We start from the raw sequence: 115,343 nt of genomic DNA on the forward strand, positions 1-115,343 counted from the left end.
TTTCGATTAACAGGCTGTTTAAACTCATCGTTCATTGACTTCCTGTATTTTTCAAGAAACGCAGTTCTCTGTGAAAACGGCCTGCACCTTAAGCCTGTTACAACACACAAGGCACTGGATCTCCATGGCATGTATACCCTGTATCATATCAGGATATTATTTCTATTCATACAGACGCTGCAGCCACGTTATGTTCTTGTTTATAAGCACTTAATTCCTGCAGGTCATACGGTGTCATCTGATATACGTAATTCAGCCAGTTGCGATACAACAGATTTGCATGAGAACGCCATGTTAAAACAGGCTCCTGCTGTGGATCATCCTCAGGGAAATAATTAAAGGGAAGCTGAATTTCCTTACCCTGCGAAAGATCGCGGAAATATTCCTGCGCCAGTGTTTCCTTGCCATATTCCAGATGCCCCAGGATATAAATTTCCCGGAAATCTCCGGTCGCAACAATATTGCTGCCGGTTACATCCGAGCGGGATAAAATTTCAAGGGCTTCCTGCTTAGCCAGTGCATGTTCATCAATGGCAGTATGGCGGGAATGCGGCGTGTAATGTATTTCATCAAAGCCATTTGTCAGAAAATTGTATTCATCACATAACGTTTGCGGATAAATACCAAATACCTTCTGCTTCATCAAATGCTTCTGAATATGATAATGATAATACAATCCTGCCTGTGCACCCCAGCAGATATGCAGCGTGGAGTACACATGAGTTTTGCTCCATTCCATGATTTCACAAAGCTCGTCCCAGTAATCGACATCCTCAAATTCCAGATGCTCCACCGGTGCACCGGTTATAATCAAACAGTCATAACGGTTCTTTTTCAGCGTCGAAAAATCATCATAGAACTTCAACAGATGATCAGCACTCGTGTTTTTGGAAACATGATTGCTGACCATCATAAAATCGATATCCACCTGTAATGGGGATTTGGATATCAGACGCAGAATCTGTGTTTCCGTTTCAATTTTTTTTGGCATCAGATTGAGGATAACAATTCTCAGCGGGCGGATATCCTGCTTTCTAGCTACATCCTCTTCCAGTGCAAAGATTTTTTCACTTTCCAGAATCTGCTTGGCTGGCAGGCCATTCGGTATATTGATCGGCATGCTGTTTCATCTCCTATATCTGTGCGAACGCCTGTGTTAAATCTTCCAGGATATCATCAATATGCTCTATCCCGCAGGACAGTCGAATCAATCCCGGTGTGATACCGCAGTTTACCAGCTGTTCATCCGTAAGCTGCCGGTGTGTTGAGCTTGCCGGATGCAGAATACAGGTGCGAATATCCGCAACATGGACTTCCAGAGATACCATCTTCAAATGATCGATGAAAGCAGCTGCGCGCTCTCTTCCTCCCTTGATGGAGAAGGAAATAACGCCACAGCATCCCTTCGGCAGATATTTTTGTGCCAGGGCGTGATATTTATTCTGCTTGAGACCCGGATAGTTTACAAATTCCACCGCGTCCTGTGATTCCAGAAATTCAGCCGTTCTTTGTGCATTCGCACAATGACGTTCCATACGGACTGCCAGCGTTTCCAGCCCCAGATTCAACAGGAATGCAGAATGCGCAGCCGGATAACAGCCCAGATCACGCATCAGCTGAACTCTGGCCTTGGTGATATAAGCTGCTTCCTTGAAGGTATCCGTATACACGATACCATGATAGGAGGCATCCGGTGTGCTCAGACCCGGGAATTTGCCGTTTGCCCAGTTGAAGGTTCCCCCGTCAACGATAACACCGCCAATCTGCAGGGCATGTCCATCCATATATTTTGTTGTGCTGTGAATGACGATGTCCGCACCGAAACGAAACGGCTGACACAGGACAGGCGTCGCAAAGGTATTATCGACAAACAGCGGAATATCATGTGCATGTGCGACACTGGCAAATTTCTCAATATCCAGTACATTCATGGCAGGGTTTGCCATAATCTCTCCAAATACCGCTTTCGTATTCGGGCGAATCAGCTTTTCGATTTCCTCTGCAGCCGCATCCGGATCCACATAGGACACTTCGATGCCGAATTTTCGGAAGGTGATAGACAACAGATTGACTGAACCTCCGTAAATGGTAGAGGAAGCAACCAGATGGTCTCCGCTTTCCAGCACATTCATTAAAGCAAGGAAGGTTGCGGACTGTCCGGATGTTGTACAAAGTGCTCCGACACCACCCTCCAGTGCTGCGATTTTTTTCTCTACCGCATCCACCGTCGGATTGGAGATACGGGAATACATGTGTCCCTCCGCTGTCAGATCAAACAGCTGTCCGACAAAGTCTGTAGAGTCATATTTATAGGTCGTACTCTGGTAAATCGGCAGAACACGAGGTTCTCCGTTTTTCGGTTCATAGCCTGCATGCAGACATTTCGATTCAATTTTCATTACAATTACCTCACCTTTCACTGCGTATTATTTTACTATTTTTATGAAAATTATTCAATCCGTAATGAAAAACTTTCAGAAATTTTAAAGAGATTTCACATATTCCAGAACTTTCATAATTTCCATGCTCTGCCGCTCTCCCAGAATCGGGCTCTCCAGCAGCCCCTGCTGTATGCATGCCGCCGCATGCTCCACCTCTCCGGTAAAGTCGGATTTCATGTCAACCTCGATGGGGGTACAGATACCATCCCTTTTTAGAATCGCTCGGGTATTCTTCCAGAAGTTTTCTGTCTCAATGCTTCCCTTACTGCCATACAACACTCCGCGGTTATCCATCCACTGCTTCCAGCCGCTGCGCACACTGGCAATTACGCCGTTATCGTAGGTGAGCAATGCCTGTGTGAACATATCATAGCCCCCTGCTGCACAATCCTTGACCGCCTGAATGTCAGAGATACATCCATCGGAAAACCAGTTCGCATAACAGATCGGATACACACCGACATCATAGACGCTGCCGCCTGCTTCTTTAGAGAAGCACCAGTGATCCTCCTCCATTTCTGAAAGATCGATTGGATAGGAATAGCTGCCCTCCACATACCGCAGCTGTCCAATCACTCCTTCCTTCACCAGCTGCTTGAGTTTTCTGTTCAGCGGCGTAAATAATGTCTTTTCTGCTTCCATCAGAAACAGATTGCTGCTGCGTGCCAGCTCAAAGCACTCCTTTAGCTGCTCAGCATTCGCCACCAGCGGCTTTTCACATAAAACATGCTTTCCATGGCGCAAAGCGTTTTGAATATGCTCGAAATGCAAATGATTTGGTGTGCATATATATACCATCTCCACCTGCGGATCCTGCAGGAGTCTTTCATAGCTGTCATAAATTTTCTGAGCTCCATATAGTCTCTGAAATTCCCCTGCTTTTTCTAAGGAGCGTGAGCCAACCGCATACAGCTCTGCGTTTTCTGCATAGCAGATTCCCTTAGCTACTCGATGCGCAATCTGCCCCAGACCCATAATTCCTACACGTATCATCGTATGTCCTCACTTTCTGCTCTAATTTTATCGCACTTTTGTATAATAGAAAAGGTAAATATTTTCCAATTATGATAGAATAAAGATATCATACGACAGGAGGAGATTCAATGAAATATGAAATTATCGGCGGACAGCTGCCGGCCGTTGTCTGCAAGCTGGATCGCGGGGAAAAAATGTTTACTGAATCCGGTGGAATGTGCTGGATGGAAGAAGGGTTCTCTATGGATTCCAATACCCGTGGAGGGCTGCTGAAGGGACTGGGACGTGCCATGTCCGGCGAGTCTATTTTTCTAACCACGTATACCAGCAGTCACGACCATGCGGAAATCGCCTTCGGCTCCAGCTTTCCAGGTAAGATTCTGCCGGTTACCCTGCATGATGGAAAGACGCTCATTGTTCAGAAAAACGCCTTTCTTGCTGCAGAGGACGGTGTGAATCTACAGGCACATTTCCGCAAAAAGCTGGGTACCGGATTTTTCGGCGGTGAGGGCTTTGTCTTACAGAAGCTGACAGGAAACGGTACAGCCTTCCTTGAGATAGATGGAGATATCATCGAAAAAACACTGGCTCCCGGTGAAACCTTGCAGGTGGATCAGGGGTATATCGCCGGATTCGAGGAATCTGTACACTTTGATATCACAACGGTAAAGGGATTGAAAAACAAGTTTTTCAGTGGTGAAGGGATGTTCCTTGCGACGTTAAGCGGTCCCGGCAAAATCTGGCTGCAGACAATGCCATTCAGTGTTTTGGCAGACCGTGTAATTTCTCTGGTGCCTAAAAATTAACCAAACACCTTCTCATATGCTGCATAAAAGTGTATGAGAAGGTGTTTTTATCAGGCCGTGGTTGATATCCAAATCTCTTGCAGTATAAACGATGGAAACAGCAAGATAAACAGCTTTTACAGATTTGAAAGGGATATGCGTATATCAGAGCTATCGTAACGAGGTTTTCTTCCGGTAAAAGTAATGCCTTGGTCAATATTCACCATTGACATTTGGAGAAACTCATAAAACCATAACGTGAGTGAGTATCAGGCTATAACAAATCAATCCCCAAGATATCTCTTGTATTTTTACAGGCTCTCACAGAGGAATAGGAGCCTATCGGTAAAAAAAACGAAAAAAATTAAAAAAAGTGTTGCATAAACTAAAAAAATAGTGTATATTATTAGAGCAATCAAGAGATGCGGGTGTAGTTCAATGGTAGAACTTCAGCCTTCCAAGCTGACTACGTGAGTTCGATTCTCATCACCCGCTCCATATATCAAATAAGCCGATAATTATCGGCTTTTTTTGTGCTTTTTGAAAACTTGACCAACGATTTGACCAACTTTATGGCTGTACTGAAGAACACCTGCGTGTTTAGACAAAAGCGTAGCTTCCTTTACAGATAAGGGTATTTCTAGATACAGCCCTTAAAGGCTTCCGATTCTATAGCCACTCAAAAATCACAGAGAACCCTACCGTTTTTTTATACAGAAATATGCAGCATAAGAGAAAGTGCGCAAAAGCAGGCTGTCTACATGCTGCCATCGCTATCAATACGCTGATGCACATCTTATTTTATTCTTATATTACAGAGCTTTAAGTTCTAAACACAAACTTTTCTATCCTTCTAAGCGATATGTTCGCCCTTCAGAAAGCGTTTATAAAACAAAGGAGATGCCGTATAATTCATTTGAAAATGGTGATAAGTAATCAGCGGGAGTCATGAAGCATTTGATTTTCGCTTTTTCTTATCAGGATGTGCCTTATGAAAAAAACAAAGCGTATTCTTTTATCATAAATCATGGAATACTTTGCGGAATACCAGCAGCAGGTACCATCCTTTTTACGTTTTTTCATCTCGAAATAGCCATGCGGTTCCCCGGACAGCATCGCATTATAAAAGCGTATGAATTCCGGTATGCTTCCTCTCTCTACCGTACCGTCTTTCACAATACTCATTGGCACTTCATACATAATCTGCGAAAGGTCAAAGTCTTCGCTGATCTGCGGTGGCAGCGTTAACCTGCATTCCTCAATATCAAAGGTATACATCAGCTGATCCTACTGCTGCCTCCCTTTTACTATATCGAATGTCTGCAGTATTGTATTGCAATGTTTAGGTAATCTGTAATTTATGGAGCTGCAGGACAATCACAAATGGCAAATTTCTCACAGCCATGTCTCTGCTTCTAAACATCAGAAGACCGATCTGGAGAAGAATTCTTAACAGATAAATCCCAGAATCATGAAAAAAGGATCCATATCATCGTAAAAAAGATGAAAGTGACCCTTTTTGTTTATCCTGTTGTTTTTTCGTCAAAGCAGGAAGAAATCTTCAGTAACCCCAATCTTCTGCAGGTTGGGCGAAAGCTTCAACTGCTGATAACTGCTTTCTAAACGTGTATGGACTTATCAGCGAAGCATTGTTTTTGCTGCGACTGCGAGAACCTTTGGATTTTTATGATACGGTGTCACCGGGCACAGCTTCTTCTCAATACCAAGCAGTCCGTAAACTGCCATACGTGCTGCGCGTACAGAATATTCCTCCGTGAATACCATATCCTCCGGAATCTCCACAAATTGTGAAATCATGGCAAAATTGGTAGAGCCGCTTGGGATAACCAGCGGACGATCACTCATCGCTCTTGGCTGGAATTGTGAATCGATATACGGCATCATGCATGGGATGACGTTCACTACGGATTCCATGATATCCTTCGTATTCTCTTCAAAATGCAGATGGTGAATCAGCTCCATCAGGATTTCCTCACCGCTGCACTCCCGCATCGGTTTTTTCACGTAATCACCAAGCGCATCCGTATACAGGCCATAGCCCCAGAAAATTGTTGTATTGGCATCCTGTGCCTTGAAATGAGGCTGTGCTGCCACTACAATGGACATCAGCCAGCTGGAATCCTTAAAGGTCATAAGTGCACCACTGCCCGGAATATTGCCGGAGAACTGCTCAATCATTTTCAGCATCCTGTTCCCTTTCATTGTGACAGTGAAGCTCTCCCAATTGGTCTCCTCCGGCTTACCAAAGAATGGCGTTGGATCGCCCAGAACCGGCTTCTTTTCTGCAACTCGTTTCCACAGCTGCGCTGAAATCGGATCCTTTGGTTCATAAGGTGCCGGTGTTTTAAAGTCACCAAGCGTTGCACAATCCGTCATACAGCCATTTGTCATAATACATAAATCACTGTCCTCCAGATGGATGGTGCGCTGTTTTCCATTTTCCAAGAGATGAATATCTGTAACTGTTACACTGTCTTCCTTAAAATCCAGATCCTCGACAACAGCACGAATGCTGAAGTCCACACCAAAGCCCTCCAGATATGCCTTTAACGGAAGAATCACAGATTCATACTGGTTGTATGGTGTTCTGGTTACTCCCTCAAGCGTTTCAATACGTGGAAACTCCAGAATCATACGATTCATATACCGGCGGAATTCAAATGCACTGGACCATTTCTGAAAAGCAAAGGTTGTCTGCCACATATACCAGAAATTTGTAGTGAAGAAGTGCGGACTATCCTTAAACCACTGTTCAATGGTTACATCATCCAGCTTTTCTTCCGGTGTTGCAAGCAGCTTTGTCATCAGAAAGCGGTCGGTATTGTTAAACTGCATGCTGCGCACATCCTGAATCACGCCATAACGATCCACCAGTCTGGCCTGCGCATGCGTTGGATGCAGGTGATCAAAATTCAATATTTCTTCGGTCACACTTTTTCCCGGCCAGTCCAGAGAAGGAATGGAGGAAAACAAGTCCCAGAAGTTCTCATAGGTTTCCTCATTCAGCATTCTGCCCCCGCGGCAGACAAACCCATTCTGCATCGTCCCTGCACCGTCATTGCTTCCGCCAAGGATGCTCATCCCTTCCATGATATGAATATTCTCTCCATGAAAGCTGCCATCCTGAATAAGGTAAGCCGCTGCCGATAAGGAAGCCAGACCGCCGCCAATCAGATAGGCCTGCCGTTCCCCTTCTCTTCCGCTGCTCACCATGCTCTGGGCACTCTGTTCGCGTTTCTTCGTAACATGACGCACTGCCGTTGCTGCTGCAATACCCGCTGCAGCAGCCGCTGCACCTGCAGCAAGTTTCTTTGTCTGTCTCTTCATACAAATCTCCTCCTATGTTTTGATATACATATGCTACTTCTATCTGGTTTCAGTATAGCGCGTTTTCATGCCTGTGTATTTATACAGTTTTAATACTTTGTCTGTTTTCTTTTAGTATATGAAAAAAAGCGAAAGCCATGCGCCTTCGCCGTCACATATTTAACTTTTTACGCATGCGTTCCGAGTTACTCGCATACATCAGTGCAGCTTCCTTATCAATTCTGCCTGCTTCATACAGCTTCATAAGACTCTCATCCATGGTTATCATTCCCTGATCCCTTCCTGCAATCATGGAATTTTCCAGCTGATGAATTTTTCCTTCCCTGATTTGCGTACGAATCGCCGGATTGACGATCATAATTTCAAAAACAGGTATGATACCCCCATCCGTGGCCGGCACCAGCTGTTCACTGATAACAGCATGCAGCGTCATGGACAGCTGTACGCGAATCTGCTGCTGCTGTTCACTTGGAAATACATCAATCATGCGGTCAATGGTATTGGCTGCCCCCATGGTATGAAGGGTCGATAAAATTAAATGTCCGGTCTCTGCGGCAGTAACTGCCGTATTGATCGTCTCAAGATCCCGCATTTCTCCAACCAGTATGACCTCCGGGGCTTCCCGCAGGGCAGAACGCAGCGCGTTTAAATAATCCTGTGTATCGTGATACACCTCCCGCTGAGAAACAATGCTTTTTTTATGGGCGTGCAGATATTCAATCGGATCTTCTATCGTTATGATATGTACGTTGCGGCTTTCGTTGATTTTATCAATGATGCAGGCGAGCGTCGTTGATTTTCCGCACCCAGCCGGTCCGCTTACCAGAATCATTCCCTTTTTCACCGCCGCAAGAGATGTGATGACCTGTGGTATATTCAATTCAACAGGATCGGGAAGTTCAAAGCGGACAACGCGCAGAACCGCTGCCTGCGAATTTCTCTGCAGATAGACATTGCAGCGAAACCGCCCGACATCCGGTATGGAAAAGGAAAAATCATCATCCTTTTTTTTGAGAAAATCCTCATAGGTATTCTGCAGCGCATACTGATAAATTTCCTGAATCAGCTGAGCTGTGTCATTGGGCATCAGCCTGGTTTCCTGCATGGAGTGAATTTCTCCATTGATTTTAAAGGCATATGGATGCCCTGCTACTAAAAATATATCCGAAGCATCCCTTGCGATTGCTTCCTTCAGCATCTGTTCGATTGTCACCATCACAGTGCATCTCCCTTCGTAATTGTTTTCCATGCTTTTATATGAACAGCACTTCCCTGCTTCTGCAATCTCAGCTGCAGCTGCTGTGCATCCTGAACCGGTATTGTCACAAGCAGCTCATCCTGCTCCCAATCCGTTTTCATCGCATATTCCTGCAGCAGCGACTGCACCCTGCTTTGTTTCAGACTTTGCTGCAGGGTTTGCTTTGGATACTGCCGGAGTTCATCAATCAGCAGCTGTGCTCCCGCATCACTTTTGGCAACTGCCTCCTGATACAGCTTCTCTCGCTGTGCAATTTTTTCGTTTTGTAATGAGCGTGTGTACGAAAGTACTGACAAGATCATCATACACAAAACGACGAAAATCATGAAGATACTGGATGCTCCCAGACCAATCTGCACGCCGCGCTTTTCAAGCTTCATTTTTGAACGCCCCCTTCCAGCAGAAAGGGAAGACGTACAAGCTCTTTGTCATCGCGGTAAATACAAAGCTCACAAAGTGCCCGACCACTTTTTTCAACCGCTTTCTTCTGTTCAATTTCAACCCGATAATATCCTGCCTGCGAAGATGACCGGTTTCCGTTCTCATCCAAGTAAAAGATTTTCTTCTGCATTGCCTGCTGTACCTGGGGAATCTTTCGCTGTGCCACCAGATTTTCTCCATATTGCAGCGCATTCCGCGTATCTGCAGCCAGATTATTTTTATCCTTTGCCGTTCCCAAAACGAGCACACAAACCGCACTCGCCAGGGTAAAGAAGAAAAGCACAAAGATGAGCTCCATCAGAAACGATATCGATTTATTTGCATGACTCTCCCGCATAGCGCTTCCTCCTTACTCACTCTTCAGCTCCATCATCATACGGCTGGCTTTCCCCTGCTCATCGTGGATGCTCACTTGCAGCAGACCTCCATTTTCCTGTGCTTCAAAGTCATAAACGGTAAACAGTGATGTCCCTGCAGAAAGCATCGGCTTCACTTCCTCACTCGCATACAGCTCCCGCAGCTTTCCCTCATATTCATATATATAGGTAACAATACGTTCTTTCTTATCGTGTATTACAATCGCATCCGTGTCCTCCAGCTGTCTCACAGATACGGCCCCGTCTTCATCCGCACTTCTAATTTTTGCGCGAAGATATGCCAGGGGTGTATGCATACGCTCGACCTCTTCCCCCTGCTTAATGATAGCCTGATAGCTTCCGGTCTGAAACAGAAGCACCAGAAACGCACAGATTACAAATACAGTAAATAACGATAGAGAGAACAAAATATCAATGGAATGTCGTTGTTTCATGGCTGTTCACTCCTTGGATACACATCCGTATCCGGCATGATATTTGCCCCGATGTAATGATAGCGGATGCGATAGGCATCCTCCTGTATATACAAACCATAGTGCTGCTTCAGATACTCCAGCGACTGGGGGTATGCGCCCTCGATACTGTAGCATTCCAGTGCTGCCTTCTGAATTGCCTCCTTAGCACGCTGTGCATCCTCCCTGCTGAGTCCGCTGTCAGCTGTCGAAAATCCGTAATAGAGCATGACCAGGATTCCCATGAACATAAAAAGCTGCAGACCCAGCATTTTTTTCTTATGTTTCATCATCCGATGGATGACATAATGCTCATCAGCGGCAGCATGACAGAGAGCAGTATGATTCCTACGATTACAGATAAAACAATCACAATGACAGGTTCAATGGTATTCAGGAAGGTTGAGATACTGGTATCCACATCCTTCTCGTATAGGGTGCTCACCTTCTGCATGACCTCATCACTTTTTCCGCTGTGAAAGCCGGTGATGATCATACTCGCATATACTCCCTGATAAAGCGCCTGCTCGCGCAGACATTGCGAAAAGCTTTTCCCCTCCTGCATATCACTGCGGCAGGCATCAATTTTCTTTTGAACCGCCTCATCCCCGACAACATCCGTAAGATACCCCAGCGCCTCCTCCATTTCATACCCGCTCGTAATGAACAGCGACAGCGCATAGGTCATTTTCGCCATGACCATGTTATGGTAGAGCCGCTTTGTCATAAACAGATGGGAAAGGAACGATTTACCTCCTGATTTTCTAAAGGTCACTGCAAGTAGAATCCCCCCCAGCAGGAACAGTGTCAGTATGATAAAGGAGGCTGTGGCAAACAGCTGTCCAAAGCGCATCATGGAGGCGGCCGTCCCCTGAAGGGCAGCTCCCATATGCAAAAGAACCTTTTCAAATATTGGCAGAACCTTCCATACGATAATGCCGACTACCGCCCACATCATCAATAACAGAATCGAGGGATAGGTCAGTGCCTCCTTCAAGGATTGCTTCAGGTCACTGCTGCGCTCATAATATAGCGCCAGCTCCTTCATAACATTATCGAGATGACCGCTGATTTCCCCGATTTCAACCATTTTCTTGGCATACGTGTCGAAATACGGAGCCTCTTCCAGCGCCGCGCTGAAGGAACCTATGACATGTACCTTTTCCAGCAGACATGCGGCAGCCTCCTTCATATGCGGATTATCCGTATCGTCCCCTATAATTTCCAGCCCCTCCTCGACAGATAGTCCGCCTGCGAGAATCATCGACATCTGGGTACAGAAATCAAACATCTCCTCAGAGCGTAATGTTGTATGTGTCATACCGTTTTCCTCCTAGTAGTAATACTTATCTTCATAGTCATCTTTATAATCAATGTCACTGGCATCAAAAGTTGGATCCATACGGCTCCATTTCTTTGCATGCAGCAGAATATCGGGATTGATCCATCCCTTTCCCTCAATATATACCTCAACCCAGGCATGATACTCAATCGTGGTATTTCCCGTTACCAGTCTGGTTGGAATCTGCTGGCTGCGCAGCATCGCCGCAAGCAGAGCCGCATAATCAAAGCATATCCCTTTTTTGCTTTCCAGTGTTTCATCCACGACAGGAAGCACATAAATATCCTCTACTTCCTTCGCCTTTTTCGAATCATAGCTGATGTTATCCACAACATAATTATACAGTGTCGCAATCCGCTTCAATACGGTATCATCATCCTTCGTCAGATCAAAGGCTTTTTTTACAGCCGCTGTATGACTGTCATAGTTCACCGTCTGATTTGGATATAAAAACGGTATCCGCTCATTTTCAAGCTTGACATCCACTGACAGGGTCAATGTGATCGTATAGGTTTTCCCGGAACGATTTTCGAGTACCTTTACCAGATATGTTCCGCTTCCCTGCTCAAAGGGAAAGGTTTCATATTCGTTTTCCTTTGTAAAATCATATGCGATGTTTCCTACACCGTCCTTGGTTATCTGGAGGCGCATCCTTTTTTCAGGCTTGTGCAAAAGCTTGGCCTGCAGATATCCGCTGCTTGTATTGCTGTAATCGATTTGTACCAGTCCGCTGGAATCCACAGCCACCTGCTCTCCGGGGCTGCTGGGCAGACGAAGCTCAGACATTTTCGGACTCGGTGATGGTTCATATTCGCTTGGATACTTCTTACCGTCTTCCTTGCCTGCACAACCGCTGATCAGCAGCAGAGCTGTCAGAAAGCATAGAAAACGTCTGAATTTCATGCTCATACCGCTCTCTCCTTGTTTTGATTATTATAGCATTCTTTTCATCAGGAGAAAAGCTTTCTTACCATATGCCCACAATGAGAAAAGCAGGAGGCAGAAAGTAAAACAGAAACAACTATCTGCATACAGCAAAAAGCTATATTCGCTACCGGAATACAGCTCGTTCCAATTTTCATTGCATCCTGTTTAGGATTATACATTTTGGATATCAATGACAGTATACTATTTTGCCAGTGCATTTTAAAACAGCGCATTCTCCTGATCCGTGTCCTTATTCACCGTTATTGTATCCACTTCACATGATATGAGTCTTAAGAGCAGAGTATCCTTAGAAGCAATTATATCTGTTACTTCCGATCTTCTTCTGTTTTATAATAGTGGAAAGCCATGTTTGCATCCGGCTTATTTATGATATCAAGTCTACATAATCAAATTTAATAAAGTAATCCATATTTTAATTATTTTTCTTTCCCTTCCAAAAGCTTGTTCATGTAACTATCGTGTTTCAATTTGCTCTGCCATCATATTTGTTTCATCTAACTTAAAACATATACAGAATGTTTCTCATCACTGATATTTTCAATTTTGGCGTATTTATCTCTTAAATCAGGATTTAATTTAATAATAGTCATATATTGTCAAAAAAACGATTGATGAATAACATAATTAACCCTTAACACATTTTTTTAAATTTAAGAAAACTATATACAGATTACTCAAATAAATCATCAATCGTTAACAGAATTGCACAATCTATTTCTGCTTGTCGTTTTACTGGTTCCGTATATCCGGATTTACTTACAAAATATAAATATATTTCTTTGATATTTGGAAATGCTTTTGTAGCATTTACGAGATCGGTATATTCTTCAAGAGGCATAGGACTAGATGTGAATTTACACTCCATGAAGATTGCTTTTTTTCCACTTCGATCAATTGCTAAAACATCAACATCATCTTGTGCTTTGATACTTGGATTATTCCCCCACCATTTTCCTATAGAAAATGGAATAAAAGGAAGTTTTCTTTGCTTTGCCTGATGAATTAAATATTCTTTACATACACCTTCGAACACATCACCCATAAGGTTTGAAATATCATTCATAATTTCTTCAGCAGCATCTTTTGCGCCTAACATTGCATAATAAGCGTTGTTTGTAAATTCATAGCGAAACCAAAATCTTAAGAAGTTATCTTTTATTACATAAATTGATTTTTTAGATTTATCGTTTTCGCCACATGGAACTCTTTTTTCAATCAAGCGTAATGTTTGAAGCGTTGTTAAATACTTAGAAACTTTTGTTTGACTCTCGTATATATAATCTGCAATTTCGATGATTCTGTTTCTTCCATTCGCAATTGCAGAAAGTATGGAATTATAGGTGTTTGTTTCTCGTAATTCTGCTTTCAATAAATTTTCAGGTTCTTCATATAAATAGGAACCATTTCGAATAATTTTAGAAACTATATTTTCTCCAATGGATTTATCAGCATCAAATGCTTCTAAATATCTTGGAATACCACCTAAAATACCATAAGCAATCAACTTATCTTCATTGCTATAGTTAGGAAAGAAATTACTGCTTTCTAAATAATCGAATGGTATTATTTCAAGGGTTGCCGTTTGCCGATCATGTAATGGACTTTTTCTTCCCATGATTTCATTCTCCATGACACTAACTGAAGAACCACAAAGAACTAAAAAGATATTTTTATTCTTCCAGCTATGATCAATGGCATGTTGTAGAAGTGATTTAACAGAAGGGTTTTCTTCAATGATATATGGAAATTCATCAATAATAAGTGCAGTTCGATCCTGTATTTTATTACCAATATACACAAAAGCATCTTCCCAGCTTTTAAATGATGAAATAAATTGCTGATCAAAATAAAGTTGTATTGTTTTTGAGAAATCTTCTAAATTTAATGCATCATTTTTTTCACGTGCAGGAAAAAAGATTGCATTTGTATGTTTTGAAAATTCTTGAAGCAATGTTGTCTTACCAACTCTTCTTCGACCATACATAACTAAAAACTCAAACTTTTCACTTTCGTATAATTCATTCAAATAGTTTAATTCAGCTACTCTTCCTAGCATAGTATCCCTCCTGTTTCGTTTATACACTCATAAATATTATACTCTAAAGTATATAAATATTCAATCGCTATAAACTCTCTTTTTACATAGGACTTCCCTCTTTCCGCATGGTTGTCACCTGTAAGTGCCACTGCGCCTTGATTATTTAAGCCTGTCTACTTGTTCCACCCCTTATGCACGTTCCCTCACGAGTTCGTTGGGCTTCCTTTGCGTTTGGCTGCACCCTTAACGCCATAAGTCTTTCACTCATGCAGAGTAGTTATCATCTCCTGATTTTTGAACAGCTCTTCCTATTAGATACGTATTCAATTTGCATCAGAATTACGAAATCTGTATGTGTAACTGCCTGTCACAAGAAAAACCGGAATACAGCTCGTTCCAATTTTCACTGCATCCTGTTTAGGATTATATATTTTGGATATTGACAGATTACTATTTTGCCAGTGCATTTCAAAACAGCGCATTCTCCTGATCCGTGTCCTTATTCACCGTTATTGTATCCACTTCACACGATATGTGTCTTATAGACCAGAGTCTCCTTGGAAGCAGTTATTATATCTGTTACTTTCAATCTTCTTCTGTTTTATAAAAGAGGAAAGCCATGTTTGCTTCCAGCTTATTTATAAATACCCATCCACGTTTGTCTGTTTATCATAGGATGTATGGAAAGGAGGCAGATATATGGCAAAGGTTATCGTATATAATGTATATACGCAGGCATTGGAAACCTTCTATCTGGAGGAAAATGATCCAATGCCGTATGCATACGATCGAACAATGCTGGTGAGAGAATTCAGAGGATCGTCGCGATCCAGTGTTCTATAGACAACAAATGCGGCAATGGAAGCATGGAATGCAACACGAAGAACCTATGGAGCCCCCATACCTTTTCGGTATGCATTTAAACGAATCTGGGAAGGCGGACATGGGAAGCAGTCACAGCATTATGCAGGTGTTTCCTTCGATGTGGGACAGGCATTGACGCAGGCAGAGCGTAACAGAATCTGGAATACTGCGAACAATCTTGGTGTCTGGGTTTATGTGGAGCCTATTTACATGACACCGACCTGGGTACACTTCGACAAACGGTATGGCACACCGGCCTGCAGTGCCGGATTCCCTGTTTTACGCAGTGGCAGCCGTGGTGTTTACGTTTTGATTCTACAGGATGCATTAAACGCATTAGGCTACAGTACACAGACCCTTGATGGGGTATTCGGAGGAAATACACGGAATGCATTAGTTGCATATCAGCGTGATAACGGACTCAGTGCAGATGGTGTAGTCGGATGTGGAACCTGGACAAGGATCGTTAATGAGGTAGTAGGAATCGGAAGGACTCCAACGGTTATCGATCCGTAGAAAAAAAAGCGTGAGTATGAGTTTACTCACGCTTGTACATAAGAAGTTTTATTTTCTATGATGGAGAATCCATACAATTTCCATAAAAAAGAAAAAGGATGAAATAACTTCAGACCTGAAGTCTTTGTTCTCTATTTCTTGGAAACTGTAGTCAAAAGGTGGTGTTTACATGGTTCACTCCATTACAGATTAAAGGATAGAATTAAAAAAATGAAAAGCAGAAAATTCCATATTATCTGGATCACTGCCCGTAATACTGCCATGAATGACTCTGATGTAAATTCACTTGTGATTCGTGGGCAGAAATTAGATTCTGCCGTTATTTTTTCGATTGCAAAAGATGTATATGAGCAACCTGGAAAAAGTAGATGTATATGAAGGCAATGAAATCACTAGAAAAACACCATTATTTTTTTCTTTTATGAAAAAAGGAATTAGATTGGAATGAATTTTTCCTTATGCTGATCCCTTTTATTTCAATCAAACAGCTGTCTGACTGCAAATCTGTAAGCTAACAGGGATTGCATACATAAAGGCTTCCACCGGTACTCTATTCACTGACATCGAACTGCCATAATATAAAAAGATTTCAGAACACATCCTCTGAAACCTTTTTCTTACAAACATGATGGCCGATGTCATTTTTTAGGACTACATGTCCCTCTGCTACTCACATGAACCTGAATACCGTTTTTAAGCGGTGCTATAAAAAACCCGGTAATAACACCAAGCAGAAACGCATTCAGTAGATACGACTTCTGACGCTGTACCATGAAAGCTCCTCCTGTAATCCCCTACAGAATAGCACGAAACATATACAAACGCAAGTCTGATTCCCTATATCCTTATGTATGGAATCGCCAACAGCTCCATCACCACCGGTTCCTGTTCCTTTGAAAACGTGCGGTACACCTGACGGCTGTAAACCTCACCGCTTCGCTTCAGATTATGCTCCCTGAAAAATGTGCGAACGGTTTCCGTTATTCCAGCATCCGTCTTTAAATTGTCAAATGTGCATAGAACAGCATGTGCTGCACTGCGTAAGTGAAAATATGGATTCTCACAATACTGTGCATATTCCGCACAATCCTTATAAATTCCAAACCCCTTTTCACTTCTCCAGACACCATTCTCTTCATAATAATGAACGCTTTGGAAAAAAAGATCCGCATGATTGGAAAAATTGTGAAATCCCTTTGGCTGCTCCTGTGCAAAGGAGGACTGAATGCAATGCTGTGTTGATATGAAATACATATCCGGGCGCATTCCGTAAATGCACCTTCCCTTTGATTGCTCTGCAGTCTGTAGGATATCCAGACAGTTCATCAAATTGCTTGTTTTCATCTGCAGAATTCTCAGCCGCTCCTGCGTTGATTGCAGAGTTTCCGATATCACCTGCTCATAGGAATGCAAAGAACCATTCAGAAACTGCTCCCGTATCAGCTGCAAACTGATTCCCATCTGTGATAAACGTTGTATGTACAGCAGCTGGCTCAGCTGCTCCTCGGTAAAGTATCGGTAATTGGTCTGCGGATCCTTTTCCGGTTTGATGAGTCCCATGCGCTCATAATGTCGTATTGCCTCCGTAGTAACACCCATAACCTTTGCAATATCGCCGATTTTATAAATCATAGCATTCACCCCCAGCTATTGTAATCCTCTTTCCAATTTCTGTATAGTAAAATAATCGATTTTAGCTGCTGTAGTCACGATCTGTGCTCATTTCTCAGAAACCGGATTTCACACTCCAGCTCATAGCCGCTATGCTCTTTGACCTCCTGCTGAACTCTGTGAATCAGCTCCAGAAAATCCTGACTGCTGGCAGCCCCGCGATTGATAAGGAAGCCGGCATGCTTTGTGGATACCTGTGCATCATGCACCTCTGTCCCCATCAATCCAGCATCCCGTATCAAAGCAGAAGCATAATTTCCCTGTGGCCGTTTAAATGTGGAGCCTGCACTATAGGCATCCAGCGGCTGCTTTTCTCTTCGCCGCCGCATCAGCTCCTCCATTTGTGCCAGGATTGCCTCCTGTCTTCCAGGAATTAGTGCATACACAGCTTCCAGTACGATACCTCCATGCTTTGAAAAACGACTATGCCGGTAGGACAGCTCCAGCTGTGCTGCACAGCTTGTATGAAGACTCCCGTTTTCATCCAGCCAAACCACTTCAAGCAAAACATCCTTTGTTTCTCCGCCATACGCTCCTGCATTCATGTAAACGGCCCCTCCGACACTTCCCGGAATTCCACAGGCAAACTCCAGACCGCTCAGAGAATGCGCTGCACAAAATGCACTTACCGCCTTGATGGCTGCCCCGCTTTGTGCACGCACACGATTTTCCTTCTCCAGTCGGATGCTGTTAAAATTCGTTGCCAGGACGATGACCATTCCCTGAAAGCCTTCATCCATTGCCAGAACATTGCTGCCGTTACCAAGCAGAAACCATTCTATGCGGTGCTGTTTGCATACTGCCAGACACTGCTGAATCTGTGTAATACTGGACGGCTCCGCCAGAATCTGTGCCTCCCCGCCGATATGCAGTGTCGTATATTGCTTTAATTCAATATGTCTTCTTGCCGCAATCCCTTCATCCTGAAGGAACTGGTATGCCTTTTCAAATATATCCACATATATCATCCTCTCCCCTCTATTATATGTGGAATCTGATAATGTTAAATAGAAATGCCCGTAAAATTCATTCTCATCCCAAAAGAACCACGCCACGCAGGCATTCAGACAACCCGGTTGATAACAGTTCCTTCCATATACGCTTCGATATTTGCGGACACCAGCTGTAAAAGACGCTGTCTGGTTTCCAGACCACGCCATCCCATATGCGGTGTAATAATGACATTCGGCATTGTGTACAGTGGATTATCCTCACGCATTGGCTCCTCTTCCTGCACATCCAGTGCCGCTTTGGCAATCCGCTTGTTCTGCAAGGCCGCAATCAGCGCCTGTTCATCAATCAGGGCTCCACGAGCCGTATTGATAATAGCGGCGGAAGGCTTCATCATCGACAGATGCACTTCGTCAATCAGATGTCTGGTTTCAGAGGTAAGCGGACAATGCAGAGAAACATAATCACTTTCCTTTAAAAGCTCTGGCAGGGAAACAAAGCGTACTCCCTCCACATGCTCGCGCGGTGTTCTCGTATACACCAGAATTTTCATATCCAGGACTTTAGCAATACGAATCACCTCCTGTCCGATACTGCCGTAACCGATAACTCCCAGCGTCTTATCATTGACCTCGGTATGCTCCACCAGCATATGGTCTGTAAAATTTCGGTAATCTTTATGTTCCAGCATTTGCAGCTGCTCGCGCATGGAGCTGCTAAGGCTTAAAAGCAGCATAATCGCCGTATGTGCCACACGCTTTGTGGAATAAGCGGGCGTATTGCACACAATGATTCCCTTTTTGCGGCAGGCCTCCAGATCGATATTGTTATAGCCGGTCCCTGCTTCACAGATTAAGCGCACACTGTCCGGAAACTGCTCAATCAGCGCTTTGGAAAGCCCCAGCTCCTTACTGACTACAATTTCACAATCCTGAACACGCTGTAGAATCTCCTGTAAATCACTATCCTCATAAGCAACAACATCTCCCTTTATACAGCTGATATCAAGCCTATGATCATAATTGATTCGTGCGATATTTAACATACAGATACGATGCTTCATATTTCCCTCCTTGTTATAGCAGCACATTCCGTAAGCTGTTCCTATAACCTTTTCCTTATACGATAATATTTTATCATGTTTTTCAGGAAATCTGTCCTTTTTCACAAAATTGTAGTATCCTTATGCATGTGAGGTAATCTTATGAAGAAATGGATAAAGCAAACAATAAAATATATACTGCTGGCGATGTTTGTTGCCGGCATGCTCTATTTCAATATCAAGGACCATGCTGCGGAAATCTTCGATACGCTGCAGCATTTGCAGCTACGCTATACGCTTGGACTGATACTGCTCAGTGCTTCTGTTTATGTGATAGGAGGAATCGGAATCTGCGTGCTGTGCAGGAAGGTCAATCCTGCTTATCAAATGAAAAGCGGAATATCCAATGCAATGATTTCCCTTTTCCTGATGAATGTCAGTGCCTCCGCTGTAGCAAAGGCGGCGCAGATGCTGTTATTTAAGGTCAGGAACATATCATGGGAGCAGGGCTGCAGTATTCTCGTCATGGATCAGATTCTGTATCAAATATCCTATATGGCGCTCAGTGCATGTGCTGTTTTCATCAGCTGTGATTTTCTGATCCCTTTATTTCCAAAGGAAAGCATCCTGGCGCTCACCGGCTTTGCAATCAGTATTTTCCCCATCCTTATTGTCGCGCTGCTGTTTCTGTGGCCGGGTGTTTTCGCAGGACTGAGCAAAGGTATCGGCTATCTGATTGACAAACTGCAGCTGCCATTTGACAAGCTGTCCATCCAGCATGCGCTGCAGCGCTTCGCAGATTCTCTGCAGACAGCAAACGGTCTGTATAAAAAGGATTACCGAGTGATGCTAAGGGTTCATCTACTGAACACAGTAAAGCTGAGTATACGGCATTCTCTGCCGCTTCTCATCGCATTCTTTCTGCAAATTGATCTCCGTCTGCAGGATATCCCACTCTTTTTTTCAGCATCCTTTTTTGTAGATCTGATATTATCTGCTCTTCCGGTATATGGCAAGCACGGCGTAGCAGAAACAACCTTTACCCTTATATTTACTCCTCTCGCCGGTGCAGCTCAGGCTGCCAGCATCATGCTGGTATGGCGGGCAATCACCTTCTATACCAATACCGTGCTTGGTGGTATCTGCATGATCCTGTCTCCGGATATCAGCCGCAGCAGTCTGAAGGAAATCAAGCAGAATTCCAAGATGTCAACTTAGCAGGAAGCGTTATAGCTCATGCTGAAACAAATTCAGCAGCTTACAGAAAATGAAGTCACCCATATGTTCGTGATGCTTTGCATTGCCATATCTATGATTATAGCAAATGCATGATCCTATCCGCATGAAAAAGCACGGCTGCATACTTTCTAAATGCAGGCAAAAAAATCTCGAAGCTGTGCATTTCCTAATGAGTTCCCATTTGTATAAGCTTAAAAACCTGAAGAAAGCAGGCTGTTAGACAAAAACTGAATGCCGTATACAATCCGTCATGAATTCCTGCACCCTAAAAAGCTGTCTGAATCACACGTTTGTCCGTGTATGAATCAGACAGCTTTTCTGCAGCTTGCCTCTTTTCAGCCGTTAGTTTTGTATCATCAGCTTTATGATCTCATCATCCGTTTCCTTCATGCCATCTCTTGCCAGCTGACCGACACCCATGATGGTTTCCTCAATATCGCGGCAAACAATACCCTCTCCGCGATAGAACTGCTTTCCCTTTTGATACATCATACAGCCCATGATGCCGGCATCAACCGCCGTTGCTATTTTTGCGGCACAGGAAGGCTTTGCACCGTCACAAATCATACCTGACGTTATTGCGAGTGCATTGACAATGGCATGGCAGATATGATCATAATCTCCGCCCAGCAGATATGCAATCCCTGCACCTGCGCCTGCACCTGCACTGACTGCACCACAATAAGCGGATAGCCGACCGATATATTTTTTCTGATACAGTGTGGAGAGATTGGATATGAGCAAAGCCCGGTACAGCTGTTCTTCACTGGATTGGAGCTCCCTTGCATAGGCGATTACCGGAAGAGAGCAGGTCATTCCCTGATTTCCGCTTCCGCTGTTGATAATAACCGGCAGCTCACAGCCGCTCATTCTGGCATCACTTCCCGCCGCAGCCAGAGCACGGGCACGAATCTGTACACTGTCACCATAGGTAGAGAGTAGCACGGAACCGATATTGGCACCATAGGAATGGGCTAACCCCTCTTCCGCTATGGCGGTATTGCATTGAATCTGTCGATCCAGTATCTCCTTTACATCCGCAAGATCCGCTATTTCTGCAAACTCATAGATACCCTGCATCGAAAACTGCATGGCATCCAGCTGCTCCTGTGTATCCTTGCGTGCCTCTTTGTCCAGCACACACCTTCCATCCTCTTCAATACGTACGATATTGGAATGCTCATTCTGGATACATACCAGTACAGTATGCTTATCTCCGGAAACTCTGACACCGACCTGCAGGGCACAGCTGCACTGCTCATGATGTACATACACTGCTGTCTTTTCAAGAAAAGCTTCCATTTGCGCGATCTGCTCCGTACGGACATGAGAAATAACCTCCAGTCCGAGGGTTGGATCACCGGCGATAATACCAATAGCTGCCGCACTTTGGATTCCCTTGCGTCCTCCGGTATTCGGCACCGTAACGCTTTTTACATTTTTGATGATATTGCCACTGGCATAAATATCCACCTGTTTTATATCTTCCTTCAGGCGTGCAGCTGCCTGTGCTGCCGCATAGGCAATCGCAATCGGCTCTGTACACCCCATCGCCGGAACGAGCTCTTTTTTCAGCAGGGTCACATATCCTCTGTACTGTGCATCCTGTTTTTTCATAAAATTTCTCCCTTTTCGCATTTTGCGTTGACTTCTCTTTAAATGTATTATATCATCACCATATATTTATGAAAATTTTATATATTTTATAAGATGATTAAATTATCTTTATGGGAGGATTTATGGAATTACGTACACTACGAACATTTCAGCGGGTAGCTCAGCTGAAGAGCTTCTCAAAGGCTGCGGCTGCACTGGGCTATACACAGGCTGCGGTCACCATTCAAATTCAGCAGCTGGAAAAAGAGCTGCACACCCGTCTGTTTGACCGTTTCGGCAAGACGATTTCGCTTACGCAGCAGGGAACTATATTTTATGACTATGCCTGCCGCATCCTCGATGAAAGTGAAAAAGCCAAGCTTGCGCTGCAGGAAGCACAGGAGCTGGAGGGACATCTGCGCATCGGCATGACGGAATCCCTGTGTGCATCCTCCTTTCCAAAACTGCTGCATGCCTTTCATACAACGTATCCGCATATCTCCATCAGCGTGGAAACCTCATCACCGGAAATTTTACTGGATATGATGAATCATAATGAGCTGGATATCGTCTATTTCATCGACCGCCGCCAGTATCATCCCGACTGGATCCGCGTCGTTGATGAACCGGAGGAAATCGTGTTTGTCTGCCATCCCTCTCATGCGCTGACAAAACGGAAATCACTGATTCTCAAGGACTTATTACAGGAGGAGCTGATTCTGACGGAAAGTGCAGCCAGCTATCGTTATGAGCTGGATCAGTATGCCCTGTCCATCAAACAGCAGGTGCATCCATACCTGGAAATAGGGAATACAGAATTCATCATACGGGAGCTGTTGAGTGAATGTGAGATTTCCTTTCTTCCCGCCTTCTGTGTGCAGCCCTATGTAGATCAGGGACGTCTGTCCATCCTGCGGCCGCGAGATTTTCAGCTGCGTGTATACCGCCAGATTGTTTATCATAAAAGCAAATGGCTCACACCGCATATGAATGCCTTTTTATCCTTTGCTTCCTAGTGGATCTAAATTTTTGAGCGTTCTGAGAGGTCCCTGTGCACCTGTGTCTAGCCTCTCCTGAGGCTAATGCACAAGATATTTTAAAAGCATAAAAAGACGGCATCTGCCATCTTTTTTCAAGATCGATTCTCAACTGCCTGCACACCGGTGATGATGCCGATGGAATAGATCGTATCCACGCTTGCCCTGCGCGTCAAGATATTGACCGGTTTACGCAAGCCCTGTAAAATCGGGCCAAACATGGTAAAGCCACCCAGCTCGACAGCAATCTTATAGCCGATATTTCCGGCATCGATATTCGGGAATATCAGTGTATTCATCTCCCCGGCGATGGCTGAATGCGGAGCCTTTACCTTTGCGACGATTGGAGAGATTGCCGCATCCACCTGAATCTCCCCGTCAACAGCAAAATCCAGCGGCATCCGTTTCAGATGCTCCGCTACGACGCGCACCTTATCCACACTTTCTCCGCTTCCCGACCCAAACGAGGAATACGATAAAATACCAACCTTCGGTTCAATACCAAACTGCCGTGCTGTTCTGGCACACTGGAGGGTAATCTCCACCAGCTCCTGAACCGATGGATCCACATTCAGTGTACAGTCCCCCATAATATAATGGATGTTATCCCGCTCCAGCAGAACACAGCTGGATACGGTTCGCTCATTCTCGGCAGTCCGAATGAGCTGTAAAGCGGGACGCATGGTTTCCGCTGTTGTTGCGATAACACCGCCAACCAGACCGTCAATATAGCCAAGCTCCAGATACATTGTTGAAAAATAATTGATATCCTTTAGTTTATCCTCACATGCTTCCCTGGTCCAGTCACCACGGCGAATCATCAGCATGCGTGACACCATTTCCGCCTTATTCGCAAAGCTTTCCATATCTGCGATTTCCACACCGCTGATATCAGCGCCAAGCTCCTTCGCATGCCAGAGAATTTCCTTTTTATGACCAATCAGCACCGGCAGTATAAAGCCGTTTTCCACATGCCGTATCGCTGCACGGATCACGTCGGGATTCGCTCCCTCCGCAAATCCGATTCTGGGATGCTTACCCAACAGATGATGCTCCAGATTTTTCATATGCCAATCACACTCACCTTTCTTTACAGCTATTCTACCACCTGTGATAACGCTTTCAAATAAAAACTTTATGAATTTTTTCACAACATTTGGAGAACACGGCAGGTTTCCTGCTTGCAAGTATATGCCAGGTATCGTACAATGAGCATAAAGACAAGGAGCCAAGAGAAGGAGGTGCTGATATGAACGTGATATTTCACATCGACGAAGAAAAACGCTGGCCGCTTGTACAGGGAAATGTAACCCATATGCTTGCCTATTGCGAACAGCTGCAGCAGGATTTCCATATCGAAATCGTCGTTAATGGAAGAGCTGTCCGGCAGCTGAAGGAGGAGGCCGCAGAGCAGCTGGAATACAAAGCAGTTTTCTGTGATTTTATAAAACGCGGTGTCATCATAGCCGCCTGCCGCAATGCCATGAAGGGGCAGAGGATGGAGGAGCAGGAGCTTTTAAACGGTGTGACAACGGTTGCAAGCGGTGTTGTGGAGCTTGCCGTTAAGCAGCAGGCGGGATATTCCTACATCAAACCGTAATCCGGCGAAGGTCGGATTTTTTATTTGAAATAAATGGAAATCCATACTATAATAAATACCACCTGGAAAGGAGGATGCACATGCTGAAAAAAACGGCAGCCTGGATCAGGGAGCATCCCTATGCGCTGTGCCTTCTTTATTTTATCCCCTATCTGATTTACTTTGAGCTTTTGGAGGCCTTTGCGGTTCCCAAATTTATCATACACTGTCCGCTGGATGACTGGATCCCTTTTCATGAAGGCTTTGTTATACCTTATTTTGCCTGGTTCCCCATGCTTGCAGTCTCTCTTGGTTATTTTCTGTTCCACTCGCGAAGGGATTTTCTGGATCTGTGCTTTATTATGTTCACCGGTATGACAATCTGTCTGCTGATCTATACCGTACTGCCCAACGGTCTACAGCTGCGTCCTGCTGTTGTACGTGACAATCTGCTTGCCCGTATTGCCGGAATGCTGTATGCCATTGATACACCGACGAACGTCTGTCCGTCCATTCATGTTTCCAGTACCGTGGCGATTATGATCATTGTCATGCGCTATCAAAAGTTTTCTCATGCGGCACTGGTCAAAGGCTTTACCCTGTTATGCGGAATCGCAGTATGTCTTTCAACCGTTGTACTGAAACAGCATTCCGTCATTGATATCGTTCTCGGAGGGCTTCTCACACTTATCTTATATAAGGTATGTATGCAAACAGACTGGATGAAATATCTGCGCAAACTCCCATATAGGAAGCTTCTATCTCGTAAATCTTAGGCTTTAAAGCATGCAAAAAGATGCAGACCTTCTGCATCTTTTTATAGGGGCTCCATGCGTACATGCTATCTCTCAGGTAATGCTGGCATCATAAATAGACTGTATGGAGCTTTTCAGTAAGGCTTCAAATTCATCATCACTCTGGGTTACGCAAAGTCCCTGTGATAATGCACGGGAGAAGCTCGCAATCAGTCCCGGATTTCTTGCAAGCCTTTCATTCGCTTCATCTCTTGTATACCCTCCGGATAATGCGACTATGCGCAGAACATGCGGATCATTCATCAGCTCTGTGTAGAAACCGTCAACACTTGGAATGGTCAGCTTGAACATAATGATTTCATCTGCTGTCAGCTTCGCCAGATGCTTTTTGATTTCCGCCTTCAGCAATACCTCACAATCCGCCTTATCCGATGCTGTAATATCTACCTCAGGCTCAAGAATCGGCACCAATCCTGCCGCACAGATACGTTTACCGATAGCGAACTGCTGCTCGACGATAGCGCGGATACCATCCGTATTGCTTTCCCTGATAACAGAGCGCATCTTCGTTCCAAAGATATGGCGCTGTTTTGCACGCTCGAGCAGCTCCTCCAGCTGTGGAATTTCCTTCATCAGCTGAACGCCGTTTTCCAGTGGGGCAAGCCCCTTGTCCACCTTCAGAATCGGAAGAATTCCCTTTTGATTCCACAGATAGTCAGCAGTGTACTCGTTGTTCACCTTCCGTTCCATAGTGTTTTCAAACAGAATGGCTGCAAGTATATGCTCGCTTGTAAAGGAAGGGCATGTCAATATTCTGGTTCTCATCTCATGAACCAGATCAAACATCTCTTCATCGCTATGATATGCATCCTCTGCAATACCATACAGTCGAAGTGCTTTCGGTGTACTGCCGCCGCTTTGATCAAGCGCCGCAATAAAACCTTTGCCTGTGTGCATGCGAATACGTTTTGGATCACTCATGATGATACCTCCTTCCATCTATTGTCATCATACCACTTTATGATGCAAAAAAACAGTGCTATTGAGTATTTCAACATATCGGTATGCAGCATAGTCACAGCAGCATCAATGCATTGGATGGAATAAAAAAGGGATATCTAAAGTATCGTAGGAATAAAAAAGCCGGTTCTTCCTATTCAGATGTCCGGCTTTGTGAGTATTCACGAATCATACTGTGCTGTATGTAAAAGCTCATTCGCATGCTTTACGAGTGCTTTGTCCGGAGGCAGGACATCCTTTAGTGCATAGGTATAGCCAAGCTCCTCCCACTTGTAGGCACCCAGTGTATGATATGGCAGAATCTCAACACGCGCTACATTATGCAGAGTCTGCAAAAAGGTATCCAGCTTTTGAAGGTCCTCATCACTGTCATTGATACCAGGTACCAGCACATGACGAATCCAGACAGGCTTACCGATATCAGAAAGATATTTTGCCAGATCCAGAATATTGCGGTTGCTTTTTCCCGTCAGTGCGCGATGCTTTTTTTCATCATAAACCTTAAGATCCAGCAGGATGAGGTCTGTGACATTCATCAGCTCCTGGAATTTATCAAAAAAGTCCCCTTCACCGGTAAACGGATTTCCCGCCGTATCCAGAACGGTGTGAATGTTTTCCTTCTTCGCCTTTTGAAACAAATCCAGAAGAAAGTCAATTTGCAGCAAAGGCTCTCCCCCGCTGACCGTAATACCGCCGTTTTTGCCCCAGTAGCTGCGATAACGCATCGCACGCTTCAGCAATGCTTCACTGTCTGTATCCGGCTCCCCGCATTTCCAGGTATCCGGATTATGGCAATACTGGCAGCGCATGGCACAGCCTTTTAGAAATATAACAAAGCGCACCCCCGGTCCATCAACGGAGCCAAAGGTTTCAATGGAATGAATCGCTCCTTTTACACTCATAACATCACCTCCGTAAACGTAGAAAGGCCTGTTTGTATAACAGACCTCTTTTCTTTGTAACTTACAGACTTGCGTGGCAGGTTCTGGAAATAACATCCAGCTGCTGTTCACGCGTCAGGTCAATGAATTTTACAGCATATCCGGAAACACGGATCGTGAAGTTTGCATACTCCTCTTTTTCCGGATGCTCCATGGCATCATGCAGCTTTTCAATACCGAATACATTGACATTCAGATGATGGGCTCCCTGATCAAAGTAGCCATCCAGAACATGTACCAGATTATCGGCACGCTCATCCTCATTGTGTCCAAGCGCATCCGGACTGATGGTCTGCGTATTGCTGATGCCGTCCAATGCATATTCATAAGGCAGCTTGGTTACGGAATTCAAAGAAGCCAGCAGACCGTTCTGTTCTGCACCATAGGAAGGGTTTGCCCCCGGTGACAATGGCTCTCCGGCCTTACGTCCGTCCGGCAGAGCTCCGGTAGCCTTACCATATACGACATTGGAGGTGATAGTAAGAATCGAGGTAGTCGGTTCAGAGTCACGATAGGTATGACGCTTCTCGATTTTCTCCATAAAGGTCTTTAACAGCCACACTGCAATATCATCCGCACGGTCATCATCATTTCCATAGCGCGGGAAATCACCCTCGATTTCATAATCAATAACCAGTCCGTCTTCATCACGAACCGTCTTAACCTTGGCATATTTGATTGCTGCCAGGGAATCTACGACATGGGAGAATCCGGCAATGCCTGTCGCAAAGGTTCTGCGCACATCGGTATCGATCAGTGCCATTAAGGAGCTTTCATAATAATATTTATCATGCATGTACTGAATCAGGTTCAGGATGTTGACATACAGATCAGCCAGCCATTCCATCATATTGTCATACTTATGCATAACCTCATCATAATCCAGATATTCACTGGTAATCGGACGATATTCCGGACCGACCTGTGCTTTCGTCTTTTCATCAATTCCACCGTTAATTGCATACAACAGACATTTTGCAAGGTTAGCACGTGCTCCGAAGAACTGCATTTCCTTACCTGTCTGCGTGGCACTCACACAGCAGCAGACGGCATAGTCATCCCCCCATACCGGGCGCATAACATCATCATTCTCATACTGTACGGAGCTTGTCTCAATCGAGATGCGTGCGGAATATGTCTTGAAGCTTTCCGGCAGATGAGAGGAATACAGCACCGTCAGGTTCGGCTCCGGTGCCGGTCCCATATTTTCCAGTGTATGCAAAAAACGGAAGTCGGATTTTGTAACCATATGGCGGCCATCCATACCCAGACCTGCCAGATCCAGTGTAGCCCATACCGGGTCACCGGAGAACAGCTGGTTATAAGAAGGAATACGTGCAAATTTCACCATACGGAACTTCATCGTCATATGATCGATCAGCTCCTGTGCTTCACTTTCGGTAAGAATTCCTGCCTCCAGATCACGTTCGATATAAATATCCAGGAAGGTGGAAACACGTCCGACACTCATTGCAGCACCATTCTGTGTCTTGATGGCCGCAAGATAACCGAAATACAGCCACTGAACTGCCTCCTTCGCGGTTGTTGCAGGTCCGCTGATATCAAAGCCGTAAAGTGCAGCCATCGCCTTCATACCCTTTAACGCCTTAATCTGCTCAGCCAGCTCCTCACGCTGACGGATGATGTCATCGCTCATTACACCGCAGCCGCAGTTTGCCTTATCCTTCTGTTTCTGTTCGATCAGATAATCGATACCGTACAGAGCAACACGACGGTAATCGCCAACGATTCGTCCGCGTCCATAGGTATCCGGAAGACCGGTAACGATTTTGTTCCGTCTTGCCAGTCGCATTTCCGGTGTATAGCAGTCAAACACGGCATCGTTGTGTGTCTTGTGATATTCATGGAAGATTTCATGCAGCTTTTCACTTGGCTCATATCCATAGGTGGTACATGCCTCTTCACTCATTTTAATACCGCCGTATGGCATGAAAGCACGCTTCAGCGGCTTGTCTGTCTGCAAGCCGACGACTGCTTCCATATCCTTTAATTCATCCTTGATGTAGCCGGGGCCATAAGAGGTCAAAGAGGAAACGATTTCTGTTTCCATATCGAGAACACCGTTCTTTGCGCGTTCTTCCTTCTGCAGCTTCTGCAGCTCCTGCCACAGCTTGTTCGTTGCTTCTGTCGGTTCAGCCAGAAACGACTCGTCCCCGTCATATGGCTTGTAGTTGTTCTGAATAAAATCCCGAACATTGATTTCCTCTTTCCAGAGGCGGCCTGTAAAGCCTTCCCATTCTTTGCGTTCATTCATCATAAATCCTGCGTCCTCCTGTTTCATTCTGTTATGAAATGGTTTCGTAAGATAAATCATAGGACTGATTCATCCACAAGAAAAGAGCCGACAGTTGTCCCGAGCTCTTCTGCCCAGACGGTCGGCCCCTATACATTATACTCCCTGTGGTCAATTCCACTTCCGTCAGTCATATAACTGAATAAACTGTATCATTTTTTCAGCCGAACGTCAATAGGCTTGCATACAAAATAAGCTTACAAAGTAAGAAGGTCACGATTCACAGCAAATCCACGAAAAGAAGGATCAAACAGAAGTATAAAAATCACACAGGATGGAAAGTCATTCCCCCGTCAAACTATTACATCTTTTCTTTTTTGATCATTCGTTTATAAACTGTGAACAGTAACAAAAGCAGACCGCCTGTCCGCCGTATCGTGGAAACAGACAGTCTGATTGTGAAGTCAGATTTGGGCTGGTTGTAAAGTTATAAGGAAAACAAAGAACTGCAATCTCTTTGTTAGTTTAATCTAACTCCATATATAGAATACTCTTTTTTACAGCATCTGTCAATGAAAACATCCTGAACTCTTTATAAAAAAAGAAGCTGATGATGATAAGGTGCGCAACTTCAGAAAATAAAAACGAAAAGGCTTTGAATTCCTCTCCGTCTTTCTTCATATGTATGTTAATAAACAGTAAAACCGCCATCACTTGCGACAATGCTACCGGTGATGTGTCTTGCCTCATCACTGGCAAAATACAGGATCGTCGCTGCCTGCTCCTCACTTGTAGCATTGCGATGCTGCAGAGTTTCCGTCTTACCGGCAATCATGGAATTCTTCATAAATTCCTGCGGGTCTTTTCCCTGTGCCTTCAATTCCGCAATCTTGGCATAAATCTTCTGCTTTGCGGCTTCTGTCAGCGGTGTATCGGTTCCTGCCGGACAGATGGCATTGCAGGTAATGTTTTTCGCAGCGTAATCCATTGCCGTTGATTTTGTCAGTCCGACAACACCGTGCTTGCTGGCAACATAGGCAGGTCCTGCAGGGGTTGCCCGAATACCTGCCACGGATGCGGTATTCACAATACTTCCACCGGTTTCATTGGTAAGCATGTATTTCACTTCCTCACGAATGCAATAGAACATGGCATTCAGATTGGCATTGACAACGCTGAACCAGTCCTCATCTGTCAAATCTTCGATTTTCTTGGAATCTCCGACGATGCCGGCATTGTTAATAGCGATATCGATACGTCCATACACTTCCATCACTTTCGCATACAGGGCGATGATATCTTCTTTTATAGTCACATCACAGCGCACAAACAGTGCCTTGCCTCCCTGATCCGTAATGGTCTTTTCAATCGCCTTTCCGCGTTCTTCATTTCGTCCAGCGATGACAACGGTTGCCCCTTCTGCACCGGCACGGATACAAACTGCTTTTCCTATTCCGGAGGTTCCTCCGGTTACGACCATAATTTTATCCTTAAAACGTTCTGTATTCATAAAAAGCTCCTTTCTGTTTTCTTAATATTATTATAGCGCTTACAAAGAAAAAATACTACACTTATACAATCTTTATGCAGAGTTGAAAACCGCAGCTGGAAATCCTCCATGCTACGGCTATTTCATTTTATCTATACGCTTTCGTTCCCTTTATTTCTTTATCTCCTTCCTTATGCTTCTTTTTCTTTTTCATACTGCGTTGATGGCTCTAGCATCGCATCCAGTACAAGCTGCGCCATTTCATAATGCAGCTTGCGATAATCCTCCTCACATTCCCATTTCTCGTTCTTGCGACTGACATGAACAGCGAGGCAGTTTGCAGCAGGAATCTGGTATAAGGATGCTAGTATATAAAGTACTGCTGTTTCCATTTCACAATTCATAATTCCCAGACTTGACCATTCTTCAATCATATTGGGAACAGGAAGTGCTTTTCCCTTTATTGAAATACCCCTTCCCTGCCCTATGTAATATGTTTCTGCCGTCAGTCCCAATCCGATATGGATTTTTTTACTGCCGGACAGATGTTTTGCAATCCGACTGACTAACAGCGAATCTGCAACAGCAGGATACGTATCCGGGACATAAGTCGTCATCAATCCTGTTGTTCGTGCCATTCCAGTATTTAAAATGATATCGCCTGGCTCAATATCGTCACGCCATGCGCCGCAGCCTCCGCAACGTACGATTTGTTTTGCTCCATTTTCCAGCAGCTCACTCACACAGATTTCCGTTGAGCCTACACCTATGCCGGTAGAACATACGGATACCTTCTGATTTTTATAATAACCATTCATTAAAAGAAATTCACGATTATTAACAATAATACTACGCTTATCAAACGCTTCTGCAAGAAGTGAAACCCTACCAGGATCTCCAACAATTATGGTCGCTTCCCCCAAATCTCCGTGCTTTAATTCTTTCAAATGTATACTCATATTATCTACCTCCTATGCCTGTGTTTCTGCTGGCTTTGGCTTGTGTATCTGTAGCGTTGTCACTGTAATCAGAGATATACAGTATAACACGGTAAGAAATGCCATGGCTACTGTTAGAGAATAGTTATCTAAAAAGAAACCGATAGCGATTGAGGAAAAACCACCAATAGCACGACCGATATTGAAAATAATATTATTTGCAGTTGCACGGATATGTGTTGGATATAGATTACCAACAATTGCTCCGTAGCCTGCATTCATACCGTTGGCAAAAAAACCTACAATTGCGCCCCCAACCAAAATCAACATTGCAGAATCTGCAAAGGAATATGCAAATACTGCAATCGCAGATGCAATCAGAAATGATGCATAGGCCGTTTTGGCACCAATCTTATCCATAATCTGACCGAAGACCAGCATTCCTAAAGACATACCGATAATGGTTGCTATCATCCAAATTGATGAACCGGAAATACTAAGTCCGGCTTTGTTTTGCAAAATTGAAGGAAGCCAGTTCATCAGCCCAAAGTATCCGGCAACCTGTACAATCGCCATAATGGTCAGACGAATCGTTGTAAAAGCCCTGCCTTCTGTAAAAAGATCACGTATTCCTGATTTTTTAGTAACCGATTCTTTTTTTACCGCCTTCCATGCTTCAGATTCCGGCAGCTTCCAAAGGATAAAAACAGCCAGGAAAATTGGAAGAGCACCAAATACAAATAAACCTCTCCAGCCGAATGTTGGAATAATCAATGCAGCTCCTATGGCAGCAATGATACTGCCAAGCTGTCCTGCAATTGTTACAAATGAAGTAATTCTTCCTCTTTTACCCTCAGCGAAAGAATCCGCAATGATGGACATAATCACACCATACTCTCCGCCTCCGCCGACACCTACCAAAAAGCGCAGCACATAAATGGCAGTTATGCTTGTAGAACAAGCTGTCAGCCCTGTCGCTATAGAGAAAATAGCGACTGTAATTGCAAAAATTTTTACTCTGCCATACTTGTCTGCCAATGTTCCAAAGATGATACCACCGGCCAGCATTCCCAGATTGGTGATGGTGGATATCGCTCCACCTGCAGTTGAGCTGATTGCAAAATCAGCAATAATAGAGGTCAGTACATAGGATAACAGCATCGTACTACAGCTCTGCATTCCCAGCCCGGCCATTGTGGTACCTAATGCCGTTTTCTGATAGGTACTCATATTCATACGTTCTTGACTCATAAAAAGTCTCCTTTCCTTACACCACCATTTTAGATAGAAAAGCGCATTCTAACAATTGTAGAAAGAGCCCAAAAATTACCAGTGATTTCGTGTATCTACACAATTTACACGTTTACTTCTTGTATGATATCATTCAGTAATAAATAAGGTGTATTGTAACCGCAATCATATTATTTATATACCGGTATGATCTGTATCCAAAAACATCACACGAAATTTGTGAATGGGAGGTGATACCGTATGATCTATTTAAGCACGATCATGAGCAGTGATATCTGGGATCTGAAAGCGCTGTATGAGGGGGCTAATGTACAGCGCTTGGTTGCTTCTGTAACCATTATGGAATCTCTACCCATACGGGAATGGGCGAAGGGTGGTGAACTGCTTCTGACAAGTTCCAGAACATTACCGGAAAATGAGCAGGATCTGCTGGAGTTACTCCATGATATGCAGCGCCTGTCAACCGCTGCTCTTGCGGTAAAATGCAGAGAAACTGACGAGCATATGGCGCGTGTAAAAAGACTTTCCATACTGGCGCAGGAATGGCAGATTCCCATTTTTCTCATTCCGCCTCAGCGAACCTACCTATCCTTAACGAATGCTATCAATCGTCTGCTTTCTCTGGCAGATGAACAGGATACCCTTAAGGAATACCTTATGCGTTATCTGCTATTAAGCACGGATCCTTTCAAGGATTTGATTGTCCGACGCTGTACGCAGTCATTGCAGCTTGCACTGTTTCAGAACGAACTGCAGCTGATTCAGTTTCAAATTGATAGAGAATCTACGAATGCTCAGCTCTCTGAGCAGAAGCGCTATTCGATTTTTCTGCATGTCTGTACGATATATGAGCGTATGAAGCAACAGCATCTGCTTCATGACTTTCTCTTCATGCATACGAACACGGCGATTTATACAGCCGTAATTCTGAAAGCTTCACAGTTTTCTTCAGCCTGTATACAAGAACTTAAGCAGTTGATTCCAGTATATCCAGATCTGCAGATTGGAATCAGCTCAGTTCAGAAAGCAGCTAATATTGCTGAGCTGATGAAAGAAGCTGAATTTTCTGTACACGTTGGTCTGACACTACAGAAACAGCAGATTATCCTTTATCCAAAGGTACAACTGCTGCGAATCATACAGGAGCTTCAGCAGCAGGATAAAACAAATTATTTTCAGCAGACCATTGCACCGCTAAAGGAGTATCCTTTTCTGTTGGATACTCTTATCAAATACTTCCGCAATAACGAGAACCAGAAGCAAACATGTAAAGAGTTGTTTATTCATGTTAATACACTGCAGTATCGGCTGAAGAAAATTGAAGCATTATGTGGTTTACACATGAATGACATGCAGGAGAAAATAAACCTTTATGTATCCTTATTATCACATATGATGGAAAATTGGAGGAATGACAATGACAATGATTGAATTGAAAAACATTTCAAAATGTTTTACGACAGCTAACGGAGAGCGGATACAAGCAATTAAAGATGTATCTCTTGCAATCCATGAACACGAATTCATCTCTATTATTGGTCCCAGCGGCTGTGGCAAATCCACATTGCTGCGAATCGTAAGTGAATTACAGGAGCGTGACGGTGGAGAAATCGTATTCCATGACAACACGTTAAAAGAAAATCTGGGTTTTGTATTTCAGGATTCAGTTTTATTCCCTTGGAAAAGTGTTTATGAAAATATCATAATGCCATTGGAAATCAAACATCAAAAAACACCGGAATCATTGATGCGTGTAGAGAAATTGCTGGAGTTGATGAAACTTAAGGAATTTCGAAATTCTCTGCCAAAGGAGCTGAGCGGAGGTATGAAGCAGAGAGCTTCCATCGCTCGTTCACTTAGCTACGACCCAAAGCTTCTGTTAATGGATGAACCCTTTGGTGCGTTGGATGCCCTGACACGAGATTATTTGAATCTGGAGCTCAGACGTCTTTGGAAACAGACGAAAAAAACCATTCTATTTGTTACACATGACATAGAAGAGGCTGTTTTTCTATCCACACGCGTTGCCGTTTTAAGTAATCGGCCTTCCAAAATTCGCGACATCATCACTATTGATCTCCCACAGGAACGAAGCCTGAAGCTGCGAGAAGCTATAGAGTTTACGGATTATGTATCCAGATTGCGAGGTATGCTGAATGAGCAGGCATAAAAAAGAAGCGATATGGTATACGCTTCTCTCTCTATCTGTATTTATCTTTTTATGGTATGCTTATGTAACTTTTTTCCATATTCCCTCCTTCATCCTACCAACTCCCACTGCCGTTGCTAAGGAAATGGTTTTTCAGCTCACGCAAATGGATTTTTATAAAAATCTGCTATATACCCTGAGCGAGGTTCTGTTTGGCTTCGCACTCTCAGTTTTGTTTGGTATTATAGTCGGTTACTGTATTGGGAAGCATCCACATATCAAACAGCTGAGTATGCCTCTGCTTGTATTTTTTCAGGTATCACCGAAAATTGCCTTAATTCCTATTTTCATTATCTGGTTTGGACTTGGTTATGGCTCCAAATTATTCATCGTTTTCATCATGTCCTTTTTTCCTATCATAGAAGGTGTGCTGCTGGGTCTCGGTCATATCCCAAAAGAAATGTATGCATATATGCAGGTATTGAACGCAGATCGCAGACAGATATTTACTCAGCTAGAGTTTCCGTGCTGCATACCGTATCTTCTCTCTTCCTTCAAGATAAGCATCCTACAGGCTATTATTGGAGCAACTGTAGCGGAATGGATGGCAGGACAGTCGGGTATCGGATATTTGCAATCATTTGCCAGTTCCACCTTTGATAGTCCGCTGCTGATATCAGGTATTCTATTTACCATTTTGCTGGGAATTTTACTGTATGCAGCTGTAAACCTGCTGGAACAACGGTTACAGCGATATCAGGAGGTAAAGCAATGAAAAAATTCTGTTTCATTTTGTTATCTTTATGTTTGTTATCCGGATGTACTGGTTCTTCGTTTCACCCATATAAAAATACAGATGGACTATTTGAAGTTGATATTCAGATTGATGGAGCTGCAACACCTTATTATGCGCCGCTATATCTCGCACAGGAAAAGGGCTATTTCAAGGAGGAAGGACTGCAGGTCAATTTCTATTATGCATCTGCTGCAGAAATTGTTAAAAACGTGGGGGCAGGAAATGTACCCTTCGGTTTTCCTAATGCGGATACTGTATTGTTGGGTCGGGGAAACGGTGTTCCAGTCAACATCATTCATACTACCTATCAGAAGGGGCTGGGAGCAATCATTTACAAAAGCGAATCTGGCATTCATAAAATACAGGATCTGAAGGGCAAAACAATTGCCATTACAAGTTATGGCAGTCCCAATTATATTCAGCTGAAGGTTATTCTGCAGCAGAACGGCCTATCCATCCATGATGTGCAAATCAAAGTGATCGGAACAGGTGCAATTGTGAATGCTCTCGTTTCCAATCAGGTAGATGCAATTTGCTTTTCTAAGCTTCGCACCTATGAGCTTCAGTCTAGTGGAATCGACGTTAAACAGTTTCTCAGCAACGACTATATGCCCTCCTATGGAAATGTAGTAATCACCTCACAGACTTTCTTGAAAGAGCATCCGGAAATATGCAGAGGTTTTACGAATGCCTTGAATCGGGGTATGCAGGATATTATAGAAGGTCAGGTGCAGGAAGCTGTGAATATCGCAAAGGAAAAATTTACACCAAGCATTGCCGGAAGTGAACAGAAATACATAGATATTATTTCGCAGGAATTTGTAAAAAATCTTTGGGTTTCTGAAGATACCGCAGTGTATGGATATGGCTACAGTAATCTCCATGATTATCAGATTTACATTGACCTGCTGCAAAAAAACGGATTATTCAAGACATCCTTTCCTGCAGATGAGCTCATAGTTCAACCGGGAGGTGCATCATGAAAAAAACAAGAATCTATGTGGAAATGTGCGTACTGCTTACATGCCTGCTGATACTGTGGCAGTTTATCACCATTATATTTCATATCCCCAGCTATTATCTTCCTTCTCCTGTTGATTTTTTCAAATATTTTATACAATTTATGCAAAGCGGCAACATGGGATTGCATATCACAACAACGCTGTATGAAATTTTTATCGGCACCTTCTGGGGTATTATCTTAGGTATGATTCTCGGTTATTTACTCGCGAAAAACAGACTTTTAGAGCATCTGCTTATGCCATTGCTTCTCATCATGCAGATTTCACCGAAAATTTCCATTGCTCCGCTATTCATTTTATGGTTTGGGCTTGGACTGACTTCCAAAATAGCATTGGTCATTCTGGTAGTGTCCTTCCCTATCATGGTGGCGGAAAGCAGTGCATTGAAGAAAATCAATTCCGGATATAGGGATCTCATGAATATATTACAGGCAAATCGATGGCAGATTTTCATACGTATGGAGTTGCCCTGTGCCTTCCATGAGGTCATCAGCGGCAGCAAGGTCGCTGTGACACAGGCAATTACTAGCGCTGTGATCGGAGAAATGATGGGGGCAAAAGCCGGTCTTGGCTATCTGCTGACAAATGGTGCAGAAATGTACGATTTAAATATGATTCTCTCTTCAATATTCCTGCTTTCTCTGCTGGGACTTCTTTTATATGAAGCTTGTCAGATTGTAGAGCATAGAGTGCTGTATTGGAAATAACAATGCCTTTTTGGCAATGTATATACTTTTTTCCTAAGGCTGAATAATAAAAAAAGGGAAATCCAAAATGATTGAATTCCTCAATCGTTTGGATTTCCTTTTTCATAAACACTCAAAGATATAAACACTCGGCAAATGCTGAAAGTATTTTAACTATGCTTTTATAATAGAGACATATTTAGTGCTCCAGCTCGTTCATTGAAATGGTTGTAAAATTCAAGGCCTCCAGCACCTTTAATATCGCATTTGCCGTATCAAAGGAGGTGAAGCAGCTGATATTATTTTCTGCGGATACACGACGAATCAGGAAGCCGTCATTCGTTACCTCCTTATCCTCGCTGGACATGGTATTGATCACATAATTTACCTTTCCCTTGCGAATCACATCCAGGACATTCAAATCGCCCTCCTGGGAAATCTTATTGACAGTTTTCACAAACAACCCGTTTTCCTGTAAGAACTTCGCTGTTCCACTTGTCGCATAGATGCCATAGCCGATGGCTGAGAAACGCTTTGCCATGCGCAGCCCCTCTTCCTTGTCATCATCCGCAATCGTCATCAGCACATTTCCATGATTCGGAATACGGATACCGCTGGCAAGCAGTGCCTTATACAGTGCTTTTTCCAAGGTAACATCACCACCCAGTGCTTCTCCGGTCGATTTCATTTCTGGTCCCAGCACCGTATCAACGCTGCGCAGCTTCGCAAAGGAGAACACCGGAGCCTTGACAAATACACGATTCTCAAACGGACGGATACCTTCCTCATAGCCCTGCTCAGCCAAAGAGTCACCTAGAACACAGCGTGTTGCGATATGACTCATTGCCACTCCGGTGATTTTGCTTAAGAATGGTACGGTACGGGAGCTTCGCGGATTGACCTCCAGAACATATACCATTTCCTCTTTTCCATCCTTTGGCGCCTCCACGATAAACTGAATATTGAACAAGCCGATAAAGTGGAATCCCTTTCCGATACGAATGCTGTAATCAACGATGGTGTCGCGCACCTTGTCGGAAATGGTCTGCGGCGGATAGACACTGATCGAGTCACCGGAGTGAATACCGGCCCGCTCGATATGCTCCATGATTCCCGGAATATACACATGCTCCCCATCGCAGATGGCATCGATTTCCAGCTCCTTACCGACGATGTATTTATCCACCAGAATCGGCGCATCGTGACTGATTTCCTTGACCGCTGTTGCCATATAAACCCGCAGATCATCATCATTGTGCACGATTTCCATCGCACGTCCGCCGAGGACATAGGATGGACGCACCAGCACCGGATACCCGATGCGGTTCGCAATGTTTACGGCTTCCTCTACCTCCACCGCTGTTTCTCCCTTCGGCTGCGGGATATCCAGCGTGTGCAGCATCGCTTCAAATGCATGACGGTCTTCGGCACGGTCAATGTCCTCAAGAGAGGTTCCCAGAATCTTCACACCGCGTTCCACCAGCTTATCCGCCAGATTGATTGCCGTCTGTCCACCGAACTGAACAATCACACCCAGCGGCTGTTCCAGATCCACAACGTGCATAACATCCTCAATCGTCAGCGGTTCAAAATACAGCTTATCGGATATAGAAAAGTCTGTCGATACCGTTTCCGGATTGTTGTTGATAACGATCGCCTCATAGCCGCGCTCCCGCAGTGTCATTACACAGTGTACGGTCGCATAGTCGAATTCCACACCCTGTCCGATACGAATCGGTCCAGAGCCTAGAACGATGATTTTCTTACGGTCTGTACGGAAGGATTCCGTTTCCTGTTCATAGGTGGAATAGAAATACGGCGTCGCACTTTCAAATTCCGCTGCACAGGTATCCACCATTTTGTATACTGGTACGATGCCGTTATTCTTCCGCAGCTCATAGAGGGAGCGCTCCTTCATCCCCCACTTGCGGGCGATATAGGAATCCGCAAAGCCGTTTTCCTTCAACGTACGGAGTACGGTAAGATCCTGTGGATGTGCCATCATTTCTTCTTCCAGAGAAATGATATTCGCAAACTTATGCAGGAAGAACATATCGATCTTCGTTATTTCATGAATACGTGCTAGTGATTCCTTACGGCGAATCAGCTCAGCGATGCCGAACATGCGCAGATCATCCTTTACCGCGATTTTCTCCCACAGCTGCTCAGTTGTACAGGCATCAATTTCCTTATGATCGATGTGATCACATTTCATTTCCAGAGAGCGTACTGCCTTCAGAAAGCTTTCTTCAAAATTGCGACCGATGGACATGACTTCACCGGTAGCCTTCATCTGTGTTCCCAAACGACGATCGGCCCTCTCAAATTTATCAAACGGGAATCGTGCCAGCTTCGTAACGATGTAATCCAGTGATGGCTCAAAGCAGGCATAGCTCGTCTTGGTAATCGGATTGATGATTTCATCCAATGTCATACCGACCGCAATCTTTGCGGCCAGCTTTGCAATCGGATAGCCGGTAGCCTTGGAGGCGAGCGCTGAAGAGCGGGATACTCTTGGATTCACCTCAATGATATAGTATTTGAAGCTGTTGGGATCCAGAGCCAGCTGTACATTGCAGCCTCCGCATATTTTCAAGGCACGTATGATTTTCAGACTGGCATTGCGCAGCATCTGATGCTCACGATCGGACAACGTCTGCACGGGCGCCACAACCATGGAATCCCCGGTATGAATGCCCACTGGATCAATGTTTTCCATGTTGCAGACCACGATAGCATTATCGTTATTGTCCCGCATAACCTCATATTCGATTTCTTTAAAGCCTGCGATGCTGCGTTCAATCAGACACTGATGTACTGGAGACAGCTTTAATCCGTTATCCGCAATGATACGCAGCTCCTCTTCCGTATCCGCAAAGCCTCCACCGGTTCCTCCCAGTGTGTACGCCGGACGAACAACTACCGGATAGCCAATGGAATTCGCAAAGGCAATCGCCTCCTCCACCGTATGAACGATATCGCTCTCCGGTACCGGTTCGTTGATTTCATACATCAGATTCCGAAACAGCTCACGATCCTCCGCCTTGTTGATGGCAGCTAAGTCCGTTCCCAAAATCTCCACATCGTATTCCTCAAGAATTCCCGATTCAGCTAGTTCAACAACCAGATTCAATCCGGTTTGTCCCCCCAGACTGCCCAGTATAGCATCCGGACGTTCTTTATATATGATACGGCTGGCAAATTCCAGTGTTAGCGGTTCAATATAGACACGATCCGCAATCGCCGTATCGGTCATGATCGTTGCCGGATTGGAATTGATCAGGACGACCTCATAGCCTTCCTCACGAAGAGACTGGCAGGCCTGACTTCCGGCATAATCAAATTCCGCTGCCTGACCGATGACAATTGGTCCAGACCCGATCACAAGTATTTTTTTCATATCTGTACGCTTTGTCATTTTATACGTTCTCCTTTTCCATCAGTTTCATAAATTGGTCAAACAGATAATTCGCATCCTCCGGTCCCGGTGCAGCCTCCGGATGATACTGTACACTGAATACCGGATAGCGTTTATGGCGGACACCCTCCACACTCTTATCATTCAGTGCCTGATGTGTCATAATCAGATCTGTGTTCGCAAGACTTTCTGCTTCCACAGCATAGCCGTGATTCTGCGAGGTGATTTCCACCTTTTTGCTGGACAGATTCAGGACGGGATGATTACAGCCGCGATGTCCGAATTTCAGCTTAACCGTATTGGCACCGCACGCCAGAGAAATCAGCTGATGTCCAAGGCAGATGCCGAATACCGGAACATGCTTGATCAGCTCGCGGATTTCCTTGATTGCACCTGTCATATCCTTGGGATCCCCCGGACCGTTGCTCAGCATAATGCCATCCGGATGCAGAGCAAGAATCGCCTGTGCTGATGTATTGTATGGTACAACGACAAGATCGCAGCTTCTGCGAGACAGCTCGCGGATGATGCCATGCTTTGCCCCGAAATCCATCAGTACAACCTTTTTCCCACGGGCTGGAATTGGAAAAGGCTTCTGCGTGGATACGCGTGCAACCTGATCGTGCAAAAAATCAGTCTCCTTCAACAGCCTGACCATTGCATCCACATCTGCATCCGCATTTGCCATAATGGCACGCATGGTACCGCTGCTGCGCAGCTTTCTTGTAATCGCGCGCGTATCCACATGACAGATTCCCGGTATTTCTTTTAGCTTTAAAAATTCATCCAGTGTCAGATCGCATCGGAAATTGCTTGGCTGCGCGCAGTATTCCTTCACAACAAAACCGAACACAGCAGGATCCAGACTTTCAAAGTCATCCCGGTTGATTCCATAATTTCCAATCATCGGATAGGTCATCATAACGATTTGACCGCAATAGGATAAATCGGACAGTACCTCCTGATAGCCGCTCATTCCGGTATTGAACACAAGCTCCCCTACCTGATAATGATCAGCTCCGAAGCCGCAGCCTTCATATACACTGCCGTCCTCCAGTATCAGTAAACGTTTTTTCATATAGCTCCTCCTGTAAGTCCTTACAATTGCCGTTTCCACCAAAAGGGCATAGAATACCTGCTGTATTCTATGCCCCAATGCATTGTGCTCTCTATTCTATTTTTCCATCCAGGATTCATCCTTCGGATCCTGTTTCCATGCCTTTAACTTCTCAAGGTCTCCATCCTTGATATAGGCATGCTCCAATGCCACATCTATCAGTACATCATAATTGCTCAATGTCTTAAATTCACAGGAAATACTGTGAAACAGCTCTGTAGATGCCGGTAACAGATAGGTGAAAATTGCCACAACGCCCAGTACCTCGGCACCTGCCTCACGCAGGGATTCAATGACATCCTTGACGGAGCCTCCCGTTGAAATCAAATCCTCTACGACAACAACCTTAGCACCCTGTTCGATTTTTCCCTCGATTTTATTTCCTTTGCCATGGCTCTTGTTGGAGCTGCGCACATAGCCAAACGGCTTCTCCAGCTTGTCTGCCACCATCGCTCCCCATGGGATACCGGCAGTCGCTGTACCGACGATGACCTCAGCCTCTGCATATTCCTGCTTGATCAGTTCCACAAAGCCTTGCACAACCACAGTGCGCTTTTCCGGAAAGGAAAGTACCAGACGGTTGTCACAGTAGATTGGTGATTTGATTCCGCTTGCCCATGTAAATGGATTATTTGGCTGCAGAGATACCGCCTGGATATCCAGCAGATTCTTTGCGACAGTTTTTTCAATATTCATTTATTTTCCCTCCATCGTTTTTTCAATTTCATGATAGGTAGCCACCGGATCGGCACTTTTTGTAATGCTTCTTCCCACGACGATGTAGTCACAGCCCTGTTCTTTGGCAAATGCCGGCGTTGCCACTCGCTTTTGATCATCCTTGGAATCATCCGCAAGACGAATACCCGGTGTAACCGTCAGAAAGTCAGACCCGCATGCCTCATGAATTGCCTTTGCTTCATGAACAGAGCACACAACACCGTCCAGTCCGCTTTCCTTTGCCAGCTTCGCATAGGAGATAACAACATCCTTTACATCTCCGGGAATCAGCAGCTCTTCATTCATTGCCTCATTGGATGTACTTGTCAGCTGTGTTACAGCGATGCAAAGTGGACGCTTGCCATTGACAGCTCCCTCTTCCAGACCTTCGATTGCAGCCTTCATCATGGCACTTCCACCTGCCGCATGCAGATTAACAACATCCACATCCAGCTTTGCCAGATTCTTCATCGCCTGTTTAACCGTATTTGGAATATCATGCAGCTTCAGATCCAGAAAAATCTGGTGTCCCATCGCCTTCACTTCCCGAACAATTTCAAAACCAAAAGAATACGTAAGCTCCATACCGATTTTCACATAAATCGGCTCCTGAAACTTTAATAGAAATTCATATACTTCCTTACGCGTGGAGAAATCCAACGCAACCATTGTTTTACTCATCAACGAAAACTCCTTCCAACAGCATCATTCAGACTGTTATTCCCATATTTCTTCAGGACCTTTGGCAAATCCTCTATTATTTTAACACAGCACAGCGGATCGATAAAGTTCTGCATTCCCACTTCAACCGCACTTGCCCCGGCATACAGAAATTCCAGTACATCCTCCGCACGCGTGATACCACCGACACCGATAATCGGAATATTGACAGCAGATGCCACCTGATGCACCATACGCACTGCTACCGGCTTAATGGCAGGGCCGCTCAGACCGCCGGTCACATTGGCCAGCAGCGGCTTTCCCGTATGCAGATCCATACGCATTCCCATCAAGGTATTGATGAGCACCAGACCGTCTGCCCCTGCCTCTTCTACAGCCTTGGCAATCTCTACGATGTTGGTAACATTCGGTGACAGCTTGACATAGACCGGCTTTTCCGCCGCTTCCTTAGCCATGCGGGTAACACTCGCCGCCAGCTTGGGATCCGTACCCAGACCGATTCCCCCGTGCTTCACATTCGGACAGCTGATGTTCAGCTCATATGCCTTAACAACCTCGCTTTTATTCAGCTTCGTGATCACCTCGACATATTCCTCTTCACTGGCACCTGCCACATTGGCAATGATCTCCGTATCAAACTGCGCCAGCCATGGCAGCTCCCGCTCCATGATGACATCCACCCCTGGGTTTTGAAGACCGATGGCATTCAGCATGCCGCACGGTGTTTCCGCAACACGCGGTGTCGGATTTCCGAAGCGGCTGTGTGGTGTTGCACTCTTGATTGCTATACCTCCCAAAAGACTCAGATCATACAGCTCGGCAAATTCACGGCCAAAGCCGAAGCAGCCACTGGCTGGGATGATGGGGTTCTTCAGATGAAGTCCCGGTAGTTCTACATGCAGATCCATCAGTATTCCACCTTTCCGATTGGGAAAACAGGACCTTCCTTGCAAATGCGATGGTACATGTTTTCTTCCAACTTATCCTTTGCCACACACGCCATGCAGGCTCCGATGCCGCATGCCATACGGCTTTCAAAGGACATATAGCCGCGGGTGTAGTGCGCTTCCACTGCTTTCAGCATCGGTCTTGGACCGCAGCTGCAGGTAAACTCTGTCGTGATATTATGCTCCCTGATGGCATCCATCACCGTTCCCTTTGTCCCATAACTTCCATCCATGGTCGCTACTGCAACATGACAGCCCAGCCGCTGAAATTCATTTTCGTAAAATACGCTTTCCTGATCATTGAAGCCAAGCACCACGTTAACAGAGGCATTGATATTGCGGTATTGCTTTGCCAGCTCATACAGCGGCGGCACTCCCACACCGCCACCGATCAGCAGCACCTCATGCTCCTCCTCATGAATCGGATAGCTGCTGCCAAGGGGACCAAACACATCGATGATTCCCTGCGTGCGCAGCGTGGAAAGTTTGGCTGTGCCATCCCCTACCACCTTGTAGATGATGACAAAGCGTGTTTTATCTTCAACAGAACAGATGCTGATGGGACGGCGCAGCATAAACCCCTCCACCGCTACATTTACAAACTGTCCCGGCTTCATATCCTTTGCGATGGATGCCTGTATTTCCATACGGTAGGTATCCTTCGCTATCCTCTTATTACTTAAAATCAGTCCTTTTTCTTCCTGCATCTTATCCCTCCAGTTCATTCATGGAAATGGTGGTAAACGTCTGGGATTCCAGCACACGCAGAATCGCATTGGCGGTATCCAGCGATGTGAAGCAGCTGATATTATTCTCAGCGGCAGCACGGCGGATTTCAAAGCCGTCCCGGTTTACCTCACTGGAGATACTCATCGTATTGACCACATAGTTGACGCGTCCCTTACGGATGACATCAATCACATTGTTGTCTGTTTCTTCCTTTACCTTGTCTACGGTTTTTACATAGATACCGTTGGAGGAAAGATACTGTGCCGTTCCCTTCGTCGCATAAATACCATAGCCGATGGCAGAAAAGCGCTTCGCGATCTTCAGCCCCTCCTGCTTGTCATCATCCGCAACCGTAATAAGAACATTGCCGTGCAGCGGAATCTTCACACCACTTGCCAGCAGTGCCTTGTATAATGCCTTTTCCAGCGTTACATCGCCGCCCAGTGCTTCCCCGGTAGATTTCATTTCCGGTCCCAGTGTCGTATCTACACTTCGCAGCTTCGCAAAGGAGAATACCGGGGCCTTGACAAAGACACGCTCCCCTTCCGGATGCACGCCTTCCTCGTAGCCCTGATCCTTTAAAGAATCTCCCAGAACACAGCGTGTTGCCACATAGGACATCCCAACATTCGTAACCTTGCTCAGGAATGGCACGGTACGGGAGCTTCTAGGATTAACCTCCAGAACATACACTCTTTCTTCCCCGCTTTTCTTATCGGTTTCCACGATAAACTGTATATTATACAGACCGATGAAGTGGAATCCCTTACCGATGCGTGTCGCATAATCAATAATGGTATCCTTTACCTTCTGACTTGCCGTCGGAGCCGGATAGACACTGATGGAGTCACCGGAATGCACACCGGCACGCTCGATATGCTCCATGATTCCCGGAATGTATACATGCTCTCCATCACAGATTGCATCCACTTCCATTTCCTTACCGATGATATATTTATCTACCAGAATCGGTGCATCATGACTGATTTCCTTCACAGCCGTTGCCATATAGACACGCAGGTCATCATCGTTGTGCACGATTTCCATCGCACGTCCCCCTAATACATAGGATGGGCGCACCAGTACCGGATATCCGATACGGTTTGCGATTTTCACTGCTTCCTCAACCTCCACAGCGGTTTCCCCCTGCGGCTGCGGTATATCCAGCTTATGCAGCATTTCTTCAAACTCGTGACGATCCTCTGCACGGTCGATATCCTCCAGAGAGGTTCCCAGAATTTTCACACCGCGCGCAACCAGCTTATCTGCCAGATTGATTGCCGTCTGCCCGCCGAACTGCACGACAACACCAAGGGGCTGTTCCAGATCGATGACATGCATAACATCTTCAATCGTCAGCGGTTCGAAATACAGCTTATCGGAAATGGAATAGTCGGTTGATACGGTTTCCGGATTATTGTTGATAACAATCGCTTCATAGCCGCGTTCACGAATCGTCTTTACACAGTGTACAGTCGCATAGTCAAACTCCACACCCTGACCGATACGAATCGGACCGGAGCCGAGTACGATAATTTTACGGTTGTCACTGCATACGGATTCGTTTTCATGCTCATAGGTGGAATACAGATACGGTGTATGCGATACATACTCCCCTGCACATGTATCCACATTTTTATAGACCGGCATAATGCCGTTTTGTTTTCTTGTATCGTAGAGAGCAGCTTCCTCTACGTTCCAGCTTCTTGCAATCCAGGAATCCGCAAAGCCCATTTTCTTGGAAGCCTGCAGAACGTTTAGATCCATCGGATGCTGACGGATGACGGTTTCCTGTGCAACGATGTTTTTAAAGCGGTTCAGGAAGTAGCGATCCATCTTCGTTACTGCAAAGATATCCTCGATATCCGCACCCTTTCGAAGCAATGCGGTTATGACATAGATGCGCTCATCATCACACTGTGCCAGCTTCTTCCATAAGGCATCCTCATTCATCGCGTTGATATCCTTTTGTTCCAGGTGATCCGTCTTCATTTCCAGAGAGCGGATAGCCTTTAAAATCGCTTCATCGAAGGTACGTCCTATGGACATAACCTCACCGGTTGCCTTCATCTGTGTACCCAGTGTACGATCTGCCTTCGGGAATTTATCAAAGGCAAAGCGCGGGAATTTTGTGACAACATAATCGATGCAAGGCTCCACACAGGCATAGCTGGTTGTTGTGACCGGATTGATAATTTCATCCAGTGTCAGACCGACAGCCACCTTCGCCGCAAGCTTGGCAATCGGATATCCGGTCGCCTTGGAGGCAAGGGCAGAGGAGCGTGACACACGCGGATTGACCTCAATGACATAGTAGTTGAAGCTGTTTGGATCCAGTGCGAGCTGCACATTGCAGCCACCGCAGATTTTTAATGCACGAATGATTTTCAATGCAGATGCACGCATAATGCCGCATTCTCTATCCGTCAGCGTCTGAGTTGGCGCAACAACGATGGAATCACCGGTGTGAATACCGACCGGGTCAACATTTTCCATATTGCAGACAACGATTGCATTGTCCGCATTGTCACGCATAACCTCGTATTCAATTTCCTTATAACCGGCGATGCTCTGTTCGATCAGGCACTGGTGAACCGGAGAGATTTTTAAACCGTTATCGCAGATTACCCGCAGCTCTTCCTCACTGTGAGCGAAGCCGCCTCCGGTACCACCCAATGTAAACGCAGGACGTACCACAACCGGATAGCCGTTTTCACATGCGAAAGCCACCGCTTCCTCAATCGTATGAACGATTACACTTTCCGGTACCGGTTCCCCGATTTCATACATCAGCTCTCGGAATTTATCGCGGTCCTCTGCTTTTTCAATGGCATCCAGTGCTGTTCCCAGAATTTCCACGTGATATTCATCCAGAATACCGCTTTCTGCCAGCTCAACAACAAGATTTAAGCCGGTCTGTCCTCCTAGGCTGCCCAAAATAGCATCCGGACGTTCCTTATAGATGACACGGCTCGCAAATTCCAGCGTCAGCGGCTCAATATATACACGGTCCGCAATAACGGTATCCGTCATAATCGTTGCCGGATTGGAGTTGATCAGAATAACCTCATAGCCTTCCTCGCGCAAAGAGGTGCAGGCCTGACAGCCGGCATAGTCAAACTCCGCTGCCTGTCCAATGACGATCGGACCGGAGCCAATCACCATGATTTTCTTTATATCGTTTCTTTTCGGCATTCTATTCAGCACTCCTTTCCTTCATTACATTGCAGAAATCATCAAATATATAGGTACAGTCATCCGCACCCGGTGCTGCCTCCGGCTCAAAGGAGTAAGAGTACAGCGGATAGGTTTCATGGGTAAAGCCTTCTATGGAGCCATCATTCAGTGCGGTATAGGTGGTGATCAGTCCGGTTCCCTTTATGGAGTCCGGTTCCACCTCATAGCCGTGATTCTGTGCAGTAAACTCGATTTTCTGTTTCTTCAGATTGCGCACCGGAGAAGAGTTTCCATGGTGACCAACCTTCATTTTTACAACGTTTGCGCCGCATGCAGCCGCAATGACCTCATGTCCCAGACCGATGCCCAGCATCGGCACACTGCCCAGCAGCTCTTTACAGGTAACTACCGTTTCCGGAATATCTTCCGGTGCTCCCGGTCCGCCGCTGTAGACGATGCCATCCGGATGAATGGCCAGAATATCCTGTGCACTCATATTGTATGGTACGACAATCAGATCACAGCCGCGCATGTTAAACTCGCGGATCACGGCAAACTTTGTTCCGATGTCCACCATAACGACCTTCTGCCCACGGGATGGAATCGGGAACGGCTTCACTGTAGATACTGCCTGTACACCGTCTTTTGGTAACTCACTTTCCCGCAGCTGCTTCACAATCGCCTCCACATCGGCATCCGCATCCGCCATGATTGCCTTGCATGTACCATGATCTCTGATCTTTCTTGTAATTTCACGCGTATCGATATCCGCAATTCCCGGAATGCCCTTCAGCTTCATAAACGCATCGAGTGTCATATCACTGCGGAAGTTGCTCGGTGTTTCACAGTATTCCTTGACAACAAAGCCGAACATCTTCGGTGAAATACTCTCAAAGTCATCACGGTTGATTCCGCAGTTTCCCATGGCAGGATAGGTCATCATGACGATTTGTCCATAATAGGACAGATCGGAGATAATTTCCTGATACCCGCTCATTCCTGTCTGGAAGATCAGCTCTCCCATCTGATACCGGTCGCCTCCAAAGGCAATTCCTTCATAAACACTGCCGTCTTCAAGAATCAATAGTCGCTTTTTCATTTCAGCAAACCCTCCCTGTTATCGTATACGCAGATTCCATCCACAAATGTCTTCACCGCAAAGCCGCTGCAGACAATACCGTCAAACGGTGTGTTCTTTCCCATGGAATAGAATCCCTGTTTCTCTATCTTTCGTACGCTGTCCAGATCCATCAGTACAAAATCCGAAGCGTTTCCTTCCTTCAGTTTTCCCCTGCGCTCCATTTGAAAGCGTTTGGCAGGCGCCTCGCTCATCCAGTACACCAGCTGTTCCAGCGTGAAGATGCCCTCCTCCTTCACAAAGCGGGTGTACAGCAGTGGAAACGCGGTTTCCAGTGCAACAATGCCAAAGGGAGCCTTTTCCATCCCTCTGCTTTTTTCTTCCTCACTGTGCGGTGCATGATCGTTGGCAATCATATCGATCGTACCATCCAGCAGTCCCTGAATCAGAGCCTGACGGTCCTCCTCGCTGCGCAGTGGCGGGTTCATTTTATGATTGGCATTTTCTACTGCCATTTCATTCAGCAGCAGGTGATGTGCCGTTACCTCACCACTGACATCCAGTCCTTCCTTCTTTGCCCTGCGCAGGGATTCCACACTTTCCTGCGCACTCATATGGCATACATGATAGCGGCAGCCGGTTTCCCTGACAAGTGCCAAATCCCGTTGGAACTGTGCATATTCACAGGCACTGGGAATCCCGGTAAGACCAAGCTGTTTACTGCGGATGCCTTCGTGCATGCAGGCGTTCGGCTTGCGATAGCTCATATCCTCGGTATGGGCAACGATGATACCGTCAACTTCACGGCACTTCTGCATGGCTGCCTTCATCATATCCGCTGTTGCCACACCAACGCCGTCATCACTGAAGGCATGAATCCCCATGGCGCTCAGTCCTTCCATATCACTCAGCTTTTGACTCGCCTCCGCCTTTGTGATACAGGCATAGGGAATCACATGCACACGGCTGTCCTGTTTGATTTTCGTCAGATATGTCTTCATCGTTTCCGTATTGTCCGGATACGGGATGACATTGGGCATTGCCATTATGGTGGTAAAGCCGCCATGGGCTGCAGCAGCCGTCCCACTGGCAATTGTTTCCTTATGCGCATAGCCCGGCTCACGCAGATGGGCATGTACATCGATCAATCCGCTCAGCAGTACACAATTCTCTGCCGGTATTACCTCCTGCGCCAATGCAGGATCGATATGCTTTGCGATTTTCACAATCTGTCTTTCATCAAACAGCACATCCATTGTCTCTGTTTCATTTCCTTTTGTAAGGATGCGGGCCTGCTGAATCAGTTTCATAACTGCACCTCTTTTCTATGTATTTTTATGTAGCTTCTTATTCAAATTCATATCCCAGTGCGCGTTTGATCACTGCCTTGCGCACAAGAACTCCATTGCTCATCTGCTTGAAGATGCGGCTGTTTTCCGCCTCCACCAGATCGCTGTCGATTTCCACACCGCGATTGACCGGTGCCGGATGCATGATGATGGCATGCGGCTGCATCATGGCTGCACGCTGTTTCGTCAGACCGTAGCGCTCCAGATATTCCGCCCTGCTCATCGCCATGGTTTCCTTATGACGCTCATGCTGAATGCGAAGCATCATAACAGCATCCGCCCATTGTACTGCCTCATCCACACGCTTGTAATAGGCATCCTTTGCGACCCATTCATCGGGACCGGAGAAGGCTACCTCTCCCCCCAGCATACCAAGTGCTTCCTTGATGCTGTTTGCAACACGGGAATGTGTAATGTCACCAATGACCGCCACCTTAATTCCCTGAAATGTCTGAAATTCCTGATATATGGTAAGCAGATCCAGCAGACACTGGGTCGGATGATTCCCACAGCCATCTCCTGCATTCAGGATTGGAATTCGGATATCTTCCAGCTCTTTGAAGTATTCATTCTGACTGTGACGGATGACCACGGCATCATAGCCGATGCTTTCAAATGTCTTTACCGTGTCATACAGGCTTTCGCCCTTTTCCACGCTGCTTCCCTGTGCAGTGAAATTTTCCACACAGGCGCCCAGCTGATGCTCCGCGCTGGCAAATGAGAAATGTGTCCGCGTGCTCGGCTCAAAAAAAAGATTAGCAACCAGCGTTTTACGCGGAAATTGCCAATCTGATTGAGAACTGGAAAAAGCAGCAGCATCCTCAAGAATGTGAAAAATCTCTTCACTCGTTAAGTCACAGATTTTCAGTAAACTGTTCTTGTTCATATGCTTTCCTCCTGCCGGTCCTATCATAAAAGGGTCCGTTTTGATACACAAAAGGACCCTTTCTATACACTTCAGGTTTGGTGTTCGCCTTCATAACCTCTCTGGATTATCTTAAAGGACCTTTTATCACTCAATATTTTACCATATATCTGCCGTATTGCAAGATTTTTTTACATGGAGTTCATAAGGATTGGCTTTCCCTGCTCTATATTATATGAAATAAGCGTTTTCAACGAAATAACATGAATATATCAGCTGAGTATTCTTCAATAGAAAACAGCAGTTTCACAGATTCTCATATACCACGGCAGTTGCTTAGATGGCTTCTCCGCACGATTCGCGAATACGTAATCTCTTAGCTGGAAACGAAAAGAAAGACGAAGAAAAGCAGACAGTACATTTCCATGACATGAATGTTAAATAATGCTATACTATGCTTGAATAGGAGGTTTTCTTATGGCTTTCTGGTTGTTTATGCTCATCATGAATCTTCTGATCCCCTTTACCATGATAGGATTTGGCTTCTATTTTCAAAAGCATCCCCCAAAGGAAATCAATGAACTTTTCGGATACCGCACATCCCTGTCTATGAAAAATGAAGATACATGGAAAACAGCACATGTACAATTTGGCAGAGTCTGGTTGATCTGGGGTTGGTTCAGTGCTGCGTTTTCTTTTCCTTGTATGCTGTTGCTGTATGGAAAAAGTGATACAGCATGCGGAATCTACGGAGTCATTCTCTGTTTCCTGCAATGTATTGTCCTTCTTTTCACACTGTTTATTGTAGAACGCAGACTGCACAGAATCTTTCATAAGGACGGCACTAGGAAACTAAGATGATGAAATTCAAATCGCATGCAGGAGGAACACAGCCTGTCGTTCACGGAATGTTGTGAATAAGACACATTAAATATAGAAGTAGCTGTTTTTTTAAGAAACGCAGGAACAAAAAGCTTATTTCGGACAACCATACGTTCAAGCAAAGCCCATCATAAATGAATCAGTGCTTTTTCATTACTCACACAGGTACATATAGAAAACCTTTCTTCATAAAAATTCCTATTCCATAGAGTGAAAAAATTCCATACAATGATCATATATAACCAAATGATATGAATAACCACGATAAAATCAGCCCAGGCAGCTATCAGGGCTGTTTTTCATATCTCGTTTGATCTGGTAGCTCCAGCACTTTATGCAGCAGGTGTTCATTTACCGTCATGAACTGCTGTAAGCGATGCTGCAGTGTTTCTTCCTTCAACAGCAGCTGATGCAGAATTTCCTGCCGCAAAATCTCATCCTGAAAATCAAATAGAATCTGACTGGCTCCCCGCACACCTTTTAATCCCGCTTCATCACTTAGCTGTAAACGGGATACAGAAGCAAGAAATACAAGCTGTGCATCCAGACAGTGCTGCATACTTTCACTTACTTCCTGCAATACCAGCTTTGCGGCTTTACTTCTTATATATGGATTTCTCTGCAATACGTTTAATGCATCCATTTTTTTCAAGGTGTTCTTCAGCTCCAGAAGATACAGATGCAAAAGCTGAGCCTGCCGCTTAGCCGTTTCCATGCTGCAGCATCCTTTTCAGTATATTCTCCACCATGGTGGCATTGCGGTAAATGAGCAGATATTTCTTTTCAATGACATTCTCGCCCTGTGTGAAGCTAAGGGTTACACTTGGAATCTCTTCGATATCAATCCGCATAGAAAGCTTCGTCTGCTCTCTTGGAAGCTCTCTGCCATCCAGAAGGATGCTGTCTTTCTGAATATTGATATGGAAATTACGATCACGTTCCTCCCACAGGCGAAACTGTTCAACAATTTCCGGATACAATCGAACAGGACACTTCAATACGGTATACTGTGAAAAACGCTCCTTCATAATCCGCAGCAGCTTTTCCTGCTGTTTTTGTGCAACTTCGCGCTGCTTTGCCAGCTTACGCTCTACGATTTCCTGTACAGCCTTCGGGTCTGGATCCTGCAGCAGGGAAGCCTGATGAATCCGCATGAGATCGGATGCATCTGTCAGGGCATTATGCTCCACTGCCCCTTCTATCGCATAAGCAGTCTTTAAATCATCCAGTGATAAGGTTGCGGATACCAGCACATTCTGATACGTTACCTTTGCTGAAATCTGCTTTTGTAAATCAAGAATTCCTTCAAACAAAGACGGATCGCAATGATGTCGTGCGCATTCCTGCAACAGGGTTCTTCGATCATCCGGTCCAAAGCTATACATACGGCAGGAAGAAGATTCCATATAGGGCTGCAGCCATTGCATAAACTGTTTTAAAACATCCGGAAAGCTGTTTGCATTACGGATATCGCTATCCTTTAAATGTGTCATTTTACGTACCACAGAAGTCAGACGCCGAAAGTTTTTAGGACAGACCAGAGAATAAAAGGTTGCCTCCTGCGCATCCTTTTTCAGAACCGCCCCTAGGGATACTACCATCTGACAGTACTTCCCATTGATTTTTACTGCGTCAAATTCTGCATCAATATATATATGAACCATAACTTTACTACCTCATTTATTTCTAGTATGAACAGCTGCCTTCAATTATGCAATCTGAAAGATATAGAACTTCAGATACGATGTTTCCGGTACGTTCCAGAGGATCGGATGATCGCAGCTCTGCTGTCTTGCCTCAATCTGACGAAGAGATACACCTGCTGCCTGCGCCGCCTCATGCAGCATGCTTTTAAACAGACCCTCATTCATGAAATGAGAACAGGAACAGGTTGCCAGATATCCGCCTCTTGGTAACAGCTTCATAGCAGCAGTATTGATTTCCCGATATCCCTTTACTGCATGGGAAATCGTTTCTCTGGATTTGGTGAAGGCCGGTGGATCCAGAATGATCATATCATATACACGCGGCTGTTTTTTCAAAGCCTTTAAAAGATCAAATACATCCGCTGTTTCAAAGCTCATCCGCTCCTGTAATCCGTTTATATCCGCATGGTGCTGTGCCATATCAATCGCTGTCTGAGAAATATCCACGGCATGTACATGCGCTGCCCCACCCTTTGCGGCATTCAAAGCAAAGCTGCCGGTATGGGTAAAGCAATCCAGAACATGCTTTCCCTTCGCAATGCGTGCAATTGCAGCCCGATTGTATTTCTGATCGAGAAAAAATCCGGTTTTCTGACCATTTTCAACATCCACATCATAGGAAATACCATTCTCAACTATGCTGGTAAGACAGCTTTCCGGATGCTTCGGCAAAACGGAATGCGCATACCAGCCTTTTGTCTCCTCAAGGCCCTCCAGCTTACGGATTGCCACATCATTACGCTCATAGATTCCTCTGATAGCTACATGATATTCATCTCTCAAAATCTTCACAAGCATGGGAAACAGCATATCCTTTCGCTGCTCCATACCATAGGAGAGTGTCTGCACGACCAGCAAATCATGAAAACGGTCAACTGTCAGTCCGGGTAAATAATCAGCCTCTCCGAAAATCAGGCGACAGGCATCAAAATCCTCTCCCATAACTGTTGCACGGTAGCTGATTGCATGCTGCAAACGGCGGTAAAAAAAATCCTCATCGAATCTGTCATTGGCATTACGGGATAGCAGGCGGATACGGATTCGTGAATTTCCGTTATACAGTCCGCTTCCCTGATAGCTGCCTTTTTCAGAAAACACATCCACAATATCTCCATTTTGTATATTCGCTTCAAGAGCCAGCACCTCTCCCTCATATACCCAGGGATGACCGCTCTGTAGCTTCTTAGTTCCTTTTTTTGTTATCGTAACCTGTTTCCATTCACGTGTAGTTTTCATTTTCTTCTTCCATTTCCTATATACGGCGACAGCGCATCATACACTAATTCGCTTATTCATATGGACATATTATAGCAAACGCATACTGATTACGCAAACAGAGCAGTGAATGTCCTACCCCTATCCGCTTTCATTACAGTCACTTGAAACATCAGGAATAACTGGCTGCGTGGTAAATTCTTATGAAAGGGAGCAGATGATGCAAGCAAGGATTCCATCAATCCTTTCCGATTTTTTCAAATGGCGAATAAAATCGCAGCATCTGCAGGCATTTCTAAGCTTAATGAACAAGCATTGTGTTCTCCCAGATTAACATTTACTTGCAATTGAAAACAACAGCTTATGTTTGCTATTATTTCTGATGGTAGTAAAAAAAGTATACAAGAATGAATATGTATACTTTTTAGCTCAATGCATACGGTTCATTAACTTCTATAATAAACCAAAGAATGTCCCGATACATGCCAGAATGATTAAACATACAAGAATCGTTGTTGTTTTAACGTTTTTCCCCAACAGCCAATACATGATACCAAAAGCTGTAAGCGGAAGAAGACATGGCATTATTTGATCGATATACGTTTGTATTGGTTCTTTTGCGCCTTTTACACCAATTTCAAATGGTATACTGATGCTGACCGTGGATGCTATCATAGCCCCTATAACCATTAAACCAAGGATAGACGCTGCCTTTGTTATATTCTCAATCATACGGCTGTTCTCACTATCACCAAAAAATTTGACACCGTATTTAAAGCCGGCATGCAGGCAATAATAGCGAGCTAGAAAGCCTGGAATATTGATAATCAATAGAAATGCAATCGGACCAATGATACTTCCTTGTTTTGCAAAGGATACTGAAACACCAATCGCAATCGTCAATAAGGTTCCCCAGAAAAAGGCATCGCCAATTCCTGCCATCGGTCCCATTAACGATGTTTTTACTGCGCTTATGCTTGCTGCATCAAAATTTTCATCCTTTGCATTTTCTTCTTCCATAGCGCCTGTAATTCCCATCAGCAAGGTTACAAGATGGGGCGTACATGACATGAATTCCAAGTGTCTGCATAACGCATCTGCCATTTTTTCTTCGTCATTGCCATAAAGTCGCTTTAACACGGGAATCATGGAGTAACAATACATCAAATTCTGTTGACGCTCATAATTCCATGCACTGTCTAATGTACAGGAACGCATAAACACTTTGCGTAAATCACTTTTTGTCAACTTCGCCTCATTAAAATTCGTTGTCATCCACTACTACCTCCCTTTGTTTTTTACTATCATGAAAGAATGTAAGACCGGCAATCACCAAGCCTGCCAGTGCTACACCGAATACAGGCATTTCCATATATGCAGCTAACAGAAATCCAGCTAACAAGTAAGGAGACAATTCTTTTGTAACAATCATCCTTGCCAGCATGGCAAACCCGACAGCTGGCAGAATTCCTGCCGCCACATCCATACCATCAATTATAAATTGCGGAATGACTGACAATACATCCTTAATGACCGGTACCCCTAAATAAAATGCGACACCAACAACTATTGATAGAATTAATTTATTTCCAATACCTGCAAAACGTGCAACCCATTCTACTTTTTTATAATCTCCTTTTTTCGCATATGAATCCGCCATATGTGTAGCCCATGTTAAGATAAACATCATTTGCAAATTATCAAAAAGCAGAACAAGAGTCGCAACCGGCACTGCTAGTGCAACAGCCGCGCCAACTTCCTGCCCCGTAAGAATTACGAAAGATGTCCCAATGATGGCACCAGAAGTGATATCAGGTGGATTGCTGGCACCAATAGGTACAGCCCCCAAGAAAATAAGCTCTAATGTTGCTCCTACCATGATACCGGTTGTCATATCGCCCAATACCAATCCAACAAGTGGTGCAACGATAATCGGGCGGTTGTTCATCGTAGATCCCCAATAACAATGCATATAACCAATAAACGCAACCAAAGTTATCAGCAGAGCTTGTATCAATAAATTATCACTCATATCTTTCTACCTCTTTCCTCTCTATTTCACAAGATCCAAAGCATTTTGCTTTGAATCACTGGGTACCAGACGGATTTCCAATTCAATTCCTTTATCTCCCAGTATCCTCAGTTTCTCTATGTCCTCTTCACTTACAAATACTGCTTTTGATATTTGCTTGCGATTCTCTCTAGCCTTCATACCGCCAATATTTATACTTTTAATAGCAGGAAAACCACTCGCCAATCGGTATGCATCTTCTACACTTTCCACAATAATAAAGAGTTTATACTTATCTGTAACACCACTATTCAATGCCTTTATAGAGTCTTCAATACTTTTCATAACCAGCTTGACACCCGTTGGTTTCGCCATACGCATTGCACTCATTTTCAATTCATCTTTCATTAAATTATCGCTGGCAATTAGAATGCAATCAGATTCCAGAAATTTTGTCCATGAAAACGCAACCTGTCCATGCAGTAAACGATGATCAATTCGCAACAGCTTTATCATATTACTTACCTCTTACTTTCTGAGCAGCCTTCACAATCTCTCTTACATGCTCTTGAGAAACTTCTCCTTCATCCCTATAGTTATCTTTGAAATAACTACCGACAATAGCGCCGTCTGCATATGCAAACTGCTTTGCCATATTTTCGGGAGTTACACCTGCGCCCACAATCAACGGGAAGTCTCCAATACCGTTGCGGAATTGTATAATCTTATCGAGTGAGGTTTCCTGTCCTGTGGCATCCTGTGTAACACAGATAGCATCACATCGCTGCATTGCAATCTGCAAATCCTCTTCAATGCTATTTTGTGATAAAACTGGCTGATATTTAAACCGTACACCACCTAACACCATCCCCTGATAGCGTTCACGGTACAGTTTGAAGAAAGCATCCAAGGTTGCTTCATCACGCGGTTTAACATGTCCGACCACTGAATCCAACTGTACAAAGCTTGCACCATATTTTTCAGCTAATTCAAACCCCATGGGATCTACATTCAGACAATTCACGCCATACGGAATAACAAGGTTTAGCTTTGAGATATAATCAAGCGCCATTTCCATATGCCGATAATTCCCAAAATAATTTTCAACTATAATGCAGTCCACACCATTTTCAGCATAGATTGCAATTTCTTCTTTAAAGCGTCTAACAATATCTTCATCACTTGTCCCTTTCAGATGAAGCATTGCCAATATCGGTTTTTCATTTTTAAATAAATTTAGAAATTTTCTATTCATACTTTCTCCTTTAAAATTCTTCCCTTTCGCATTCTTTTGACTGCTGAGTAAACTGTATACCACTTTTTGCATCATGCAGGATTTGCTCGATATCTGTTTCGTTTAAAGGTGCAGGATGCTCCAAACATACGGAAAGCAGCATGTTTAGATTCATCCCTGAAAATAATCGAACATTATCAAGCTTTGTGCATAAATACATTGCTGTAAAGACACTGGCACCATATAAATCAGTCAAGATTACATATTCTGTATTCATATGTGCGGCAATTTCCTTTTTCAATTTCCTACCGTAGTCCTCTGCAAGACCGCCGGGCTGTAGAGAATAAATCTCAACATCAAATGGAAGCTTTCCAACAATCATTTTTGCTGTATCATATAATCCGCTCGCTAATCCTCCATGTGACGCTAACACAATTTTTCTTTTCATATCCCATCCTCCAGTTGTATTATATTGTATTAACTAATGACATTCTAACACGTCATGTAACCGCTGTCAAGTACTGTATAAAAAAAGGAGGCCGCTATATTTAAAAAATATGATGAAATAATACTATCTGTGATTGCGTTCACACGTAGAATTCATTATAATGAACATAGTGTTAAACGGAATGATAGGATTTATAGGAGGGCCCATGCAGGAAATCAAACAATTAAATGCAATCACACTGCAGGAACAGCTATATAATGAATTAGCTACGCAAATAAAGAGTGGAAAGTACAAACCGGGAGATCGCATCCCCCCTGAATTGAAACTGAGCGAGATATATCGCGTAAGTCGTGTAACTGTACGAAATGCTATACAACAGCTTGTCAACGAGGACCTACTTATCAAAAAGCATGGAAAAGGAACCTATGTGAAAACACAGGTTTACACAGAGGAATTCTTCTCAGGCGGAAGTTTTACAGATACATGCTTGCGAATGAAAGCCAAGCCTTCAACACAGATTATAGAAAGTACCGTATGCCATGATGAAGCTGAAATAAATGCGATTTTTGGTACAACTGCACCGTTGATTCGAATAAAACGCGTACGTCTTGTGGACGATGTGCCATGTATTGTCGAAGTCGATTTTTTTCCCGACTCATTTCAATTCCTATTAAAGAAAAAGCTGGAAAAAACATCTCTTCTACATCTCGTCACAAAAGAAACTGGCATGCATCCGGCGAAGTTTGAGGATTATTTTAAAATTATATTTGCAACCAAGGAATTTGCAAAGCAATTAAACTGTATTGTGGGAACTCCTCTTTTGGAAGTAACCCAGACAGTCTTAACACCTGATAATTCTATTATCTATGTGAATAAGCAATATATATTAACTACGAAATACATTTATGCGGTTCGTTCATTAAAATAACAGACAGCCTATCTGAAACAGGCTGTCTGTTATTTTACTTACGTTTTCTTTACAAACACAGCATTGGCAAAATGCTTTTTTCAATCATCAATTTCTTATTTCCTCCGGGAAAAGCGTTACCACCATTACCTGCGGCCGGTTATTGATCCGCTGCGGTGCCCGACTGTTTCCGAGCCCTCTCGATACGACCATGGTACACCCCTTATGTTCATAGATTCCATCCGTATAGGAAGGAAAGATTCCCTGATCCGGCGCATACAGCGCCCCCAGCTTCGGTACTACGATCTGACCGCCATGTGCATGTCCGCAGAATGCCAGAGATACGCCCTCCTTTGCATAATCCGCAAAATGCTCCGGACGATGAGAGAGCAGGACAGAAAAGGATGTATCTACGGTCTGCATGAGGTTATGCAGATTCATGAAATACCGATCCGATGCATAGGGATAGAATTTTTTATCCTTCAGCCCCAGAATGGATATGCTTTCCTCCTTGCGCGACAGCTCCAGCTTGCTGTTCTCCAATACCTGCACCCCGTAATCCAGCAGCACCTGCTTCAAATGCGGATATATGGGGGAAACCGCTTCATGATTTCCCGGCACATAATACACCGGTGCCACTGTAACCGCCTGTTTTATCAGCTGTACAACCGGCTGCATTGTATTCTTTGCAGTTCTGCGCCGATCGATCAAATCTCCTGTGATAACAATGATGTCCGGTGCACTCATACGGATTTTGCGAAGCAGATGCTTTTGATGATACCCAAAGCGTGTAGTATGCAGATCGGACAGCTGTACAATTCGAAATCCCGCAAAAGAGGCAGGAAGCTTCGCACTGCGCACCCGCAGATGACATACATCCAGACAGCGGTTCTCATGATACGAGAGTGCGAGTGCTGCGGCAGTGAATGCAGCCCCGGCCACCGTATATGTTTTTTTCTTCATATGATTTCCTCCTTGCCTGATTTGCGATATAATACCTGTGGTGATACATATGAAACAGCATATTGCATTCATCGGCTCCAGTGTGGCCGATGTCATCATTAGAATTCCTCATCTTCCTGTACGACAGGAGGATATCAATATCGAATCACAGACGCTTTCCCTTGGCGGCTGTGCCTTTAATGCCGCATGGATGTGCCGTTTGCTTGGTGGTGACCCGCTATTCTTTTCTCCGGTAGGTACCGGAATCTACGGTGACTTTGTCCGCCGCCAGCTACAGGAACACAGGATTGACATTCTGCTGGAAAGCAAGGAAGAAAACGGTTGCTGTTTCTGTCTGGTGGAGTCAGATGGTGAGCGCACCTTTCTCAGCCACCATGGTGCGGAATACCGATTTCAGAAGGAATGGTTCTCCCTGCTGGATTCCTATGGTGTTGATACCGTCTATGTGTGCGGTCTGGAGCTGGAAGAGAAAACTGGCATATACATTCTCGATTATCTGCAAAAGCATCCGCAGCTTACCATCTATTTCGCTCCCGGTCCACGACTGTCCGCACTTTCGCAAGGCTGTATCGAGACGCTGTTCAACCTGCACTGCATACTGCATCTAAATGAAGAGGAAGCCTGCAGCTTTACCGGCTGTCCGACTGTTCAACAGGCCGCAGAAAGTCTCTATGAACGTACACACAATATCGTTATCATCACCCTTGGCTCACGGGGATGTCTGCTGCAGCAGGAAGGAAAATGTACACACATTCCTACAGAAGCGGTTCAAATTCAGGATACAATCGGTGCCGGAGATGCCCATATCGGCAGCATCATCGCGTTGCGCGAGCAGGGCTATAGCTGGCAGGATACGCTTCGCATTGCCAATCGCATTTGCGGATATATCGTTTCCATACCGGGCGCCCTTATACATGAAGATGAGCTGACAGCCCTGTCCCTATTCTGAAACACTGCTCAGCTTGCCACTGGTGGAATCCATCATAAATCCGTAAATACGCACATCCTTTGGTATGAGAGGATGTTTTTTTAACAGCTCCACACTCTTTGCCACACTCACACAGCCATCATCAAAGCCCTCCAGCCAGCGGTCAAAATCAATTCCGCAGTATCGCAGAGATTCAATGGCGTTGTTCGAAATACCGCGCTTACGCATATTCTCCAGCAAATTTTCGGCATCCATATGCTGTACACCGCAATTCGTGTGACCGATTACCAGAATTTCCTCCACACCCAGTTCATAAATGGCAATCAAAAGACTTCGTACAACACTGCCAAAAGGATGTGTAATAACTCCTCCTGCGTTCTTTATAATTTTTGCATCGCCGTTTTTTATACCAAGTGCTGCCGGCAGCAGCTCAATCAGCCGCGTATCCATACAGGTAACGATAGCCAGACGCCGATCCGGATATTTGCTTGTTTGATAAGGCTCATAGCCCTTGTTCTTTACAAATTCCTCATTGTAGCTCAGAAGATCTTCAATCACTGACCTTCCTCCTTTCACATGTGTGAGCATTATACCATGAAATCATCAAGGAATTGTGTGAGACTTTGTTTTCTGAAAAAGTAAATCAGCCAGGCGAACAGACCCAGCACCGCCATGATAAAACAGAAGGCAAAGGTGTAATCCTCCTGCGTTTGTTTAACCGGTTCCAGATGAAGCGTCAGCACATAGCTGCGATTATAGTTGTATGGTGTTATCGCAAAGGTCACATCCTCCTTCAAGCGGTAATCCTTTTCCTTTTCATCCAGATGCAGACGATATGTGCCTATTGGCAGCTTCTGCAGTTCAATACTGTCTCTGTCACTGGTGATATTCCGAAGCTTCTTCCCCTGCTCATCCAGCAGCTCCATGGAAACATGGGATATTTTTTCATCATTCTCCTGCCGGATACGAAGCTTTACCGTCCCCAGCATACGTTCATTTACAACCTTCCAGCTTTGCTTCTTCTCCTGTGTTCCATCATATACAAAGCTGATGCGCTGTTTTGTTTTCTGATAGCCATAATCTGTCTGCGTCTGGATGAGCTGATATTCTCCGTAATCAAGATCATGTAAAACGATTCTGCCCGTTTTATCACTGGTCAGCTCCTGCAGAGGCTCCCCATAGCTGATAAGCTGAAATGCGGCTCCCTCAAGGGGTTTTCCGGTATCATCCTGTACCTGAACCACCCCCTGTACCACTTCTTCCTTAGCCTGCACAGGGGTTAGAAATACAGATATACAAACTCCACACAGGACACATGCTTTGATCATCGCTATCACCTCAATCTATCCTATGTGAGGTGTTCATGTTTTAAGCCTGATTTTCATCGACAAAAAAAGACTGCGGAATATTCTCCCCAGTCTTCTCAGCTATTCGCTTTTACTCACCTTGCGGTATTACATCCTGATCCAGCATTGCATGAAGCAGCGCAACGACTTCCTTATTCGTTTTTTCTCTGGCCTCTACGATCTCCAAAATCGTTTTCGTTCGAATGGCAGTCAGCTCTTCATTCAGATCATGCGGTATTTTCTCAATTGCCGAAAATGCCTCCTGCAGATATTCCTTCTGCTGTAAAATTGTATCAATCCTTGTTAAGATATCCTTCTTATTATTTGTCTCCAAAGTCTTTTCCTCCATGTTTTCCGGCGGCGTAAACAGACAGATGCAGGATGCTGTCACATAGTACGCCCTGCCTTTTTTCACCAGTCCTCTTGCACGGCGCTCATAGGTATTTTGCAGATGAACACCCTGCTCATCAATGACCTCTATATGCTTCATTTTCTCATCCTCTTTGTACCTTCGTCTTTTTATGATGGGTGTCTCCCCCTGTACAGCTTAACCATACCCCGTATACTTTGATAATGCAAGCTTTTTTCTTGTTTTTTTAGCCAACCAGCATCACGGTATAAGAAAACCGCAGACCCAAACAATCTGCGGTTATGTTACTATTTAAAATACTTCTTTACCAACTCATCCATCTTTCCGTTTTCCTTCATCGTTTTGATGGCTTTGTTGAATTCATCCTTCAATTTGTTGTCCTTCTGGAAAATCATTGCATTACCCGCAAGCTCAGCACCGGCTTCAAACTTGTAGTAGCTCAAATCTTCGTTATCTGCCGCAAGCTCCTCTGCTACTGCTTTTTCAACGACCATGGCATCAATGACTCCCTTTTTCATTTCCAGAACCATATCGGAATAAGCCTTTCTCTTGTCCAGCTTCAGCTTATATTCATCCTGAAGAGAGTTCAGAATGGATTCCTGAATGGTACCCATCTGCGTACCGATTTTCTTTCCTTTGATATCCTCTGTTTTTTTCATACCGCTGCTCTTCATTGTCAGCACATAGTTCTGTGCATCCTCTCCTGCATAGTATACATCAGAGAAATCCACCTGCTTTGCACGCTCCTCGGTATATGTGATGCCTGCAATACCGATATCTGCTTTTCCCTGCTTTACTGAAGGCACGATACCGTCAAAGTCAACATCCTCCCATTTCACGGTATAGCCTGCCAGTTTGGCAGCCTCATTCATAACGTCGATATCAAACCCGTACAGATTTCCCTTTTCATCCACCATCTCATATGGCTTGTAGCCGGAATTTGTATAAACGGTCAGCTCCTTCTTCGCCGTATCGCTTCCCTCTCCTGCTCCATCATCCTTGCTGCCGCAGCCCGCAAGTCCAGCCATCATAACAACAGCCATCAATCCAGTCAGTAACTTTTTCATCTTCTATTTCCTCTCTTTCCTTTTCTATATCATTTTTGACAGAAATTCCTTTGCCCTTGCCGTTTTCGGCTCTTCAAAGAACTCTGCTGCCTTACTGCATTCCTCAATATTTCCCTTATCCATGTAGATGACATAATCCGCAACCTTTTTGGCAAAGTTCATCTCATGAGTCACAACAATCATCGTAATACCGGTATGGTTCAAATCCTGAAGAACCTTCAGTACCTCACCGGTCATTTCCGGGTCCAGGGCGCTCGTCGGCTCATCAAACAGCAGGACATCCGGCTCCATCGCCAATGCTCTCGCTATCGCACATCGCTGCTTTTCACCACCGGACAGCTGATGCGGATAAGCGTCTGCACGATGCCGTAAGCCGACCTTTTCCAAAAGGGAGAGTCCCTTCGCTCTGGCTTCCTCCGCGTTCATCTTTTTCACCTTGCGAAGTGCATACGTAACATTGTCAATGGCTTTCATGTGATCAAACAAATTGAAATTCTGGAAAACCATTCCGATTTTTTCACGGACACGTGCCAAATCTGTTTTCGGATCATTGATTTTTGTTTCATTGTAAAATATATCCCCGCTGGTCGGTACCTCCAGCATATTCAGACAGCGAATGAAGGTTGACTTTCCTCCGCCGCTGCTGCCGATAATAGCATAGGTTTTTCCATCCTCGAAGGTAAAATTGACATCGAAGAGAACCTTTACACTATCACCGTAATTCTTATATAAATGCTCTACTCTAATCATATTTCAGCTTCCTTTCAATCGCCTTTCCAATGAGGGACAATACCTTATTCATAATATAATATACAAGGAACACAATCAGCAGCGGTTCAAAATCCGCATAGGTCTGATTCTTAACCGCATAGAACCAGTACATCATATCATGCAGACCAATCACAGATACGATGGAGGTTTCCTTGGTCAGTGTGATAAATTCATTGATAACCGCTGGCAGTACATTACGAAATGCCTGAGGGATAATAATATCTTTTCCAATATCTTTACCGGATACTCCCAATGCCTTCGCTGCCTCAATCTGCCCCTTATCAATACCATCAATACCGGCACGCATAATTTCTGACATATAGGCACCGGAGTTCAGGGAGAATACCAGAATTCCCGCAACCCAGTTGTTGATATTAAGCCCCGGAACCAGACTGGGAATACCGAAATAGATAAAAAACATCTGTACATATACCGGTGTTCCACGAAACAGATCAATATACGCCGCAACAATCAGATTGAATACCTTGTTCATCCTTCTTAGAAATACCGTCGCCAGACCAATCAGCGTTCCAAAGAATGCGGAAGCCAGGGACAATCCAAGAATAACCGGCACGCCACTTAACAGCAGCTGCCAGAACCTTTCTATTACTGTAATATCAAAATTCATAAAATCTCCTTCCTCTCTATAAAAATAAAATCGCCCTTCAAAAAATCAAAGGACGATTGCTCGCGGTACCACCTTAGTTCCGCCCGTTTGCACAACGGACGACGCTTATGCCTGTAACGTCAGGTAACACGGAACTGCCTCATGCCGCAGCGTTCGACAATCCAACTCCCAGACACGTTCCATCCTGTTTTACTCTCCTGCTCTCACCGGTATGCAGGCTCTCTTTGCAGCATTTCAGATGTACTACTTCTGTTCTCAGTTGTTAATATAACACTATTATACACGGATGCAAAAAGATTGCAACACTTTTCTGTAAATTTTTTGAAAAATATTTCATGTTTTTGTTTCAGGGCATTTTCATCAAATTTATATCATGAAAAGATTGTAAGATGGGCTAGTATATAGGGCGTTTCCCTGCTTTCCCATATACTGTAGGGAAAGGAGATGTTACATGATGATTTCAACAGCCGCATTAAAACCGGGAAGCATCGGAATTGGTGTAAACAAACAGCAGGCATATTTGAATATGATGCAGGAAAAGGGGTTCATCAATACCCGTAATCTGCAGGATGGTGTATATGGCACCAGAACGGAGCAGGCCGTACGGGAATGGCAGCGTTATGCAAACCTTCCGATTGATGGTGAAATCGGCAACGATACCTGGGATTCCATTGTAAACAAGCTTCGTGATCTACAGATTGTCACCAATATTCCTGTCGCAAGCAGCTCTTACTACCTCAGCTCTGGTGCGCAGGGAATTTCCGTCTTTAAAATGCAGGAATATCTGAATGAGATTGCTGCTGTCAACAAATGCTTGCGTCCGATACCGGTAGACGGCATGTATGGTCCAAGAACTACCACCATGGTACAGCAGTTCCAGTATTTATATGACTTAAACATCGACGGTGTCATTGGAAAGGCAACCTGGGATGCCATCGTTAACGAGCGTAATAAGCTGTAGGATGAAATTCACAAAACGATAACGGGAGGATTGTCTTTCCTGCCGTTTTCTACATAGAATATAACAATAATCCACCAGTATTGTGATCTGCTTAACCGACAAAAAAAGTACAGCAGAAGCTATCTGTGCTGCACCTGTGTTTAGGAAAAACGAATGGGGCGGTCAAATTCCAGAACCTCCTGTTCAACATACTTTTCTATTGCATTCAGCTGGTTTTTCTGAAAGATATCCGGCATCCTTCGCTTTTGCAGCAGATAGGTCAGCATGCCGAGCATAATAGACTCCAACGCCGCGATGATGAAATAAATTTTGAGAAACAGTGTTAAAACAAGGAAGACAGCCAGAAACAATATGCCTACGATCATAAGCAGGCGACGGTTGATGCCCCTGTAGGTTTCCTCCAGAAACGCTGTGTAGCGCTCAATAAAAGCATTCATTGCATCACTGCATGCATATCCCTGCAAGTCCAGAAAACGGGGGCGTTTTTTTCTGGGATTGCGCATGCATTCCTGTATTGCATACATCCGCATGGCACAATAGCGCGCCGCATTTTTATTTCCCTGCTCCTCATAGCAAAGTCCCTTCATATACATGAGCTTCATATACGAAGCATCGTCCAGCTCCTCCTTAGGATGCGTCATTAAATCATGCAGTGGTTCCTGCACATCCGCACCGGCGTGATTCTGCAGTGCAAAGAAGCGTTCCCACAGTACATTCAGTCTTGTATCAAAAGCTGTTTCACTCATCATCTCATCCATACCCTTTACTCCTTTTTATTTCCATTATTATATCATATCCGTGAAGCAATCACCCGCAAATGTAAACATACGCTCATATATGTATGCTATCCAGCAATGCGTTCCTTCAGCTTTTTCATTTCACTGGTACGAACCCGCTCGATATGCAGGGCAAGATATCCGATTTCTGTTTCCGGAATATCCTTATGATAGACCTTGCGCAGCTCCTCACAGATTTTCTGCGCCGTTTTGTAGGCATAGGGAAACTGCTTCGATACATAATCGCCGACATCCATCTGCAGCTCCTCATCCGATTGCAGCCGCAGCATCAGAAACTTCATATGATTCATCAAACGGGTATAGGACATGGAATTGGTATCGATTGAAATCCCATAGTCCCGCTCCACCTCTTCGATACTGTCGCGTATGATAACCGCTGTCTGCATCGCCTCTGAAACCTTGTCTTCCCCTCTTGCGGAATGCACGTGCAGCGTGATATAGCCGATTTCTCCTTCATTGATCGTATAGCCGCACATTTCCTCGATAATTGCCTTTCCCTGCAAGGCGACCTCATATTCCTCCCGGTAAAGCAAAGCGATTTCACTGGCGAAGGGATTGGAAATATCCATATTTGCCTTCATCCGCTCAATGGAAAAAGCGATATGATCCGCCAGCGGCAGCAATATGTTTTTATCAACCTCATGAAATCTGGCCTGCGCAAGCTGCAAAATTCTGCCTGCGACCTCAATGAAGATTGGATTGACCTCCTGTATGATTTCCATGGCATCCCCATGATCATTTGTTTCCGTGAACCGATACAGCTCCACGCCCGCACCCAGGGTGATGGAATCCCCGTTTTTCTTTCCGAAGCCGATCCCCTTCCCCAGGAATATCATGGATACACCGGATGCATCCTGTACCAGTACACTGTTGTTGTTTAATGTTTTTACAACGGTATACATAAATGTCCCCCTTTCCTAAAACCCGTTTCCTTATACACCTATTCCTTACCTGCCTGACGTAACAGATAATCCTCCAAATCCGATTTTATAATCGTCACACGGGGACCGTAAATAATCTGCAGACCGCGACTTTTCTTATAGATACCGGCAGCTCCGCTTGCCTGCAGCAATATATCATCCATCTGCATTGGATCCTTCATCGCCACATGAAGTCTTGTCGCACAGCAGTCCAGACTTATGATATTGTCCTTTCCTCCAAGTCCTGCACAGATCAAAGAGGACAGGGCATCTGCATCGCTATCTTTTTTCTCTATTTGCTGTCCTTCATCCGTTTTCTCCACCACCGCAAGCCTCTCGCTGACTTTTATTTCCTGTGATTCGCTTTCTCTTCCCAGTGTCTTGAAATCGAACCTTTTGATCAGAAAGGTGAACAGCACATAGTAGATGATAAAATAGAAAACGCCGACAACGACGATCATAATCCAGTTGGTTTTTGCATTTCCCTGAAGAATGCCAAACAAAAACAGATCGATCAATCCTCCGGAAAAGGTTAAGCCAACACCGACCTGCAGCATATGCATGAGCATAAATGCACAGCCTGCCAGTACACAGTGTATGACATAAAGCAGCGGGGCCGCAAACAGAAAGGTATATTCCAGTGGCTCGGTGATACCGGTCAGCATACTCGTAAGCGCAGCGGAAATCAGCAGTCCTCCGGCAATTTTCTGTTTTTTGGGCAAAGCACAGTGATACATGGCAAGGGCAGCTCCGGGAAGACCGAACATCATCAGTGGAAATTTACCGGACATGAAGCGCGTTGCCTCTACGCTGAAGCGTACGGTATTGGGATCCGCAAGCTGAGCAAAGAAGATATTCTGTGCTCCCTGCACACTGACTCCCGCAATTTCCATCGTACCGCCAACTGCCGTCTGCCAGAACGGAAGATAAAAGACATGATGAAGCCCGAAGGGAATCAGTGCGCGCTCGATCACCCCGTAAAGAAAGGTTCCGTAATACCCGGAGCGTTGCACGATATCCCCAAGCATATAAATCCCCTCCTGTAAAACCGGCCAGATATAGAACATCAGAATGCCGACCAGCAGATAGACGATGGAACAGATGATGGGCACAAAGCGTGTTCCTCCAAAGAAACTCAGAATGCGCGGAAGCTGAATTTTGTAAAAACGATTGTGTAGTGCAGCCGTACCAAGCCCTACAAGGACTCCGCCAAACATCCCCATCTGTAAAGAGGTGATGCCGGTCACTGAAGTTACAGAGCCTTCCGGAAGCGATCCCGCCATATCCGTAAGCTCCAGCATCGTAGCGATGGAGGTATGCATGATGAAAAAGCTGATCGCGGATGCAAGAACTGCGACCTCCTTTTCCTTCTTCGCCATCCCCAGTGCCACCCCCATAGCAAATATCAGGGGCAGATTCGTAAATACGATATTGCCGGCATTGCTCATCACCTTGAATATCATATAGAAGAATGTTCCTTCACCCAAAAGCCATTGCAATCCATAGGCAGCGATCATATTGGGATTGCTGAGTGACTCCCCGATTCCCAGCAGCAGACCCGCAACCGGAAGTATGGCAATCGGCAGCATAAAGCTTCTTCCCACCCGCTGCAGAACATTGAGCATACGATCTTTCATATATCTTCTGTATGAGTCGCCCGTACAGCGAATTCATACACTCCTTTCTCCTTACAACCAAACCATATATAATATGGTACCAAGTTTGGAAGATATTGTAAAGGAAAAAACAACATTCGATCTCCATATTCCGCCTGTATTTCTTTACTATTCACATGTACCCATATGCTGAAAAAGGGAGTCAACATTTCTGTTGAAACCCTTTTTGTAAGCACGCTGTATCAGCAGGATGCCTGATCCTCTTTTTTTCTGTGAACGATGCGTCTGATACTTCGTTTGATGACATCAAGGAAGCTCAGGGAACGCACCATCCGCTCTTTGTCTACATAGTTTGCGACCGCACGCAGCAGGGCTTTGTTGTCGCGGGAGGAGAAGGAGAATGTACCGCTGCTTTTTGTCATGACTGCAAAGCGTGAAATCTTTCTGCCTTTGAACAATACAGAAGCAACGATGGTATCCACCTCGTCCCAGGGAATCTGAATATAATCCTTAACATTGCGATCATTATAAAACTCGAAGGCCCGATCCCCTACCATGATCTTCCCATACGCTGATAATCCCATATAGGAAATACCCTTGACTGTATAATCCACCGTTGTGTTTCTTGACTGTACCATATCTGATTTCCTCCTCTGCCGCGAAGCTATGCAACCTTTTTAAACGGCTCCTACATCACGCCGCCAAGACGTGCCAGAATACCTACGATGAATAAAGCTATGATAATGATGATCGGTGATACCTTTTTCTTTAACAGCCAGCAGCACAGCAGCGTCAGCAGCAATGCTGCCAGTCCCGGAATCAGCTGATCCAGATTCTGCTGCAGGGTTGTCACCTTTTCCACATTTAAGCCGGTGCTTCCCAGTGCATCGTACTGCGTAATAGCCTCACGTACACCGTCAATGCCGCTGGACAGGTTATCCCAGTCAATGAACGCTCCCTTTGACTGTGTAACCGTAGATACAACAGGTGTAAAGGAAATGCTTACCCAGCGCTGTACAAGAGATCCGATGATAAACATACCCAGAATGGATGCCCCGCTTGTTATTTTACCAAGCAGACCACCGGAAAGATCCTTTACAATAGAGGTTCCCACCTTGTAGCCGAACTCCTGTGTATACCAGATAAAGGCCCAGCGGATCACATTCCATGCCACAAAGAACAGCAGTGGTCCGATGATGTTTCCGGACAATGCCAGGGATGCACCAAGCGCTCCCAGAATCGGACGCAGGGTAAACCAGAATACCGGATCTCCGACACCTGCCAGCGGTCCCATCATACCGACCTTGACACCCTGTATTGCCGCATCATCCACAGACACCCCGTTGGCACGCTCCTCTTCAAGTGCCAGCGTAACACCCATAACCGGTGCAGACACATAAGGATGTGTATTATAGAATTCCATATGACGCTTCAATGCGGCAATCTGGTCATCCTTATTCGGATACAGCTTTTTAATGGCAGGGATGATGGAATAACACCAGCCGCCATTCTGCATACGTTCATAATTCCAGGAACCCTGAAGGAACTGATGACGCCATGCAACTGACAAACGATCTTTTTTCGATAATGTAATTTTCTCCATGTTTTCTTCCTCCTTCAAGATCAATAATCATTCAATATATCGCCAAGCGGATCACCGGTATTACTGCTTCCTCCGCCGTTATTGGAACCACCGTGCTCCTTCAGTCCCAGATAAATCAGTGCAATGACAACACCGATTACGCCCAGTGCGATCAGCGTCAGCTGGTTCAGTGCAGCTAGCACAAAGCCCAGAGCGAAGAACGGCCAGGTTTCCTTTGTTGCCATCATGTTGATAACCATGGCATACCCTACTGCAGCAACCATTCCTCCACCGACTGCCATACCACCGGACAGCCAGGATGGCATCTGATTCAATACATCGGTAACAACACCCGGAGATACGACGCACAGGGCAGCAGCAGGAATCGCGATACGTACACCCTGCAGCAGGATAGCAAGCATCTGCCATACCTCCATCATGCGGATATTTCCCTTTTCAGCAGCGGCATCCATAAAGTGAACCATTGGAATTGCAATGGTACGACAGATCATTGTTAAAAACAGACCTGCTACGGACAGCGGTACGGCAACAGCAATGGATGTGGAAATTGCGTTATTTACATCGGTTGCTCCACCCTGCAATCCCAATACCATGATGATTGCCGATGCAACAGAAGCCAGGGCGGCATCCGGAGCAATCGCTGCTCCTACGTTTGCCCAGCCCAGTGCCATCATCTGCAGGGAGCCTCCTAAAATGATACCTTCCTTCATATGACCGCTCACGATACCGATCAGCGTACATGCTACCAGTGGCTGATGGAACTGAAATTCATCCAGTACCCCTTCCATGCCAGCCAGAAGAGCAACAAGAACGATTAGTAAAATTGTAATAATTGACATTATGATTTCCTCCTGTTCCTTAAGCCAGCTCTGCTTTGGCTTTCTTTATAATATCGTCCATATTTTCTTTGGAATCGTTTGGTACCTTGCGCACATCAAACTGAATTCCCTTTGCTTTCAGCTTTTCAAAGGTTTTAACGTCGTCCCTGCCAAGAGACAGCACCTTGCTCACTGCAATCTTTCCGACGGAATGTGCCATGGAACCGATATTCAGCTCCTTCACATCCACGCCGCCTTCAATGGCACGAAGCGCATCCTGCGGTGTTTCAAACAGCAGCATCGCCTTCGTATTTCCAAAGCGCGGGTCCTTAGCGACCTGAATCATTTTATCAACCGGAACAACATTGGCCTTCACACCCGGAGGAGCCGCCTGTTCAATCAGGTTTTTTCGCAGCTCATCCTTTGCAACACCGTCGGAAACCACGATGATACGCGTTGGCTTCACGGTTTTTGTCCATGCCGTGGCTACCTGTCCGTGCAGCAGACGGGAATCAATACGTGCCAGCACATATTTGATATGTCCGTCTCCGATTACGGTTCCCTCAGGAATCGCTCCCTGCGGCGTCACCGGCTCAGCTGCCTGTTTTTCCTGTGCAGGCTCCAATGCCTCCGGAAGTAATCGAACCCCTTCCTTTGCCACCCCATATACATGTGCGGCAATCTCCTGTGCTGATTCCATTGACATTCTGGATGCAAATGCTTCAATCAGCATCGGCAGATTCAATCCTGTAACGACAGCCCATGTGTCTTCATGACCGTTGATCAGTCCACTGGTCTGATTGAACGGTGTACCGCCCCAGAGGTCTACCATGAACAGGACCTGCTCAGGATTCTCGAATGTAGTGATTGCTTCTTCCATTTTTGCGCGAATGTCATCCGGTCCTTCACTTGGCTGCAGTGTTACTGCTTTTACATTGGGCTGCGTTCCGAAAATCATTTCCCCGGATTGCAGAATGCCTTTCGCAAAATCACCGTGACTTGCAAGAATAATTCCTACCATTTTTTCTCCTACCTTTCTTTTTTTGAATCCCTCGCAATGCAAAAAAACAGGCATCACTCTTCGATTGGATAGACTCCGCCTTTACTCGGTAATCCATCTTCTCAAATAGTTAATGCCTGTTCTTGATAACAGTAACACACCACGAAGTATTCACTTTTTACGGGTAAATAATATCATTGGTATCGCTTACTGTCAATTCTTTTTTTCATTATTTCTTGTATACAGCCATCAAAGCTGCGCGCTTTAGCACCCAGCTTTCAAGAGAAGCTGCACACACTAAAAGCATATCCTGACACCTGCCTATGCGATGGCCCTGTCTTCTTGTACACCATTGCCGTTTTCCAATGATGAGCAACCCGGGCAATGGATCCATCACACTGTCCCACTGCTTTCACATACCCTTTTGGCGCATGGCTTTCGGTGCATGCAGGAAAGGATAGCATACTCATACAGGGTACGGTTCTCATGCGGTGACATGCTATAAAAACAGGGAAATCCAATGCTGTGATATGCAGCAACAGCAGCTCGGATTCCCCTTTTCAATACGATTGAAAGCCGCGAATGCGAAGACAGCAGCGATAAGATTTCTATATCATACCTTCTGCTTTTCTCCCTGCTGATAGGCCTCATACAGAGCTTGTCCGCTTTTACAGCCTTTTGAACAGCCGCTACATCCCCCACTGCAGGATTCCTCTTTGCGAATCGAACGCAGTGCAAGGATGATCAGCAGCAGCAAAAGTAATGAAATGATAATGGTAGCCATCCTTCATCAATCCTCTCTTTCTTGGTGTCAGGCATTGACCTTTACTTTTTCAAGATGCACCTGTTTTTTAGATTCCGAACGAAACAGCAGATACAGCATAACCAGCAGGAAAAGCAGAGCGATGATCAGACCGATCCCGAATACGCCGGTTGTAAAGAAGGTTGCGAACTGGAAGATCATAAAGGCAATCACATAGGCGAATACACACTGATAAGCGACAGCGAAGATCGTCCATTTCGCATTGTTCATTTCACGCTTGATCGCACCGATTGCGGCAAAGCATGGTGCGCACAGCAGATTGAATACCAGGAAGGAGTATGCTGCTGCAACCGTGAAGCTTGCTGCCAGCGTTCCCCAGATTTCTAATCCATCCTCTGCCACTTCGGCAAAGCCGTACAGGATACCAAAGGTAGCCACGACATTTTCCTTTGCGACCAGACCGGTAATTGCGGCAACGGATGCCTGCCAGTCTCCCCAGCCCAGCGGTGCAAACAGCGGTGCAATCGCAGAGCCCAGATTCGCCAGGAAGCTTTCGTTTAGCTGCGATTCTTCCAGCATGGTGAAGCCTCCGTTTACGAAGCCGAAGTTGGAAGTAAACCAGATAAAGATCGTAGACAGCAGAATAATGCTTCCCGCTTTCTTGATAAAACTCCATCCGCGCTCCCACATACTGCGAAGAACATTCAAAGTCTTTGGAACGTGGTAGGCAGGAAGCTCCATGACAAACGGTGACGGATCACCTGCAAACATACGTGTTTTCTTCAACATGATACCAGATAATATGATGGCAGCAATGCCGACAAAATATGCGCTCGGTGCCACCCAGCTTGCTCCGTGGAACAGCGCTCCGGCAATCAGTGCAATAATAGGAAGCTTGGCGCTGCATGGAATGAAGGTCGTTGTCATGATCGTCATACGGCGATCCTTTTCACTTTCAATCGTACGGCTTGCCATGATGCCCGGCACACCGCAGCCGGTTCCGATCAGCATCGGAATAAAGGATTTACCGGATAATCCGAATTTGCGGAAAATACGGTCCATGATAAAGGCGATACGTGCCATATAGCCGCAGTCTTCCAGAATCGCCAGAAACAGGAAGAGCACCAGCATCTGCGGAACAAAGCCGAGAACTGCCCCGATACCGGCAATGATACCATCGACAAGCAGAGAAACCAGCCAGCCTGCAGTTCCAATGCCTTCCAGAAAGGAAGTCACAGCAGGAGGAATGATATCTCCAAACAGCACATCATTTGTCCAGTCCGTCACATACGTACCAACCGTCGTTACGGATACATAGTATACCAGATACATCACCACAGCGAAGATCGGCAATGCGAGCCAGCGGTTGGTAACAAAACGGTCAATACGGTCAGATACATTCATACCGCTGTGCTTTTTCACATAGGTCTGCTTCATCAGCTTAGCGATGTATTCATAGCGTTCATTGGTGATAATGCTTTCGGCATCATCGTCATAGCTATCCTCCAGCTCCTTACGCAAAGCATTTACGATGCTGCTGTCTGTACTGTTTAGCGGTGCGGATGTCATAATTTTCTCATCATTTTCCAGATATTTCACCGCATACCAGAAGCTGCTGGCTCCCTTTGCCTGCACGGCGCTCAGATCAGCAATTTTCAGCAGACAATCCTTCAGCAGTCCTTCGTAAATATTGGTAAAGGCAGTATGTTTGTTACTGAGCATACCGACTGCTTTCTGAATCAGTTCATCCAGTCCGCGGTTTTTCAATGCGGATACCTCCACAACCGGAATATTTAACAGATCAGACAGCTTGCATGTGTTCACTTCTGTTTTATTCTGCTGCATCAAATCCATCATATTCAGTGCCGCAACAACCGGAATACCCGTTTCCTGCAGCTGTGTTGTCAGATACAGATTTCTCTCCAGATTTGTTGCGTCGATAATATTGATAATCAAATCCGGCTGTTCTTCCACCAGATAGTTTCTTGCCACCACTTCATCCAGAGAATACGGTGACAGGGAATAGATACCCGGAAGGTCGGTAATCACGATATCTTTGTGACCCTTCAGCTTCCCTTCTTTTTTCTCTACGGTTACACCCGGCCAGTTACCTACATATTGGTTACTGCCTGTCAGTGCATTGAACATCGTTGTCTTTCCACAGTTTGGATTTCCAGCCAATGCGATTCTGTACATAATCTCCCTCCTCTGTTAGCTTAGACTAACTCAATCTTCAAAAAAATACATGTTATTCCACTTCGATCAGTGCCGCATCCGCCTTACGGATACTCAGCTCATAACCGCGCACGGTAAGCTCGATTGGATCTCCCAGCGGAGCAACCTTGCGGATATACACTTCCGTGTTTTTGGTAAGTCCCATATCCATCAGCTTTTTCTTAACCGACCCGGTAGAATTTAGTCTGCGGATCGTGACACTGTTTCCAGGTTTTACTTCCTTTAATGTCATGCTCATTTCCCTCCTATTTCACATGGATGCGGTTGGACAGGCTCTTATCCAATGCAATCCGTGTATCCTTTACATGGATGATGACATTGCCGCTCAGCTCATTCACCACGCTTACGTCAGCACCCTCTACAAAACCAAGTGCCGCCAGATGACTGCGAACCTCATCCTTACCATTCACCTTTGCGATTTGAAAGTTTTTTCCAATCGGTGCAGCTGTCAGTACCATATGTCAACCTCCTTTGTTAGCAAACACTAACCTTTCACATCCAAATATTAGCACAGGCTAACATGCCTGTCAACCAGTTTTTTCCTTGTATGCCCTTTCAGTCTTCGACTGTCAAGGAATATGCCCGAAGATAAATGTAAAGAAACGATTTTATCAAAGGCTTTCTAAACGAAATGCAGACCGAATGATCTGCACACGTTTTTATGCATTGGCGAAGCGTTCTCCCAAGGACTCACAGGCATCCAGGCCGTCAGCATCCGGTGTGTAATTTATAATCAGTCCGTTTTCAAACAGATTGGCTCCGGCTGCTTCCACACGTTCCTCCCAGCTCTGCATCCATTCACCGCTGCCCCATCCGTAGGAGCCAAACAGCGCAACCTTTTTATTCATCAGAGTTCCTTCTGCCTGCATGAAGAAGGGTTCAAATTCTGACTCCTCCAGTACCTCCGCGCCCATGGCAGGACATCCGAAGATAATGTAATCATATGCGGATACATCCGGCTGATCTGCGACATGAACGACATCAGCATGCTTTCCTGCCTTTTCAACGCCCTGTGCAACAGCATTTGCCATAGCCTCTGTATTTCCGGTTCCTGACCAGTATGCGATAAGAATATTCATGTGATTCCATCCTTTCCTAAGCTGTTATCAGCTGTTCCAGAGGAATGCCTTCCTGCAGTTTTTCCAGAGTACATTCCATGCTCTGCAGAAAGCGTGCCGTTGTTTTTCTCGCACGGGAGAGATTGTGATAAATCTTCCAGTATCCGATTTCCTGATAATTTTTTCCGTTGTTCTGTATAAACGACACAACATCATCCAGCGGATATCCGAGAAAGACACCGATTTCATGAGGAAAGCATTCCTTGCACATATGTTCCTGCAGATGATAAAGCGCCTGTCTGGTCGTCACAAAGCCGTATCCGAAAGCAGACAGAAACTGCTGTATATCCTCCTGACACAGATGCGTATCCAGAAGATCCTTGTGATATACGAGGATCAGCTTGAAATCCGGTGAATGCTTCATAATCTGAAGATAAATCCGTTTTGGATTCAGACAGCGGTTATATGCCAGAACAAGTTCTTCTACATTTCCAACTTCACTATCTCTGCAGCTGAACAGACAGGAAGGCTTCATACCCTCCAATGTTGGTGCTGCATAGTATGCAATCAGTTCAACAAACGACACGATGTTTCCTCCTTTATGTTAGATTAGTCTAACTATAGTTCTAATAAGAAACAGAGGAATCCCTCTGCCTATTAAATTATCTTAATCTAACTTATGGAATAAGTATACTTCATCAGGGCTCCGTATGTCAATCTCTTTTGAAGCTTTTTTGCATTTCTTCTTACGACGTTTCTTTTCTGAAAGCATGATTCTTCTTTCTATTTTGTATTCGCTTATCGTATGTGTCCTCTAAAGCCACTTATCGCTCTTTTTACATCCTTTTTTTCTATCCTATGTTTTTGAATGCTTTTATGAGTCCTTGTAAAGTTGCTCTTAGCATATTCTGATAGAGATCGTCGCAGTATGTGAGCGCAGGCAGCTTATAAAAAGAGTATGCTTATCATAAGGAATGCGTTCATCAAGCAGGCAAGCAGAAAATGGATACAACAGGTTTTCGCATCCCCTTCTGCATACGGCAAGAGCGATTGCATACAGGAAATGGCATTGACACATTTTGTTAGCTGTGTTAAACTTTATCCGAAAAAGGGGGTGAGATGATGGCAACCATCATCATACTCATACTACTCGTTTTGTATATTGTCTTTGCCTTCCATCGGTCAAGAAAAAGAATAAAAAACGGCTGCTGCGGTGGCGGCGGACCTGTATTCAGAGACAGCGTACAGACGGATCAATATGCAATACATGAGCAGTATCATATACGCGGTATGCATTGTGAAAGCTGCGCGGCAAGCATTGAACACAGACTTAATCAGATGCAGGATACGGCTGCCCTTGTAAATCTTCAAAAGGAAGTTGTCGATGTATACAGCAATCATCCGCTCAATAAAGAGGAGCTGTTTCAGGCCATTCAAGCATTGGGGTATGAAGCGTATGAGTGATATCAGCTATAATCGCCGCGTTCACTATTACATCGCCCTGTATGAGTTGTTTCAGGAGCAGGAATGCCTGCACTGCATGGATATCGCAAGAAAGCTGTCCATCTCACTGCCGGCTGCCAGCCGTATGCTACAAAAGCTGATCAGTGAAGGTTTGATTGAGAAAAAAAGCTATCAGAGCATCTGTCTTACACAGGCTGGAAAGGGACAGCTGCAGACAACCTATCACACATATTGCGAGCTGATTTCCTATTTTTCCCGCATACCCACTTTCACCGAGGAGGACCGTCTGGAAAGCTCCCTTCTCTGCCTGGGTTCCTTTCCGCATTCCCGCATCGAAAAGCTGGTTAGGAGTGCAGACTGTATAGGAACAGAAAAAAGGTGTCAAACACTTAGATAACACATAAGTGATGACACCTTTTTTTGTATGCAGATCAGATTTTTATTTTTCTTCCTTGACCGCAAAATACTGATTGGTTGCTGCTGTGATTTCCGTTGCCAGATCACGCTGCTGGAAGCTCTCTTTTCCGCTGTCGCATAACGGGCACAGATAATCATCCGCTTCCTTTGTGAAATCCTCACCGTCATAGGTGTATCCACAAATACTGCACATCCATGTCATATCGTATGTCCTCACTTTCTCTGTGAATTATTATACACAAGAAATGCACATCTGTCATTTTATTTGCCAGCTGATATAGCTGCGAATCCCTGCCGCAGGTCTTCCAGTATATCGTCAATATGCTCAGTGCCAATGGAAAGCCGTACAGTCTGCGGTGTGATTTTAACAGCTGCCAGCTCCTGTGCACTCATCTGTGAATGGGTTGTGGAGGCCGGATGAATTACAAGGGATTTCACGTCCGCCACATTTGCAAGCAGCGAGAATACGGACAGGGATTCCGTAAAGGTTCTCGCCTGTTCCTCACTCCCCTTTATTTCAAAGGTGAAGATGGATGCGCCTCCCTTTGGATAATAGCGTTCATACAGTTCTTTCTCTCTCCCCTGTGCAAGAGAGGGATGATGCACCGCAGCGACCTTCGGCTGCTTCTGCAGAAAGTCAACGACCTTTCCTGCATTTTCTACGTGGCGTTCCACACGCAGAGATAATGTCTCCAGCCCCTGCAGCAGAAGAAATGAATTAAACGGGGACAGACATGCTCCCTGATCACGCATCAATGTAGTCCGGATCTTCATGATATAGGCGATATTCCCCACGGCTTGCGTAAAGACAACGCCGTGATAGGAAGGATTAGGTTTTGACAGCCCCGGGAATTTATCGTTCTGTTCCCAGTCAAAGCGTCCTCCGTCCACAATGACACCGCCCATAACCGTTCCATGTCCGCCGATGAACTTGGTTGCGGAATGGACAACGATATCCGCTCCGTGCTCCAGCGGACGGAATAAAAACGGTGTGGCAAATGTATTATCAACAATCACCGGAATACCATGACGATGGGCGATTTCGGATACAGCCTCCAGATCGATGATATCCGCATTCGGATTTCCAAGGGATTCCAGATACACAGCCTTTGTGTTATCCTGAATGGCTTCTTCGAAGTTTTTCGGATCACTGCCGTCCACAAATGAGGTCGTGATGCCGCTGTCTGTCAGTGTGTTGGCAAACAGATTATAGGTCCCTCCATAGACCGTAGAGGAGGAAACGATATGATCGCCGCAGGTCACGATATTGCGGATCGCATAGTCGATTGCCGCAGACCCGGATGCCGTAGCCAAAGCCGCAGCGCCATTCTCCAACGCGGCCATCCGCTGTTCAAACACATCCGATGTCGGATTCATCAGACGGCTGTAGATATTGCCCCCCTCACGTAAGGCGAAACGCTGTGCTGCCTGCTCGGAATCCTTGAATACATAGGATGTTGTCGCATAGATCGGTACTGCTCTTGCATCGGTTGCGCTGTCTGGCTCCTCCTGTCCGGCATGCAGCTGCAGGGTTTCAAATTTATATACTTTCTCTTTCATATTGCTCCCTCTCTTTCAAATACCTAGTGTTTTAGTAGGCTTATTGAAATTATACGGGGTGAATGCATGGATGTCAATAAATTTTCACAGTTTTATGAAAATAATGTCATAAATACTGAAAATTATTTCATAAAGGCGTATTGTCTTTCTAAATAGCCTCTGCATGACAAAATATCATTACTGCGACAGCGACTGTACAGCATATCACATGGAGAAACCTGCAAATCGCTTCTTTGCTGCTTACCATAAGGAAAGCACATGCTACAAAACTATAAAAAAGAGTCAAGGAAACCATATTGAATTCCCTTGACCCTCTCCTTCTTTACTTGATTTGCAGCTCTTTTTTCTTTCTCAATATCCATAGGATACTGCCTGCCACAAGAGCACCGAGCATGCCTAATGCGTATATCTGCGCCTGTGTTTTATCACCTGTATCGACACCCTTTTCCGCTTTGTCCACACTTCCCTTATTCTGAGCTTTCTCAGATGTATCTGCCTTTGAAGCATCAAGAGGTGTGTTCTCCTGAGAATTATCAGGTTTACCCGTATTCGGAATGTCCGGTTTTCCTTCCGGCGTACTTTCCTTGTCATTCTCCTGCGGTTTATTTGTATCCGGAGTTTCTGAAGGCACATTGTTATCACCGGAATCTGCTTTTTCTATCGTAACCGGTGCGATTGCATCCATACCGGATACCTCATTGACCGCATATACATCGTTTACGGTTTTCAGACTGTCTTCGATTACACTTACTTCCGCCTTAGTTCCAGCGGCAAGCTTCAATTCCACCATTCCAAGACGCAATTCATCCTGTGCATACAGATGCTCATCACCGGAAAGATAAATGGTCAGCCTCCCGGTATCCTCCTGATAGCGCCATTCCTGTACATCGCTTTTGATATCACGGTGAAACCTGAACTGTACATGTTCTTTCAGTACCTTCCCCTGCTTCGCCTTGATCTGAAAGCTCAGTTGTAAGGAACGTATCGTATCCTTGGTATCGGATGGTATGAGTACGGTCTCTACCTGATTCTCCTTCGCGGTAAGGATAATTTTTTCAATCGTATCCGCCTGAATAGCGATGGGACCTGCCAGCAGGCAAATCAGTAACAGGGATACTCCTCGCTGCAGCCATGTTTTCATCAGCCTTCTCCTTTCTTTTCCTTGCTTTTCAGTATTATTTTGTCAATGTGATTTCCGGCAAAATCTCCGGAATCTTGACGAGCAGGGTATCGCTGACCAGCCGCTGTCCCTCATTGGTCAGGGCATTGTCCACACGATACAGCTCTGCACGGACTTTTTCAGGCAGCTGCTCAACGTTCAAGTCTTTTTCTGCAATCCAGTATACCCAGGTACCCTCGGAAACCTCACCAAGCAATGCATTCTGTGGATTTGGGGCAAAAATAACCTGATTGGCAATCAGAGAACCCTCTGCGTCTGTTCCGCCGATGATAGTTCCTGCTTCATCATACAGCATAACGACATTATAAGCCGGGTTTCCCTTATAGGTTCCTGTAAAAATCAGAGATCCCTTTTCAATCTTCTGTTCCTCATGCGTTTCATCTTTCTCCTGAAGGATAACATCTTCTTTCAGAATACCGATCGACGCTGTCTCTGCCGCTTCCTCATTATAAAATTCGATATTATCACCCGTTGGTCCCAGAATATCCAATTCCGGAATGACCAGTGTGCTGTTTTTCTTGTTTAAAGCAGTGATACGTACATAAACAGCATCATAGGTTGCTATCCATGGATCGTTGTCCGCATTTTGGAAATAGACAGTTGCCACATCATCCTTAAAGTCGAAGGCTCCTTCTTTAAGCTTTTTAAATGTTTCGCCATCCTGACTGATTTCAATCCTGTAATCTGTCATATCGTAACGTTCATCCGTACCGCGGTGATAACGCAGGGCTGTCACTTCCGTGGTTTTTCCCATATTGATCGTAATCTGCGGATCTGCATTTGTAGATGCACCGGTATAGGTGTTTTCTTCTGCCGTGCCGTCATCAATCATGCGGTATGCCGCTGATTTCAGCTGCGGAGCACATGGATCCTCTCCTTCTGCCGGCTTCTGTTCATCATCTTTTGACAGCATATTCGTCGTGATGGTCCAGCTGTCCTTAACCTGACTGCCGTCACCCTCTACCTTGACTGGAGAAACCTGTACGGCCGCTGAGCGGTTCAGGAATTTATCAATCGCAGTCACCTTATAGGAAACAGAGCGGTTGCTTACTGGACCCAGCTGATCTGTGAATTTGTTGTCCATGGTAAATCCGACAACCTCATCCTTTTGCTTTCCCTGATCATAGGTCGTTCTTACAATTTCATAACCAAGAATCGCTTCTGCCTGATCCGCAGTATTGCCCAGTGTCAGTGTTACGCTGGAGCGATCATTCTTTGAAACAGATGCAGTGGCAACATCCCTGCCGCTGATACCTTCACTTGCGCCATGCTCGATTTCATAGGCACGTGCTTCATCATTTACATAATAGATGGCGCGTGCTTCCTTTTCAAACTGCTGCATATATGCTTTGGTATCCGCATCCATCACCATACCCCAGCGCTGGAAGAAGTCACTCAAATCCTTTTCTGCCGCAGCACTCGCCAGACGCATGATATTCTGTTCGGCATCCTTGCCAAGTGTCAGCTTGATACCATTGGGAGCAGGTGCCAATGCTGTATTTCTTGCATAGCTGTCTACGCGCGCAAAGAACAGATTTTTGAATATTTCATCATAATCCGCATAGGTCCTGTAATTATATCCGCGATCATATGCCAGATGCAGCTGCCAGTACATTCCAAGCTGTGTGAATACATTGTCACTCCGCCCCGTTACATTGGATGTTACTTTTTTGTATACATCCTCATATTTGAACCGCACACCGTTATTCGTCTCATCTGCCTGTGCCAGAAGGGAGAAATAATTGTTTGTGATTTCAGCAATTGCATAGCTTCCCTGATTGATGTTATGTCCGATTTCATGAGCAATGCCCCAGCCGAAGTATGTTCCAACCCCGATTTTCTTTCCGTTTTCATCAACCTCTACCGGCTTGCTGTTCACCAGTCCGCGTGTGGAACCCCATTCCACACCGATATGATTGCCGGATGCATACATAAAGGCGCCGTCAAACATTTTCATGTATCGAATATTCAAATGCTGTGCAGGTAAATGATTCTTGTCCTTCACATTTTGTGCAGTACCTTCCTTAAAGTTATCAGTGAGTCCCTTATGCTGATAGAAAAGCGTCATCATGTCATCCATTGCGTTAAGGGAAGCATTCAGCTTTTCAGCGCCTGCCTCTACAGAGCCGTCATTCACCGCATTCCAAACCTGAGATGCCGGTATGGAATACATCATCTGATCCAGCATGATATCCGTGATATTCAAAACACACGTTTTCTCGTCGTATGCGTAGGATACCTGCTCATTGCCCTCTGTTTTATGATCTTTCTCATGCTGCTGCTGCAAATTCGGGACAAAGTCTTGCAGCTCTTCGATGTAGGTACGGATTCTTTTCATTCGTTCTTCTTTATCCTTTACCTGATACAGATCAAGCGTTGGAACCCTTGTGCCTGAGCTGACTCTTACTGCATACTGATCCGTGTCCTTGTTTCCGTTATATTGAAGATAGAGCGCGCCGCCCTTTTCAACATCGGTAGAAGTAATCTGCGGAATCGTTATTTCATTTCTGCCGATTTTCAAATTGCCGACCGTCTTGGCAAATCCGCTTGCCTCCGCATGCTGCTGTGTTGCAACAAGACTCAGGGAACTGTTCTGCCCGGTTTTCATCCCCGGATTTCCTACATAAATGACCAGCTCCTGTCCTGCATAAGCACTGATACCCAGCGGCTGCCATGCATTCAGACCACCTACAGAGATACCGGAATCTTTGTTTGAGCGAAGATTGGCATGTACTGCAATCGTATCGTTCAGCGTATCCTGTTCCGCATACAGCTGCTTCGCTGTATCCAGTTCCACCTGCAGTGCTTTTTGATCCGGATGATATTCTCCATGATCCTTGGTGTCAAGACGCTGCTGCAGTGTATTCAGAAGCTCTGTGTCCACATCCTTTGCCAGTGTCAGTTGAAGATCATCTGCAAATAATGCCTGAATATCCGATTCCAGAGAATCGTATTGGAAGAAACGGATTTCTGCCACCATGATGTTTCTTACACCGCCGGATGTAGTCAGACCAAAACGCACGCGGCTTGTCTTAATCGGCTTTGCCAGCTTGATCACATAATATTTTCTTCCCTGTCCGTCATCCTTCTGTTGTATGCGAACATTCGATGCCTGTACTTCCTTATTCTGTTCACTGTCCCAATAGTAGATTGCCGCAGCTCCATAGCCGACCGTATCCATCGGTGCAGCCAGTGTGAAGCGATCCATTGTATACTCCTGATCCAGCTGTACGGTAGTTCCCCACTGCCACTGGTGATAGCTGACCGCGTCATCCCAGTCCTCTAAACGATAGTAGGACTCATAGCTGTCATCCACAAGACCGTTGGCACTTTGGGCATCTGTATCCAGACTGCTGTTTACCATGCTTCCGACAACATGCTTTGCAGAGACGATATGCTGTGTGAGCTTTCCTTCTCCGTTGGAATCATTGATCAGCTTATAGGAAGGCATCTGCGCACGCTTTACACTTAGCGTGGATGCCTTAACCTTCATGGAGCCTGGACCCTCTCCCAGTTCATTAACACCCGTGACGTACAGAATATACGTGGTTTCATCCTTTAAACCTTCCAGCGTGTAACTTGTTTTTTTGATATTGCTGATTTTTGTAAAGGAATCTTCGGTCTCTTCTTTGTAGAATACATGATAGCTATCTGTATCCTTCATGTTTTTCCAGGATAAGCTTATGGAGCGGTAACCGCCGGACGCCTTTACATCATCCGGTGCCGCCGGCTTACTGCTGGTCTGTGGCGTCAATGTTATCGGTGCAGAATACCCGCTTTTCCAATCACCGTTTACAGACTGTACAGAAACCATATACTCCTTTTTGTTTTCCAGCTTGTCCTTTTTAAATTGTGTGACGGTCACACTTGGTACCGTTGTTTTGACAACCTCACGATATCCGTCTGCCTCAATTCGCACCTCATAGCCCGTTACGTTTCTCTCCGGAGTCCATGAAACTGTGAATTTTTTATCTCCGGCAGTTCCCTGCAGATTTTTCGGCATATTCATCTCCGGCTCCGGAATACGTGTTTCCATGTCATTTAGAAATTCAACCTTGGAAATCTCGACCAGACTACCCTGCGCCTGTGTCGTTTTGGTTACCTTGATCGTCACCTTTTTCACTGCAATCTGATCACCGAGATGCACAATCAGATTTCCCCTCGCATCCATTTCCACATAAGGAGAGGACGCAGCACGACGGGAACGATAGTAGTTTACAATTGGCACCTGCAACGGCTCATCCTGTCCCTCGATTTCAACAAGAATCATTCCATCCGCAATTTTGTTTACACTCTCAAGCGGTGCCTGAATGGTAAAGCCTTCCATGCGGATCGGGTTTTCATTCTGCTGAAAATCAAAGGTCAGCTGCAACGGATGGTCTGTACTGATCGCCTGTCCGTCGGCATGTTTCAACGTCACAGCAGATTCCGCAGCCAATACATCCTCCAGCTTTCCGGAAACGAGTTGCGTTCCCGCTTCAATGGAAACACCTACAGCGCTTTTTGGAACTCTTCGTTCTATAGCGGAGGTTTGCTGCTTATATTCCCTGCGCTCATCATAGAGCCTCTGTAAATCCGCAAGATCCACCGTTCCATCCTGATTGATATCATAAATGCTGTCCGCACTTCCCCGATCCAGCGCATCTACGAAATCCTTAATTTGTACATTCGATGCCGCATATGCCAGCAATCCCGGCTGTACATCCTCAAACAGCTGCGGTGCTGTACCAAGATACAGCTGAATGCTTTGATCATACCCGTCCATCTGAAATATCTGCTCATATGTTCGATACCCTTTCGCAGCCACCTGCAGCGTATAGGTGCCTTTCGGAAGATTTTCGAAAACAGCAGATACAGCGGAAGCTCCCTGCGCAGCCTCCAGAACAGCAGTTCTTGTTTCCTCCTCACTGCCGTGCTTCAGCGTCAGTTGAAAGCTCTGACGCTCAGACAATCCTTTTCCTGTTAAAAAAGAAACGGTAATACTGCCGTTGATCTGTTTTCGAACAGGCTCCTCTTTGCCCTCATTGCTATTTTGTTCTATGGGAGTTGTTCGTGGTTTTTCATCTTTTTGATCCTGTGTCTGCGTTTCTTCCTCCGAAGCATTCTGTACCGGCTGTTCCTGTTCTTCAGCTGCTTCCGGTTGCGGTTCCACATTCTGCACCTGCACTTCATCTGACACTTCTGCAGGTCCTTCAGACTCTGTTTCAGCCTTCATATAGCCGGAAGAAGAACCAAGTGTTAGTTGCATCAGCATACATCCAGCCAGGATCAGGGAAAACCATCGTTTCATAACCTCCTCCACCCCTTTCTCTGTAAGAGCTGCACAGATAATCATATACAGCATTACCGTAAAATTATAACCGTTTTTGCTTTCTTAAGGCAATAAAAAAGCTCTTTTTTTATCAAAAAGGTTATAATTTAAGCTATAAAACCAACATAAAAAAACAAATGCTTCGCAAAGGTTATGCTTTATGTATATTTGCTGTGATCAGGAGAGCAGATATATGATGGTATGAGAATTTCAGTCTTTTAAAAAACAATGCACATCGTCAGCCTGATAAAAAAAAGCTGCGGGAGTATACTCACACACAGCTGTATTTCTGTTTCATTGAAAATTCTGAAATTCTATATAACAATCAGCTTATTCTGTACGCAGGGCGGTAACCGGATCCTCCTGAGCCGCCTTCTTCGATGGGATCAAACCGCCAATCAGTGTCAGAATGACACTCAGGACAATCAATATGACACCGCCTGCCAGCGGTAAAGCAGCACTGACCTCCACATTTCCTGCCAGATGGTGAATGAGCATATTGCCAGGTATGAGCAGCAGCAGGGTGATTATGATTCCAAGCAGACCTGCCAGCAGACCAATGATGAATGTCTCCGCATTGAATACCTGCGAAATATTTTTCTTGGAGGCACCGATTGCACGCAGAATACCGATTTCCTTCTTTCGTTCCAGTACACTGATATAGGTGATAACACCAATCATGATGGACGATACCACAAGTGAGATGGCGACAAAGGCGATCAGTACATAGCTGATAACATTGATAATATCCGTCACCGAGGACATCAGTGTACCCACATAATCGGTATAGGAAATCACCTTGTCCTCATCCACCTTCTCCATATTTGCATTATAGCCATCCAGTACATCGATCACCTTCTGCTTGCTTTCAAAATTCTTCGGATAGATGCTGATGCCGCCCGGCTTATCCAGATCGGCATATCCCAGATTTTTTAAATTACCGTCATAGGAGGAGACCTCTGTGGTCATCAGGGACATCATCAGCTCGGAAAGCTCTTCTTCATTCATATTCATTTTGATTGCCTTGGAAAATACGCTTGCGTCGATCTGAATTGCATCCTGCATACTGCTGGCAAGATGTCCAAGCTGGCTCTGCAGCTGTGTGCTCAATTCCTTTTGCAGCTGTGCTGTGAGTGTGGATGTATACTGTGTCATGATCGTCTGCATCTGCTTCTGCAGCTGTGCTTCAAACTGCCCGGTCAATCCGCTTTGCTGCAGCAGCGTGCTCATTTCCTTCTGAATCAGCGCCTGTGCAGAATCACTCTGCAGGTAGGCAAGGAAATATTCATTCATCCTGGTAGGATCAAGCAGTGCATGCTCGACCATATATTTCTGAAAATCCGTCTGCAATGCCGTTGCCAGCGACTGCAGCTGCTCCTGTGAAATCTGAACATCCAGACTGGACAGGATATCTTGAACATCAATCTGCGGCAGCTTGGACATATCCATCTTGATACCACTGAGATCAAGCTTTGACATATCCATATTCAGCTTACTCTGATCAAAGGAAAAGGCCTGCTTCAGCATCTGTGTATCCACCGTGAATAACGAATTCATATCGAATGCTTTGCTGCTTTTGTCTGTAAATGACTTCCCGGTAAATACATCCGTATTCGGCTTTGCCAGCTGTTTCTTCACGATTTCACTGTTCTTGGCCTGTTCGATCACATGCATCGTCAGCTCGGCCGGATAGCCGATTCCTGCCTTCAGCATCGTCGCGGTCGCTGAGCTGCTTGGCTGAACAACACCGACGATTTTTACATCTTCACCGTTTTGAACCAACTGCTTCATATATTTTTTATCTTCTGTTTTATCCTTATACACATGATAGGTTTTATCATATACATAATAATCAGCGGCATCGACTAGCTTATAGGTGGTTCCCACAAGCTCCTCATAGCTGTAGGAGCGGCTCTCATCCGGAACGTTTACCTTCTCATCTCTGGAGAACTGCTCCACCATTTTGTCAAGCTCCTTATAGTCGCGAAGCCCCAGTGTGTACAGCATAAAATCATTGATATTGCCATTCTTTGTCAGAACGAGTACACATTCATTATACTGCTTCGGCCATCTCCCTGCCTTGATATCGTATTGATCCTCATACAGCCCGGTATCCTGCGGCATCTGATAAAACACATCCGTGCTCATCATGGAGGACATCATGCTGTTGGTGTTGCTGGAGGAGCCAAAGCCCAGTGAGGAAAAGGAGGTATCCGGATGTACCTGACGCACAGTATCCGTTTTCGTGCTGTAAATCTGCGGAGCCACTGTATAGGTGTATTCAATCGAATTGGTATTTTCCTCGATATCGGTTTTTCCGCTGTCCAGATACTGCTTCAGTGATGTCAGATCATTGGAGCCGATTTTTGAAAACATGTTCGTAATCATTTGAGAAACATGAATTTTATCTTCCTCATCATCCCCCTGCTTTTGGCCGGGATGGGCATCTGTCATCATGGATGTGATATCAAAGCCTGTACTCTGAATTTGCAGCGGATATTCAGACAGGGTTTCTTCCTCAATGGATTGAATATACTGATTCACACCGTTGGAAAGGGAAAGGATCAGTGCGATTCCGATAATTCCGATCGAACCGGCAAAGGAGGTCAGAATGGTTCTCGCCTTTTTGGTACGAAGATTATTAAAGCTCAGCGACAGTGAGGTCAGAAAGGACATGGAGGACTTCCCCATAGTTTCATGCTTGGGCGGTTCCAGCCCTTCCTCGCTTACTGCATAGGGATTGGAATCACTGCGAATCCTGCCATCCCGCAGCGATACGATACGGGTCGCATAATCCTGTGCCAGCTCCGGATTGTGGGTTACCATGACGACCAGGCGATCCTTGGCAACCTCCTTCAGCAGATTCATTACCTGTACACTTGTTTCACTGTCCAAAGCTCCGGTCGGCTCATCCGCCAGCAGGATATCCGGATCATTCACCAGTGCACGCGCTATGGCAACACGCTGCATCTGTCCGCCTGACATCTGATTCGGCTTTTTATGCCCCTGATTGCCAAGTCCAACCTCCTCCAGAGCCTTTCTGGCCTTTTCTCTTCGCTCGGCCTTGGATATACCGGAAATCGTCAATGCAAGCTCAACATTGGCCAGCACTGTCTGGTGCGGTATCAGATTATAGCTTTGAAACACAAAACCGATGGTATGATTTCGATACGAATCCCAATCTCTGTCACGGTATTTCTTTGTTGAAATTCCGTTGATGATCAAATCTCCCTGATCATAACGATCCAGTCCTCCGATGATATTCAAAAGCGTCGTTTTACCGGAGCCGCTCGGTCCCAGTATAGCGACAAACTCATTATCACGCAGATTCAGGCTAACGCCATCCAATGCCTTCTGGATCAAACTGCCTGTCTGATATTGTTTGTATATATTTTTTATCTGAAGCATAGAAAACATCCTCTCTTTAACAGTCCCCGCTTTACACAAAAATAGGTTTGTTATGTGAATTATACCGCAAATGTGGCATGAAATACAGGAAAAGCTTTCAAGAATCATTAAAAATCACAGGATGTTATGATTTTATCAGACAGTTTCTGATCCTGCAGCAGCATGAGCTATGTGCTGAATCATAAGAAAAGGGAATCGATGTTATCCCGATGAAAACAACCGATTCCCTTAGTATACAGCACTTCTTGCTTCAAATGTTTCTATACGCTCAACGGCACTCTAAAAACTGCTTCGTAAATGCGCAATAGCCTTTTGACAGCCGCTTAAGCCCCGTGCGCATAAGTGCATTGGGACAGGCTATGTTGATTCTTATAAAATCCTCTCCGCTTTTTCCATAGGCAGAGCCTTTGGAAACAAGAAGACCGTGTTCCTTATGCAGATAATCACAAAACTGATCCACAAAGGGATGCAGTACATGGCAGTCAATCCACAGCAGATACGTCGCCTGCGATTCGACAGCATGCAGCTCAGGGAGCTGTGTTTTCAGATCGTGCTGTGCCGTTTTTTTGTTGGCACTGATGTAATGGTTCAAATCCTTCAGCCAGTCCTTTCCCTCAATCCATGCGGCAATGGATGCTTCACAGGCAAAAACATTTGGTTCCGCGACCTCATCCGTATGGAAGCCGCGCCATATCCGATTGCGTATCCCCTCATCCGCAATGACAACACAGGCAGCCTGTAATCCGGCAAGATTAAAAGCCTTGCTTGCGGACAGACAGGTAATACTGTTTTGCAGACATGATGTATTTACCGAGGCAAAGGGAAGATACTTTTTTCCAGGCTCACAAAGCTCACAGTGAATCTCATCACTGATGACGATCACATGATGCTTCCTGCAGAGTGCATTGATCTGTGTCAGCTCCTCCCTGCTCCATAATTTGCCAATCGGATTATGCGGATTGCACAGGACCATCAGTGATGTAAGCGGATCCTGCAGCTTCTGCTTTAGATCGATAAAGTCAATTTCATATACCCGAGCGTGCAGTTTCCATCAGTGTGGTATGACTGCATTCTATATTGGTGCTATACCAGAGCGGATATTTCCACTTGAAGATGCTGTTGTGAAGACGAATATTGCGGCTTTCTTTTAACGGGGATTCCCCTTGGGCAAAGGTGCTGTCCTCCACCTGTACATCCGATGCATGAAATAACGCTCTCTCTCCTGTTACATATGCCTGTTTTATCGTATCCATGCTTACTACCTCCTAGTTGTTTCATCCTGTGATATTTCCATCACGCTTTTTTTCCCAGCTCATAGGCTTCGTTTAAGATTTCGGGATGTTCAAGTACTGCATCCATACCATCGATCGAGGTACCATACACCACGGCCTTTAACGAACTCTTTTCAAAGCAGTCAATCCAGCCCTGCAGACCCTTGATCACCCCGTCCATTGCATGTTGCTCAGAATCAGCGGCGGTCGTTAACAGATAGATATCTTTAAACTTATAAGGAATCGGAAACAACGGATTTGTCCGATCCAGCAAAGTTTTCATCTGTCCGCACATTTCATAGAAATATACCGGTGTCGCAAATGCGATAACATCCGCTGCTGCCATCTTTTGTATCAGGATATCCGCATCATCCGGCATTGCACACTGCCCCTGCCTGCTGTGCTGGCATGTCATGCAGCCTGTGCAAAAATGCATAGCACAACCTTGCAGCGAACATTTTTCTACCATATGACCTGCCTCCTTCGCACCCTTTACAAATGCATCCGCAAGACGTTCGGAATTTCCATTTTTTCTTAAGCTCGTACTGATAACGATGATATTCTTCATAAAACTGCCTCCTTCTACCACGTTTGGTAAACTGTTTATGTTACAAATATTTTGGATAGACGATATAGCTTCCTACTCTACGGCATGAGCTTTATGCCTTTCCTTATGTGTGGTAGCCTGTATTCTGTTCCTATCTGTTTTTATATCGGCTCCGCTGATGCGGAAGCCTGTTCCTTATACACAGACTTATCACATGGCATACGTAACTCTAAACTATGCTTTTTTCGTTCTGCTTCCTTCCTGTATCCTTTGCTTTCTGTTTCACATATCGTTCCATAAAGCATTGTAGTTTTTGTATAGTATACATAAAGACCGGCAAACACAGCGAGTGTATAACAGAGGATTCCAAAAAATGCGGCAATATCCTTCCTTCTCATGTTCCACCTCCTGTGACCGATTTCAGCTTCTGTAAAACAGCATCCAGACAATCCAGCGTTTTCTTTATCCGATGTGCATTCTTCAGATGCTGATCGCGGCGCTCTTGTAACATTTCCTTTCTCAGCACCCGGGTATCGTCTTCTGATTCTGCTAAGGAACAGTATGCTTTTATCGTTTGAATATCAAAGCCCAGTGCATGTAAACACAAACAGGTTTCCAGTCGCTGTACAGCGAAACAGCAAAGACAATCCCTTTCCAGATCATCTTCAAAGCCCTTCAATAACCCTGCATGAAGGAAGGCTTTGATCACATCCTTTGTCACAGCATACTGCCTGCAAAATTCTTTCATGTTCATATCTCCGCCTCCCTTCAGGAAAAATCTTCCTTATGTTTCGCTGTTCTCAATTTCATAGATCAGATAATCCATGCAGTCAACTGCTTTATATTCCTTTTCTATTTGTTCCTGCAATTGTTTGCAATACATCTCAAGCATAGCAACAGCTTCTTCTCTATGCGGCGATTCTATAAGTTTTTCATATTCCCGAATGATATCCTCTTGACAACCGCATTCCTTCATGTTCCATAGTGTGTTTTCAATTCCCTTTTTCATTTTTCAACCCTCTATATAGTTTGTAATAATTTTCTAAATTACAGTAGTGTAAAACGATGATTATGGATACTCTTCGATCCGTAATCGTGACCGCTCTTTTTTCCTGTATGTCACATGCCACGCACTGTGGTATAATGTGGTATAGATTACAGCACCCGAAGAATAAAAATGAAGCATTTCATTCTTTATGGTAGGTTGTTATAGCGCTATTATGGGAACTGTGCAGCATAATCGAACGGCTCTGCCCCATGATGGGAAACGAAAGTATTTTCTTTCATAACAGTGATCAGGAGGATATCATAATGGAATTAAGAGTACTTCATTATTTTCTTACAATCGCACGTGAACAAAGCATATCCGGTGCAGCAGAATTTCTGCATATATCTCAGCCGACGTTATCCAGACAGATGAAGGATATGGAGGATGAGCTGGGAAAACAGCTGTTTGTCCGCAGCAATCGAAAAATCACCTTAACGCAGGAAGGCAGGATTTTAAGAAAACGGGCAGAGGAAATCCTTGATCTGGTAAAGAAGACCGAGGATGAGATCACCTTACAAGATAATGTGACAGAGGGAGATCTTTATATCGGAGCAGGTGAAACACATGCGGTATCCGTTTTGATCCATGCCGTTCAGCAGCTGCAAAAGCAGCAGTTTCAGCTCCGCCTGCACATTTCCAGTGGAGATACAAAGGATGTGCTGGATGATCTGGATAAGGGGCTGATCGACTTTGGACTTGTGTTTGGTATTTTTGACAAATCGAAATACGATTATATTGAGCTGCCCTGCAAAGATACGTATGGTATTTTAATGCGAAAGGATAGTGAGCTTGCGGAAAAAGATGTCATCGTGCCAGAGGATTTATGGGATAAGCCTCTGATTTGCAGTCGTAATTCCAAAAATAATGAAGATAATATTTTCCAGTGGCTGCAAAAAGATCCTACTCAGTTGAACATCATCGCAACCTTCAACCTTCTATACAACGGTTCTGTCATGGTGGAAAACGGTATCGGCTATTCCTTCGCTTTAGACAACATCATTCATATATCGGATGAATCCTCCATCTGCTTTAAGCCTTTAGAGCCACCCCTGCGTGTCGGTATGACATTGATATGGAAAAAATATCAGATTTTCTCCAAAGCTTCTGAAAAATTTCTAAAGCAGCTGCAAACCGTAATAGCAAATATGGAGAAGGACACATAGCGGGATGCCGTATCCATCCTGATTCAAATAACGTCAATTTCTCTAATACGTAAATATAACCTCTTTGTTTCCTTCCTTCCATGCCTGTGCAAGTGCCTCTGCGTCATCCACCTTTCCAAGGGATGTGTAGGAATACGCAGTGGCAAAGTCTTTATAGAACAGCATCGGGCAATCCCTGCCAAACATCTTTACATCACCGGTATGAATTTTCGTTGCACGCTGTGCATCTGTTGGCAGATTCTCGTCCATATATGCGAAAAGTTCATTTCCATTCAGCTCCTGTATCGTTACCGTCATGGGGAAACGCTTTAAAAATGCACGGGCAGATTCAGAATCATGCAAGGATAACGTGAACGTCTTTGTACCGATGAGAGCCTTCACACGCCGCTGTTCTTCCTTTACTTTCTGTTTTTGGGATACCGTGTTATTTTTATATTTTGTGATATTTATCATTCCCTGCAACCTTTTGATATTATCCTTTCCGGAAACTGCTTCTCCCAGTGCATACAATGTATCCGAGGGCTGACCATTTTCATAAAACAGGACAATGTTGTTCCATGGCTTGTAATATGCCAGCGTGCCTGAAGAAGCTACAGCATGTGGTGTATCCTGCGTTTCCAACTCCTTCAAGGGATGAAAGATTTTTTCATTATCGCTGTAGTCTTCCACGTTCACACGCAGCGGCAGCTGTTCGTAAAAAGACTTGGCAGCTGGTGATGAGAACAGCACAAAGCGTACCGTAGTATCGTGTTCGTCCTGTATCATGATTTCCATAGTACTTTCTTCCTTCACGGTGCCTCTGTCAGTGGGATTGTTTTTCCCCGCTGTTTGTCTTTGCCGAGTACAGCCAGCACACAGCAGCAATCCCATGACAGCCAGTATTTTTATAAAATGATTTTTCATATACCAAACCTTGATTTCCAACAGAAACCTCACATACTTTCTTTAAAGATCTGAAGGATTTCATCGCGGTTAAGAATCTTATAACCACCTTCCATAAGCAGTGTGGCATCCACAAGATCTTGCATCATATCCTCACGCACACCAAGCTCTGTAAGATGCATGATCAAACCGAGATCCTTCATCCACTGTTCCATGCGATCAAGACCTTCTGCCGCGATTTCCACTGGCGTTTTTCCATGCGGATTTACATTCCAAACATTCTGTGCAAAGCGGACGAATTTTGACAGACCATACGGACAAAGGAAACGATAATATGCCATGGACACTGCTGCCAGCGTCATGCCATGCGTCGCATCCGTACAGGCTCCTACCGCCTGTCCCAACATATGTACCATCCAGTCCGTCGTCTTACCTTTTGCGATCAGTGTGTTCAATGCCCAGGTTGCCGTCCACATGATGTTGCTGCGGGCTTCATAATCCTGAGGATTTTTTATAGCTGCATAGGAGGAATGAAGAATCGAACGCAGCAGTCCTTCACTGATATAATCGCTTGTATTGTCATCTTCTCCGGAAAAATACTGTTCACATATATGATTGAAAATATCATAGATACCGGAAACCATCTGATATTTGGGAAGGGAATACGTATATGTCGGATTCAGAATTGCGAATTTTGGAAATACGTTTTCACCAAACACATGACCGATTTTCAGCTTCTGTTCATGATTGGTGATCACCGCACCGCCGTTCATCTCCGAACCGGTCCCCACCATGGTAAGAATGCAGCCTACTGGAACAATCTCACAGGATACATCCTCCATCCGCAAATAATATTTCTCCCACGGATCTTCTTCGCAATGAATGGAAACAGATACAGCCTTGGCATAATCGCATACGGAGCCGCCTCCAACTGCCAATATGAAATCCACCTGATTTTTTCGTGCAATGTCACAGCCTTCCCGCAGCTTTTCCACGGTAGGATTTGGCATGACTCCGCCATCCTCATAGATTTCTTTTCCATTTGCCTGCAGTATTTCACATACTGCATCATAAACTCCGTTTTTCTTAATCGAACCTCCTCCGTATACAAGTAAGATACGGTTGCCATAGTTTGATAATTCCTCATGCAGATGGGAAAGTGCATCCTCACCAAAATAGAGCTTTGTCGGGTTTACATAACTGAAATTTCCTAACATATACTGTCCTCCTTATTGCCCTGATAAGAGCCTCTCGTGTTTTCAACACGTTATGTTATTTTTTGTCACCTTGCTGTTTGTTCATTGGTACGATTCCCAATGTACTGTAGCCTAAGGATGTATGTGGCAGATGTTCAGGAAAGCGTGTTGCCTTATCCATCCCTCGATTTCTCTACCCCAATCCAAATTTCACATACAGCTTATGATGTATTGATATGCTTTATTTTTTTGATCAGCCTCCCTTTCATTTCCTATCATCATCATACCTTCTCTTTTTATATATGACAAATACTTATATCAAATAGTTTTCCATGCTTAAAAGGTATAGATGAGTATTATATCCATTACTTTTAAGGTATAGAAAAAATAAACAGTGCCATCTCACTGTTTAGATACTCATGCGAATAGAATGATATAAATTCTGTGTTGTATTTTTAAAAGAAAGAAGTTTTTACTCAGCCACGGAAATGACATAAAACGAAACAGGTTTTTCGCCAGCTTATGAGAATGACATGAATCAGAAAATAAGAATTGCTGACTTATACAATCATTTCATCACAAGAGCATCCAAATTTCGCAAATAAAAAGTGCCAGTTTGATTGGCACTTCCTCTGTTTCTTTTATTCGACTCCAATTTTATAACCCGTTCCCTTGAATTGAGTAAATTCAATTTTCGTTGACAAATGCGTATTATTTTAAATGTCAGTGTTCCTTGTAGTTTACTGTATTTGAGTATTTTTTGAAGTTTTAAGCTCCAAATAAACCCCAAAATCCATAATCTACAAGATTAAATAATCTAAATAATCTTTAATGTTTGCAGTATCTTATCTACATCAGTGAACATTAGTTTTATCCCTTTTCTACTATATAAAGATATTAGTTTATTTGCTTTAGATTTCAAATTGTGTTTTACCTTATTCGATAATTCAATAGGCTTTTTGGTGTTTTTATCTATATATATTTCTTTAAAATATTGTTCAGTAACTGGAAACATATTTTGTAACAAAAAAGCCTTTTTTTCTCCTAAGACATATCCAAATTCAATAGTATCGCAACGACCGTATTTTTGAATGTTCTTATCATATATTTTCTGGTACTTTTCTATTTGATGAGAAAATGGTATTACCCAATAATAGTCACCTTGATCAATCTTGATAGCACAAAAAGCAGGACGTCCATGTTTTCCATTTTCGTCATCCGGTTTATTGATGGGTAATGTTTTGTCTTGAACCAAATCAAAAAACGACTGTTTTATAAAATATAGATTTCCTAATTGAACCATAGAATTAAACTCCTAAATAAAATGCCCCAACTAGGGGCAATTTGTACATTCGCCTTTTATATCCCGTACACGAATTAACGGCTAATATTTGAACGCTGGCCTTTTATATCCCGCAAGCCAGCTAGCGGATAATATTTGAACATAACTGTTCATTTAATAGTATGTCCAGATATAAATAAATATTCATCTATATCCTTCAACTATATTTTAATGAATATTGATACTTAAGTCAATAATTATAATACTTTTGAATAAAAAAATAGCATAAAAATCTAGTTATCCGCATAAAAACTGGACTTATCACACTTTATCAAGGTCAAAACCACTCAATTTACTACTAATTTACTACTTATGAATGAGCTTTGATACGACGATTTATCCTTGAAAAGTGAAGATATAAAGATACTTCCAATAAAATTTGAATATTTAATAGGTAGACACTTCAAAAAATGAGGTGTCTATTTTTTTACCCGATTTTGAAAGGAAGTGAACTTATGAAAACAAAAAATCAAGAATCAAAAGGTCGTTCCCCACTCTTTAAGACCATCAAACATTCATTCAGCCAATAAAAAAGAAAGGATAGGTAAAAATATGGAACTTAAATTTGTGATTCCCAACATGGAAAAAACATTCGGCAATTTAGAATTTGCTGGCGAGGATAAAGTCGTTCAGCGAAGAATCAACGGACGGCTAACTGTCTTATCAAGAAGCTATAATCTCTATTCTGATGTTCAAAGAGCAGATGATATTGTGGTGGTGCTTCCTGCTGAAGCTGGCGAAAAACATTTCGGCTTTGAGGAACGTGTGAAGTTAGTCAATCCACGTATTACCGCAGAGGGCTACAAAATCGGCACTCGTGGTTTTACAAATTACCTTTTACATGCTGACGACATGATAAAAGAATAAAGAAAGAGAGGAAAAATGATGAGATTAGCAAATGGCATTGTATTAGATAAAGACACGACTTTTGGAGAATTGAAATTCTCTGCTCTACGTCGTGAAGTGAGAATCCAAAATGAAGACGGGTCGGTTTCAGATGAAATCAAGGAACGTACCTATGACTTAAAATCCAAAGGACAAGGACGCATGATTCAAGTAAGTATTCCTGCCAGCGTGCCTTTGAAAGAGTTTGATTATAACGCACGGGTGGAACTTATCAATCCCATTGCGGACACCGTTGCTACTGCCACCTATCAAGGAGCAGATGTTGACTGGTATATCAAGGCAGACGATATTGTGCTGACAAAGGATTCTAGTTCATTCAAAGCTCAACCACAAGCAAAGAAAGAACCGACACAAGACAAATAGTCGCTAGGTAGAAAGGAGACTTTTTCGCATGAAACAGCGTGGTAAAAGGATTCGCCCATCTGGTAAAGATTTAGTCTTTCATTTTACGATAGCGTCACTCCTGCCTGTTTTCCTGCTGGTTGTCGGACTGTTTCATGTGAAGACAATCCAGCAGATCAACTGGCAGGATTTTAACCTATCACAAGCAGATAAGATTGACATTCCCTATTTAATTATCAGTTTCAGTGTCGCAATTCTTATCTGCTTGCTGGTAGCGTTTGTATTCAAACGGGTTCGCTATGATACGGTTAAACAACTTTACCACCGTCAAAAACTGGCAAAGATGATACTTGAAAACAAGTGGTATGAATCTGAACAGGTCAAAACAGAGGGTTTCTTTAAAGATAGTGCTGGTCGTACAAAGGAAAAGATAACCTACTTCCCTAAAATGTATTATCGACTTAAAAATGGCTTGATACAGATACGGGTGGAAATCACGCTGGGAAAATATCAAGACCAACTCTTACACTTGGAAAAGAAATTAGAGAGTGGCTTGTACTGTGAGCTGACGGATAAAGAGTTAAAGGATTCCTATGTGGAATATACTTTGCTCTATGACACCATAGCCAGTCGTATTTCTATTGATGAAGTAGAAGCTAAAGATGGTAAACTTCGCTTAATGAAAAACGTATGGTGGGAATATGATAAGCTCCCTCATATGTTGATTGCTGGTGGTACAGGTGGCGGTAAAACTTACTTTATACTGACACTGATTGAAGCCTTGCTTCATACAGATTCAAAACTGTATATTCTTGACCCGAAAAATGCTGATCTTGCGGACTTAGGTTCTGTGATGGCAAATGTCTACTATAGAAAAGAAGACTTGCTTTCTTGCATTGAAACATTCTATGAAGAAATGATGAAACGTAGTGAGGAAATGAAGCAGATGAAGAACTATAAGACTGGCAAAAATTATGCTTACTTAGGTCTCCCGGCACACTTCTTAATCTTTGATGAATACGTCGCTTTCATGGAAATGCTGGGAACAAAAGAAAACACCGCAGTTATGAATAAGCTGAAACAGATTGTCATGTTAGGTCGTCAAGCTGGCTTCTTTCTAATACTGGCTTGTCAACGTCCAGACGCAAAATATTTAGGCGACGGAATCCGTGATCAGTTTAATTTCAGAGTGGCTTTAGGTCGTATGTCTGAAATGGGCTATGGCATGATGTTTGGCAGTGACGTACAAAAGGATTTCTTCTTAAAGCGAATCAAAGGTCGTGGCTATGTTGATGTAGGAACAAGTGTCATATCAGAGTTTTATACTCCCCTTGTACCAAAAGGATATGATTTCTTGGAGGAAATTAAAAAGTTATCCAACAGCAGACAGTCCACGCAGGCGACGTGCGAAGCGGAAGTCGCAGGTGTGGACTGATCTTGCTGGCTGGTGTGGCAATAGCCACGCCAGCACTTAACCCCCCGTATCTAACAGGGGGGTACAAATCGACAGGAAACAGTCAAAAAAACATTAGAAAATCCTTTGGTTACAAGGGATTTACAAAATTTCAGCGTATGTCAAATGGGCTTTAAAAGTTGACATACGCCTTTTTGATTGGAGGGATTTTTACTGAATGAACAAACTTGGTTACAGCATTTAAAAGAAAAACGCTTGGCTTATGGACTATCTCAAAACCGTTTAGCTGTTGCGACTGGTATTACAAGGCAGTATCTAAGCGATATTGAAACAGGAAAAGTCAAGCCATCAGAGGATTTACAGCAGTCCCTTTGGGAAGCTCTGGAACGCTTCAATCCCGACGCTCCCCTTGAAATGCTGTTTGATTATGTAAGAATTCGCTTTCCGACAACAGACGTACAGCAGGTGGTCGAAAACATCTTACAACTGAAACTGTCCTATTTTCTTCATGAGGACTATGGTTTCTATTCTTATTCAGAGCATTATGCTTTAGGCGACATATTCGTCCTTTGCTCCCATGAACTGGACAAAGGAGTTCTGGTGGAATTGAAAGGTCGTGGGTGCAGACAATTTGAAAGCTATCTTCTGGCACAACAAAGAAGCTGGTATGAGTTCTTTATGGACGTTTTGGTGGCTGGCGGTGTGATGAAACGCCTTGACCTTGCCATTAACGATAAGACAGGGATTTTAAATATCCCTGTACTCACTGAAAAGTGCCAACAGGAAGAATGTATCTCCGTCTTCCGCAGTTTTAAAAGCTATCGCAGTGGCGAACTGGTACGCAAAGAGGAAAAGGAATGTATGGGAAACACCCTCTATATCGGTTCATTACAAAGTGAAGTTTATTTCTGTATCTATGAAAAGGACTACGAGCAGTACAAGAAAAATGATATTCCCATTGAAGACGCAGAAGTAAAAAACCGTTTTGAGATTCGATTGAAAAATGAGCGTGCCTATTATGCAGTCCGTGATTTACTCGTCTATGACAATCCAGAGCATACCGCCTTTAAAATTATCAATCGGTATATCCGTTTTGTAGATAAAGACGATTCCAAACCTCGTTCTGATTGGAAACTGAATGAAGAATGGGCTTGGTTTATTGGGAACAATCGTGAACGATTAAAACTAACCACAAAACCAGAGCCTTACTCCTTCCAAAGGACGCTGAACTGGCTATCTCATCAAGTTGCCCCGACCTTAAAGGTTGCGATTAAACTTGATGAAATCAACCAGACGCAGGTTGTAAAAGACATTCTCGACCATGCGAAACTGACAGACCGACACAAGCAGATTTTGAAGCAACAGTCAGTAAAAGAACAGGACGTGATAACAACAAAAAAATAACTCAAATACAAATTCATTGAATATAGAGAGGAGAACATTTTTATGAATTTTGGACAAAACCTTTGTGCGACTCGTTCCTTAGTGAAAAGCTAAGGCACTAATAAAAGAACGAAAAAGTTTGATTATTAGGAGAACTGATAATCTGACAGGTGGAATGATGAAGTAACGCTCTGAAACGCCTGCCCTGAGCCTCCGACAAGCATTGAATGAGGAAACTCAGAATGTTTGAAGCTCGGTAAAGACGGCTGAAAGATACCGTAATAGTTGATGAACATATATCTTCTATCGAAAACTATCCAGAGGTGGGTAGCGTATCCAACAGGTCGGGGGTCTATAAAATATCTATGGTTAGAATGTTCCACAAGGGACTGACGAAACAGCGAATGTACGGGTCTAAATTTGTACTTTGTAGAAATGCAAAGGTACGAGAAATCGTAGCTGGTGTGGCAAAGTAAGAATATAGGTTATGAAATGCCATATACCGTTACAGGCGGTATCAAGCCAGCAGGCTTATAGCTAGTGACCTAAGGATATATATGTATAGATAAGATTATCGGAACGAGGAAAGGTATTGGGTTCTCATCAAGAGAATAAGCTGACGAAGAACAATAAGCAGTTGAACCAATGCTGAAAAGCAGAGGGCGAACCTAAGAAATTCTTGTAATGGGAATGGAGGAATACCCTCAAGTCGTGTATATATTAGAAAAGTATTATGTTGCTTTAATAAGGATTACGAGTAAGATAAAAAAGCTCACTCAATTTCAAGCAAAGGAGTGAAGCCTTATGCCTAAAAATAAAAATGAAACATTGTGTGTAGAAGATTTAAGACACGCTGAATATTACGAAATGCAAAACACCTTTGATGATTTATATGCCAAAAGTAAGAATGGAGATATTTTCACTCATCTTATGGATATTATCCTATCGAGAGAAAATATATTACTGGCATATCGAAATATCAAAGCAAATGCAGGCAGTAAGACAGCAGGAACAGACGGTACAATAATTAAAGATATTGGCAAATTGCCAGCAGAAACAGTTGTCAAAAAGGTAAGATATATTGTCGCAGGCACTCCGCACGGGTATCGACCTAAGCCAGTAAGGCGAAAAGAAATACCAAAACCAAATGGGAAAACCAGACCTCTAGGCATTCCTTGTATGTGGGACAGGCTTATACAACAATGTATCAAACAAGTATTAGAACCAATCTGCGAAGCTAAATTTAGTGAAAACAGCTACGGTTTCAGACCTAATAGGTCGGTTGAAAATGCAATAAAAGCAACCTATAACCGCCTACAAATCAGCCAGCTACATTATGTGATTGAATTTGATATTAAGGGTTTCTTTGACAACGTGAACCATTCCAAACTGATAAAACAGATATGGGCTATGGGAATACGGGACAAGCACTTGATATTCATTTTAAAAAGGATATTAAAAGCTCCAATTAAAATGCCTGACGGCACAATAACATATCCAGAGAAAGGAACTCCACAGGGGGGAATTATATCCCCACTACTAGCCAACATTGTTCTTAATGAGTTAGACCATTGGGTAGAAAGTCAATGGCATGAAAATCCTGTTACAAAAAACTATGTGGTTCATATCAATAAAAGCGGTAGCCCATGTAAAAGCAACGCTTACAAAGAAATGAAGAAAACAAAGTTAAAGGAAATGTATATGGTTCGTTATGCAGATGATTTTAGAGTTTTCTGTCGCTACAAAGAAAGTGCTGAAAAAACCAAAATAGCAATTACTCAATGGATCGAGCAACGACTAAAATTGGAAGTATCACAAGAAAAAACAAGAATTGTAAATGTTAGAAAAAGATACTCCGACTTTCTTGGTTTCAAGATTAAAATGATACCGAGAAGAAAGAAGTTAGTTGTTAAATCACATATAAGTGATAAACAATTCAAGACCCAAAAAGACAAGCTGGTATCACAGGCAAAGAAAATTGCTTCTCCCTCAAAGGGAAAAACAGAATTAGAGGAAATAAGACTTTATAATTCAATGGTATTAGGTATGCAAAATTATTATCAGATTGCAACAAATGTAAATCTGGATTGTATGAAACTTAATAGAGCTGTAATGGCTATCTTCACTAACAGATTAGGTGCAAGCAAAAAGGGCAGATTGAGAAAAACAGGCAGACAACTTACAACAAAAGAAGCAACAAGATATGGTAAATCTAAAATGCTTCGATATGTTGCTGGCGAGGGCGAACCTATATTCCCTGTTGGATATATCCAACACAGAAAACCAATGGCAAAAGTGTATTCAGCAAACTGCTATACTCCAGAGGGAAGAAAATTTATCCATACCAATCTAAGTGTTGATAAATTACTGATGTATCAGTTGATGAAATTATCTTTGGAAAATCGCACAATAGAATACGCAGACAATCGAATTTCGCTATTTTCTGCCCAACATGGAAAATGTGCTATAACTCTGGAAGAATTTCAACAAGCTAATGAAATACACTGTCATCATATTGTACCAACTAGGGCTGGTGGTAATGACGATTATAAAAATCTTATTTTGGTAAAAGAGGCGGTACATCGTCTAATACACGCAAAAACAGAAGAAACAATACAAAAATATATAGCTCTATTGAAACTAAATAAAGTCCAGCTCATAAGACTAAATAAATATAGAGTATTAGCTGGCAATCAAGAATTAAACTTGATATAGGTCTACTACATAAATACTTTTCAATATAAACACGATGGAACGCGGAGTGCGGTGAAAGTCGCACGCTCCGTGTGAATGGGGGGAAAAGTTTGAGATATTTATAATATCAGGAACTTACCTATCCATATATAACTGGTTTCTATCAAACGCTCAATCACTGGTGCTTTTAGCAATCGTTGTGATTGGCTTGTATCTTGGCTTCAAGCGTGAGTTTAGCAAACTGATTGGCTTTTTAATTATTGCGATTATTGCGGTTGGCTTAGTCTTCAACGCTGCTGGAGTAAAAGACATTTTACTAGAGCTATTCAATCGCATTATTGGTGCTTAAATAAAACCGTTCTTTTGTGGAATATAAGTGGTTTTCTTATGTTCCGCAAAGGAATGGTACACCAAACGAAGTGCGGTAGGGATTTTTGAATCTCTACAAAGAAAGGACGTGAATATATGGACGATATGCAAGTCTATATTGCGAATTTAGGCAAATACAATGAGGGCGAATTGGTCGGTGCGTGGTTTACCTTTCCCATTGACTTTGAGGAAGTCAAAGAGAAAATCGGCTTGAATGATGAATATGAGGAATACGCCATTCATGACTACGAGTTACCCTTTACGGTTGACGAATACACTTCCATTGGCGAACTCAATCGACTATGGGAAATGGTATCGGAATTACCCGAAGAATTACAATCGGAGCTATCTGCTCTGCTCACTCATTTTTCAAGCATTGAAGAACTAAGCGAACATCAAGAGGATATTATCATTCATTCCGATTGTGATGATATGTATGACGTGGCACGCTACTACATTGAAGAAACGGGTGCTTTAGGCGAAGTACCAGCTAGTCTTCAAAACTATATTGATTATCAAGCCTATGGTCGGGATTTAGACCTTTCAGGAACGTTTATCTCAACCAATCATGGGATTTTTGAAATCGTCTATTAAATCTGTCGGTACATTACTACTGGCAGATTTTCTATTTTACGGGGTGGCTCAATCAGCTACCCCTATTTTTTATGAAAGGATTGATTACATGAAGAAAATACGAAGCTATACCAGTATCTGGTCTGTGGAAAAGGTACTGTATTCTATCAATGATTTTAGACTTCCGTTTCCCATAACCTTTACGCAAATGACATGGTTTGTCGTGTCACTCTTTGCAGTGATGATACTTGGCAACTTGCCCCCTCTTTCCATGATAGAGGGAGCATTTCTCAAATACTTTGGGATTCCTGTGGCTTTCACATGGTTTATGTCTACAAAAACTTTTGATGGTAAAAAGCCTTATGGATTTTTGAAGTCTGTCATTGCTTATGCACTGCGACCAAAGCTGACCTATGCAGGAAAAAAAGTAACGCTTGGCAGAAACCAGCCACAAGAAGCCATTACAGCAGTTAGGAGTGAATTTTATGGCATATCCAATTAAATACATTGAAAACAATCTCGTCTGGAATAAAGACGGGGAATGTTATGCTTACTATGAGCTTGTTCCTTACAATTACTCATTTCTAAGTCCAGAACAGAAAATACAAGTGCATGATTCTTTCAGACAGCTTATCGCACAAAATCGTGATGGCAAAATTCATGCTTTACAAATCAGTACAGAATCCAGCATACGTTCTGCACAAGAGCGTTCCAAAAATGAAGTCACTGGCAAGCTCAAAGCGGTTGCCTATGACAAAATCGACCAACAGACAGACGCTTTAATATCCATGATTGGCGAAAATCAAGTGAACTACCGTTTCTTTATCGGCTTTAAGTTGCTTCTCAACGATCAGGAGTTTTCTATGAAAAGTCTTACCGTTGAAGCAAAAAATGCTTTGTCTGATTTTGTCTATGATGTGAACCATAAGCTGATGGGCGATTTTGTTAGTATGAGTAATGATGAAATCCTGCGTTTTCAGAAGATGGAAAAGCTCTTAGAAAATAAAATCTCTCGTCGTTTCAAAATCCGCAGGTTAGATAAGGACGACTTCGGCTATCTGATTGAACACCTTTACGGACAGACAGGCACTGCCTATGAAGAGTATGAGTACCATCTATCAAAGAAAAAGCTGGATAATGAAACGCTGATTAAATACTATGACTTGATTAAGCCTACTCGCTGTTTGGTGGAAGAAAAACAGCGATATTTGAAAATCCAGCAGGAAGATGAAACCGTCTATGTAGCTTACTTTACCATTAACAGCATTGTCGGAGAACTGGACTTCCCGTCCTCTGAAATCTTCTACTACCAGCAACAGCAATTTACATTCCCGATTGATACGTCAATGAATGTGGAAATTGTAGCGAATCGTAAAGCCCTATCTACTGTCCGCAATAAAAAGAAAGAACTGAAAGACTTGGATAACCACGCTTGGCAAAGTGATAATGAAACCAGCTCCAATGTGGCGGAAGCTCTGGAAAGTGTGAATGAGCTGGAAACCAATTTAGACCAAAGCAAGGAATCTATGTACAAGCTGTCTTATGTGGTAAGGGTATCAGCAAATGATCTTGACGAACTCAAACGTCGTTGTAATGAAGTGAAAGATTTTTATGACGATTTAAGCGTAAAACTGGTACGACCATTTGGGGATATGCTCGGCTTACATGAAGAATTTTTACCTGCCAGCAAGCGTTATATGAATGATTATATTCAATACGTGACCTCTGATTTCCTCGCTGGTTTAGGTTTTGGTGCTACTCAAATGCTGGGGGAAAATGAGGGGATTTATGTTGGCTACAGCTTAGATACTGGACGCAATGTCTATCTGAAACCTGCTCTTGCCAGTCAAGGGGTTAAGGGTTCAGTAACCAATGCGTTAGCGTCGGCTTTTGTTGGTTCGCTGGGTGGTGGTAAATCCTTTGCGAATAACCTTATCGTCTATTATGCGGTGCTTTATGGGGCACAAGCAGTGATTGTAGACCCAAAAGCAGAACGTGGCAGATGGAAAGAAACCTTGCCAGAGATTTCCCATGAAATCAATATCGTCACTCTGACTTCTGATGAGAAAAACAAAGGCTTACTTGACCCTTATGTGATTATGAAAAATCCCAAAGATTCTGAATCACTGGCTATTGATATTCTGACATTTCTTACGGGGATTTCCTCTCGTGATGGGGAACGCTTCCCAATCCTTAGAAAAGCCATTCGTGCAGTAACCAATAGTGAAGTACGAGGGTTGATGAAAGTGATTGAGGAATTACGGGTTGAGAATACGCCACTAAGTACCAGTATAGCCGACCATATCGAAAGTTTTACAGACTATGACTTTGCACATTTATTATTCAGTAATGGTTATGTGGAGCAGTCTATCAGCTTAGAAAAACAACTGAACATTATACAGGTTGCGGACTTGGTACTTCCCGACAAGGAAACTTCCTTTGAGGAATATACCACTATGGAGCTTTTATCCGTTGCTATGCTGATTGTCATTAGTACCTTTGCTTTAGACTTTATCCATACAGACCGAAGCATTTTCAAGATTGTAGATTTAGACGAAGCATGGAGCTTTTTACAGGTAGCACAAGGAAAAACACTATCTATGAAGCTGGTTCGGGCTGGTCGTGCTATGAACGCTGGGGTATATTTCGTGACCCAAAATACAGACGACCTCTTAGATGAAAAACTGAAAAATAACCTCGGCTTAAAATTTGCATTTCGTTCCACTGACCTTAACGAGATTAAAAAGACCTTAGCCTTTTTTGGTGTAGACCCAGAGGACGAAAACAATCAGAAGCGATTGCGTGATTTGGAAAACGGGCAATGCCTTATCAGTGATTTATATGGTCGTGTCGGTGTGATACAGTTCCACCCTGTATTTGAAGAACTGCTCCATGCCTTTGATACCAGACCACCTGTGCGAAAAGAGGTGTAAATGTGAAACCATCAATAGTAAACAGAATAAAATCAAACTGGACGCTGAAACGTCTAGGTAAAGTGGCAATGACAGTGGCTTTCACACTTGTGATTGCCATTTTTCTTTTAGCCATGCTGGGAACGGTGGTTCAAGCTGCGGGCTTGGTAGATGATACGGTCAATGTGGCAAATGAATACAGCCGATACCCACTTGAAAACTATCAACTGGATTTTTATGTGGATAATAGCTGGGGCTGGCTTCCGTGGAACTGGTCGGACGGGATTGGAAAACAGGTCATGTATGGACTATATGCCATTACCAATTTTATTTGGACAATCAGTTTGTATGTTTCCAATGCGACAGGTTACTTAGTACAGGAAGCCTATTCCTTAGACTTCATTTCCGCTACAGCAGATTCCATTGGTAAGAATATGCAGACCTTAGCTGGTGTGAGTGCAAACGGATTTTCAACAGAGGGTTTCTATGTTGGATTCCTCTTACTCTTGATTTTGGTTCTTGGGGTTTATGTTGCCTATACGGGACTGATAAAGAGAGAAACCACAAAGGCAATTCATGCCATTATGAATTTTGTGCTGGTGTTTATCCTATCGGCTTCCTTTATTGCCTACGCTCCCGACTACATTAAAAAAATCAATGACTTTTCATCAGACATCAGTAATGCCAGTTTATCACTTGGCACGAAGATTGTCATGCCCCATTCCGATAGTCAAGGCAAGGACAGCGTGGACTTAATCAGAGATAGCCTGTTTTCCATACAGGTTCAGCAACCGTGGCTACTGCTTCAATACAACAGTTCAGACATTGAAAGTATCGGTATTGACCGTGTGGAAAGCCTGCTCTCCACCAGCCCAGATTCCAACAATGGCGAAGACAGAGAAAAAATTGTTGCGGAAGAAATTGAAGACAGAAGCAATACCAATCTAACCATTACAAAGACCATTAACCGTTTAGGTACAGTCTTCTTCCTATTTGTCTTCAATATTGGGATTTCCATATTTGTATTCCTATTAACAGGAATCATGATTTTCTCGCAGGTACTTTTTATCATCTATGCTATGTTTCTGCCTGTGAGCTTTATTTTAAGCATGATTCCATCATTTGATGGTATGTCAAAACGAGCCATAACAAAGCTCTTTAATACCATTTTGACACGAGCTGGAATCACATTGATTATTACGACAGCATTTAGTATTTCAACCATGCTCTATACCTTATCGGCTGGTTATCCGTTCTTTTTGATTGCTTTTCTACAGATTGTGACCTTTGCAGGAATCTACTTCAAGCTGGGCGATTTAATGAGTATGTTTTCTCTACAGAGTAACGATTCTCAAAGTGTGGGAAGTCGTGTGATGAGAAAACCTCGTATGCTTATGCACGCTCACATGCACCGTCTACAGCGGAAACTTGGACGTTCCATGACTACTCTAGGGGCTGGGTCTGCCATTGTTACAGGTAAAAAAGGACAGTCGGGTTCGGGGAGTTCTGCAAGGACACAAGCAGATCACTCCCGACCAGACGGAAAGGAAAAATCAACACTTGGAAAACGTATCGGTCAAACCATCGGTACAGTAGCTGATACCAAAGACAGAATGGTAGACACTGCTAGTGGTTTGAAAGAACAGGTTAAAGATTTGCCGACCAATGCAAGATATGCAGTATATCAAGGAAAATCCAAAGTAAAAGAGAATGTCCGTGATTTAACCAGTAGTATTTCTCAAACCAAAGCGGACAGAGCCAGTGGACGCAAGGAACAGCAGGAACAAAGGCGAAAAACCATTGCGAAGCGTCGCTCTGAAATGGAACAGGTCAAACAGAAAAAACAGCCTGCTTCTTCTGTTCATGAAAGACCGACTACAAGACAAGAACAATATCATGATGAACAGACCTCAAAACAGTCTAATATTCAGACTTCATATAAGGAATCTCAACAAGCCAAACAAGAGCGTCCAGCAGTTAAGTCCGATTTTTCAAGTCCAAAAGTGGAACGCCAAGGCAATACCGTTCAAGAAAAAACCGTTCAAAAGCCAGCAACTTCAACCACTACAGCAGATAGAACTTCACAACGTCCAATCACAAAAGAACGTCCGTCTACTGTTCAAAGAGTACCACTACAAAATACAAGAAGTAGACCACCAATCAAAACCGCCACCATTAAGAAAGTCGGTAAGAAACCATGAAGTTGAAAACTTTAGTGATTGGTGGTTCTGGATTATTCTTGATGGTCTTCTCACTGCTTCTGTTTGTTGCCATTTTATTTTCAGATGAACAGGACAGCGGAATTTCCAATATTCATTATGGAGGTGTGAATGTTTCCGCAGAAGTGCTGGCTCATAAGCCTATGGTAGAAAAATATGCCAAAGAATATGGCGTTGAAGAATATGTCAACATACTTCTTGCGATTATACAGGTGGAATCGGGCGGTACTGCGGAAGATGTTATGCAGTCCTCGGAATCCCTCGGTCTTCCACCTAATTCATTGAGTACAGAAGAATCCATTAAGCAAGGTGTGAAGTATTTCAGTGAATTATTAGCCAGTAGCGAAAGGCTCAGTGTAGATTTAGAATCGGTTATCCAGTCCTACAATTATGGTGGTGGTTTCTTAGGGTATGTGGCTAATCGTGGAAATAAATATACCTTTGAACTGGCTCAAAGTTTCTCAAAAGAGTATTCAGGTGGCGAAAAAGTGTCTTACCCCAATCCCATAGCCATACCTATCAATGGGGGCTGGCGATACAACTATGGCAATATGTTTTATGTGCAACTGGTAACGCAGTATCTTGTCACAACAGAGTTTGATGATGATACGGTACAAGCCATCATGGACGAAGCACTGAAATATGAGGGCTGGCGATACGTTTACGGTGGAGCTTCCCCGACTACTTCTTTTGATTGTAGCGGACTGACACAATGGACGTATGGAAAAGCTGGAATTAACTTACCACGAACCGCACAACAGCAATATGATGTGACCCAGCATATCCCACTATCGGAAGCACAAGCTGGCGATTTGGTTTTCTTTCATTCTACCTATAACGCTGGCTCTTATATTACTCATGTTGGGATATACCTTGGCAATAACCGTATGTTTCATGCAGGCGACCCAATCGGTTATGCCGACTTAACAAGCCCCTACTGGCAACAGCATTTAGTGGGAGCAGGACGAATCAAACAATGAGAAAGGAAGATTTAATGATGAAATTTAGAAAAAATCAGAATAAAGAAAAACAGATACCAAAGGAAAAGAAACCTCGTGTCTATAAGGTCAATCCTCATAAAAAGGTTGTGATTGCCTTGTGGGTACTTTTAGGGCTTAGTTTCAGCTTTGCGATATTCAAGCACTTTACAGCTATAGATACTCATACTATTCACGAAACAACTATCATAGAAAAGGAATACGTTGATACTCATCATGTAGAAAATTTTGTAGAGAACTTTGCGAAAGTCTACTATTCATGGGAGCAATCCGATAAGTCCATTGATAATCGAATGGAAAGTCTAAAAGGCTATCTGACAGATGAACTTCAAGCTCTCAATGTTGATACAGTACGCAAAGATATTCCTGTATCGTCTTCTGTAAGAGGATTTCAGATATGGACGGTAGAGCCAACTGGCGACAATGAGTTTAATGTAACCTACAGTGTAGACCAGCTCATTACAGAGGGAGAAAATACAAAGACCGTCCACTCTGCTTATATAGTGAGTGTCTATGTAGATGGTTCTGGAAATATGGTACTGGTTAAGAATCCGACCATTACCAACATACCTAAGAAATCAAGTTATAAACCAAAAGCCATTGAAAGTGAGGGGACGGTTGATTCCATTACAACCAATGAAATCAATGAGTTTTTAACGACGTTCTTCAAGCTCTATCCTACAGCGACAGCCAGTGAACTTTCCTACTATGTGAATGACGGGATATTAAAACCAATCGGAAAAGAGTACATCTTTCAAGAACTGGTAAATCCTATTCACAATCGTAAGGATAATCAAGTCACGGTATCGCTGACAGTGGAGTATATCGACCAGCAGACCAAAGCAACGCAGGTATCTCAATTTGATTTGGTACTTGAAAAGAACGGGAGTAATTGGAAGATTATAGAATAACAAATATTGGTACATTATTACAGCTATTTTGTAATCACGTACTCTCTTTGATAAAAAATTGGAGATTCCTTTACAAATATGCTCTTACGTGCTATTATTTAAGTATCTATTTAAAAGGAGTTAATAAATATGCGGCAAGGTATTATTAAATAAACTGTCAATTTGATAGTGGGAACAAATAATTGGATGTCCTTTTTTAGGAGGGCTTAGTTTTTTGTACCCAGTTTAAGAATACCTTTATCATGTGATTCTAAAGTATCCAGAGAATATCTGTATGCTTTGTATACCTATGGTTATGCATAAAAATCCCAGTGATAAAAGTATTTATCACTGGGATTTTTATGCCCTTTTGGGTTTTTGAATGGAGGAAAATCACATGAAAATTATTAATATTGGAGTTTTAGCTCATGTTGATGCAGGAAAAACTACCTTAACAGAAAGCTTATTATATAACAGTGGAGCGATTACAGAATTAGGAAGCGTGGACAAAGGTACAACGAGGACGGATAATACGCTTTTAGAACGTCAGAGAGGAATTACAATTCAGACAGGAATAACCTCTTTTCAGTGGGAAAATACGAAGGTGAACATCATAGACACGCCAGGACATATGGATTTCTTAGCAGAAGTATATCGTTCATTATCAGTTTTAGATGGGGCAATTCTACTGATTTCTGCAAAAGATGGCGTACAAGCACAAACTCGTATATTATTTCATGCACTTAGGAAAATGGGGATTCCCACAATCTTTTTTATCAATAAGATTGACCAAAATGGAATTGATTTATCAACGGTTTATCAGGATATTAAAGAGAAACTTTCTGCCGAAATTGTAATCAAACAGAAGGTAGAACTGTATCCTAATATGTGTGTGACGAACTTTACCGAATCTGAACAATGGGATACGGTAATAGAGGGAAACGATGACCTTTTAGAGAAATATATGTCCGGTAAATCATTAGAAGCATTGGAACTCGAACAAGAGGAAAGCATAAGATTTCAGAATTGTTCTCTGTTCCCTCTTTATCATGGAAGTGCAAAAAGTAATATAGGGATTGATAACCTTATAGAAGTTATTACTAATAAATTTTATTCATCAACACATCGAGGTCAGTCTGAACTTTGCGGAAATGTTTTCAAAATTGAATATACAAAAAAAAGACAACGTCTTGCATATATACGCCTTTATAGTGGAGTACTACATTTACGAGATTCGGTTAGAGTATCAGAAAAAGAAAAAATAAAAGTTACAGAAATGTATACTTCAATAAATGGTGAATTATGTAAAATCGATAAGGCTTATTCCG

At 44.0% G+C, this 115,343-nt stretch carries 111 protein-coding genes, 1 tRNA gene, 1 riboswitch and 1 other annotated feature (1 of these 114 only partly in view); of the genes, 35 read left to right on the top strand and 77 right to left on the bottom strand.

The features are described 5' to 3' along the window. Positions 1-166: 166 nt before the first annotated feature. The 3 genes from ACG3M1_RS13700 to ACG3M1_RS13710 all read right to left on the bottom strand — a co-directional run bounded on the left by ACG3M1_RS13700 (position 167) and on the right by ACG3M1_RS13710 (position 3,434). Entirely contained in the window at positions 167-1,120 is a 954-nt protein-coding gene (locus ACG3M1_RS13700; RefSeq protein WP_002611466.1) for a homoserine O-succinyltransferase, read from the bottom strand. A gap of 13 nt (positions 1,121-1,133) precedes the next feature. Next, positions 1,134-2,399 carry an O-acetylhomoserine aminocarboxypropyltransferase/cysteine synthase family protein gene (locus ACG3M1_RS13705; RefSeq protein ID WP_008819300.1) on the bottom strand — a complete coding sequence of 422 codons (1,266 nt, stop codon included), beginning with the start codon at positions 2,397-2,399 and terminating at the stop codon, positions 1,134-1,136. An 84-nt stretch (positions 2,400-2,483) separates the two neighbouring features. Continuing rightward, positions 2,484-3,434 (bottom strand): Gfo/Idh/MocA family protein, encoded by a 951-nt coding sequence (locus tag ACG3M1_RS13710; RefSeq protein WP_008819301.1) that lies wholly within the window; start codon positions 3,432-3,434, stop codon positions 2,484-2,486. Between the two features lie 110 nt (positions 3,435-3,544). On the opposite strand from ACG3M1_RS13710, the gene ACG3M1_RS13715 reads away from it, so the two are divergent. Both ACG3M1_RS13715 and ACG3M1_RS13720 read left to right on the top strand, forming a co-directional pair. Further along, complete coding sequence (locus ACG3M1_RS13715; RefSeq protein WP_008729216.1) at positions 3,545-4,222, top strand: TIGR00266 family protein; 678 nt, start codon at positions 3,545-3,547, stop codon at positions 4,220-4,222. Positions 4,223-4,625: 403 nt separating this feature from the next. After that, positions 4,626-4,699: transfer RNA gene (locus ACG3M1_RS13720), tRNA-Gly, on the top strand. A gap of 438 nt (positions 4,700-5,137) precedes the next feature. On the opposite strand, the gene ACG3M1_RS13725 is transcribed toward ACG3M1_RS13720, so the two are convergent. The 10 genes from ACG3M1_RS13725 to ACG3M1_RS13770 all read right to left on the bottom strand — a co-directional run bounded on the left by ACG3M1_RS13725 (position 5,138) and on the right by ACG3M1_RS13770 (position 14,423). Next, positions 5,138-5,479, bottom strand: a complete 342-nt coding sequence (locus ACG3M1_RS13725) for a hypothetical protein (protein ID WP_008817457.1) — start codon at positions 5,477-5,479, stop codon at positions 5,138-5,140. A 360-nt stretch (positions 5,480-5,839) separates the two neighbouring features. Continuing rightward, on the bottom strand, positions 5,840-7,549 hold the full coding sequence (locus ACG3M1_RS13730; RefSeq protein WP_008817458.1) for an oleate hydratase: 1,710 nt from the start codon (positions 7,547-7,549) through the stop codon (positions 5,840-5,842). Positions 7,550-7,700: 151 nt separating this feature from the next. Beyond that, a complete protein-coding gene (locus ACG3M1_RS13735; RefSeq protein ID WP_008817459.1) occupies positions 7,701-8,765 on the bottom strand; it encodes a type IV pilus twitching motility protein PilT in 1,065 nt (354 codons plus the stop codon). Further along, the gene (locus ACG3M1_RS13740; RefSeq protein WP_002610656.1) at positions 8,765-9,187 is read right to left on the bottom strand and encodes a hypothetical protein; all 423 of its coding nucleotides are present in this window, start codon (positions 9,185-9,187) and stop codon (positions 8,765-8,767) included. The genes ACG3M1_RS13735 and ACG3M1_RS13740 overlap by 1 nt, the downstream gene beginning before the upstream one ends. Next, positions 9,184-9,585 (bottom strand): hypothetical protein, encoded by a 402-nt coding sequence (locus ACG3M1_RS13745; RefSeq protein WP_002610654.1) that lies wholly within the window; start codon positions 9,583-9,585, stop codon positions 9,184-9,186. Before ACG3M1_RS13745 ends, ACG3M1_RS13740 begins: the two co-directional genes overlap by 4 nt. 12 nt (positions 9,586-9,597) lie before the next feature. After that, positions 9,598-10,059, bottom strand: coding sequence for a DUF4860 domain-containing protein (locus ACG3M1_RS13750; protein WP_008817460.1), 462 nt, complete (start codon positions 10,057-10,059; stop codon positions 9,598-9,600). Continuing rightward, complete coding sequence (locus ACG3M1_RS13755) at positions 10,056-10,370, bottom strand: hypothetical protein (protein WP_008817461.1); 315 nt, start codon at positions 10,368-10,370, stop codon at positions 10,056-10,058. The genes ACG3M1_RS13750 and ACG3M1_RS13755 overlap by 4 nt, the downstream gene beginning before the upstream one ends. Then, positions 10,367-11,398: a type II secretion system F family protein gene (locus ACG3M1_RS13760; protein WP_008817462.1), complete on the bottom strand. Its 1,032-nt coding sequence runs from the start codon at positions 11,396-11,398 to the stop codon at positions 10,367-10,369. The genes ACG3M1_RS13755 and ACG3M1_RS13760 overlap by 4 nt, the downstream gene beginning before the upstream one ends. Positions 11,399-11,410: 12 nt before the next feature. After that, positions 11,411-12,328, bottom strand: a complete 918-nt coding sequence (locus ACG3M1_RS13765; RefSeq protein ID WP_008817463.1) for a transglutaminase-like domain-containing protein — start codon at positions 12,326-12,328, stop codon at positions 11,411-11,413. A gap of 709 nt (positions 12,329-13,037) precedes the next feature. Continuing rightward, positions 13,038-14,423, bottom strand: a complete 1,386-nt coding sequence (locus ACG3M1_RS13770) for an ATP-binding protein (RefSeq protein WP_395814259.1) — start codon at positions 14,421-14,423, stop codon at positions 13,038-13,040. A 681-nt stretch (positions 14,424-15,104) separates the two neighbouring features. On the opposite strand from ACG3M1_RS13770, the gene ACG3M1_RS13775 reads away from it, so the two are divergent. Continuing rightward, a complete protein-coding gene (locus ACG3M1_RS13775) occupies positions 15,105-15,248 on the top strand; it encodes a hypothetical protein (protein ID WP_395814262.1) in 144 nt (47 codons plus the stop codon). Positions 15,249-15,263: 15 nt separating this feature from the next. Further along, positions 15,264-15,785 (top strand): peptidoglycan-binding domain-containing protein, encoded by a 522-nt coding sequence (locus tag ACG3M1_RS13780; protein ID WP_395814265.1) that lies wholly within the window; start codon positions 15,264-15,266, stop codon positions 15,783-15,785. Positions 15,786-16,423: 638 nt separating this feature from the next. Here the strand turns inward: ACG3M1_RS13780 and ACG3M1_RS13785 are convergent. The 4 genes from ACG3M1_RS13785 to ACG3M1_RS13800 form a co-directional block, all read right to left on the bottom strand. Continuing rightward, positions 16,424-16,558 carry a hypothetical protein gene (locus ACG3M1_RS13785; protein ID WP_008817467.1) on the bottom strand — a complete coding sequence of 45 codons (135 nt, stop codon included), beginning with the start codon at positions 16,556-16,558 and terminating at the stop codon, positions 16,424-16,426. Positions 16,559-16,622: 64 nt separating this feature from the next. Next, complete coding sequence (locus ACG3M1_RS13790; protein ID WP_008817468.1) at positions 16,623-17,417, bottom strand: MerR family transcriptional regulator; 795 nt, start codon at positions 17,415-17,417, stop codon at positions 16,623-16,625. Positions 17,418-17,491: 74 nt separating this feature from the next. Then, a complete protein-coding gene (gene murB / locus ACG3M1_RS13795) occupies positions 17,492-18,424 on the bottom strand; it encodes a UDP-N-acetylmuramate dehydrogenase (protein ID WP_008817469.1) in 933 nt (310 codons plus the stop codon). A 95-nt stretch (positions 18,425-18,519) separates the two neighbouring features. Then, positions 18,520-19,470: a 2-hydroxyacid dehydrogenase gene (locus tag ACG3M1_RS13800; protein WP_008817470.1), complete on the bottom strand. Its 951-nt coding sequence runs from the start codon at positions 19,468-19,470 to the stop codon at positions 18,520-18,522. A gap of 141 nt (positions 19,471-19,611) precedes the next feature. Here ACG3M1_RS13800 and ACG3M1_RS13805 point away from each other — a divergent pair, with 141 nt between their 5' ends. Beyond that, positions 19,612-20,667: a lysylphosphatidylglycerol synthase transmembrane domain-containing protein gene (locus tag ACG3M1_RS13805; protein WP_008817471.1), complete on the top strand. Its 1,056-nt coding sequence runs from the start codon at positions 19,612-19,614 to the stop codon at positions 20,665-20,667. 363 nt (positions 20,668-21,030) lie between these two features. Here ACG3M1_RS13805 and ACG3M1_RS13810 read toward each other — a convergent pair whose 3' ends face one another. Further along, positions 21,031-22,305 carry a serine dehydratase subunit alpha family protein gene (locus ACG3M1_RS13810; protein ID WP_009270969.1) on the bottom strand — a complete coding sequence of 425 codons (1,275 nt, stop codon included), beginning with the start codon at positions 22,303-22,305 and terminating at the stop codon, positions 21,031-21,033. A 122-nt stretch (positions 22,306-22,427) separates the two neighbouring features. On the opposite strand from ACG3M1_RS13810, the gene ACG3M1_RS13815 reads away from it, so the two are divergent. Further along, a complete protein-coding gene (locus ACG3M1_RS13815; RefSeq protein ID WP_002610629.1) occupies positions 22,428-23,300 on the top strand; it encodes a LysR family transcriptional regulator in 873 nt (290 codons plus the stop codon). A gap of 116 nt (positions 23,301-23,416) precedes the next feature. Here the strand turns inward: ACG3M1_RS13815 and ACG3M1_RS13820 are convergent, their stop codons facing one another. After that, positions 23,417-24,388 carry a phosphotransacetylase gene (locus tag ACG3M1_RS13820; protein ID WP_008817473.1) on the bottom strand — a complete coding sequence of 324 codons (972 nt, stop codon included), beginning with the start codon at positions 24,386-24,388 and terminating at the stop codon, positions 23,417-23,419. Positions 24,389-24,570: 182 nt separating this feature from the next. Between ACG3M1_RS13820 and ACG3M1_RS13825 the strand changes: the two genes are divergently transcribed. Together ACG3M1_RS13825 and ACG3M1_RS13830 are read left to right on the top strand one after the other, a co-directional pair. Beyond that, positions 24,571-24,921: a DsrE family protein gene (locus ACG3M1_RS13825; RefSeq protein WP_008817474.1), complete on the top strand. Its 351-nt coding sequence runs from the start codon at positions 24,571-24,573 to the stop codon at positions 24,919-24,921. An 80-nt stretch (positions 24,922-25,001) separates the two neighbouring features. After that, positions 25,002-25,676 (top strand): phosphatase PAP2 family protein, encoded by a 675-nt coding sequence (locus tag ACG3M1_RS13830; RefSeq protein ID WP_008817475.1) that lies wholly within the window; start codon positions 25,002-25,004, stop codon positions 25,674-25,676. 72 nt (positions 25,677-25,748) lie between these two features. Here ACG3M1_RS13830 and ACG3M1_RS13835 read toward each other — a convergent pair whose 3' ends face one another. From ACG3M1_RS13835 to ACG3M1_RS13860, 6 genes are all read right to left on the bottom strand, one after another. Then, complete coding sequence (locus tag ACG3M1_RS13835; protein WP_008817476.1) at positions 25,749-26,636, bottom strand: fructose bisphosphate aldolase; 888 nt, start codon at positions 26,634-26,636, stop codon at positions 25,749-25,751. Positions 26,637-26,836: 200 nt separating this feature from the next. Then, on the bottom strand, positions 26,837-27,577 hold the full coding sequence (pflA, locus tag ACG3M1_RS13840; RefSeq protein WP_008817477.1) for a pyruvate formate-lyase-activating protein: 741 nt from the start codon (positions 27,575-27,577) through the stop codon (positions 26,837-26,839). Between the two features lie 61 nt (positions 27,578-27,638). Then, entirely contained in the window at positions 27,639-29,894 is a 2,256-nt protein-coding gene (gene pflB / locus ACG3M1_RS13845; protein ID WP_002610618.1) for a formate C-acetyltransferase, read from the bottom strand. A 101-nt stretch (positions 29,895-29,995) separates the two neighbouring features. Next, a riboswitch (ZMP/ZTP riboswitch) is annotated at positions 29,996-30,074 on the bottom strand. Positions 30,075-30,558: 484 nt separating this feature from the next. Further along, positions 30,559-31,380, bottom strand: coding sequence for an SDR family NAD(P)-dependent oxidoreductase (locus ACG3M1_RS13850; RefSeq protein ID WP_002610616.1), 822 nt, complete (start codon positions 31,378-31,380; stop codon positions 30,559-30,561). A gap of 170 nt (positions 31,381-31,550) precedes the next feature. After that, the gene (locus ACG3M1_RS13855) at positions 31,551-32,318 is read right to left on the bottom strand and encodes a nucleoside phosphorylase (protein ID WP_009270971.1); all 768 of its coding nucleotides are present in this window, start codon (positions 32,316-32,318) and stop codon (positions 31,551-31,553) included. A gap of 12 nt (positions 32,319-32,330) precedes the next feature. Further along, positions 32,331-33,548, bottom strand: coding sequence for an MFS transporter (locus ACG3M1_RS13860; protein WP_008817480.1), 1,218 nt, complete (start codon positions 33,546-33,548; stop codon positions 32,331-32,333). A 240-nt stretch (positions 33,549-33,788) separates the two neighbouring features. On the opposite strand from ACG3M1_RS13860, the gene ACG3M1_RS13865 reads away from it, so the two are divergent. Genes ACG3M1_RS13865 through ACG3M1_RS13885 form a run of 5 tightly spaced genes read left to right on the top strand, consistent with a single transcriptional unit; the run spans position 33,789 to position 38,222 of the window. Then, the gene (locus tag ACG3M1_RS13865) at positions 33,789-34,979 is read left to right on the top strand and encodes a helix-turn-helix domain-containing protein (RefSeq protein WP_002610611.1); all 1,191 of its coding nucleotides are present in this window, start codon (positions 33,789-33,791) and stop codon (positions 34,977-34,979) included. Beyond that, positions 34,966-35,718, top strand: coding sequence for an ABC transporter ATP-binding protein (locus ACG3M1_RS13870; protein WP_002610609.1), 753 nt, complete (start codon positions 34,966-34,968; stop codon positions 35,716-35,718). Before ACG3M1_RS13865 ends, ACG3M1_RS13870 begins: the two co-directional genes overlap by 14 nt. Then, positions 35,705-36,472 carry an ABC transporter permease gene (locus ACG3M1_RS13875; RefSeq protein ID WP_008817481.1) on the top strand — a complete coding sequence of 256 codons (768 nt, stop codon included), beginning with the start codon at positions 35,705-35,707 and terminating at the stop codon, positions 36,470-36,472. The genes ACG3M1_RS13870 and ACG3M1_RS13875 overlap by 14 nt, the downstream gene beginning before the upstream one ends. After that, entirely contained in the window at positions 36,469-37,476 is a 1,008-nt protein-coding gene (locus ACG3M1_RS13880) for an ABC transporter substrate-binding protein (RefSeq protein ID WP_008817482.1), read from the top strand. Before ACG3M1_RS13875 ends, ACG3M1_RS13880 begins: the two co-directional genes overlap by 4 nt. After that, complete coding sequence (locus tag ACG3M1_RS13885) at positions 37,473-38,222, top strand: ABC transporter permease (protein WP_008817483.1); 750 nt, start codon at positions 37,473-37,475, stop codon at positions 38,220-38,222. The genes ACG3M1_RS13880 and ACG3M1_RS13885 overlap by 4 nt, the downstream gene beginning before the upstream one ends. Positions 38,223-38,400: 178 nt before the next feature. On the opposite strand, the gene carB (ACG3M1_RS13890) is transcribed toward ACG3M1_RS13885, so the two are convergent. From carB (ACG3M1_RS13890) to ACG3M1_RS13935, 10 genes are all read right to left on the bottom strand, one after another. After that, entirely contained in the window at positions 38,401-41,619 is a 3,219-nt protein-coding gene (gene carB, locus ACG3M1_RS13890; RefSeq protein ID WP_395814268.1) for a carbamoyl-phosphate synthase large subunit, read from the bottom strand. Position 41,620: 1 nt separating this feature from the next. Further along, positions 41,621-42,697, bottom strand: a complete 1,077-nt coding sequence (locus tag ACG3M1_RS13895; RefSeq protein ID WP_008817485.1) for a carbamoyl phosphate synthase small subunit — start codon at positions 42,695-42,697, stop codon at positions 41,621-41,623. A gap of 96 nt (positions 42,698-42,793) precedes the next feature. Then, a complete protein-coding gene (gene pyrE / locus ACG3M1_RS13900; protein WP_008817486.1) occupies positions 42,794-43,432 on the bottom strand; it encodes an orotate phosphoribosyltransferase in 639 nt (212 codons plus the stop codon). Then, positions 43,433-44,134, bottom strand: a complete 702-nt coding sequence (pyrF, locus tag ACG3M1_RS13905; RefSeq protein WP_008817487.1) for an orotidine-5'-phosphate decarboxylase — start codon at positions 44,132-44,134, stop codon at positions 43,433-43,435. After that, positions 44,134-45,042: a dihydroorotate dehydrogenase gene (locus ACG3M1_RS13910; protein WP_008817488.1), complete on the bottom strand. Its 909-nt coding sequence runs from the start codon at positions 45,040-45,042 to the stop codon at positions 44,134-44,136. The genes pyrF and ACG3M1_RS13910 overlap by 1 nt, the downstream gene beginning before the upstream one ends. Continuing rightward, a complete protein-coding gene (locus tag ACG3M1_RS13915; protein WP_009270974.1) occupies positions 45,042-45,788 on the bottom strand; it encodes a dihydroorotate dehydrogenase electron transfer subunit in 747 nt (248 codons plus the stop codon). The genes ACG3M1_RS13910 and ACG3M1_RS13915 overlap by 1 nt, the downstream gene beginning before the upstream one ends. Position 45,789: 1 nt before the next feature. Continuing rightward, a complete protein-coding gene (carB, locus tag ACG3M1_RS13920; RefSeq protein ID WP_008817490.1) occupies positions 45,790-49,005 on the bottom strand; it encodes a carbamoyl-phosphate synthase large subunit in 3,216 nt (1,071 codons plus the stop codon). Between the two features lies 1 nt (position 49,006). Beyond that, complete coding sequence (gene carA / locus ACG3M1_RS13925) at positions 49,007-50,086, bottom strand: glutamine-hydrolyzing carbamoyl-phosphate synthase small subunit (protein WP_008817491.1); 1,080 nt, start codon at positions 50,084-50,086, stop codon at positions 49,007-49,009. Next, the gene (locus ACG3M1_RS13930; RefSeq protein WP_257366288.1) at positions 50,083-51,375 is read right to left on the bottom strand and encodes a dihydroorotase; all 1,293 of its coding nucleotides are present in this window, start codon (positions 51,373-51,375) and stop codon (positions 50,083-50,085) included. The genes carA and ACG3M1_RS13930 overlap by 4 nt, the downstream gene beginning before the upstream one ends. Before the next feature lie 37 nt (positions 51,376-51,412). After that, positions 51,413-52,300, bottom strand: a complete 888-nt coding sequence (locus ACG3M1_RS13935) for an aspartate carbamoyltransferase catalytic subunit (RefSeq protein WP_009270977.1) — start codon at positions 52,298-52,300, stop codon at positions 51,413-51,415. Between the two features lie 456 nt (positions 52,301-52,756). Here ACG3M1_RS13935 and ACG3M1_RS13940 point away from each other — a divergent pair, with 456 nt between their 5' ends. After that, entirely contained in the window at positions 52,757-53,140 is a 384-nt protein-coding gene (locus tag ACG3M1_RS13940) for an SdpI family protein (protein ID WP_008817494.1), read from the top strand. 307 nt (positions 53,141-53,447) lie between these two features. Here the strand turns inward: ACG3M1_RS13940 and ACG3M1_RS13945 are convergent, their stop codons facing one another. The 8 genes from ACG3M1_RS13945 to ACG3M1_RS13980 all read right to left on the bottom strand — a co-directional run bounded on the left by ACG3M1_RS13945 (position 53,448) and on the right by ACG3M1_RS13980 (position 59,775). Continuing rightward, positions 53,448-53,876 (bottom strand): hypothetical protein, encoded by a 429-nt coding sequence (locus ACG3M1_RS13945; RefSeq protein ID WP_009270978.1) that lies wholly within the window; start codon positions 53,874-53,876, stop codon positions 53,448-53,450. Next, positions 53,863-54,825 carry an exonuclease domain-containing protein gene (locus ACG3M1_RS13950; protein WP_008817496.1) on the bottom strand — a complete coding sequence of 321 codons (963 nt, stop codon included), beginning with the start codon at positions 54,823-54,825 and terminating at the stop codon, positions 53,863-53,865. The genes ACG3M1_RS13945 and ACG3M1_RS13950 overlap by 14 nt, the downstream gene beginning before the upstream one ends. Before the next feature lie 45 nt (positions 54,826-54,870). After that, the gene (locus tag ACG3M1_RS13955; RefSeq protein ID WP_008817497.1) at positions 54,871-56,103 is read right to left on the bottom strand and encodes a class I SAM-dependent rRNA methyltransferase; all 1,233 of its coding nucleotides are present in this window, start codon (positions 56,101-56,103) and stop codon (positions 54,871-54,873) included. Between the two features lie 432 nt (positions 56,104-56,535). Further along, on the bottom strand, positions 56,536-57,357 hold the full coding sequence (locus ACG3M1_RS13960; protein ID WP_002610573.1) for a PTS system mannose/fructose/sorbose family transporter subunit IID: 822 nt from the start codon (positions 57,355-57,357) through the stop codon (positions 56,536-56,538). Then, the gene (locus tag ACG3M1_RS13965) at positions 57,341-58,114 is read right to left on the bottom strand and encodes a PTS mannose/fructose/sorbose/N-acetylgalactosamine transporter subunit IIC (protein WP_008817499.1); all 774 of its coding nucleotides are present in this window, start codon (positions 58,112-58,114) and stop codon (positions 57,341-57,343) included. The genes ACG3M1_RS13960 and ACG3M1_RS13965 overlap by 17 nt, the downstream gene beginning before the upstream one ends. Before the next feature lie 21 nt (positions 58,115-58,135). After that, positions 58,136-58,609, bottom strand: a complete 474-nt coding sequence (locus ACG3M1_RS13970) for a PTS sugar transporter subunit IIB (protein WP_008817500.1) — start codon at positions 58,607-58,609, stop codon at positions 58,136-58,138. Between the two features lies 1 nt (position 58,610). After that, positions 58,611-59,348, bottom strand: a complete 738-nt coding sequence (locus ACG3M1_RS13975) for a BtpA/SgcQ family protein (RefSeq protein ID WP_008817501.1) — start codon at positions 59,346-59,348, stop codon at positions 58,611-58,613. Positions 59,349-59,358: 10 nt separating this feature from the next. After that, positions 59,359-59,775, bottom strand: a complete 417-nt coding sequence (locus ACG3M1_RS13980) for a PTS sugar transporter subunit IIA (protein ID WP_002610565.1) — start codon at positions 59,773-59,775, stop codon at positions 59,359-59,361. A gap of 205 nt (positions 59,776-59,980) precedes the next feature. Here ACG3M1_RS13980 and ACG3M1_RS13985 point away from each other — a divergent pair, with 205 nt between their 5' ends. Then, positions 59,981-60,703 (top strand): GntR family transcriptional regulator, encoded by a 723-nt coding sequence (locus ACG3M1_RS13985; RefSeq protein WP_009587560.1) that lies wholly within the window; start codon positions 59,981-59,983, stop codon positions 60,701-60,703. An 87-nt stretch (positions 60,704-60,790) separates the two neighbouring features. Here ACG3M1_RS13985 and ACG3M1_RS13990 read toward each other — a convergent pair whose 3' ends face one another. After that, complete coding sequence (locus ACG3M1_RS13990) at positions 60,791-61,645, bottom strand: metallophosphoesterase (RefSeq protein ID WP_009587594.1); 855 nt, start codon at positions 61,643-61,645, stop codon at positions 60,791-60,793. A 49-nt stretch (positions 61,646-61,694) separates the two neighbouring features. On the opposite strand from ACG3M1_RS13990, the gene ACG3M1_RS13995 reads away from it, so the two are divergent. Beyond that, positions 61,695-62,594, top strand: a complete 900-nt coding sequence (locus tag ACG3M1_RS13995) for a carbohydrate kinase family protein (protein ID WP_008817507.1) — start codon at positions 61,695-61,697, stop codon at positions 62,592-62,594. Here the strand turns inward: ACG3M1_RS13995 and ACG3M1_RS14000 are convergent. The 6 genes from ACG3M1_RS14000 to ACG3M1_RS14025 all read right to left on the bottom strand — a co-directional run bounded on the left by ACG3M1_RS14000 (position 62,586) and on the right by ACG3M1_RS14025 (position 66,755). Further along, positions 62,586-63,131 (bottom strand): beta-class carbonic anhydrase, encoded by a 546-nt coding sequence (locus tag ACG3M1_RS14000; protein WP_008817508.1) that lies wholly within the window; start codon positions 63,129-63,131, stop codon positions 62,586-62,588. The two genes, ACG3M1_RS13995 and ACG3M1_RS14000, sit on opposite strands and share 9 nt — an antisense overlap. 29 nt (positions 63,132-63,160) lie before the next feature. Then, positions 63,161-63,901 (bottom strand): MSCRAMM family protein, encoded by a 741-nt coding sequence (locus tag ACG3M1_RS14005; RefSeq protein WP_008817509.1) that lies wholly within the window; start codon positions 63,899-63,901, stop codon positions 63,161-63,163. Between the two features lie 109 nt (positions 63,902-64,010). Beyond that, positions 64,011-64,409 carry a hypothetical protein gene (locus tag ACG3M1_RS14010; RefSeq protein ID WP_008817510.1) on the bottom strand — a complete coding sequence of 133 codons (399 nt, stop codon included), beginning with the start codon at positions 64,407-64,409 and terminating at the stop codon, positions 64,011-64,013. 167 nt (positions 64,410-64,576) lie between these two features. Next, a complete protein-coding gene (locus ACG3M1_RS14015) occupies positions 64,577-65,356 on the bottom strand; it encodes a transporter substrate-binding domain-containing protein (protein WP_002610553.1) in 780 nt (259 codons plus the stop codon). Positions 65,357-65,380: 24 nt separating this feature from the next. Then, on the bottom strand, positions 65,381-66,106 hold the full coding sequence (locus tag ACG3M1_RS14020) for an amino acid ABC transporter ATP-binding protein (protein ID WP_002610551.1): 726 nt from the start codon (positions 66,104-66,106) through the stop codon (positions 65,381-65,383). Next, positions 66,099-66,755, bottom strand: coding sequence for an amino acid ABC transporter permease (locus ACG3M1_RS14025; protein ID WP_002610550.1), 657 nt, complete (start codon positions 66,753-66,755; stop codon positions 66,099-66,101). Before ACG3M1_RS14025 ends, ACG3M1_RS14020 begins: the two co-directional genes overlap by 8 nt. A 45-nt stretch (positions 66,756-66,800) precedes the next feature. Continuing rightward, positions 66,801-67,021, bottom strand: a binding site (T-box leader). A 185-nt stretch (positions 67,022-67,206) separates the two neighbouring features. On the opposite strand from ACG3M1_RS14025, the gene ACG3M1_RS14030 reads away from it, so the two are divergent. Further along, positions 67,207-67,716, top strand: a complete 510-nt coding sequence (locus tag ACG3M1_RS14030) for a peptidoglycan-binding domain-containing protein (protein ID WP_002610548.1) — start codon at positions 67,207-67,209, stop codon at positions 67,714-67,716. Between the two features lie 140 nt (positions 67,717-67,856). On the opposite strand, the gene ACG3M1_RS14035 is transcribed toward ACG3M1_RS14030, so the two are convergent. The 13 genes from ACG3M1_RS14035 to ACG3M1_RS14095 form a co-directional block, all read right to left on the bottom strand. Beyond that, complete coding sequence (locus tag ACG3M1_RS14035) at positions 67,857-68,474, bottom strand: hypothetical protein (protein WP_008817511.1); 618 nt, start codon at positions 68,472-68,474, stop codon at positions 67,857-67,859. Between the two features lie 86 nt (positions 68,475-68,560). Next, positions 68,561-69,415, bottom strand: a complete 855-nt coding sequence (locus ACG3M1_RS14040; RefSeq protein WP_008817512.1) for a PRD domain-containing protein — start codon at positions 69,413-69,415, stop codon at positions 68,561-68,563. Between the two features lie 38 nt (positions 69,416-69,453). Continuing rightward, on the bottom strand, positions 69,454-71,070 hold the full coding sequence (locus tag ACG3M1_RS14045; protein WP_008817513.1) for a PTS transporter subunit EIIC: 1,617 nt from the start codon (positions 71,068-71,070) through the stop codon (positions 69,454-69,456). A gap of 221 nt (positions 71,071-71,291) precedes the next feature. Continuing rightward, positions 71,292-71,687, bottom strand: a complete 396-nt coding sequence (locus tag ACG3M1_RS14050; RefSeq protein ID WP_008817514.1) for a DUF956 family protein — start codon at positions 71,685-71,687, stop codon at positions 71,292-71,294. A gap of 50 nt (positions 71,688-71,737) precedes the next feature. Next, positions 71,738-72,652, bottom strand: coding sequence for a PTS system mannose/fructose/sorbose family transporter subunit IID (locus ACG3M1_RS14055; RefSeq protein WP_002610539.1), 915 nt, complete (start codon positions 72,650-72,652; stop codon positions 71,738-71,740). 20 nt (positions 72,653-72,672) lie between these two features. After that, complete coding sequence (locus ACG3M1_RS14060) at positions 72,673-73,491, bottom strand: PTS mannose/fructose/sorbose transporter subunit IIC (RefSeq protein WP_002610537.1); 819 nt, start codon at positions 73,489-73,491, stop codon at positions 72,673-72,675. A gap of 19 nt (positions 73,492-73,510) precedes the next feature. Then, complete coding sequence (locus tag ACG3M1_RS14065) at positions 73,511-74,491, bottom strand: mannose/fructose/sorbose PTS transporter subunit IIA (protein ID WP_065531660.1); 981 nt, start codon at positions 74,489-74,491, stop codon at positions 73,511-73,513. 592 nt (positions 74,492-75,083) lie between these two features. Then, a complete protein-coding gene (locus ACG3M1_RS14070) occupies positions 75,084-75,254 on the bottom strand; it encodes a FeoB-associated Cys-rich membrane protein (protein WP_009270983.1) in 171 nt (56 codons plus the stop codon). A gap of 27 nt (positions 75,255-75,281) precedes the next feature. Beyond that, positions 75,282-77,429: a ferrous iron transport protein B gene (feoB, locus tag ACG3M1_RS14075; protein ID WP_009270984.1), complete on the bottom strand. Its 2,148-nt coding sequence runs from the start codon at positions 77,427-77,429 to the stop codon at positions 75,282-75,284. 52 nt (positions 77,430-77,481) lie between these two features. Continuing rightward, the gene (locus ACG3M1_RS14080; RefSeq protein WP_008817518.1) at positions 77,482-77,700 is read right to left on the bottom strand and encodes a FeoA family protein; all 219 of its coding nucleotides are present in this window, start codon (positions 77,698-77,700) and stop codon (positions 77,482-77,484) included. A gap of 13 nt (positions 77,701-77,713) precedes the next feature. Beyond that, complete coding sequence (locus ACG3M1_RS14085; RefSeq protein ID WP_002610528.1) at positions 77,714-77,926, bottom strand: FeoA family protein; 213 nt, start codon at positions 77,924-77,926, stop codon at positions 77,714-77,716. A 201-nt stretch (positions 77,927-78,127) separates the two neighbouring features. Then, positions 78,128-78,547: a flavodoxin gene (locus tag ACG3M1_RS14090; RefSeq protein ID WP_002610526.1), complete on the bottom strand. Its 420-nt coding sequence runs from the start codon at positions 78,545-78,547 to the stop codon at positions 78,128-78,130. A 16-nt stretch (positions 78,548-78,563) separates the two neighbouring features. Continuing rightward, positions 78,564-79,112: a DUF3793 family protein gene (locus ACG3M1_RS14095; protein WP_008817519.1), complete on the bottom strand. Its 549-nt coding sequence runs from the start codon at positions 79,110-79,112 to the stop codon at positions 78,564-78,566. Positions 79,113-79,648: 536 nt separating this feature from the next. Here ACG3M1_RS14095 and ACG3M1_RS14100 point away from each other — a divergent pair. Beyond that, positions 79,649-79,990, top strand: coding sequence for a FeoB-associated Cys-rich membrane protein (locus tag ACG3M1_RS14100; protein ID WP_009270985.1), 342 nt, complete (start codon positions 79,649-79,651; stop codon positions 79,988-79,990). Then, positions 79,983-80,387, top strand: coding sequence for a MarR family transcriptional regulator (locus ACG3M1_RS14105; RefSeq protein ID WP_021420851.1), 405 nt, complete (start codon positions 79,983-79,985; stop codon positions 80,385-80,387). Before ACG3M1_RS14100 ends, ACG3M1_RS14105 begins: the two co-directional genes overlap by 8 nt. Before the next feature lie 42 nt (positions 80,388-80,429). Here ACG3M1_RS14105 and ACG3M1_RS14110 read toward each other — a convergent pair whose 3' ends face one another. The 11 genes from ACG3M1_RS14110 to ACG3M1_RS14160 all read right to left on the bottom strand — a co-directional run bounded on the left by ACG3M1_RS14110 (position 80,430) and on the right by ACG3M1_RS14160 (position 94,693). Then, entirely contained in the window at positions 80,430-80,609 is a 180-nt protein-coding gene (locus tag ACG3M1_RS14110; RefSeq protein WP_002610519.1) for a rubredoxin-like domain-containing protein, read from the bottom strand. Positions 80,610-80,668: 59 nt separating this feature from the next. Beyond that, positions 80,669-81,967 carry an O-acetylhomoserine aminocarboxypropyltransferase/cysteine synthase family protein gene (locus ACG3M1_RS14115; RefSeq protein ID WP_008817522.1) on the bottom strand — a complete coding sequence of 433 codons (1,299 nt, stop codon included), beginning with the start codon at positions 81,965-81,967 and terminating at the stop codon, positions 80,669-80,671. A 322-nt stretch (positions 81,968-82,289) separates the two neighbouring features. Then, entirely contained in the window at positions 82,290-83,108 is an 819-nt protein-coding gene (locus tag ACG3M1_RS14120; RefSeq protein ID WP_008817523.1) for an LPXTG cell wall anchor domain-containing protein, read from the bottom strand. 34 nt (positions 83,109-83,142) lie between these two features. Continuing rightward, positions 83,143-88,437 (bottom strand): fibronectin type III domain-containing protein, encoded by a 5,295-nt coding sequence (locus ACG3M1_RS14125; RefSeq protein ID WP_009270987.1) that lies wholly within the window; start codon positions 88,435-88,437, stop codon positions 83,143-83,145. Between the two features lie 351 nt (positions 88,438-88,788). Beyond that, a complete protein-coding gene (locus tag ACG3M1_RS14130; protein ID WP_009270988.1) occupies positions 88,789-91,866 on the bottom strand; it encodes an ABC transporter ATP-binding protein/permease in 3,078 nt (1,025 codons plus the stop codon). Positions 91,867-92,134: 268 nt separating this feature from the next. Continuing rightward, positions 92,135-92,839: an aminotransferase class I/II-fold pyridoxal phosphate-dependent enzyme gene (locus ACG3M1_RS14135; protein ID WP_008817529.1), complete on the bottom strand. Its 705-nt coding sequence runs from the start codon at positions 92,837-92,839 to the stop codon at positions 92,135-92,137. Positions 92,840-92,891: 52 nt separating this feature from the next. Continuing rightward, positions 92,892-93,119: a DUF3737 family protein gene (locus ACG3M1_RS14140; RefSeq protein ID WP_009270989.1), complete on the bottom strand. Its 228-nt coding sequence runs from the start codon at positions 93,117-93,119 to the stop codon at positions 92,892-92,894. 40 nt (positions 93,120-93,159) lie between these two features. After that, the gene (locus ACG3M1_RS14145) at positions 93,160-93,705 is read right to left on the bottom strand and encodes a flavodoxin family protein (protein WP_009270990.1); all 546 of its coding nucleotides are present in this window, start codon (positions 93,703-93,705) and stop codon (positions 93,160-93,162) included. A gap of 140 nt (positions 93,706-93,845) precedes the next feature. After that, positions 93,846-94,082, bottom strand: coding sequence for a hypothetical protein (locus tag ACG3M1_RS14150; protein ID WP_009270991.1), 237 nt, complete (start codon positions 94,080-94,082; stop codon positions 93,846-93,848). After that, a complete protein-coding gene (locus ACG3M1_RS14155) occupies positions 94,079-94,438 on the bottom strand; it encodes a hypothetical protein (RefSeq protein WP_008817533.1) in 360 nt (119 codons plus the stop codon). Before ACG3M1_RS14155 ends, ACG3M1_RS14150 begins: the two co-directional genes overlap by 4 nt. Positions 94,439-94,468: 30 nt before the next feature. Next, positions 94,469-94,693: a hypothetical protein gene (locus tag ACG3M1_RS14160; RefSeq protein WP_008817534.1), complete on the bottom strand. Its 225-nt coding sequence runs from the start codon at positions 94,691-94,693 to the stop codon at positions 94,469-94,471. 302 nt (positions 94,694-94,995) lie between these two features. On the opposite strand from ACG3M1_RS14160, the gene ACG3M1_RS14165 reads away from it, so the two are divergent. Beyond that, entirely contained in the window at positions 94,996-95,895 is a 900-nt protein-coding gene (locus tag ACG3M1_RS14165) for a LysR family transcriptional regulator (RefSeq protein ID WP_008817535.1), read from the top strand. A gap of 42 nt (positions 95,896-95,937) precedes the next feature. Here ACG3M1_RS14165 and ACG3M1_RS14170 read toward each other — a convergent pair whose 3' ends face one another. The 3 genes from ACG3M1_RS14170 to cptIN all read right to left on the bottom strand — a co-directional run bounded on the left by ACG3M1_RS14170 (position 95,938) and on the right by cptIN (position 99,276). Continuing rightward, positions 95,938-96,819: a cyclophilin-like fold protein gene (locus ACG3M1_RS14170; protein ID WP_395814271.1), complete on the bottom strand. Its 882-nt coding sequence runs from the start codon at positions 96,817-96,819 to the stop codon at positions 95,938-95,940. Between the two features lie 8 nt (positions 96,820-96,827). After that, positions 96,828-97,994, bottom strand: coding sequence for an iron-containing alcohol dehydrogenase (locus ACG3M1_RS14175; RefSeq protein WP_008817537.1), 1,167 nt, complete (start codon positions 97,992-97,994; stop codon positions 96,828-96,830). Positions 97,995-98,790: 796 nt separating this feature from the next. Further along, on the bottom strand, positions 98,791-99,276 hold the full coding sequence (gene cptIN / locus ACG3M1_RS14180) for a type III toxin-antitoxin system CptIN family toxin (protein ID WP_009270993.1): 486 nt from the start codon (positions 99,274-99,276) through the stop codon (positions 98,791-98,793). Positions 99,277-99,867: 591 nt separating this feature from the next. Between cptIN and ACG3M1_RS14185 the strand changes: the two genes are divergently transcribed. The 15 genes from ACG3M1_RS14185 to tet(M) all read left to right on the top strand — a co-directional run. Then, positions 99,868-100,182, top strand: a complete 315-nt coding sequence (locus ACG3M1_RS14185; RefSeq protein ID WP_000420682.1) for a YdcP family protein — start codon at positions 99,868-99,870, stop codon at positions 100,180-100,182. Between the two features lie 15 nt (positions 100,183-100,197). Further along, a complete protein-coding gene (locus tag ACG3M1_RS14190; protein ID WP_000985015.1) occupies positions 100,198-100,584 on the top strand; it encodes a YdcP family protein in 387 nt (128 codons plus the stop codon). Positions 100,585-100,612: 28 nt separating this feature from the next. Beyond that, entirely contained in the window at positions 100,613-101,998 is a 1,386-nt protein-coding gene (locus tag ACG3M1_RS14195) for an FtsK/SpoIIIE domain-containing protein (protein WP_000813488.1), read from the top strand. Positions 101,999-102,000: 2 nt separating this feature from the next. Next, on the top strand, positions 102,001-102,153 hold the full coding sequence (locus tag ACG3M1_RS14200) for a hypothetical protein (RefSeq protein WP_000879507.1): 153 nt from the start codon (positions 102,001-102,003) through the stop codon (positions 102,151-102,153). A 22-nt stretch (positions 102,154-102,175) separates the two neighbouring features. Then, positions 102,176-103,381, top strand: coding sequence for a MobT family relaxase (gene mobT, locus ACG3M1_RS14205; protein WP_000398284.1), 1,206 nt, complete (start codon positions 102,176-102,178; stop codon positions 103,379-103,381). Between the two features lie 783 nt (positions 103,382-104,164). Beyond that, positions 104,165-106,075, top strand: coding sequence for a group II intron reverse transcriptase/maturase (gene ltrA, locus ACG3M1_RS14210; RefSeq protein ID WP_003436850.1), 1,911 nt, complete (start codon positions 104,165-104,167; stop codon positions 106,073-106,075). A 103-nt stretch (positions 106,076-106,178) separates the two neighbouring features. After that, positions 106,179-106,403 (top strand): hypothetical protein, encoded by a 225-nt coding sequence (locus tag ACG3M1_RS14215; protein WP_032509114.1) that lies wholly within the window; start codon positions 106,179-106,181, stop codon positions 106,401-106,403. Positions 106,404-106,519: 116 nt separating this feature from the next. Next, positions 106,520-107,017 carry an antirestriction protein ArdA gene (locus ACG3M1_RS14220; protein ID WP_000342539.1) on the top strand — a complete coding sequence of 166 codons (498 nt, stop codon included), beginning with the start codon at positions 106,520-106,522 and terminating at the stop codon, positions 107,015-107,017. Between the two features lie 88 nt (positions 107,018-107,105). Next, a complete protein-coding gene (locus ACG3M1_RS14225; protein WP_000723888.1) occupies positions 107,106-107,498 on the top strand; it encodes a conjugal transfer protein in 393 nt (130 codons plus the stop codon). After that, entirely contained in the window at positions 107,482-109,929 is a 2,448-nt protein-coding gene (locus tag ACG3M1_RS14230; RefSeq protein WP_000331160.1) for an ATP-binding protein, read from the top strand. Before ACG3M1_RS14225 ends, ACG3M1_RS14230 begins: the two co-directional genes overlap by 17 nt. Positions 109,930-109,931: 2 nt before the next feature. Continuing rightward, positions 109,932-112,109 carry a CD3337/EF1877 family mobilome membrane protein gene (locus ACG3M1_RS14235; RefSeq protein WP_000804748.1) on the top strand — a complete coding sequence of 726 codons (2,178 nt, stop codon included), beginning with the start codon at positions 109,932-109,934 and terminating at the stop codon, positions 112,107-112,109. Continuing rightward, positions 112,106-113,107 carry a lysozyme family protein gene (locus ACG3M1_RS14240; protein WP_000769868.1) on the top strand — a complete coding sequence of 334 codons (1,002 nt, stop codon included), beginning with the start codon at positions 112,106-112,108 and terminating at the stop codon, positions 113,105-113,107. The genes ACG3M1_RS14235 and ACG3M1_RS14240 overlap by 4 nt, the downstream gene beginning before the upstream one ends. Continuing rightward, entirely contained in the window at positions 113,104-114,036 is a 933-nt protein-coding gene (locus ACG3M1_RS14245) for a conjugal transfer protein (protein WP_001224318.1), read from the top strand. Before ACG3M1_RS14240 ends, ACG3M1_RS14245 begins: the two co-directional genes overlap by 4 nt. Positions 114,037-114,280: 244 nt before the next feature. Further along, a complete protein-coding gene (locus tag ACG3M1_RS14250; protein ID WP_001791010.1) occupies positions 114,281-114,397 on the top strand; it encodes a tetracycline resistance determinant leader peptide in 117 nt (38 codons plus the stop codon). Positions 114,398-114,412: 15 nt separating this feature from the next. Further along, positions 114,413-115,343: the start of a tetracycline resistance ribosomal protection protein Tet(M) gene (gene tet(M), locus ACG3M1_RS14255; protein WP_002371500.1), read on the top strand. It continues 989 nt past the right edge of the window; the window shows 931 of its 1,920 coding nt (coding positions 1-931); it begins with the start codon at positions 114,413-114,415; its stop codon lies off the right edge, out of view.

The organism is Clostridium sp. 10cd* (assembly GCF_044336395.1).
In the GTDB taxonomy this organism is placed as follows: Bacteria; Bacillota_I; Bacilli_A; order Erysipelotrichales; family Erysipelotrichaceae; genus Clostridium_AQ; species Clostridium_AQ innocuum.

Excerpts from the sequence above, each read along its gene's own strand:
- ACG3M1_RS14015 (WP_002610553.1), bottom strand. The coding sequence starts at position 65,356 with ATGAAAAAGTTACTGACTGGATTGATGGCTGTTGTTATGATGGCTGGA.
- ACG3M1_RS14120 (WP_008817523.1), bottom strand. The coding sequence starts at position 83,108 with ATGAAAACATGGCTGCAGCGAGGAGTATCCCTGTTACTGATTTGCCTG.
- ACG3M1_RS13850 (WP_002610616.1), bottom strand. The coding sequence starts at position 31,380 with ATGAATACAGAACGTTTTAAGGATAAAATTATGGTCGTAACCGGAGGA.
- ACG3M1_RS13955 (WP_008817497.1), bottom strand. The coding sequence starts at position 56,103 with ATGAAAACTACACGTGAATGGAAACAGGTTACGATAACAAAAAAAGGA.
- murB (WP_008817469.1), bottom strand. The coding sequence starts at position 18,424 with ATGATATATGTGGATATATTTGAAAAGGCATACCAGTTCCTTCAGGAT.
- ACG3M1_RS14100 (WP_009270985.1), top strand. The coding sequence starts at position 79,649 with ATGGCAACCATCATCATACTCATACTACTCGTTTTGTATATTGTCTTT.
- ACG3M1_RS13810 (WP_009270969.1), bottom strand. The coding sequence starts at position 22,305 with ATGAAAAAACAGGATGCACAGTACAGAGGATATGTGACCCTGCTGAAA.
- ltrA (WP_003436850.1), top strand. The coding sequence starts at position 104,165 with ATGCCTAAAAATAAAAATGAAACATTGTGTGTAGAAGATTTAAGACAC.
- ACG3M1_RS13745 (WP_002610654.1), bottom strand. The coding sequence starts at position 9,585 with ATGCGGGAGAGTCATGCAAATAAATCGATATCGTTTCTGATGGAGCTC.
- ACG3M1_RS14040 (WP_008817512.1), bottom strand. The coding sequence starts at position 69,415 with ATGTATACCGTTGTAAAAACATTAAACAACAACAGTGTACTGGTACAG.
- carA (WP_008817491.1), bottom strand. The coding sequence starts at position 50,086 with ATGAAAAAGCGACTATTGATTCTTGAAGACGGCAGTGTTTATGAAGGA.
- ACG3M1_RS14060 (WP_002610537.1), bottom strand. The coding sequence starts at position 73,491 with ATGTCAATTATTACAATTTTACTAATCGTTCTTGTTGCTCTTCTGGCT.
- ACG3M1_RS13910 (WP_008817488.1), bottom strand. The coding sequence starts at position 45,042 with ATGGATCTGCATGTAGAACTACCGGGACTTCATCTGAAGAACCCCATC.
- ACG3M1_RS14225 (WP_000723888.1), top strand. The coding sequence starts at position 107,106 with ATGAAGAAAATACGAAGCTATACCAGTATCTGGTCTGTGGAAAAGGTA.
- ACG3M1_RS13980 (WP_002610565.1), bottom strand. The coding sequence starts at position 59,775 with ATGAAAAGAAAAATTGTGTTAGCGTCACATGGAGGATTAGCGAGCGGA.
- ACG3M1_RS14150 (WP_009270991.1), bottom strand. The coding sequence starts at position 94,082 with ATGAGAAGGAAGGATATTGCCGCATTTTTTGGAATCCTCTGTTATACA.
- ACG3M1_RS14190 (WP_000985015.1), top strand. The coding sequence starts at position 100,198 with ATGATGAGATTAGCAAATGGCATTGTATTAGATAAAGACACGACTTTT.
- ACG3M1_RS14140 (WP_009270989.1), bottom strand. The coding sequence starts at position 93,119 with ATGGATACGATAAAACAGGCATATGTAACAGGAGAGAGAGCGTTATTT.
- ACG3M1_RS14165 (WP_008817535.1), top strand. The coding sequence starts at position 94,996 with ATGGAATTAAGAGTACTTCATTATTTTCTTACAATCGCACGTGAACAA.
- ACG3M1_RS14125 (WP_009270987.1), bottom strand. The coding sequence starts at position 88,437 with ATGAAACGATGGTTTTCCCTGATCCTGGCTGGATGTATGCTGATGCAA.
- ACG3M1_RS14010 (WP_008817510.1), bottom strand. The coding sequence starts at position 64,409 with ATGAAGCATATAGAGGTCATTGATGAGCAGGGTGTTCATCTGCAAAAT.
- pyrE (WP_008817486.1), bottom strand. The coding sequence starts at position 43,432 with ATGAATATTGAAAAAACTGTCGCAAAGAATCTGCTGGATATCCAGGCG.
- ACG3M1_RS14115 (WP_008817522.1), bottom strand. The coding sequence starts at position 81,967 with ATGAAAGAGAAAGTATATAAATTTGAAACCCTGCAGCTGCATGCCGGA.
- ACG3M1_RS13790 (WP_008817468.1), bottom strand. The coding sequence starts at position 17,417 with ATGATTTATAAAATCGGCGATATTGCAAAGGTTATGGGTGTTACTACG.
- ACG3M1_RS14025 (WP_002610550.1), bottom strand. The coding sequence starts at position 66,755 with ATGAATTTTGATATTACAGTAATAGAAAGGTTCTGGCAGCTGCTGTTA.
- ACG3M1_RS13860 (WP_008817480.1), bottom strand. The coding sequence starts at position 33,548 with ATGAGTCAAGAACGTATGAATATGAGTACCTATCAGAAAACGGCATTA.
- ACG3M1_RS13800 (WP_008817470.1), bottom strand. The coding sequence starts at position 19,470 with ATGAAGCATCGTATCTGTATGTTAAATATCGCACGAATCAATTATGAT.
- ACG3M1_RS13725 (WP_008817457.1), bottom strand. The coding sequence starts at position 5,479 with ATGTATACCTTTGATATTGAGGAATGCAGGTTAACGCTGCCACCGCAG.
- ACG3M1_RS14230 (WP_000331160.1), top strand. The coding sequence starts at position 107,482 with ATGGCATATCCAATTAAATACATTGAAAACAATCTCGTCTGGAATAAA.
- ACG3M1_RS13820 (WP_008817473.1), bottom strand. The coding sequence starts at position 24,388 with ATGAAAAATCTGGAGCATCATCTGTTGGGTAAGCATCCCAGAATCGGA.
- ACG3M1_RS13880 (WP_008817482.1), top strand. The coding sequence starts at position 36,469 with ATGAAAAAATTCTGTTTCATTTTGTTATCTTTATGTTTGTTATCCGGA.
- ACG3M1_RS14110 (WP_002610519.1), bottom strand. The coding sequence starts at position 80,609 with ATGACATGGATGTGCAGTATTTGTGGATACACCTATGACGGTGAGGAT.
- carB (WP_008817490.1), bottom strand. The coding sequence starts at position 49,005 with ATGCCGAAAAGAAACGATATAAAGAAAATCATGGTGATTGGCTCCGGT.
- ACG3M1_RS13965 (WP_008817499.1), bottom strand. The coding sequence starts at position 58,114 with ATGAGTGATAATTTATTGATACAAGCTCTGCTGATAACTTTGGTTGCG.
- ACG3M1_RS14130 (WP_009270988.1), bottom strand. The coding sequence starts at position 91,866 with ATGCTTCAGATAAAAAATATATACAAACAATATCAGACAGGCAGTTTG.
- feoB (WP_009270984.1), bottom strand. The coding sequence starts at position 77,429 with ATGTACAGAATCGCATTGGCTGGAAATCCAAACTGTGGAAAGACAACG.
- ACG3M1_RS13775 (WP_395814262.1), top strand. The coding sequence starts at position 15,105 with ATGGCAAAGGTTATCGTATATAATGTATATACGCAGGCATTGGAAACC.
- ACG3M1_RS14030 (WP_002610548.1), top strand. The coding sequence starts at position 67,207 with ATGATGATTTCAACAGCCGCATTAAAACCGGGAAGCATCGGAATTGGT.
- ACG3M1_RS14065 (WP_065531660.1), bottom strand. The coding sequence starts at position 74,491 with ATGGTAGGAATTATTCTTGCAAGTCACGGTGATTTTGCGAAAGGCATT.
- ACG3M1_RS13765 (WP_008817463.1), bottom strand. The coding sequence starts at position 12,328 with ATGAGCATGAAATTCAGACGTTTTCTATGCTTTCTGACAGCTCTGCTG.
- ACG3M1_RS14090 (WP_002610526.1), bottom strand. The coding sequence starts at position 78,547 with ATGAATATTCTTATCGCATACTGGTCAGGAACCGGAAATACAGAGGCT.
- ACG3M1_RS14240 (WP_000769868.1), top strand. The coding sequence starts at position 112,106 with ATGAAGTTGAAAACTTTAGTGATTGGTGGTTCTGGATTATTCTTGATG.
- ACG3M1_RS13770 (WP_395814259.1), bottom strand. The coding sequence starts at position 14,423 with ATGCTAGGAAGAGTAGCTGAATTAAACTATTTGAATGAATTATACGAA.
- ACG3M1_RS13960 (WP_002610573.1), bottom strand. The coding sequence starts at position 57,357 with ATGACAACGAATTTTAATGAGGCGAAGTTGACAAAAAGTGATTTACGC.
- ACG3M1_RS14050 (WP_008817514.1), bottom strand. The coding sequence starts at position 71,687 with ATGGTACAGTCAAGAAACACAACGGTGGATTATACAGTCAAGGGTATT.
- ACG3M1_RS13870 (WP_002610609.1), top strand. The coding sequence starts at position 34,966 with ATGACAATGATTGAATTGAAAAACATTTCAAAATGTTTTACGACAGCT.
- ACG3M1_RS13785 (WP_008817467.1), bottom strand. The coding sequence starts at position 16,558 with ATGGTACAGCGTCAGAAGTCGTATCTACTGAATGCGTTTCTGCTTGGT.
- ACG3M1_RS14080 (WP_008817518.1), bottom strand. The coding sequence starts at position 77,700 with ATGACATTAAAGGAAGTAAAACCTGGAAACAGTGTCACGATCCGCAGA.
- cptIN (WP_009270993.1), bottom strand. The coding sequence starts at position 99,276 with ATGGTTCAATTAGGAAATCTATATTTTATAAAACAGTCGTTTTTTGAT.
- ACG3M1_RS13885 (WP_008817483.1), top strand. The coding sequence starts at position 37,473 with ATGAAAAAAACAAGAATCTATGTGGAAATGTGCGTACTGCTTACATGC.
- ACG3M1_RS14195 (WP_000813488.1), top strand. The coding sequence starts at position 100,613 with ATGAAACAGCGTGGTAAAAGGATTCGCCCATCTGGTAAAGATTTAGTC.
- ACG3M1_RS13865 (WP_002610611.1), top strand. The coding sequence starts at position 33,789 with ATGATCTATTTAAGCACGATCATGAGCAGTGATATCTGGGATCTGAAA.
- ACG3M1_RS13700 (WP_002611466.1), bottom strand. The coding sequence starts at position 1,120 with ATGCCGATCAATATACCGAATGGCCTGCCAGCCAAGCAGATTCTGGAA.
- ACG3M1_RS14220 (WP_000342539.1), top strand. The coding sequence starts at position 106,520 with ATGGACGATATGCAAGTCTATATTGCGAATTTAGGCAAATACAATGAG.
- ACG3M1_RS13930 (WP_257366288.1), bottom strand. The coding sequence starts at position 51,375 with ATGAAACTGATTCAGCAGGCCCGCATCCTTACAAAAGGAAATGAAACA.
- ACG3M1_RS13975 (WP_008817501.1), bottom strand. The coding sequence starts at position 59,348 with ATGAATAGAAAATTTCTAAATTTATTTAAAAATGAAAAACCGATATTG.
- ACG3M1_RS14245 (WP_001224318.1), top strand. The coding sequence starts at position 113,104 with ATGAGAAAGGAAGATTTAATGATGAAATTTAGAAAAAATCAGAATAAA.
- ACG3M1_RS13835 (WP_008817476.1), bottom strand. The coding sequence starts at position 26,636 with ATGAGTGATCCAAAACGTATTCGCATGCACACAGGCAAAGGTTTTATT.
- ACG3M1_RS13855 (WP_009270971.1), bottom strand. The coding sequence starts at position 32,318 with ATGAGTATACATTTGAAAGAATTAAAGCACGGAGATTTGGGGGAAGCG.
- pflB (WP_002610618.1), bottom strand. The coding sequence starts at position 29,894 with ATGATGAATGAACGCAAAGAATGGGAAGGCTTTACAGGCCGCCTCTGG.
- ACG3M1_RS13990 (WP_009587594.1), bottom strand. The coding sequence starts at position 61,645 with ATGAAGAAAAAAACATATACGGTGGCCGGGGCTGCATTCACTGCCGCA.
- ACG3M1_RS14160 (WP_008817534.1), bottom strand. The coding sequence starts at position 94,693 with ATGAAAAAGGGAATTGAAAACACACTATGGAACATGAAGGAATGCGGT.
- ACG3M1_RS13830 (WP_008817475.1), top strand. The coding sequence starts at position 25,002 with ATGCTGAAAAAAACGGCAGCCTGGATCAGGGAGCATCCCTATGCGCTG.
- ACG3M1_RS13950 (WP_008817496.1), bottom strand. The coding sequence starts at position 54,825 with ATGGTTCATATATATATTGATGCAGAATTTGACGCAGTAAAAATCAAT.
- ACG3M1_RS14035 (WP_008817511.1), bottom strand. The coding sequence starts at position 68,474 with ATGGATGAGATGATGAGTGAAACAGCTTTTGATACAAGACTGAATGTA.
- ACG3M1_RS14185 (WP_000420682.1), top strand. The coding sequence starts at position 99,868 with ATGGAACTTAAATTTGTGATTCCCAACATGGAAAAAACATTCGGCAAT.
- ACG3M1_RS14045 (WP_008817513.1), bottom strand. The coding sequence starts at position 71,070 with ATGAAAGATCGTATGCTCAATGTTCTGCAGCGGGTGGGAAGAAGCTTT.
- ACG3M1_RS13875 (WP_008817481.1), top strand. The coding sequence starts at position 35,705 with ATGAGCAGGCATAAAAAAGAAGCGATATGGTATACGCTTCTCTCTCTA.
- ACG3M1_RS14135 (WP_008817529.1), bottom strand. The coding sequence starts at position 92,839 with ATGGTCCTGTGCAATCCGCATAATCCGATTGGCAAATTATGGAGCAGG.
- ACG3M1_RS13760 (WP_008817462.1), bottom strand. The coding sequence starts at position 11,398 with ATGACACATACAACATTACGCTCTGAGGAGATGTTTGATTTCTGTACC.
- ACG3M1_RS13940 (WP_008817494.1), top strand. The coding sequence starts at position 52,757 with ATGGCTTTCTGGTTGTTTATGCTCATCATGAATCTTCTGATCCCCTTT.
- pyrF (WP_008817487.1), bottom strand. The coding sequence starts at position 44,134 with ATGAGTAAAACAATGGTTGCGTTGGATTTCTCCACGCGTAAGGAAGTA.
- ACG3M1_RS14020 (WP_002610551.1), bottom strand. The coding sequence starts at position 66,106 with ATGATTAGAGTAGAGCATTTATATAAGAATTACGGTGATAGTGTAAAG.
- ACG3M1_RS13730 (WP_008817458.1), bottom strand. The coding sequence starts at position 7,549 with ATGAAGAGACAGACAAAGAAACTTGCTGCAGGTGCAGCGGCTGCTGCA.
- ACG3M1_RS14145 (WP_009270990.1), bottom strand. The coding sequence starts at position 93,705 with ATGAAGAATATCATCGTTATCAGTACGAGCTTAAGAAAAAATGGAAAT.
- ACG3M1_RS14105 (WP_021420851.1), top strand. The coding sequence starts at position 79,983 with ATGAGTGATATCAGCTATAATCGCCGCGTTCACTATTACATCGCCCTG.
- ACG3M1_RS13935 (WP_009270977.1), bottom strand. The coding sequence starts at position 52,300 with ATGAACAAGAACAGTTTACTGAAAATCTGTGACTTAACGAGTGAAGAG.
- ACG3M1_RS14175 (WP_008817537.1), bottom strand. The coding sequence starts at position 97,994 with ATGTTAGGAAATTTCAGTTATGTAAACCCGACAAAGCTCTATTTTGGT.
- ACG3M1_RS14155 (WP_008817533.1), bottom strand. The coding sequence starts at position 94,438 with ATGAACATGAAAGAATTTTGCAGGCAGTATGCTGTGACAAAGGATGTG.
- ACG3M1_RS13780 (WP_395814265.1), top strand. The coding sequence starts at position 15,264 with ATGGAAGCATGGAATGCAACACGAAGAACCTATGGAGCCCCCATACCT.
- ACG3M1_RS14085 (WP_002610528.1), bottom strand. The coding sequence starts at position 77,926 with ATGGTACTGACAGCTGCACCGATTGGAAAAAACTTTCAAATCGCAAAG.
- ACG3M1_RS13705 (WP_008819300.1), bottom strand. The coding sequence starts at position 2,399 with ATGAAAATTGAATCGAAATGTCTGCATGCAGGCTATGAACCGAAAAAC.
- ACG3M1_RS13825 (WP_008817474.1), top strand. The coding sequence starts at position 24,571 with ATGAACGTGATATTTCACATCGACGAAGAAAAACGCTGGCCGCTTGTA.
- carB (WP_395814268.1), bottom strand. The coding sequence starts at position 41,619 with ATGACAAAGCGTACAGATATGAAAAAAATACTTGTGATCGGGTCTGGA.
- ACG3M1_RS14005 (WP_008817509.1), bottom strand. The coding sequence starts at position 63,901 with ATGATCAAAGCATGTGTCCTGTGTGGAGTTTGTATATCTGTATTTCTA.
- ACG3M1_RS13805 (WP_008817471.1), top strand. The coding sequence starts at position 19,612 with ATGAAGAAATGGATAAAGCAAACAATAAAATATATACTGCTGGCGATG.
- ACG3M1_RS13995 (WP_008817507.1), top strand. The coding sequence starts at position 61,695 with ATGAAACAGCATATTGCATTCATCGGCTCCAGTGTGGCCGATGTCATC.
- ACG3M1_RS13740 (WP_002610656.1), bottom strand. The coding sequence starts at position 9,187 with ATGAAGCTTGAAAAGCGCGGCGTGCAGATTGGTCTGGGAGCATCCAGT.
- ACG3M1_RS13715 (WP_008729216.1), top strand. The coding sequence starts at position 3,545 with ATGAAATATGAAATTATCGGCGGACAGCTGCCGGCCGTTGTCTGCAAG.
- ACG3M1_RS14070 (WP_009270983.1), bottom strand. The coding sequence starts at position 75,254 with ATGGCTACCATTATCATTTCATTACTTTTGCTGCTGCTGATCATCCTT.
- ACG3M1_RS13710 (WP_008819301.1), bottom strand. The coding sequence starts at position 3,434 with ATGATACGTGTAGGAATTATGGGTCTGGGGCAGATTGCGCATCGAGTA.
- ACG3M1_RS13735 (WP_008817459.1), bottom strand. The coding sequence starts at position 8,765 with ATGGTGACAATCGAACAGATGCTGAAGGAAGCAATCGCAAGGGATGCT.
- ACG3M1_RS13815 (WP_002610629.1), top strand. The coding sequence starts at position 22,428 with ATGGAATTACGTACACTACGAACATTTCAGCGGGTAGCTCAGCTGAAG.
- ACG3M1_RS13755 (WP_008817461.1), bottom strand. The coding sequence starts at position 10,370 with ATGATGAAACATAAGAAAAAAATGCTGGGTCTGCAGCTTTTTATGTTC.
- ACG3M1_RS13945 (WP_009270978.1), bottom strand. The coding sequence starts at position 53,876 with ATGGAAACGGCTAAGCGGCAGGCTCAGCTTTTGCATCTGTATCTTCTG.
- ACG3M1_RS13895 (WP_008817485.1), bottom strand. The coding sequence starts at position 42,697 with ATGAAAAAACGTTTACTGATACTGGAGGACGGCAGTGTATATGAAGGC.
- ACG3M1_RS14055 (WP_002610539.1), bottom strand. The coding sequence starts at position 72,652 with ATGGAGAAAATTACATTATCGAAAAAAGATCGTTTGTCAGTTGCATGG.
- ACG3M1_RS13970 (WP_008817500.1), bottom strand. The coding sequence starts at position 58,609 with ATGATAAAGCTGTTGCGAATTGATCATCGTTTACTGCATGGACAGGTT.
- ACG3M1_RS13915 (WP_009270974.1), bottom strand. The coding sequence starts at position 45,788 with ATGCAGGAAGAAAAAGGACTGATTTTAAGTAATAAGAGGATAGCGAAG.
- ACG3M1_RS13985 (WP_009587560.1), top strand. The coding sequence starts at position 59,981 with ATGCAGGAAATCAAACAATTAAATGCAATCACACTGCAGGAACAGCTA.
- pflA (WP_008817477.1), bottom strand. The coding sequence starts at position 27,577 with ATGAGTGTAAAAGGAGCGATTCATTCCATTGAAACCTTTGGCTCCGTT.
- ACG3M1_RS13750 (WP_008817460.1), bottom strand. The coding sequence starts at position 10,059 with ATGAAACAACGACATTCCATTGATATTTTGTTCTCTCTATCGTTATTT.